Consider the following 115,343-nt stretch of genomic DNA (forward strand, 5'->3'; position numbering starts at 1 on the left):
GAGATATCCGGCATCCGCGTTGGGGTCAGAACATGAGTGATTGTCGTAATAGTAGGATTCCTTGAAAAAGATGGGGTCTACGCTAACGGAGATTACTGGCATCTTTATTTTTTCGCCGACAAAGTAGGATCTGGTTGTCGTGTTTATGGTAAGTGCTCCGTTTTTAAAACCGGCGCAACGCAAGATGGTGTTTTTTTCGATGAGGAGATTCTTACTGAAAATGGGGGAATTTTTGCTGGGAATAGATCCGTCCTGTGTGCAGCGGATGGTTTCCTTGTCGGATGGCGTCGGTGCCTGCAGGATAAAAGGATCTTTGTAGAATCCGGATTTTGTATTTAGATTTATGGTTTTGGCTATTTCCGAATACCAGTTTGAATCTACGTTTGCGTTTTCTGGGGTGGCTTTTGAGAAGTATCCCCAGATCCCGTCATTGTTTTTCCCGTAACTGATTCCGTTTGTCAACTGAGGGTAGGTGACTGAATCCAATACGTCAAATCTGGAATTTAGCAGATATATACTGCCGCCCTTTTTGCCTAGATTCCAGTTTGTATGAAAATTTGAATCTTTTTGATCGCAGAAGACGATTTTGTATGATTTGGCTGGAATTTCCTCGCTGGAAAATTTCCATTTGTCGGGTTCCGCTATGTTATCTGTCAAGTAGACGTTTTTGAGGCTGACGGTTGAATCTTTTGAGTTGTATAGTTCGATCCAACTAGGTAATTGACCTGCATCGTCTTTAAAATCTAAATTTTGAATTTGAATTTCTGATATGGAAATGTGAGCCCGATCCTGTAAACGCTGTTCCTCGGAGGAGTCTTCCTCGTCTGAGGCAAATATTGCACAGTTGGATATCGATGAAAGAATAAATGCCGTCAATAGCATTGTCGATATTGTGGAAAGTGTGTTTTTTAATTCAATCATCATCTGTATAATGTAATAAGGAAATTGGCTTTTTTCAAGTTTTTTTATTTATTCCATTTTTAGTCGACTTGTTCTATTTTTCTATCTTTGAAAGAGAATGTCATTAGTATGGTATATTCAACGCATTAAGACCTTTTCTCCCGAAGAGGTTTTTTATCGTGTAGGTCAGCGATTCCGCACGCATGTTCTTGATAAACGTCTGTTTAAACGAAACGTTGCAAAATGCAATTTAGAGGGGAAAGTTCCGCCCCGTTTGGTTGCTGATGAAAATGCTCACTTGATGTATCCTATCTTTGAATCGGCTGTTGATATTTATAAGCCGATAGACTGGCATCGTGATCTTTCGTCGGGAAGATCGTTCCCTGAAACGTTTGCCCATAAGATTAATATTCGTTCCGATGAATTTGGCAGCGCCAAGCATGTGTGGGAAGTTAACCGCATGCTGTTCCTGACGTGTATTGCAAAACTTTTTAAGGAATCGGGAAATCGTGATTTACTAGATCTATTTGTCTATCATGTTTCATCGTGGATGGATTCGAATCCCTATTTGCGGGGGGTAAACTGGTACAGCAATATCGAGGTAAACATCCGTCTAATTAACTGGGCGTATTGCTGGAAGTTGTTGGATGCTGAAAATCTTTGTAAGTCTGACGAAAACTTCGGACGATTTGTCCGTGAAGTATGGCTTCCCCTCGTGAACCAGCATATTGAATTTTCAAGGAAGCATCCGTCGCTGTATTCGTCTGCGAATAATCACCTTGTTGCAGAATATGCTGGCCTCTTTATTGCGTCATGTTGCTGGGATTTTCCAAAACGTGAAAAATATCGTGCTTATGCCAAGGCAGGACTTGAAAGAGAAATTCTCTTGCAGAATGTGTCCGATGGCGTAAATCGAGAAGAGGCTGCCGAGTACATCCAATTTATTGATGACTTCTTTTTGCTTGCCTCCGTGATGGGAGATGAGGCGGGGTGTCCGTTGTCGTCGTCGTATAAGGAACGCCTTCATCAGATGGCTCGTTACTTGAATGCCATGCTGGATGTGAACTACAATTATCCCATGTATGGAGATGGGGATGATGGATTCCTGTTGCGTCCTGATGCTGGTGGTCATTTCAATAACTTTAGATCGCTGCTGACATCTTTTGCAACCTATTTTGCTGATGCTTCCCTAAAACGTTCCGATTTGAGTTGGGATGATAAGAACCAATTGATTTTTGACAATCAGGGAAAGGCTGCTTTTGACGCTTTGAACGCCGACGGCGATAATCCTGACAAGAATGTGTTCCTGACAGAAAGCGGTCATTACATTTTTAGAAAGATGGCTGGAGGAAGGGAAACATTTCTCCATTTTGATGCTGCTCCTTTGGGCTTCTTGAGTATCGCTGCACATGGTCATGCCGATGCATTGAGCATTATCTTGCATGTGGACGGTTTTCCTGTTGTTGTGGATTCGGGTACGTTTACTTATCATACTCACAAGGTTTGGCGTAAATACTTTATGGGAACTGTTGCCCATAATACAGTCCGCGTTGATTTTATGGATCAGGCCACTCAGGCCGGACCTACCATGTGGTTGAATCATTTTAAGTGCAGAGCCTTGCAGGTTGAAAATGATTCTGTTGTTGCAACCCACAGTGGTTATGATAAGCTTGGCGTCTGTCATTCTCGAAAGGTCGAATTCTTGCGGGACCAGGAAGAATTTATAATCACGGACTCTTTAAAGTCTGACGGATCTCATGATGCGGAAATACCCTTCCATTTAAGTCCTTGTGCGCAGGTGGTTGAAACTTCCAAGGGCGTCTTTGTAATCTCTGTTGCCGGGGCTCGTCAGGTGCAAATCACTACGGATCCGTCGCTGGAATATCGTATTGTGTCTGGCGAAGAATCTCCTGTGATGGGGTGGTATTCTGAACACTTTGGGGAAAAGGTCCCTTGCAAGGTGCTGTACGCACAAAAGAAGTGTTCTGGAAATTCAAGTTTTGAAACGAAGATTAAGGTGCTTTCATGATTGAAAAAATTTGTCATATTGGGCCGGCTCTTTATGTTCAGGGTGGAATCAGTTCTGTTCTTGTGAGTTATAAGAAGCTTTTTAAATTGCCTGAGGGCAATTTTATTGCTAGCTACAATGGCTCCTTTGTGAAGTCTCTTCCGGTTCTTTTTTTGCTTTGCTTGCGTCTTCTTATTTGCCCGCCGAGCCAGTTTGATTTCTTTCAGATTCACACTTCTAGTTATGGAAGTTTCTTTCGCAAATATTTGATTAGCCGCTGCCTCCGTCTTCGCGGTCGAAAGTACGTTTGTCACATTCACGGAAGCCTGTTTGATAAATTCTGCAATGGAGCGCCTTCAATTGTAAAGCTAATGTTGAAGGATTATTTCGTTCATTCCGAAAAGATTTTCATTCTCTCTTCGGAAATGAAGGATATTGTTAGATCGGTGTCTCCTTCTTCCGAAAATTTCGTGGTAATCCCGAATCCTGGCGAAAGTATTGCCGGTGCTCCGGAGGATCTTTCTTTGCATGAAAATCCTGTGAAGGTGATTTTTTCAGGAAGATTCGGAAATCGTAAGGGCGTGTATGATTTGATTGAAGCCTTTGATAAGTCTTCTTTTTCTGTGCCTGTGGAGTTGTTCCTTTTTGGCGATGGTGAAGTGGACAAGGTTCGTGAATGTGTTGAAAAGTCCTCGAAATCAAGTCTGATCAGCGTGTCGCCCTGGATGAAACATGGGGATTATATCAGACAGTTGCCCAAGTATGATTTGCTTGTGCTTCCTTCCTATGCAGAACGCTTTAGTATGAGTTTGGTTGAAGCACTCGGCTTTGGTTTGCCTGTGATTTCGACCTTCGTTGGTGGAACTGCAGAAGTGGTTGAAGATGGAGTTTGCGGAATTCTTTGTGAACCCGGAGACATTCTTGCCCTGACGAAGGCTTTGGAGACTATCGTTAATGATAAGGCCTTGCGACTGAAGATGGGAAAGGCGGGTTGGGAACGTGCCAGCACTCATTTTACAGGTGATGTTGTGAAGGGCTGCTTGGAAAGAGGCTACCAGGATTTGTTGAGTTAAAATATGATTAGTGTTGCGGTTCTGCTGGCGTTCTTTGCTTTGTTTGCAATGATGATTCTTGGGAATAAGAATCAGAGTTATCCTTGGATTCTTGCAAGCGTTATCCTTTTTCCGCAATGCGTCAGCTTTACCCAAAGCCCTCAGATTTCTCCCCAACAGGCTTTCCTCTACGGTTTCTTTGGCTTGGCTGTTTTAAGGAATAGCTCTGCTCTGGTTGATGGTGTCATCAAACATCCCTTGCGTATCCCTCTGTTTTTGTTGATGATGTCTCTCGCAGGAACTGCTGTATTGAATGGGGACGGTTCGAAGGGCCTTTATAATGCATTCCGCTATTTCATGGAGAGCTATGCCTACCTTATTGTTGCCTATATGGGTGGCTTGTATTTTAAGGAAATAAAGATTGAGGAAAAGTGGTTCTATCCTGTAGCTGTCATATGTGTGCTGGGTGTAATCGAGTTTGTGCTGCGTACGAATTATATCTTCCCCCTGATTTGTAAGGCGTTCCCGAATTATGATGGCTTTTATGATTTGAACAGTGCCGTTTCTGCTTCAAGAAGCTATCGAAACAGAATATTCGTGACGACGATTCATCCCTCTGCGTTTGGCTGTATGATGAGCTGTGCCTTGATGATGTTTACCTGTTGCATGAAAAGAATTCCGTGGCCTCGCAACAAGGTGTGGTTTGTATGGGGTGCCCTGTTCCTGTTAGTGTGCCTTTCCGGATCAAGAACGGCTCTTGCTTGTTCTTTACTTGGTTTGCTGCTGTTCTTCTTAGGTAAGGTCAATGTTAAGATTAAGTTCCTTGCCGTTGTTGTGCTTGCGTTTGCAGTGGCAAATTTTGCACAAAAATTTGTTGAAGAATTTTCTGTCGAGGGACAAGGTAGTTCCATATCGATGAGACAGGAACAACTTCTGTTTTCTTATGTTCATTTCATGAACAGTCCCATTTATGGGAATGGGGTTCGTTATACAAGTAAGACGGTGATGGAGCGCGACGCCTATAATGACCGCGTTACCGATAAGGAAATTGGTGGCCTGGAATCGGTGATTTTCTTCCAACTCATTGACTACGGCCTTTGTGGAATCTCATCCTATTTTCTGCTGTTCCTGTTCGCGTTCTTCTATTTCTTTAGACGACGACGTTTTGACTATGGACAGGGAGGTATGCTGGTTACGGTAGTCTTTTTTGTGTCTGCCTGTATGTCTGGTGAGATTGGCGGCAATAATGTATTTGCCTACATGCTGATGGGGTATTGTATGGGCGCATGCCGTGTTGAAGAAGATGACGAAATGCGGGAAGAAAGTTTAAGCGGTGAATCTCAGAAGATTACTGAAGAGGAGGCTGTAAGTGAATAAGTTTTCTGTTGTCATTACGACAAAAAATCGTTGTCAACTTTTAGAAAAGGCAATTCAGAGCGCCCTGTCGCAGACCACGGGGGATTTGGAATGTATCGTTGTGGATGACGCCTCTACTGATGATACCCAGAAAATTTATGCCGTAGATCCTCGCATCGTTTACGTTCGCATTGATGCCAAGGATTCACGAGGTGGAAATTATGCCCGTAATCAGGGTATTGCTCGGGCCACAGGCAAGTTTATTGCATTTCTTGATGATGATGATGAGTGGCTTCCTAATAAGCTTGAAAAACAGTTAGCTCTCCACGATCAACATCCGGGCTCCGTCATTTTTTGTGGAAGAACTTTCAAAAAAGTTTCAAGTGAAGGTGAAACTCTTCATACCGTCATTCCTCCACAGAAATTTTCTGGGAACTTGTCTCGCCTAATCCGTACCACTTACGTGACTTCCACTTCATGCCTTTTCTTCCCTAGAAATTTGCTTGAAAAAGTTGGAAATTTTGATGAACGTTTGACTTTTTGGCAGGAGTATGAACTGTGCATCCGTTTGGCACAGGTGGCTGAATTTCATTTTGTGCCGGAAGCCCTTGTGGTTTGTCTAGATGAGGTGAATGTCAAGGCTCGCGTTTCTAATAACGTGCTGAACTGGTCAGAAAATACTTCATACATCCGGAATAAGCATCAGTCCCTCTACGATGAACTGAGCTTCAAGGAAAATTGGGCCTATCATGCAACTTTGGTAAAAGACGCATTCCGACGTCACCAGCGTGCAGGAATGAAGGCTAAGGCTTTCTATTACGGTGTTATCCGTTTCTTTGTTGAATATATTCCCACGAAAGTTCTTCATCTTTTTTGAGGTACGATATGAAAAAAGTTTGTTTCTATCCGTCATGTCAAAAAAGAACAAATCATTTCCTGTTTAATCTGGCGAAGTTGCTGGAGTCTTCGGGCAATTTTCAATGTGTGAGCTACAAAGAAATGAAGAAAGAAGGCTCTGGGAATTTGTTTGAATCGGATGTTTATCACATCAACTGGTTTGATCAGAGTAAGACTTTTTTCTCCTTTTTAAAGAGACTCTATTTTTTACTTGCTCTGAAACAGAAGAATAAACGTATTGTCTGGACGATTCACAATATCGTTTCTCATGTAAAGACTCCTTTTTACAACAAGATTCTCTTTAAGCTGCTGGCCCGTTTTTCAAGTGTTATTCATGTGATGTGCGAAGACACTCTGACTATTGCCCATCTTGAAAAATATGCAGGGAAGGTTAAGCTTGTTCCTCATGGAGATTATTACGGGTCTTACCCTGAAAGCGATCTTGATGTTCGCAAGAAGTTTGGGATTGATGAACGTTCTCCGATTATGCTGTTCTCGGGGGCTATCCAGCCTTACAAGAATATAGAGGTGCTGGTGAAGGCTTTTATGAAAGCATTCGGTGAAAACGAGAATGTGGAATTGCCTGTTCTTTTGATTTGCGGAAAGGTGGAACCTGCTTCCTATGAAGCCGATATACGTAATTTGATTGGAAACTGTAAACGCATTGTCTTTAATCCTGGTTTTATTCCGGATGATGAATTGTCTGCCTATGTAAAGTCGGCGTGCGTTATGACTGTGCCCTACAGCTATCGTTCTTCTCTGAATTCAGGAACGATTCCGCTGGCGTTCTCTCTTGGGAAAACTTTGATCTGCCCTGATATTGCATGTGTCAAGGATATTTTGAAACAGTCTGATTGTCTGTATGGCTATCACTACGAATCCGAAAGCGAACATGTGGAAATTCTTGCTGAAAAGATGGCCGAGGCGTATTCTGATTTTGTTAGCGGTAAGATTGGCGAAAAGGAATCGCTTGCTGTGCAGTACATGGCCAGAAATTCCTGGGAATCCCATAAGAAGGAATGGCTTGAACTTTACGGAGAAACTTCATGCTGACTTTTATCTTTGTAGATTACAAGTCTGGTGAGGCGACGCTCAATTGCATTGCTCACTATATAAAAAAGTGTAAGAAGTCTCCTGCGGAAATTTCTTTTGTTGTCGTTGATAATAGCGTTGACGATGGCAATTTCGTGAAACTGTCTAGCGCCTATTCCACTATTTCGATAACAGAATATGATGGATCTGTTCTGGAAGAAAAGAATGTGGATGGCTACCGTCTGCTTTTGTGGAAGAATACTAGCAATGCGGGATATGGAAAGGGAAATAATGCCGGCGCGAAAATTGCAGGCGAGTTCCTGGGAAGCGATTATCTGATTTTTACAAATAATGACTTGCTTGTCCTTGATGATACTCTTTCGGTTGACACCCTGATTACCGAGACCGAAAAGCCGAATGTGGCTATCGTCGGCCCGTCCATTGTCGGTAAGGATGGACGTCCGCAGAATCCTTATTTTGAAAAGAATTTCTTTTTACGTTGGGGGTTGGACAATCTTTGCTATCCCTTGGCTCGCTTTTTGCCTAAAAAGTTGACTTCGGGTGACTTGCAAGAAAATTTTGTTCAAAATCCAGTTTTCCGAGTCATGGGCGCTTTTTTCCTGATTCCCCGTAGAATCTTTGAAGAAGTTGGCTGTTTTGATCCCAATACATTTCTATTTGCCGAGGAATTAATTCTTTCAAGGAAACTTCATGACAGGGGGTATGTAACCCACTATGTGCCGGCGGTACACCTTCTTCATAATCACTCTGAAATCATAAATAAAAATTATGATTTTTCTAAGAGGCTGATGCTCCGATTTGAATCGGAATCTTATTATTATAAGAATTATGCTGGTGTGAGTTCCGTTCAAATTTTTGTTGTACGTATGATTTTGAAGTCCTACATCTTTAGAAAGAAAATCTGCAAAAAGATAAAGAGCCTTTTTAAGAAGGTGTGATATGAACGCAATTGTTTCCGTTGTTATCCCTGTTCATAATGGTGAAAAGTATCTAAAGGAGTGCTTGGATACTGTTGTCAATCAGACCTTGAAAGACTTAGAGATAATTTGCGTTAATGATGGTAGCACAGATGGATCTCTTGCCATTCTCGAAGATTACGCTTCCCGCGATTCTCGCATAAAGGTTGTTTCACAGGAGGCGTCTAATGCAGGTCATGCCCGTAACACAGGACTTGCGGTGACTACAGGTGAATACCTTTCATTTTTGGATGCAGATGACTGGTTTGAATTGAATATGCTGGAAACGATGGTGACTGCGGCAAAAAAAGATGATGCTGACATTGTGTTCTGCAAGGCTGCCACATTTGACCAGAAAACAGGTGTTCAATCCACAAAGTCGTTTTCCCTGAAGGAACGTCTTGTGCCCAAGGGAACGGTTTTTTCTGGCAAGGATATTGCCGAGGATTTGTTCCAGTTTTGCAGAACCGCTGCCTGGGATAAACTGTATAAGGCTTCTTTCATTAAAGCGGAAGGCTTGCGGTTTCAGGAACAGGCTCGCATGAACGACTGCTTCTTTTCGACCATGGCGAATGTTCGTGCCAAACGGATGGTCGTATGCGATAAGATGTTTATTCATTATCGCATCAATACAGGGACTTCCATTACGTCCATTTCTCCGGATATAGCCTATCCCTGCACCTTGAACACCTTTGGTCTTTTACAGAAGACCATGAGGGCTGATGAGCTGAAGGCTGTTGAAAAATCCTGGAAGAATTTTGTGGTGAAAAATGTGGTAAATGAAATTTCCACGTTCTCTGTAGATGTGGCCTTCAAGTATTACACCATGCTGAAGCAGAATGATTTCGGTTTAAGCGGAATGAAAGGCTGCCAGATATATGACAGTTTCCTTTATTGCATGTACGATAAGTATTTGGATAAGGAATGGGACGAAGTATCTTTCAAGACCGCCTTTGAAAGTTTTATGCAGGAATATCGAGCCAAGAAAAAGCAGGCGAACTGGAAAAAATCTTTCAGTGGTTTGATTTCCCTGTTGCGTTCCCACAGCTTCTCCAGTTTAGTTCGTCAGTTTAGAAATTCCCGATAGGGGATCGTATGAATGGTTGTGGACTGATTTTCGCTATTTTACTAGCGGTATCTACGGCCATGGCTAGTGACCTGGATTCCCTTTTAGATCGTTTGAGAGAGGACTATTCCTCGAATGTTCCTCCGGAAGAATCCCTGAAAATTGTTGAGGACCTACATTCTGACGGAACATGGTCTGGCCCCAAATATCATGAGAAGGGGCATACTCCCATTGAACATTTGAAAAAGACGAGAACGTTGGCGGAAAGCTATGCATATGCCTGTGCTGGACCGACTGCCAATAGTGAGTGCCTAAAAATAAAGGAGGCCGCAATAAGGTCTCTGCTTTTTTGGTTTAGTCGCGAAGAGGATTTTGTAAACGATAATTGGTGGATGAATGAAGTCGGTGTGCCGAGGGAGCTGGCTCCCATTGCACTGTTGCTGTGGGATGAATTGCCTGATTCATTGAGGACCAAAATTATTCGATGTTTCCCTGAATTGCCGAGTCGGAATGGTGTTAACAGAACATGGATTTCTGAACTGGTCGTTATCCGTGGAATTCTGGAGCGAAGAGATTCTCTGATTTATGATGGTCTGAAAAATATTGAGTCCACCATGCTTGTTACAAGTAGGGAAGGGCACCAGAAGGACCATTCCTTTTTTATGCATGGCAATCTGTTGTATAATGGCGGGTACGGGAAAATGGCTTTGTCTATTGGAGCGAAGTGGGCGTCCTTTTGTCGTGGGACGGTATATGCCTTTAATCAGGAAACACTTGATGCAATGAGCGCTCTTGCCTTGCATGGAAATCGCTGGATGATGTGGAAAGGGATGGTGGATCCCATGGTTCTAGGCCGTGAAATTTCTCGTAAGGACGATAACAAGAATGCAGGGGGATACGTTTATATTATCAGGAATTTGGAAAGTGTAGATTCCTCCCGTGCGGAAGATTATTCCTTGTGGAAAAAGGAAATAAAAGGAGAAAATTTTCTTTCGGGTTGCCATTACTTTGAGCGAGGAGAATTGATGGTTTGCCGTTCCGATGATTATTACATCTCTCTCAAGATGTCTTCAAGGAAAACGGTAGGTAGCGAAAGCATCAATCGTGAAAATCGGAAGGGGTTTTGGTTAGGGGCGGGAGTCCTGTCTGTATACCGTCACCCGGATGATTTTAAGGATATTTACCCTCTATGGGATTGGTCTATGCTTCCTGGGATTACTTGTTACGACAAGTCCGAACAGAAGGAAAAACGTGTGACTAATGAGTCTCGATTTGTTGGTGGCTTGAGTGAAGGAAACATTGGCGTCGCAACAATGATTGTTGATCGTTCGGGAATCTATGCCAAGAAAACCTGGGTGTTCATCAATGGCACTATCGTTGCCCTGGGGGCTGATATTTCTAGCAGGATTGATTCTCCGATCCGAACAACACTGGATCAGCGCTTGTTGTCGACGGATTTTTCGCTTGAGGCTGTTCCTGCCGTTGGCGACTCTCTTGAATCGTTAATGGTTCTGCATAATGGAATTGGTTATCGCAGTCTAGACGGTCAGACCTTCAAGGTAAAGGTTGAAAATCGTGAAGGAAACTGGAGTGAAATCGGTACAACGAAATTTGTTGAACATGGAAAAATTTTCTCGCTATGGATAGATCATGGAATTCTTCCTCAAAAGGCAAAATATGCCTATCTCATGGAGGTTGGGGCAAAAACAGGTCATTTGACTTCCGGACATAAAGAACGTATTCTAGTTCTTCAAAATGATCCTGTGGGTCAGATTATTTATGATGCCGCAAACCACATTGTGTGTGGAACAATGTTCCGAGCTGCTTCATTCAAGTTTAATCAGCAGGCGTTCTTCTTTGATGTTCCCTGCGTCTTTGTTTTCCGCGAAGACGGTGGATTTCTAAAAGACCTCTTGAAGAAAGACCTTGTTTTTGAAAAATGAATTAGTTACAGGAGACTCTTGTAAAAATCAAGAAGCTGTCTAGAAATGGTCTTGCTGGATAGATGCCGTTGTGCGTAAGTCTTGTTCTTCTGGCCGTACCCGGCGGCAGCCTGCGCCAAGCCTTCCTTTATGCTGGATATCAGAGATTCCTTGCTGCCTACTTCAAATACGGGGTTCCCGGATTCCTTCAGGAACGGACCTACATTTCCTGTATCGGGGCCTACGACGACTTTGCCGAGATAGAATCCCATAGAGGCGTTCCCTGAATTTAGAATGACAACGCGCTGCAATAGCATCAGGTCTGCCATCGCTCCGAATAAGGGAATCTCCTCTTCGGGAATGATTTTTGCACTTGTCTTGATGTTGTGCAGTAAATTCAGCAATAGACATTTTAGCTTTGTCTTTGCGTGGCGCAGGTAAATTCGGATGCCCTTTGTCTTTCGCTCGATGAAGAATGATGGGGCAAGAATCTTGATGGAATTCTTCTTTAGGAAGTCGGTTAGCCCGAGTAGTAAATCTCGTTCCTGCTGGTCTCTAAAGGCTCCAAGGCATAGAATGTAAGTGTACTTGGTGCTTAGTCCAAGTTTTTTTGCGGCCTCTTCTTTTGTGACGGGATCCTTGTATCTGTCATCATAGATATGATGGGGGAGAATTTCGTGTCTGCTGCGAGGATACAATTCCTTGAACAGGTTTTGACTGTAGTTCCCCATGTGCAAGATCATGTCGCATAATTCGTAGACCACTGTGTAGGCTTCTGTTTGCCAGGGAAACTTTGCAAAGTGTGGCTTGATGTTGTGACATGTTGCTACAATCTTGCCGCCCTTTTCCTTGATAGCTTGCAGACGTAACTTCAGATCCTCTGGGGTCCTATTTGTGTTCTTTAGAAGAATATCTGGCCAGTGGATGTGTATGATGTTGCAGGATAATATTTCTTCATTCCAGAAGGTTTGAATTCCCGAAACAACTTCCAGGGTGTCGTCTATTTCTTTTAGACGCTTTATAAGAATCGAGACATACGGATTGAAACAATCGTTTTCGTCAATGCCAAAATAAATCTTCATGGGCTAGCGGAAAAGGGGGTGGAAGTCGTGCTTGTACTGGAGCGAATTCTTTCGTTCGCCGATTACTTTGGCGGGTACGCCTGCGACGATTGCATTGGCGGGAACATCTTTGGTGACGACGGCATTTGATGCAACGACTGCTCCGTTCCCGATTGTTACTCCGGGAAGTATGGTTGCCCTTGAAGCGATCCATACATGGTGACCGATATGAACCTTGCCTGCCCTGGATTCGTGAGTTTCACTATTGGGGTCGTGGTCCATGGTCCAGATCATTACATTTGTTGCAATGTCTGTGTCGTTTTCAATTTCTAGCGTTCCACGGCCGTCCAAAAGTACATCTTGATTGATGATGACTCGATCCCCGACGGAAATGCCCTTAGGGTATAACAGCTTGACATGGCGCAGAAAGGAGACTCCTTCGCCCATCTTTCCCAGAATCTTTTTTAGGTAGCGTGTACGAATTCTGCGGCTCGGAAATGAAAGTATCCACGGTCGGATGACTTCTGTCTTGAATAGCTGGTATTTTTGTTTGAAAGTCATAATTTTTTTTTGTATTTATTACTAATATAGATAATTATAAGTTTTATTGTTTTGGCTTGTTCGGGGTAGAAACATAAATCTATTTGAGGTATTGTTTGCTTTTAAGAACGGTCTGCCTTTTTTTTCTAGCGTTTATGCTATTGTCCTGTACGGAAACGTCACAGGATGATGATTCCTTTGGTCAAGGCGCATCGGAATCTTCGTTGGCTTCCTGCGTAGAAAGTATAGCTCTTGAAGATGAATTTCCATTTGAAAATTCTGAGTATCCCTTTGTTGGGCTTCAGCGTATTGTCATAGAGACGGATTCTTGCGAGCGTGATATTGAGAAGGGCGTTTATACATGGGCTAGCATGCGTGTGTATGGGGAAGATTCTGCACAGGGAGAATCGTTAAAGATGCGCATCAAGGGACGTGGGAACTCCAGCTGGAATGATATGCCGAAACGGGGCTATAAAATCGTTTTTGAAGAAAAAAAATCAATGCTGGGGATGCCTCGAAATAAGGAGTGGGTTCTTGTCGCCAACTATGCAGATAAAAGTTTGATGAAAAATCATTTGGCTTATAGGTTGGCATCTGACATTGGAATGGAATTTTCTCCGCGAAGTGAATTTTTTGAATTTTATTTAAATAGCGAATATCTGGGCGTTTACCTGTTGACAGAGAGTATCGAAGTCCGAAAAAATAAGGTAAATCTCCCTGAAGATGTGGATTCCTATCTGGTGGAGTTTGACGCCAAATATAACGAAGGAGAACAAGTTGTATTTGCCAATGTGTTAGATACGAATAAGCCGTTCCGAATTCATTACCCTAAAAATGCTTCGGACAGTTCTTTGGAAAAATTGTTAAATCATGTTGAATCGTTTGAAAGATTCTTGCTGACGGTTGAAGAGGCGTCTATAGAGGAAATCTCTGAATGGATTGACATTGACGCTTTTTCAAAACATTTTTGGGTCCAGGAATTTGCGAAAAATCCAGATGCGAATTATTTTACCAGCGTCTATTTTACCTGGTCGGATGGTTGCCCGATAAAAATGGGGCCTGTCTGGGATTTTGATGTAGCTTTTGGGGGAATGCGAATTTATAACGAGGCTCTTGCGTTAAGCGAAAATTGGCGAACTAGAGATGCTTATTGGAATGCAAGATTATTTTCAAATAAGGCTTTTGCAGATACAGTTGACCGGTATTGGAAAAAGTTAAGCCCGATTTTTGAAGGGGCTGAGGGAATTATTGATTCTCTTGGGGAAGCCCTAGAATTACCTGCGCAAAACAACTTTAAGCGCTGGGATATCCTTCGTGAACATGGCAAGTGGATTTCCAATAGTGTTCGGAACTATGGAGAAGCCGTAAATAATTTAAGGAAGTGGGTCGTCGGAAGACGAAGATGGATTAATGAAAATACTCCCTAGAGTCTCCATTTCTTCTTTATGATTCTTCTGGCGATTCTGCTGTGTCTTGCGCAGAATAAGGCTATCTTCTGCTTTGCCGAAATGACGCCCTCGTTGATTTTAGAGCGAAATGTCGGATCGAATACAGCATAGCGAATAAGGGCCTTTCCAAAATCCTTTTTGAATTTCTGGATGATGGCTTCGTCTTTGATGTACTTGGAAAGGTACACGCGCATTTCTTCGCAGGATAGATTGAATCGGTATTGAGCCTTGTTCTTTTCGCCTCTGTGGCAAGCGGAGTTGGGCGTCAGACGATAGACTGATGTGACTGTGGGATCGTAGTGGATTTTACCAAGAGTCGATGCGAAGAAGAATAGCTGTGTATCTCCCATGAGGAAATATTTGCTTATTGCGAAGTCGTCGTTAATCTTGGACCAGAGAGAACTTCTGTAGACGGTGGTGACCGTTTGGACTCGGTACTGATTGGCGTCTAGGATATAGAGGCTTAAATCGCTTTGCTTATTTTTCTGAATATCCAAATTCTGTTGATTTGATTTATCTTCTAGAAATTTGTCGTTGGTCTGATCGTAATATTTGAAAGCCGTGTGAGAAAAGATGTAATCAGGATGACTTTCTAGAAAATCAACTTGTCTTTGCAATTTATTCGGGTCTATCCAATAATCATCGCCTTCGCACTCCGCGTAATATTTTCCTTGAGCTTTGGGATAGACGAAGGTGTTCCAGACGCTGACTTTTTTGGAATATTGATTTTCGGTCTGAAGAATAGGCTTGATTAAGTCAGGGTATTTTTCTGCGTATTCCCGTACGATTTTTGCGGTGCCGTCTGTGGAGGCGTCATCATGGATGATGATTTCGATAGGGAAATTAACCTTCTGTAAAAGAAAGCCCTCGATGGTTTGCGCAATGTATTTTTCTTGATTGTATGTTGCGCAGAGGATGGAAACCAATGGTTGTTGTGTCATATTTTCAATTTACTAAAAAATATCACTTGAAATTGTTGATGGCTTCAACGAATCGCGTCATGTCGTCGGTACTGTAGCGTTGGTCGCAAACCAGTGATAATATATTGGGGTAAATTTGGGCGATTTCGGGTCTTTCTGCTATGATTTTTGACGGAGTCCAGTGAATAGTACAAAAAATGTTGTTTTCTATTAGATGTTTTTGAAGGTCTGCGCGTCTGCCATTTTTTATGTAAATAGGGTAGTAGAAAGGTACAATTCCCTGTGGAATGTCATTGAATATTTTTTCAACAATATTGTTGTTTATGTTTTGGCTAAGAAATTTTGCGTTTTTGATTCGCTGGTTAATCACAAAGTCATAATTCGCCGTGTCGAAGATGACTTTTGATATTGGGGAAAGTGCGTACGCCTCTTTGTGTTCGAAATATTCAATGGTGTGCTTGAATAGGGGGTAGAATTGCGATTTTTCTACACTGGGGTCATTTTCTAAAAAACGATTTTTTAAAAGGGACGCCTCTATATATTCGTTGACTTGTTCTTCACAAAAGGGCTTAATGTTCTTGCTTTGAAGAGGTTGTGTGTCGGAAGACAAAACTCCACCATCGGGAGTTGATAGCCATTTGCGTATGCTGCACAGGTATATGTCCGCTTCAATTTCTTTTTTTTTGTTTAACCAGGATTGCGTATAATCGTCGATAATTGTCAGCTCGTTTTTCTGGCGAAGCTTCTTCAGTAATGGCTTTGCTTTTGATAACGTGTCAAATCCAAAATAAGAATGGACGTAGAGAATGCCGTTGTATGCTATTTTCTCTAGTTCGGTTACAAGAGAATCTTCGTTGATGGACAAATCTTCGTTGATTCTGTAGTATTCTATGTTGAATCCGTGATCAACGAAAGGCTTTATACATGTCTCGCATGTGTAAATCGGCAAGACTACATTTTTCTCTCCGCTGTAGATTTCGTCGAGATACACGTTTAGGGCGGATCTTGCAGAAAATGTATAAAGATTGTATTTGAACTTCGAACAACCGAATACTTCTTTTGTTGATGGCTGCTGATTTAGCACATCTTCTTTGAGTGGAATGTTTCCGCCAATTTCTCTTTGCAACTATGCATCCCCCAAATCTATTTTCTTGTCGGCGTAGTAGATTAGGCTGTTAAGGTGTGTTGCGTCGTTGTGCGTGATTTCTTGAAGTTCCTCGGAAACGAAATTCTTTTGGAAAAGCCAAGGTTTTTCATCGCAATTGTCAAAGAGCGGCTTTAAATGGGCTGTTTGTTTTGATATGAAATAGATGCCAGCGAACTTTTGTTCTGAATGGTAAAATTCAGGATCGTAAAAGACATTGCAGGCAGCAAGGATTATGCCTGTGAGGAATTTGTACCCGGTGCTCAGTTCCGTGAGCGGATATGTAATGCAATCTCCACCGGGCCTTGCATTGATTTCAATCAAGTAGATTTCGCCATCGATGATTTTAATTTCGGTATGGCACGGTCCATTTTCAATGCCGACGCATTCAAGCATGTCCTTGATGGCTGTTTCTACTTTCTTCCGCATTTCAGCGGTAAGGGCTGCCGGCTGATGATGCCCAAGTTCTACACAATGAGGGGCGCCGGAACTGTCCTTTTGCGTAACTTGGATGACGAAGTGCTTTTTGCGGAAGGACAGGGACTCGACTGAATATTCCTGCCCTTTGTCAAGGAATTGCTCTATGATGATGCCGTCTTTGTTTCGTGTCCCGATAGTTTCTTTGGCGTAGTTGATTGCTCCTTGGAATTCGTCTTCCGAGAATACGACTGTGATGCCGCGCTTGCCACCATAAGAAGCTGGCTTTACAATGACTGGGAAGGACTCGACCTTGATGACCTCGTCAAGGTTTGTGACTTCCTTATAGAATGGTTGCTTGATGAATTTGAAATTCTTTCCTTTGTTGCGGACCCAACTTTTATTGGTGATGTTCCCCATGACTTCGAGAGGACTTGTATTGAGGCCGAGGGCGTTCGCGACAATAGATGCTATTTTTACAGTGAGTTCTGTAGTGGCGAGAACCCCATCAACATTTTTTTCTTTGCAGATATCGATAATTCTGTTTGTGTCGAAGATGTCGATGTCATGAAATTCATCGACAGAATCCTTTGCTATGGCACCTTTGGCCCAGGCAAAACAAAGTGTTTTTACATTAAGTTCCTTGGCCCTTGTTGCTAGGATTTTGGCCATTACACCTGCACCGATAATTGCAATAGTTAACATTGTAAATCCTTGGGTTTTAGAATGTGACAGGCAAAAGTTCTTTGCAACTTTTTACGCCGTCTGTTTGGCAAATGAGTTTGCTGTCTGTGCCTTCGTTATTTAACCATTTCACGATTTGCTTTGGAACGTTTACGCCGGCATTGTGTGTGAACGGGTATTGCCCTCCAAAACGGCAATTCATTTCCAGTACATAAATGTCGCCATCTTCTGTAACAAAACAGTCGGCGTCTAATAGAGCAATGTGCTTTATATTTGAAGAAATGTTTTTTGCCACGTTTTCAAAGGGCTTGGTGGGTACAGTTTCTGCGACGTCTGTTTCACCGGATCGCATGGCTATTTTTTTCTTTGCAAATACGGTGACGTAGTTGCCGTCAAGGTCGTTTAGAATCTCGATGCCGTATTCCTGCCCTTTGATTGCTTGTTGGATGATAATGCATTTTTCCGTGTCGGCGGCAGATTCGTACTTCAAGTAAGTATTGAAAATTTCCCTATGAAGTTTTTTGTAAAGAACTTCCAACTCTTCATTGTTTTCTGCTTTGTATATGCCGATGGAACCCATACCCCAACGAGGCTTTAAAAAAAGTGGATAGTTCAAAGAGCCGTTCTGTAGAGCGTCTTTTGCGTCGCTTAGACGAATAAAAGCTGGAGATTGCTTGATTCCAATATTTGATAAAAATTTAAAGGTCTCCCATTTGTCGTTGCAGATAGATGTGGCTTCCACGCTGGAAACAACAAGTTTTATTCCTGCTTTTTCAAAGGAATGTCGATTTTTTGCGAGAACGGGAAGATCTATGTCAAATAAAGAAATGATAGCGCTGATTTGTTTTTCTTTGCAGTAATCAATTAGAAAATTAATGTATCGGTCGTCATAGATGTTTGGCGTCAATACGTAATCATCGGCTTGCAATAGCGTGTAAGTGAGAATGCTGTTGGATGCAAAAACCTTTCCTGTTCCCCTCAGTGCATCCTTGAAGTATTTTACTAGGTAAGTTCTGCGGCCGGCAGATGTGAGAAGAATGTTCATTGTATAAACCTATTTCTTGTTGACTACGACGTCAATAACTCTGTTCACACCTTCTTCGTCAAGGCCGGCGAACATGGGCAGACAGAGCACCTGGTTTGCCAGCTTGTGTGCTATGGGCAAGTTTGCTGGATTTGCTGAATCCAGGCCTTTGTATGCGCTGAATGTGCTGATCAACGGGTAGAAGTAACGACGTCCGAAGATGTTGTGTTCTTGCAGTTTGGCGTACAGGTCGTCTCTACTGATGCCGTATTCTTCGCTAATGAAGATGGGGAAGTAGGCATAGTTGTGTCGAACACCTTCAATATCCTGGAGGAATCGGATTCCCGGGATGTTCTTGAATGCTTCGCGATATCTGTTTGCTACGGCCTGACGTTTTTCGATGGCGCTGTCCACCTGCTTCAAGTTCAGCAAGCCGTATGCCGAACGGATTTCGTCCATCTTGCTGTTGATGCCCGGGGCGACCACGGTTGTTTCTCCGTTGAAACCGAAGTTCTTCAGGAAGTCAATGCGCCTTTTGGTGGCTTCGTCATGACAAATCAGTGCACCGCCTTCGATGGTGTTGTATACCTTGGTGGCGTGGAAACTGAGGGTGCTCATGTCGCCTGCCTTCAATACGGATTCACCATCTTTTTTGACGCCAAAGGCGTGGGCGGCATCATAGATAATCTTCAGACCATAGATGTCTGCGATTTCCTGGATGCGCTTCATGTTGCAGGGGGTTCCGTACACATGGACGGGCATAATGGCCGTGGTGTGCGGGGTAATGGCTGCTTCAATTTTTTCGGGGTCGATGTTGCCAGTTTCTTCATCAACATCTACAAATACCGGTTTCAGTCCGTTCCACCAGATTGAGTGGGTGGTTGCCACAAAACTATAGGGTGTGGTAATCACTTCTCCAGTAATTTTCATCGCCTGCAGAGCGGTAATCAGGGGCAGCGTGCCGTTGGTGAACAGGCTGATGTATTTTACGCCGAGGTAATCTGCCAGGGCTTTTTCCAGTTCTTCATGATAGTGACCATTGTTTGTTAACCATTTGCGGTCCCAGATGTCTTGAAGCATGGGAATGAACTCGTCCAGAGACGGGAGGAGCGGGGAGGTAACTGTAATCAGCTTGTTGTCCATTTTATTTCCTCTTGATCATGCTTAGTAGTTCGTCAATGGTCTTCTTATTAAAGAGATAACTGGTGATAAAATAGTAAATGCAACCTACTGCTATTCCTGTTGCAATCTGCAAAGCATACTGTTTCTCAGGTAGCAGGCTGTTTATCCCTATGACTAGTGCTGCCATAATGGATACATTCAGGAATGCGGGGAACAGGAACTTCATCTGAGTGAAAAAACCGGCTTTCAAAAACCTACCGGAATAGAATGTGTTTATGAAAAGACTTATCCATGTGGAGATGACCTGGCCGATGCACATTTCCAAAACACCCATTTGAAGGGTGATGATGAGAATGGTAAATCCAACCGTTTTCTTGATGATTTCCAACTTTAGGAAAAGGTCGGATCTGCCGAGAACCTGGAGCATATTTAGGTTGATTGCATGTACAGGGTACCACATCATGGCAAGGCAAAGAATTTGAAGCAGGATGATCATACCTTCCCAACGATCTGTCAGGAAAAGTAATGTACATGGTTTTGCCAGTGCGAACAGGCCCATCATTAACGGGAATACGATAAAGGTGGACATGTTTAAAAATTTCAAATAACCGTTGCGCATACGCTCAGGTTCGTTCTGCATTTTGCTGAGGACCGGGAATGATACTCGCTGCAGAATGCGGGTGATGTTGAGCGAAGGGAATTGGGCAAAATGTTCGGCCTTGGAGTATCCTCCCAGCTGGGCGGGGGTGTAGTACTTTCCGATTATAAGCGGATAAATGTTGTTGTAGACGGTGTCAATGATTCCGGAAATGAGCAACTTTGAACCATAGGAGAACAGATACTTAAAGGATTCCCTGGAGAAAAAACAGGTGGGACGCCAACGTACGACAAGCCAATATAGGGTAGACATGAGTACGGTGCTGAAGAGCGCCTGGATGACTAGTGCCCAGACTCCATAACCATTGTATGCAAAGAAGATGCCTACGGCGCCGGAAATGACTGCGCACACAAGCGAAATTTTAGCCTGTTTCTTGAAGTCAATTCTTATGACAAGTGTTGTTGTCTGGACCGCGTTAAAGGATTGTACGATAATCTTTAAAGCAAGAACTCGTAAAACGAGAGTGAGTTCTGGCATAGCGTAGAATTGCGCGATGAATGGTGCCAACAGGAATATGACTGCATAGCAAAACAGAGACATACCGATATTGAAGAAGAACATGGTGGCCATATCCTTTTCTGTACGGTCAATTTTTCGGATAATTGCATTTGAAAAGCCGCTGTCAATGAATGTCTGACTGATGGCCAGAAAGACGGTTAGCATGGCGATTACACCATAGTCGGATGGTGCTAGCATTCGGGCTAGAATAATGCCGAATAAAAACTGTACGCCCTGTGTAGAAAATCTTTCTACGGCACTCCAGATCATTCCATGGGCGGTCTTTTTCTTTAAATTTTCTGCCATTATCTTGCGACGTCCTCTAAACGTTTTCGTATTTGCAACTACTCATTGTGAAATTTAGAAAAACAGATGGCTTAAAAATTTTTATGTTGTGGGCCGATGACGTTTATGAAGAAAAGATTAGCTGGTTTGAGACTGGCGTGTTTTGTTGTGTATGCAGCTTTTTTTGCTGTGGCATCCTATGCGTACCTTCCCGGTGAATCCGGTTTTGTATCCCTGGAAAATGAACATGGAATCTGGGGGAACCCTGCGGGGGTGCCTGCTTTTGATTCCAAGGGCGGCTTGGTTTCCTACGATTTTGACAATGGAATTACCAATATTCGTGCCGGCGGTAATTTGGATCATTGGGCTGCTGGTTTTGATTATGTGCAGGGGCCCGATGGGCTTGATGAATCACGTTGGAGTCTAACTCACGGTTCTGACTGGTTGAACCGCTACCTGTTTTTGGGAACACGCATTACGGCCTTCCGCAGTTCTGAATTCCGTGGGACGGAGTGGAGTTATGCGCCTGGTGTCCTGATTCGCCCTTTCCGCAGTCTCTCTCTTGGCTATTCCTGTGATAATCTGCTTTTTATCGGTCCGGAATCCCAGAAGAGAATTCATAATCTTGGAGCGACCCTTCGTCTGGGGTATTTTTTCAGCCTTAGCTATGACGTTGAAAATTTCGAGAATCATCGTCTCTTGTTAGAACTGGAATCTTATGGTTTCCGCTGGGGACTTAAGCTACCCATTTATGGGGATGACGGGTATCGACTGAGTTTTTCGATGCCTATCGGGGGTTACAACAATTTCGCCTTGCATGTGTATGACGATTTGTTGCCCAAGGGCGGCGCCTGGGGATTTCATTCTGCCCGCAATCCTCGTTCAAGTTTGAGTGCCCAGATTATTCGTGTACCCCTGGATATGGAAGTGTCTGAACGGGAGGATGAATTTGCATTTTTCCGCAAGAGTTCCATTAGTATCTGGAAGGTCCGCAATCTTTTTGAACATATGTTCCGCGATCCTTCTAGTGGTCTTGTCATTCTTGACTTTTCGGGCTATAAGGGAAACATCGGAGTGTCCGATGAAATCAACCGTTGTGTGATGAAGCATCGTGCTCGCGGGGGCAAGGTGGTTGCCTATCTTGATGATATTCGTCCATCTGTCCTTTTGGCTGCTTCCAATGCAGATCGTATTGTGGTGGAGCCTTCGGCTCATCTGAATTGGCGTGGCCTGGGCGGAAACATCTTATTCTATAAAGGTCTGTTTGACAAGCTTGGTGTAAAAGTTGAATTCCTGCGTCATGGTAAATTCAAGTCTGCCGTAGAACCTTATATTGCCGATTCCATGTCTGTGGAGGCCCGTTCCAATATGGATTCCCTGTATAGGGATTTGTGGAAAACTCTTGAGTTGATTATTGCTAATCGTAAAATCGCCAAGACCATGTCGATCGATTCTGCAGTGGCCTATCTAGATACGCTTGCTACAAAGCCTATGGTTACGGCGAAGGCTGCACAGAAGGCTGGGCTTGTGGATACCATGCTGTATATTGACCAGGTTCCCGCCTATGCAATCAAGTCTTTCTTTGGTTTTGATGCGCCTTGGGCTAGTTACCGCACCTGGCGTCCTACAGACAAGAAGATTTTCAATGAAAGTTGGACTCCCCGCACAAAGTTTGCTGTTCTGAATATTGATGGGTCCATTGATAATCGCATGGAACGATCTGTTTCGGAATCTCTTCGCAAGTTGCCTGGATCTGGTGCAGAAGCGTTGATTGTCCGCATTTCGTCTCCTGGCGGAAGCGCTATTGCCTCTGATAAGATTTGGGCGGCACTTCGCCATGTAAGCGAAAGGGGAATTCCTGTGGTGGCTAGCATTGGTCATATGGGTGCTTCTGGCGGTTATTATATTGCCTGTGGTGCAGACCTTATTGTGGCAGAACCCATGGCCATCGTGGGTAGCATCGGTATTTATGGCGGCAAGGTTGACGCCTCGGGACTCATGAGTAAGTTGGGACTTCGTGCAGAACCGGTGAAAACTCACGATTATGCGGATGCCGAGACTTTTGTCCGTCCGTGGACCGATGTGGAAAAGTCGGCTCTCCAGGAATACATGGATGATTTCTATGACCGCTTTACTGGCGTGGTTTCGAGGGCGACTGGTATTCCCCAGGCTACGGTAGATTCCAGTTATGGTGGCGGACGTGTTATGTTGGGCTTGAAGGCTGTTGCTGCGGGGCTTGTTCATAAGCTGGGCGGTATCGATGATGCCATCGCTGCGGCAAAGGATCTTGCTGGAGTAAGTAAGTCTACGGATGTGGATTTGATGATTCTTGATTCTGACAAGGCTTATACTTTGCCGATGCCTAGTTCTAAGGCTTTTGTGAATTTCATTACTGAAATGAATCAGACTCAGTTGTGGGCCATTGAACCCAATTTGTGGGAGATGGAATAATGTTAGGTATTGTCATAACAGTTCTTCTGTGTCTTGGGGCGTCTGCGTTCTGTTCTGTGACGGAAGCGTCTTTTTATAGCATTCCTCCTGCTACCATAGAACTTCTGCAAAAACAGAAGAAATTTACGGCCCGCTATATGTCCCATGTAAAGGATAATATTGACCGTTATATTGCGTCGGTTCTTGTGGTGAATACGGTTGCCAATACTGTTGGTGCTTCCTTGGCGACGGCCTTGGCTGTAAGGAATTTGCCTCCTGCAGGTCAGGTGGCCTTACCTATTGTGCTGACCATCCTGATTCTTCTTTTTGGTGAAATTACGCCTAAGACTCTCGGCGTGAAACAGGCCAAGATTGTAGCCCCCCTAGTTGCAGTTCCGTTCTACTACATTACGAAGATTCTTTCCTGGACTGGACTAATCTGGCTCTGTCTGACTTTGACGAAACATTGGACTCGAGAATCCGAGGAAAAGAAGGATGTGAGCATCGAGGATATAAACAGCCTTGTTAGCCTTGGCCTGCGTGAAGACGTGATTGACCGTCAGCAGTCCCTGGTGATCAAGAATATTCTTGCGCTGAAATCGGTTCCCGTGCGTAAGGTGATGACACCGCGCCAGGTGGTGTTCTCGCTGGATGCCAATAAGACTTTGGGTGAATCCCTGGACGAACGCGGAAACTGGCCGTTCTCCCGAATTCCCCTTTACGAAAAGAATAAGGACAATTGGATTGGAACGATTTTGAGGCGCGATGCCTACAACAAGTTGGCTGACGGTCATCGAGATATTAAGTTGCGTCAGTTGATGCGTCCCCTTCAGCTGATTCCTGATTCCTTGACTCTGGATAAGTTGCTGCTCCGTTTTTTGAAACAGCGTGGACATATTGTCGGCGTTGTGGATGAATGGGGCGCCATTGCGGGGGTCGTTAGTCTCGAAGATGTTCTTGAAGAAATTCTTGGCCGAGAAATCGTAGATGAATATGATGAGTCGGTGGACCTTCAGGAGTCCGCCCGTAAGCGTTCCAAGGCTTTGGCCAGTATGCGTGAACAGCGTCGTGCTGTAACCCGTACTACGGCGGCGTTGGCCCGCGAAAGTGTGGTGACTCGCGAAAACGTCGCTGTTCCCCGCCCGCAAAATTCAACTTCAAACGAAAATTCCGCTGACACTCAACGGCAGTAAGATTATGACCGATTCCGTAACGAATTCCTCTGCAAAGACTGCACCTAAGAAAAATTACTTTCCCGCTTTGGATGGCCTTCGCCTGTTGGCTAGCGTGAACATTGTGCTGCTTCACTTGGCCAGTTCCAATGCCCTTGGCTACTTGGCTGACTATAAATGGCTGATGCCTATTCTTAGCGCTCCTGCGTTTGCTGCTGGTATTTTCTATGTGCTGGCAGGTTTCCTTTTTGCAAGTAAGTTTAGCGATCCCGACCGTCGCATTCCTGTTATCCCCTTTATGTTCGGTCGCATTTCAAAACTGTACCGCCTTCACTTCTTTATGACCTTGCTCATGTTCGTGGCCATGATCGTGAAGTTCAGCGGATACACCCATTTGCCGGGCTTGAGTGAAGTTTCAGATTGTGTGAGCAAGGGTCTTGCCAATATGACGCATCCCTGGCGCAGCTTGATTTTGCACTTGACTTTGACATGGTCCATTGTTCCCGATCTGGGCATGAAACTGAATGAACCTTCCTGGTCCCTTACCAGCTTCTTCGTCTGTTATGCCATTACGCCCTGGTTTAGCCGTTGGTTGTTCAAGCAGAATAATCGTACTCTCTGGATTCTTTTTGGCACGCTGTTTATTCCGGGAATTTTGTGGGCCATTTTCTTTGGCTTTAGCGGAAATCTTTGGTTTGATGGCTACGGCGCCAAATACCGTTTCTTCCACATTTTTGCTCCGGTCCGAATTTTCGAATACCTTTTCGGCATGGTCCTTTTCAGATTGTACAATGAAGGTTGCTTTGACTACCTGAAAAAGAATTTTGTCAGTGGCATAGCCCAGTTTGTGGTACTTGCCGCCATTTACGGAAGCCTATTTATCATGAGTCCCAAGGCCAATCCTGGTTGGAACTATTTTGCACACCATTCCGTTCCGGTGATGCTGTACGGATTGTTCCTGGTGTCGCTTTTGAGCGGCAAGGGCTTTATGGCCAGGCTTTTCACTGTCGGAATTGTACGCAAAGTGGGCAAGGCTTCTTTCTATCCTTACCTGATTCACCTGCCGATTATGACCATTGCCTGGGGCATGTGCAACTTGAATCAGCCGGCGAATACCGTCAAGTTTATGCTGTTCGTCTATACCGTCAGCACGTTATATAGCGAATTCAAGACCTGGCGCCGTAAGAAGGCTAAGGAAAAAGGAAAGTAGGCGTGGAATTTTTCGGGCGATTTCGTGTGTTGAGTCGCTTACCGTTCAAATCAAAAATGCCGCTGTGATTGCCATCGGTTTTGCGTTTTGTGCTAATGGTGGATTTCAGTTTAGATGTTCCTGCCGACTTTTTAATAGTCAGACTTAAATTGCAGAATTCAATGGTGTAGATCCCGTTTTCGTCGGGCTGAATTTCATTGTTGTTCTGTTCGATAACGATATTGTCATCGGCAGTAAAACCGGATTCCTTCAGGAATTCTTCGTTCAATTTTACCTTGAGAGGAATGCTCTTGGGCATATGCGGGTGGGGCATTTCCCAACGGATCTTGTACTCCTTATCGTTTGCGGTACCTTCTGCCTTATCCATTATAAAATGTGCTTTATGGTAGGCGCCTACCGTGCTAAATGGGGCTACCCACAAGTCATTCTTTAGGGCGCGTTGAAAGGCGTTCTTTATGGCTTCGGGGGTGATGCTCATACCGCCTTCATCTGATACGCCGTGGTTCAACAGAACTAGCCAGGAACCTCCCTTTACCTGAACGTCCCACGGATTTGCATTTGAAAAATCGCCAATGAATGCGGCTGTATCTAACGCTTCTAGAAGTTCTGTGTCCGCCGTTTCCGAAGAATTCCAGACTCGGGAGGCCATGCCTAACCATTCCGGTTCTACATCCCAGTCGTTTCGCCCATGCCAGCCGCAGTCGCGGTTAATAAAATGATGCTGGTTGATTTCGCCAGATACTTTTTCGTTGTTGGCGCAGAAGGGTGTGGCGTGGGAAGTGATGTTGATTTCGGCTCCGTTTTCGGCCATGACTTTTTCGATTTCCGTAGCGAAATCAGTAATTTCCGATTTTAGCTTGGCGTCATCTTGATCGGGGAGTTGCAAATGGTTGTCGGTATGGTTGCCGATTTCGTTGCCCATGTTGGCCAGTTTGGCGAAACCTGCACCGTTTTGCCTAAGGCTGTTTCCGCCCATGTTTGAAAGGAAAAAGGTCACCCTGACGTCTGGCATTTCTTCCAGGATTGGAGTCAGGTTCTTCACCTGATTTTCCATGGCGTCATCAAAGGTGAAACTGGCGGCGCCGACATGGCCGTTCCAGGGAACTGTAGTGAGAGGGGGCACGGCCATACTAAAACTCGTTAATCCTAAAGTGGCGATGAGTGTTCTCACCGCCGATTTCGCTAAACTCTTTTTTGCCATAAGTCAAATCCAAAACGTTTCTTCAAAATTAATTTAAAGTTTTGGATTGGAGGTGCTGTTGTTCTCTAGTGGATGACCTTTCTTACCTTGGCGGCGAATCCAGGAGTCTTTGAGATGATGATGTAGGGGCCCTTGGGCATAAAATCGGGGACTTTGAATTCGGTAATATTACCAAGGCGTCTTCCCTTTGCATCCAGGAGGGTGTACGTTGTGTTTTCGGAGAAGGGATCGTCTTGTGTTCTAAGGTCGGAACGAACCATGTAGGGCTTGGTGTCGGGAGTCTTGGAGGAGCCGTAGATGGTTGCCTTTAAAGAAGTGAATTCAAGAATGAAAATTCCGTCTTCATCGGGGTAGATTCTTTTACCATCCTGTTCGATGTAGATGCTCGCATTGTTGCCGAAATTTTCTCTGACGAAAGTTTCGTTTATGACGACCTTGAGAGGAATGCTTTTGGGCATATTCTTGTGGGGCATTTCCCATGTGACGGTAAGATTGTTTCCATCGGCAACGGCCTTGGCGGTATCCAGGGTAAAGTGGGCGCGGTAGTAGGCCCCGACTGTGCTAAAGGGGGCAACCCACATATTGTTTTTTACGGCACGTTGAATGAATTCCTTCATCAGATCCTGGGTGATATAACCTTCTCCAAGATCGGCGATTCCATGATTGAGAAGAACCAGCCAGGAAGGGGCCATGGCTGAAGCATCGATAGAGTTGAGGAAATCTTCTTCGGCGTTGGGGGTGGTGTACCAAACCTTGGAATCCATATTGCTCCAGTTGGGTTCCACATTCCAGTCGTGTTTACCCGGTCCGCCTGCACTGCGATTGATGAAATGGCGGTCATCAATGACGCTAGAAACAATGTCGTTGTTTTGACTGTAGGGGAGTGCGTGGGATGTGACGCTCACTTCAGCTCCATAAGAGCCCATGATTTGCTCCAGTTCCCCGGCAAAATCGATAATTTCTGATTTCAGGGAGGATTCTGCAATGGAGGTGAGGTCGAAATGGTTGTTGGTATGGTTGCCGATTTCATGCCCCTGTTTTGCAAGTTCAGCGTATGTGGGGCCAAAGTAGTCAAGCAGGTTCATACCCATATTAGTAAGGAAGAAAGTCACCTTGACTTCGGGCATATCCTCGAGAATCTGGGAAAGAGGCTCTGCCTGGTAGAATCCGTCATCGAAGGTAAAGCTGGCCGCGCCAGAATAGCCATTCCAGGGGACTGTTACGAAGGGGCTTTTGACGGAAGCTGCTGAAGCAAGCCCGCAGATTACGGAAATCCCTAAAAATGCTTTTTTGATGATCCTGTTCATAATTTTCTTCCATTCCTAGGGAACAAAATACGATCTCAGGATGTTTTTTTTTCAAAAAAATTTCATTTCCAATATTACAAGATGTAAGAAAATTGTCATATTGTATGGATTCTGTTGATACAGTGTATTAACAAATGTTATAATTGGCCCGCTATGAGAAGAGATAAATTGGCTATATCTATTAATGGTGGTGGTGCGCTGGGCATTGGTCCGGTTGCGCTGATGTGTGAAATTGAAAAGAAGCTTGGGGAAGGCTGGATTTCTAAGAATGCTGCCGCTTTTGGTGGTACCTCTACCGGCGCTATCGTAGCGGCTTGCCTCGATGAGGGAATGTCTGCAGAAAAGATCCGTAAGTTCTACCGCGATAACTTGAAGGATATTTTCAAGAAATATTCCTTGTGGGAACGCATTAAGGATCTTAAAAAGCCGACTTATAATCATGCACGCTTGAAAGAACTTCTAATGGACTGCATGAAGGGTAAGTGCAGCGATTGGGAAAAACCGATTTTCATTCCCACAACTCGACTCAATGGTAAAAAGTCTGTAGAAAAGGTTTGGGACAGAGGCGATGCCGATGTGGATAAGTGGTTCGCGGTTCTTTCGTCCACTTGTGCTCCTACCTACTTTGACGTTGAAAAACTTGGCGATACTTGGTATGCCGACGGTGGCATGTGGGCAAATTCTCCCATTGCGGTTTTGAATGCAGGCTTGAAGAGAGCTGGTTTCCGCGACGATTACCGTATCCTTACCTTTGATACTGACATGGATATGATGGTTCGCGTTGAAGACAACCAGACCTTGCTTGGCTGGGGTAGCTACGTGCTTAATGAATGGGTTGCCCGTTCTGGCAAGAGTAGCGATTACGAAGTGATGGCTGACATTGGCCGCGAAAATGTCCATGTGCTTTCGCCGTCTGCAAATGGTAAAAAATACAAGTTGGACGATGTTGCCGATGACAAGCTGGATGAACTTGAAAAAATCTGGCGTGGTTATTTCACGGAACATGAAGAACAAATCATATCCTTCTTGCAAAACACCTAGAGATGACGGCATTGTCATTAAACACGGCACTCCCTTGGGGGTGCTTTGTTTATATTTTTTGGCATGAAAAAAGCTTTCTTGATTTTTTTATTCTTGAGCGTCTTGACAGCTGCCCTAATATCTTTGGGGAGGAACTTATCTAGTTCTTCGTTTGAAAATGCAGATGAATTGCATCCCTCTGTATCGAATGAGCACTACGACGATGTTGCAACAGCCGCAGATACGGCGAGAATAAAAATTTTAGGTTATGACAGAGATGGAAATGGTGTAAGGGATGACCTGGATTCTCTAATTGATGCGAAAATTCCAGACAGTCCTGAAAAAAGGGCTGCTTATCGCTATCTGGCTCGGGCCATACAGAATCAGTGGATTGCTTTTTATGATAATCCGCAAATGACGTATGAGGAAATGCATCCCTATGCAGTTTTTACCTCTTTGGGAATTGAACTTATTGGAGAGCTTAATGCTGAAGTAAATCTTGATTTTAGTCTTTTTGAAGCCAGTTTACTAAATACATTGGAACGGGTTATGTTTAGCGATGAAATTGACAGAATCTTTGTCGGAAAATATTTGCCCGTAGCGGTAAAATCAGATCGGCAATATTCCGATTTGGTATCCTTAGGAATGGGTGCGTTTAATGAAATTTTAGAACAAGAGAGGATGAAATAATGCGAGAAATTTTTTTGAGAAAGAGCAGAATTTTATTCGCATTTTGTTCGCTCATGTTGGTCTCGTGTGTTGATCCTTATAAGTGCGCTAATGAAATTAATACAAATTAAATTACGGTGATTAGCGTAATTTCAACAAAGCCGGTCAAGTCTGTTAAAGCATATATAGGCGACAAAGTTCTTTGCGAAGGCGTTAACGAATTACTCTATAGAAAAAATAAGGAAGAACTCCTTTATCATTATACCTATGATGAAGGGAAAATTGATTCTGAACGTGAGGATTGGTTTGTTGTATATGGATGTTATGTCATACATGATACAACCGTAAAGAATGGGAAGGTTTATTTTGATGTTGAGGAAAATGACAGTATAAATGTCCTTGATGTTGACGACTTGATAATGGGGAAAACACACATTTATGCAATTTCGTTGCAAGACACTGCGTGGCTTTTCGGTTACAAAAGTAGTTTATTGGTAAATGACGCTCAAAATTACGATTTTTCTGTTTAGTCTCGATTGGGCTGCCGTGATGGCTATTGCTTTGTCTCTTTGCCGATGATAGAAGAGGACCTGTGCTTTGATGATTGAAATTTATCGGGGTTTTTAAGGGGTGTCCCCTTAGGGGTGGGGGTAGCGTAAAATTTTGCGCCGCTTGCTTTTGGGGGTGAATTGCGCAAAAGTTGAAGCGAGGGGGCGGCTGCCCCCTTTTTTTATTTTCTAACTTTTCGCCGTAAATTTTTACGAGGTTATTATAATGGCTTTGTTTCGTGAAGTAGTTAAGGAAGAAACCTTCCCGCAGATCGAAGAGCGCGTGCTCGGATTGTGGGATAAGGATGATAGCTTTAAGAAGTCTCTGGACAGCCGTCCGGAAACTGCACCCTATACTTTCTACGATGGCCCTCCGTTTGCAACTGGCCTTCCGCACTATGGTCACTTGCTGGCTGGTACCATCAAGGATATCGTTCCCCGTTACTGGACCATGAAGGGCAAGAAGGTTCCTCGCGGTTTCGGTTGGGACTGCCACGGTCTTCCGATTGAATCTCTGGTTCAGAACGAACTGGGTCTGGCCGGCGTTGCCGAAATCCAGAACCTGGGCGTAGATAAGTTTAACGAAACCTGCCGTAGCAAGGTTCTGAAGTACACCGGTGAATGGCGCAAGACGGTTCGTCGCATGGGCCGCTGGGTGGACTTCGACAAGGGCTACAAGACCATGGACAAGAACTTCATGGAATCTGTGTGGTGGGTGTTCAAGCAGTGCTTCGACAAGGGCCTCATCTATCAGGGCTACCGCATCCAGCCGTACAGCCCGGCTCTTGCAACTCCGCTTTCCAACTTCGAAACCAACCAGGGCTATAAGGACCGTCAGGACCCGTCCTTGACTCTTATCTTCCCGCTGGTTTCCGACGACGCTAAGTTTGCTGGCTCCAACATCCTGGTTTGGACCACCACTCCCTGGACTCTTCCTTCCAACTTCGCTATTGCAGTGAAAGCTGACGCCGAATATGTTTGCGTTGAACAGGACGGCAAGAAGTTCTGGGTCATGGGTACCCGCGCTGGCGCCTATTTCAAGAATCCCAACATCGTGGACAAGTGCATGGGTTCCGACCTGGCCGGCCTCAAGTACGAAGCCTTGTTCCACATTAGCGACGCCTACGCTACTGCCGAAGAACTGGCAAAGCGTTATACCATCTACGTTGCCGATTTCGTTAGCGACGAAGACGGTGCCGGTGCTGTGCATATCGCTCCTTCCTTCGGTGAAGAAGACTTCCAGCTGGGCGCATCTCTTGGCCTGGGTCTTTTTGACCCGCTGGATACCGAAGGCAAGTTCACCGACAAGGTCCCCATGTGGAAGGGACTGGGTGCAAAGGAAGCCGACAAGAGCATTATCGCTTACCTCAAGGAACAGGGCCGCGTGTTCAAGCACGAAACCTTCGTTCATAGCTACCCCCACTGCTGGCGTACCGGCGTGCCTCTGCTGTACCGCGCCCTCAAGACTTGGTTCTTGAAGATCGATGGCGAAGTTACCAATGCAGAAGGTGTCACCAAGACTTTGAAGGAATGGATGGTCGAAAACAACCAGACCGTGAACTGGGTTCCCGACCACATCAAGAGCGGCCGCTTCGGTAAGTGGATTGCCAACGCCCGCGACTGGAACCTTTCCCGTAACCGTTTCTGGGGTACCCCGATTCCTGTATGGATTGCTGACGACGGCGAAATGATCGCTGTGGGCTCCATCAAGGAATTGGCAGACCTTACTGGCGAAACTCTGGACGACTTGCACAAGCACTTCGTGGACAAGATTGTCATCAAGAAGGACGGCAAGGAATTCAAGCGTACTCCGGAAGTGTTTGACTGCTGGTTCGAATCTGGCTCCATGCCTTATGCTAGCCGCCACTATCCGTTTGAAAACAAGGAACTGGTTGAAAAGAGCTTCCCGGCTGACTTCATTGCCGAAGGCCTTGACCAGACTCGTGGTTGGTTCTACACCCTGACTGTTCTTTCTAACGCTCTGTTCCAGAAGCCTGCCTTCAAGAACGTGATCGTGAACGGTATCATCTTGGCCGAAGACGGTTCCAAGATGTCCAAGTCCAAGAAGAACTATCCGGACCCCAACGAACTTATCGAACGTACCGGCGCTGACGCTATCCGCCTGTTCCTCATTAACTCTGCTGCACTGAAGGCCGAAGACCTGCGCTTCTCTGAAGAAGGCGTGAAGGGTATCGTGAAGCAGGTGATGCTCCCGCTGTGGAACGCCGTTAGCTTCTTCGTAAGTAACCACAATGCCGACGCCGCCAAGGGCCAGCTGAACTGGAATCCGGGTGAAGTGGTGAAGTCCGAAAACGAACTGGACCGCTGGATGCTTGCAACCCTGCAGGATCTGGCCGCCAAGGTCGAAGTGGAAATGAAGGCTTACCGTTTGTACAACGTGGTGCCTGCAATCATCGCCGCTGTGGATGACCTGACCAACTGGTATGTTCGTCGTAGCCGCCGCCGTTTCTGGAAGTCTGAAAACGATGGCGACAAGAATGCAGCTTACGCTACCATGTACAAGGTGCTGGTGGACTTCAGCAAGATTCTTGCTCCGTTCCTGCCGCTCCTGGCCGAAGAAATCTACCAGATTCTCGTTCGCGAAGTGGATGCCAACGCTCCTGTTAGCGTACACCTCTGTGAATTCCCCAGCGCAGACGAATCCTTGAAGGACGAAGCTCTGGTGCAGCGTATCGCAATGGTCCGCGGCATGGTGGAAATGGGCCGTGCAATTCGCGCTACGAACAACGTAAAGAATCGTATGCCGATTGCTTCCATGACTGTGGTGCCCCATGGTGCCGTAGAAAAGGAAGTGGCCGAAACCATGAAGGACCTCATCCTCGAAGAACTGAACGTTCGCGAAATGAAGTTCCTTGAAGATGAAACTGTTCTTGTTAAGTTGTCTGCAAAGCCCAACTTCCTGGGTATCAAGGCCAAGGGTCCTGAATACGCCAAGAACATGAAGGTCATCTCTGCAAAGCTCAACAGCCTGAGCGCTGACGAAATCAAGGCCTTGCAGGGTGGTGAAACCATCAAGTTCGAATTTGGCGAAGTGGGTGCCGACTGCCTCATGATCCAGCGCATTGTGCCGGAAGGCCTTGCCGTGGATGCTGACAGCCACTTTACCGTTGCTCTGGACCTGAACGTTACCGACGACCTGCGCCGCGCTTGCGTCGCCCGCGAATTGGTGAACCGCATCCAGAACCGCCGTAAGGAACAGAACTACACCATCACTGACAAGATCGAAGTGACCTTGTTCTCTGAAAGTGAAATGTTCAAGCAGGCTGTTGTGGAAAACGAAGCTTACATCATGGGCGAGACACAGGCTGTTAAGCTGACCTGGGCTGCCGCCGCTGATGGCCTCGAAGCCAACGACGCTGACGGAGAAGCTTTTGCTTTCACTACGGTAAAAGCCTAACAAGGCGAACGTCGCGGACATGCTTGCATGTCCATGACTGAGCCGCATAGGCTAGGCGCGAAGCGCCCAGGCTTAATCGTCATTCTGGAGGGGCAACGCCCCGATAGAATCCATTTTACAAGGTCCCCGAAGTTAACCGCTTCGGGGATTTCTTCTGCTATTGACAAATATCATAAAATAAGATATAATTTTATGATATGAGTTTTAAAAAGAAAAAAGAAATTGACTTGCTGAAAGATGTGGCTGCTGCTTACAATGGGGTTGTGCTTTCCTCAAAGTCCGGGTCAGTGGGAATTTCACGGGCCCAGTTATCGTCTTTGTGCAAGTTGGGCGAACTTGTCCGGGTGGCGCAAGGGCAGTATGTTTTGCCAGATGCAATTCCAGATGAAATCTTCATGATTTCGTCTCGTTCAGATAATTTGATTATTTCTCACGAAACGGCCCTTTTCTTGCACGGCTTCTCGGAACGGACTCCTTTTGAACATTCAATAACAGTTCCCTTTGGACATGCACCGTCATTGTCTCTGAAAAATGCCTGCAAGGTATTCACTTGCAAGCCAGAACTATTTGATTTGGGAGTGACGGAGGTGAAAACTCCTTTTGGTAATACCGTTCGCTGCTATGACCTGGAAAAAACAATTTGTGATTTGATCAAGAACAGATCCCGCGTAAGCAACGAACTGTTGCTTACTGCAATTAAAAGATATGCTGCATGGGATGGCAAGGACTTAAATAAGCTTGCAGAATACGCGAAGAAACTTAGGGTTTCCAAAATTCTGAAAACTTACCTGGAGGTGCTGCTTTGAAAAATGCGATGAGCCTAAAAGCTGTTGTTCGGAATCGTGCGAAGGAACTGCAAGTCCCTCCGCAGGTTCTTTTGCAGAATTTAATGTTTGAACGATTTTTACTTCGTCTAGTCAAGTCGCCCTATAAGAATAAGTTCATTATTAAGGGTGGAATGCTAATCTCTTCAACACTTGGGCTGAGCCGCAGATCGACAATGGATTTGGACATGACTTTACAGGGACTGGATTTAAAGCCCGATGTATTGAAGACTGCATTGCAGAGCGTTTGTGAAATTGATTTAGATGATGGATTTTCGTTGAGCGTGAATCGCCTAGAACCTATTCGTGATGATGATTGCTATGGTGGTTTTAGGGTTTTTGTCGATGCAAAGTATGATTTTATTCATGTCCCGATGACGATTGATATTTCAACAGGTGATGTCATTACGCCGGGTGCAGAACGGGTGACTTTGTGTGGAACTTTGGATAGTTCATTAAAGATTCGCTTGTTTGGATATAATGTGGAAACTATTCTTGCTGAAAAAGTTGAAACTATTTTGAGTAGATCAGTGTATAATACTCGTCCACGAGATTTTTATGATGTTTACTCTCTGACTAGAGTCTGTAAATATGACCAAAAAATTTTTAAGGACGCTTTAGCTGCAACATCAAGACATCGAAAGTCGGAAGAGAAAATTGCGGATAAAGAAAAAATTCTCTGCCAGATTGAAAATAGTGAAGATTTACAATCACAGTGGACGAAATATACACAGCAATTTTCTTTCGCAAGTAAATTGCCTTTTTCTGAAATGACTAATTTGCTCAGAAATCTTTTACTTTAATAGAATATATACAGCGCAAAGCTCAACAAAATTGCGATTTGTACGGAAATGATGAAAACAGCAACTTCTCGTTTAAAAGAAGGCTTTTTGAAGAATGTTGCCACTAGGGGCCATAGGGATGCTGTTAAAAGAATGAATAGGCAATATTCAAAGGCTTGACCAAATGAGTACATTTCGTATTCAAAAGAATGAATGTCATGCGGTGAGCCCAAATCCGAAATAAAAAAATAAACTGTCCACGGGACAAGCCAAATTGAGGCAATCCATACAGCCTTCTTAAGGAACGCTTTAAAGTTAAACAGTTTAAGTTTCAACTCAATGAGAAAATTGATTGCATTGACTAGGCTCCATGACAATATAAATGGAGCTAAAAAAGGCATCAGTATACCACTACCAGGCACACTTCTATCAGTAAGAAACTCAAAGAGGCATACTAAGGGGATATAAGCCAATGGGCCTAACGACCCAAAGGCTTGCACGAGAATTGCGGCAACGGAAATTCTGGATTTTTCTTTACCAGAATTTTCGTTTGACGTTGTTGAAATGTTGACGATAGGTGTCGTCATCCATTGTCTCCCTGTATACTTCGTATTGGCCCCAGGGCGTTTTTCGAACTCTGAACAATCCGTTCGTTTTTGCTTCCCATAGTGCACGAAGCATTTGTTCTTCGCTAGTTAAATATTTGTAATTCGTACCGTTGGCTCGCCCTATTTCATTGTTGAGCAAGTCTGCGGTAGAATCTGCATCATCTAAATTACTAAAAAAGCGTTGGTTAGGGTTGGGCTTGTAATTAGCCTCATGACAATATCCGACCTTTTGGGCGATGTCTGCAGAATGCTTTGTTGTTATGTCGGCTTGCCACATCACATGCCGTAGTGCACCAGCCCAGGAACCTCTGTCGTCTTGGACGGGAACGTATTCGTTTATGACAGAAGCAAAAGTCTCGGCTTTGCGTGTGCTGCTAGAATCTGATTGCAAAAAACTAGGGAATCTTGAATTTCGTGGGATTCCGAGACTTTTCGCAATTTTGAAACTTTCACTCCAGTAATCGGGAAAAGTCTCCCTTGTCATACACAAGGCTTGCCCTATTAATGATTGTGCTTTTTTCTTTGTATCTTCTGACAGGAATGCCATACGAATCCCCTTGAAAATCCTGCTAATACTGTAACCATAACGGATTATTTTATGGCGTACAGGAACAACTGCGACTGGCGTAGTCGTGTCAAATTTGTTTTGAAAGGGCCCTGCCTCGCTCAGGGATTGCCTTGGTGTAAACCACCAACTCGAGGGTCGGCCTCCACGTAGCCGTCAGGTTTTTCTTAATCAGAGTCCTAGGAACTCAGGTATCGCCTGCTCGATACTCTTTTACGTGAACCATACAGGATCGAATCCTGCTGGGATCTGGGAAATGAAGCTCCCCAGTTGAGCTATCTTAATAATAAATAAAAAGAAGGATAAATGCAAGAGGAAAATCCCCGATGCCGGTGTGGGGCGTCGGGGGGGAGGTTGCTTAGATTATTTAAAGACATGCGGAATACGGAAGCGATTTTATGTAGTCTTCCATGAATTGCCAGTCCGGTTCATAGATGGCTTTGCCAGATTCATCTTTTTTCCCGGTGTTGATGGCGGGGAGTTTGATTAAGGATGCAGGCATTCTCTTTGGCCTCCATTTTCTTCCGTAATCCCACCGAAATTGTTCTTTTTCTATGATAGTACAAAGAAACATTGCGGTGTACACATTTAGATTTACGTCCCATCGGCCGTTGAGATACAACGGATTAACATCATGCGTGCAAGTGAATTTTTTGTTTTGGTAAAAAGCATAACCAACAGAACCATTATTCGACACGGTGATGCATCCCTCTTTGAATATTTTTTCATCAAGGGAGGCGTTTGGTTCAGATCCTGTTTTTGAAGATTCTTCTATCGTTTCTAAATCATGAAATGAGGTAATGCCGTTGTTTGAATCTGTTGCCCCTATAAAAGGAATGTTTCCCAATGGGTTTTCATCGGGCTTTTTGTTGTAAAATCCTTTGCAGATTTCAAAAACCTCGTCATATCTAAACCAATGCCATTTAGACATGTTCAATTCTATTGCTTTTCGAGCAATCGGTTTGCTTTCAAATGGCGTGCCAATGCATTTTGTTTTTACATTTTGAGGAACCTCTTCTCTTGCAGGGACCAACAAGGAATCAAACGTGTAATTAGCTTCTCGACCAAAAGTTGAAAACCGAAATCTGTTTGCCTCGATACATTGGCAATAAAAGAGTTTTTCGGCCAACCCCATTTCTACGATCGGCACTAAAACCTTCACATTTTGCCCAGTGTAGAAATCCTCTTGCTGAACAAATGAAGAAAGGACGCTTCCGCCCATGGCTACTGTAATAGAGCCAGCTTTAAAAGGTTCCTTCTTATCAACTTTTTGAATTCTTGCGGAAACACCACAATTAGAATTGCTTCGATTGACAAAATTAAAACCTTGATTTTTACCACAAATTTCGCACTTGTTCAAATCAAGCTGCGAACCATAACAAATATTGAAAATTTCGTCTAGCCGTTTCATTCTATTTGACACCATTCAAAAATTTGAACGCAGCATATTCTTTTATCTTTTTTTCAAAATCTGCCGCACACAACGTTGAATAATCCGTTTCCATATAAGCTTCTGCGCACCATTCATCTTCATGGGAAACGTGGTGCATTACGGAGTAGCCAGGTTCTTCAATCTTGTTTTGGTATAAATACAACCATTTCTTTCGGATTTCTTCCCATTTTCCATGGGCATCAATTCGACCTAATTTTTTCCTTTTTACAAAACCATCGTCTCGGAAATAACCAAAGAAAGTTCTTTTGTCCTCAGGATGGGGAACATTTGCCGTCCAAACCATTACACATGGCGGAGCAGATGCTGCGGGATTGAATATTTCCGTAGGCATGCTGAATACAGCTTCCAATGTATGCTTTTTAAATAGACGTTCACGAACTTCTTTGCAAGTAGTTCCCAAAGCGCAATTGATAGGAACAACAGCAACCGCAATTCCACGAGTGACGAGAATGGATAGTAACTGTTCAACAAATTCAAGTTCATTATAATCATCCTGAGAATACGGAGGATTAATTAAACCTACGTCAATATTTTTCTTTTTTAGTTCTTCGGTTATCTTTTTGTCAAAGCAACTTCCATAATGAATGTTGCTCTTTCCGTCACGACGGACAATCATATTAGCGATGCAAAGCGTATAGATGTGCGGATCCGCTTCAATACCATAAAGACCATCTTCCCTGATTTTTTGAATTTCGTGGTAATTCGCATTCTTGAACATTTTGCTCATCGCAGTTACTAAGAATCCACCAGATCCAGCGCATGTGTCCAAAACTCGACTTTTCTTATTTAGGCCACTTACATCGCACATCAGTTCGGTTAAGTGTTGCGGAGTTAAAACAATTCCAAGAGCCTTTCCATCATCGCCATTGGAAAACTTGATGAATTCATGATAAAATTCACCAAGAGCATCAATGGATGAATCTGCAATATTCATCATTGGCTTGATTTTCATGTCCAGTTCTTGAATGTACCAACGTAACGAATAGTCTTCATTCATTTTTGTTGTCTGGAAATGATGTAAACTGGACACATTTTTAAAAGTATTCAAGATATTGTCTATACGGTCTTGTTTTACACCAGCATCACCTAACACATCGGATATGGCGGAACTGATATTCCATTCCAGCCCTTTTAAGGTAGTAGCGTTCATATAAGCTTCTTCAAAATCTTCGTTCTGAAGGGCAATAAGAATACCCGCTATAAAAATTGGTTTATCGTTCGCAGTCACTTTTGCAACTCGTAAACTATTACTCATATCTATAGCGGTCTGACGAATTTCTTCTAAGGAATATTGCCTTGAAATACGTTCGCCTTTCAAATACTGTAGATAAATGGCGGGTTCTAAAAGGATATTTAACCTAGAGAGCTCCTTATACTCATCATGTCCTTTTTGCCAATAAAAGGTGCTTATTTTTGAGTCATCTTTTTTACTACCGCTAACACCAATGGCAATGACATTATACCGCTCTTTTAAAAATTTTGCATAGTACAAAGCTCCATCAACCGCAAAATCTTTTGGCTTATTCAGTTTGTCCGATTGATGCTGTTTTACGCTCCTTTTGCACTCAACCACAATGATTGTATTTGCGTTTTTATGAAATGTTATGATGAATTCCGGTTTTGCTTTCCCAGTTCCTCCTAGAGAGTAGTCTTCAATAGCACATTCTTTCGGCTTGCCACCAGCTTTTTCAAGAAGTTTTTCTATTGCAGAAATATCAGGAACGTCGCCTTGCGGATAGACTTTTCCAAATTCATTCTCCCCAAGGTCGCATCTCATTTCCTTGAGTACAAAGTTTTCACTAAACTTCTCGTTTGCCATGCCGTATCCTTCCAAATAAAAGTGATTTCATTTCCACTCAAATTCGAAAGGATTCCGGCTTCGCAAATAAAAAAGGCGTGGAACCGAATGCTCCTATTGACGCAGAGGGTCACCACAACCCATCAATCCATAGGCGCAAACGGCCCACGCCCCAAACGGGACGTGAGCACTCGCCTTATTCGTGGATTGACTTTTGAAGTGGTGAATTTCTGCGTCAGCGAATAAGAGTCGAAAACTCAATAAAACCTGCGTTCAGCCTCGCTCTCGCAAAACCGAACTATGTCAATATCAAATATAAAAAAGCTAACGAAAAAACGAGATTATTTTTGAGTTGTGTCTTATTTTGCTTAAAATTTTACGAAAGATTTTGTATATTTGGAAACGGAGGTTTTGTATGGCGTGTATTCTGCCTGTTTCTGATTTGCGCAACTATAACGAAGTTCTTCAGAATGTTTCTGAAGGATCTCCTGTTTTCTTGACGAAGAATGGCCGAGGCTGTTTTGTGGTCATCGATATCAAGGAGTATGAACGCTTGACTGCAGAACATAAATTACAGAAGTCCTTGGAGGAAGGCGAACAATCTGCAAAGGAATCTGGCTGGCTGGCTGCAGCTGACGTACGTGCAAAGTACGAGGTCTAAATGGCCTCTGTATTTATCTCCCCGAAAGCCGTTGAAGATTTAGACGGTATCAAAGATTATATTGAAATCGAATTGAAAAGCCCGCAGGCTGCTAAAAATGTCATTAAGAAAATTATTGACGGCTATGAAAAGCTAGCGGAGTTTCCGGAACTTGGTGCTGAAATTGAAACTACAAATGCCTTTTTAAAATGTTATAGGCATCTTGTTGTTGATAACTATGTGATTTTCTATCGTGTGGAATCGGGTGATATTTTTGTTGTCCGAATACTTCACCGACTGATGGATTATTTGAAAATCTTGTGATTATGGAACTTGGTGCTTAATTCCCAGAGCTTCATTCAGGCTGCCGGTGCGGTAGCCTTTTTCGTCGAGACGAACTTCTGCGAAGCCGAGGTTTTTGAGAGTCTGGATGATAAGTTCTTGATTTGTTTTGAACAGGTCGAATTGCTCGGGAAGAAGTTCAATGGAGGCGGTAAGGGCCGTTGTGGGGGAGGACTGCGCGGAGCCTGTTTGGGTGGTGAGTTCGCGGCAGCGTACTCTATATTGTACAAAGCCTAAATCCTGCAGAAATTTTTCGGCGGTTTCGACTAACTGCAATTTTTGTCTTGTTATGCGCTCCCCGTAGGGAATGCGGCTGGCGAGGCATGCGAAGGAGGGCTTGCTTGCGGTGGGGAGATTGAGTTCCCGGGAGAGTTCACGGATTTCTGATTTGGTGAGGCCGGCTTCTCGCAGGGGGCTCTTGACGGAAAGTTCTGCGATGGCTTTCATGCCGGGGCGGTAATCCCCTTCGTCGTCCTTATTGCTGCCTTCGCAGACGACGAACTCATCTCGCACGGTGGCTTGAATGGATGAGAAGATTTGCCTTTTGCAGATGTAGCAGCGGTTAGGAGGATTTTCTGCGAATCCTGGCACGGACATTTCGTCGTGAAGGATGAATTGGTGACGAATGTTTTCGCGTTTGCAGAAAGCTTCCGCTTCGTTCATTTCTGCAGCGGGAACCAGATGGGACTTTACCGTAATGGCGATGGCATTATCGCCTAAGGTATCGTGAGCTACTTTTAGAAGGAACGTAGAATCGACGCCGCTAGAATAGGCGATGGCCACCTTGCCATAGCTGCGGAGAATTTCTTTGAGACGTTCTTTCTTTTCTTGTAGATTCATGGGTGCGCAACCTTAGAATTTTGCGTTCGCCTTGGCGGCGTCGGCGACTTCGCGGTAGGTGACGCCTGCTTGGTCTGCAACTTTCTTGACGCTGTCAAATTCCGGCTTGTACTTCACGATGTCGCCCAGCTCGCATTTCTTGACGGTGACGGTTCCGTAAGGTGTTGCAATGTCAGCGAAACTGCGGTCCATGCACGTGCGGCTTACAGGATAACGCCTGAGTCCCACCGTCGTTGTGTGGCGGAAGATTGCTGTTTCAATTTGTGGCAACTTTTCCTCGTCGGCAAGGACTCGCAGGATCACTGCGGGGCGGTTCTTCTTCATGTAGCAGGGAACGTAATGAACGTCTCTTGCGCCGGCTTCAAAAATCTTTTCCATGGCGAGCCCCAATTCCTCGGGACTTTGATCATCGATGTTGCATTCAATCATGAAAATATTTTCGCCATCTGCGTCGCGAACTTCAACATCTTCAATAATCTGTGCCCGCAGGAAATTGGCTCTTCCGAAATCTCGCTTTCCAAGGCCGATGCCTGTCTTTAAAATCTTGTACTGTTCCGGAAGCTTTTCGCTGGTGCGTAGTGCGGCCACAACGCCGATGCCTGTGGGGGTGACCATCTCGCCCTTGGTGTCGGTAACGTGGAGGGCAATGCCTGCGGCTTCTGCAATGCTTGCCACAGCGGGAACGGGAATGGGGAGCATTCCGTGTTGAGTTTGCACAAATCCGAAGCCTTCGTTAAGCCCTGTCACCACGCACTTTTCAATGCCAAAATTTTCTCGCAGGTCGTCAACAAGAACGGCCACCGCCATAATGTCGACGATGGAATCGATGGCACCAACTTCGTGGAAGTGAACGTCCTCTACTGCGACACCGTGGGCTTTGGCTTCGGCCTCGGCGATAATGCGGAAAATTTTCTTGGAGATGTCCAGGGCGTTGCTAGAAAATGCGGGTGCGGCAGGATTGTGTTCTGCGCAATGTCCAGCAGCATGTTCTAGAATGTGGTAAACTTCTGCCAGGTGGCGGTGCTCATGGTGATGACCATGTTCGTGATGATACCCTTCGCAATGATCATGATGGTGCTCGTGATTATGCTCGTGGTGATATTCCACGTAACCTTCTTCGTGAGCATCTATGTGGTCGGCGCTTTCTTCACCGTGATGGGTGTGGACATGAACATCAAAGTTCATCCCTGCGATGCTGTAGGAATTGCCCCTTTCAATATGACAATGCATTCCTTCCAGGTGCATGGCGTGAATGGCGGACTCCAGTCTTTCGCGGGATGCGCCTAAGTCCAGCAAGGCGGCAACGGTCATGTCTCCGCTGATACCACAAGATCCATCAAGATAAAGATATTTCATAATTCTTCAAGTCCGCGGCGCTCTCAGTCGCATTGAAATTTTTGATTCGTCTGTGTTTTACTTTTTGATGCGTAACATTCTCACTGCACTGACGGCGGCGCCATAACCGTTGTCGATGTTCACTACGGAAACCCCTTCTGCGCATGTGTTCAGCATGGTCAAAAGCGGGCTCAGTCCGTTGAAGGATGCTCCGTAGCCAACAGAGGTTGGAACTGCAATCACGGGGGCTTTTGTAAGTCCTGCGATAACGCCTGCCAATGCGCCTTCCATGCCTGCGACAGCAATAATGACATCGGCCTTGCGGATTTCATCCATCTTTGAAAGAAGTCGGTGAATGCCTGCGATGCCTACGTCAAAGTGGCGCTCAACCTTGGCTCCGAAAAATTCTGCAGTCTGGGCGGCTTCTTCGGCGATGGGCAAGTCGGCGGTGCCTGCGCAACATACTGCGATGGAGCCTTTAAGTGAACGGCCTGCTCTCGCGACTTTCGCATTCGCAGATCCTTTTGCGTACCTCTTAACTTTCATGGTCAAGATTCTGGAAGTCTCGTCGTAACGAATTGCCGGTGCGTCCGTGGTCCCGCTTTTAACAGGCGCGCCATTCCAACTTTCTTGTACAAAATCAGCTTGTTCCTTGGTGCATTTTGTTCCCAATACAGAACATCCATTCTTGGCAAATGTTTCAAGAATCTTTAACAGCTGTTCCTTGGTCTTGCCGGGGCAGAAAATGGCCTCGCTGGTACCGGTTCGGTTCTCGCGGCTTACATCCAGCTTTGCAAAACTGATATCGTCAAACTTTTCATCTTTCATACCCTAAATATACAATCTAGAGTTTACTCTAACACAAGTGTCGGAAGGTTCTTTTTTGCATAAAATGATTTTTTTCGGTCCTACTACCTAGTAGAATAAAGTCTAATAAAATGTTTGTCGTAAATGTAATTGGGTGCTATGAGGCTACCCCTAACTATGATAAATTGGGCTATGGAAATAACTATATTTTTCATGTTGCGATTTGACATTCTTCCGTGGCTCATAGTTGATTGATCATGAAAAAAATACTACTAATCATTGCTTGCTTGTTTTTGTGGAATTGCGGAAATTGTGGTCACGCCAAGAGTTATTATATATTTGTGGAGAAAAGTTCGAAAATAGTCAAGTTCGACAGCACCTTTGTGAAGGACGCCAGGATTACCGGAGGAAGAGTGGATTTGAATCCGGAGGGAATATCGGAAAAGTACTTTGAAATGATCTATGTTTATTTGGATAGTAACAAGTATGGAAATTCATTACCTAAAAAAGTAATTGGATCGTTTTTTAAGGGTCGAGAAGAAGTCTTAATTGATTCAATGAATATTGTCGTCAAGGAGAAGACGATACATGGCGTGGGAATATTTGTACAGCAAAAAATTATCGGAGATGAAACTCGATTGAAATTGGTAATCTACAAAGATAATGAAGATTCTGAGCCTTTGATTTTGGAGTTCGATATTGAGCAAAACAGTTGGAAGGAAAGACGTTCTAGCTGCCTTGCTGAATATCTTCTATTATAATGCTTATTTTAACTTTTGGTGTATCGTAGATGATGGGTCTAACCTAATTTTTTTTGAGGGTTTAGACTTTTTTTAGAAAAAGTTCTTGCATTAGAGTTGACTCTAGGTATTATATTTCAAGTGATAAATATTTTAATACAGGAGTACTTATGTGCTGTTTTATCGCCCCCATGGCTGAAGCCATCGTTACCACCGTCACCACCATCGTTTTGGAACAGACCGACAAGTCTGCCAAGCAGGGTGCTGATCTTCAGGTTGCTACCAAGAAGCAGGCTGTCTGCAAGAATCTGAAGGTTCTTTCCAAGATGCTTTGGGGCGGTTCTGTTCTGTTGGCTTTTGAACATGTCTGGCACGGCGAACTGCAGGCCTTCTATCCGTTTTTGACAGCGGCTTCTAGCCCCGAAGCCATGAGCCAGATGTGGCATGAAGTCGCTACCGTGGGTACATCCATGGCGGGCCTTGTTACAGTGACCTGGGCCGCTCTTATGGCAGTCCGCAGCAAGTTCCACAAGGCTGTTCCTGCAGAAGTAAAGGCAGGTAAGTAATGACACTTCTCATCACTGTTTTTGCGGCGATTATCTGCACCGCTCTTTGGTACCGCGATGTTGAGAACAAGATGCGTCTTTCTCCCTTGTGCTACATGTACTGGGGCGCATCCCTCATGTGGTTCGTAGATGCCATTTTTGAATATGCAGAACTTCGCGCTGAATTTTTCACCCCGGCTGCAGGCGACATGCTGAATGACGCTTTCCTGGGTTTCTCCGCTGTGGCATTTGGCCTTGTGATTTGGCTTGCCATGCTCCTCATTAAAGACCCCAAGGGTCGTTTCCATAAGGTGGCTTAAATGGACCGTCGTGATTTTATAAAGACTGTAGGTTCCGCTGCACTCATTAGCGCCATGGCTACACCCGTTTTTGGTAAGCCCAAGAATCAGGAAGTAAAGGAAGCGGGCAAGGATGTTTCCAACGTCTACTTCACCAAGGATCTTTCTGCTGAAGGTCTAATCAAACTTTATAACAAGGTGAACCAGAACATTTCCGGTAAGGTGGCCATCAAGGTTCACACCGGCGAAAAGAATGGCCCCAACATTTTGCCCCGCGAATGGGTGAAGGCTGTGCAGGCCCTGATTCCCAATTCCAACATTGTGGAAACCAACACCTACTATCATCCCAGCGACCGCGACACTACCGAAAAGCATCGCGAAACCTTGAAGGTGAACGGCTGGACTTTCTGCCCCGTGGACATCATGGACGAAGAAGGTACGGTAATGCTCCCTGTTCCTGGCGGCAAGCACTTTAAGGAAATGAGCATGGGCGGCCACATTGTGAATTACGATTCTATGGTGGTGCTGACTCATTTCAAGGGCCATACCATGGGCGGTTTCGGCGGTTCCCTCAAGAACATCGCCATCGGCTGTGCCGACGCCAATGTGGGCAAGAAGATGATTCACGAAAAGATGGAAGATCCGGATTACAACGCAAAGCCGGAACTTTACCCCAAGTGGAGTAACAGCGGCAAGCGCTTCATGGAAGCCATGGCTGAATCCGGCAAGGCAACCGTCAATCACTTTAAGGGCAAGATGTGCTTTATCAATGTGCTGCGCCGTATGTCCGTGGACTGCGACTGTGCTGGCGTTGGCGCTGCTGAACCCACTTGCCGCGACATCGGTATCCTTGCTTCCACCGATATTCTCGCTGTGGACCAGGCCAGCGTAGACATGGTTTACAAGCTGCCCATTGGCGAACTGAAGGATATCAAGGAACGCATTGAAAGCCGCGAAGGACTTCATCAGCTCCCAGCAATGGAAGCGTTGAAAATGGGTAATCGCAAGTATCGCATTATCGAAGTGTAATGTAAGAGGTCGTTATGGATCGTCGTGATTTTCTGAAGGCTTCTGCGGGTGCCGTTGCTGTAGCTGGTCTTGCAAGTGCTGCAAACGCCGCTAACGCTGCTCCTGCAAAAAACTCCAAGGAGGACAAGGTGTCTACCGTCTATTTTACCAAGGATCTCAGTGCCGCTGGCGTTCTGAAACTTTACGAAAAGGTGAAACAGAACATCTCTGGCAAGGTGGCCATCAAGCTCCATACCGGCGAACCCAACGGCCCGAACATTATTCCCCGCGAATGGGACGAAGCCTTGCAGAAGGCAATTCCCAACAGCACCATCGTAGAGACCAACACCCTGTATCAGGGCGGCCGCTATACTACCGCAGATCACCGCAAGGCTCTCGAAGTCAATGGCTTTACCAAGTTCACGGTCGTCGATATTATGGACGAAGACGGCGAAACTCCCATTCCTGTGAAGGATGGTTATTGGCTTAAGGAACTTCACGTGGGCAAGCATATGCTGAACTACGATTCCATGGTGGTGTTTACCCATTTCAAGGGCCATGCCATGGGCGGCTTCGGCGGCTCCATGAAGAACATTGCCATCGGTTGTGCAGGCGGTCAGATTGGTAAGCGTGAAGTCCACTTGAATACATCCGATGTAAATTCTTCTGCCGATTGGATTATGGGCGCCAAGTTCATGGAACTGATGGGCGACTCCGCCAAGGCCACCTGCGATCATTTCAAGGGCAAGATGTGCTTTATCAATGTGCTGCGCCGTATGTCCGTGGACTGCGACTGTGCAGGCACCAGTGCTGCAGAACCTACCTGCCGCGATATCGGTATCCTTGCTTCTACCGACATTTTGGCTGTGGACCAGGCTAGCATCGACATGGTCTACAAGCTTCCGCCTAAGGAACTTGCCGACCTGAAGGAACGCATCGAGTCCCGCGAAGGCCTGCATCAGCTTGACGCCATGGAACACCATAAGATGGGTTCCCGTAAGTACAAGCTGGTGGAAGTTTTGTAACTTTCCATTGAACGTAATTTTTTATAAAGTGCCGAGGTTCCCATGTCTCTTGGAATTCCAGAAATCATCCTGATTGTTGTCGTAGTTTTGCTGCTGTTCGGTGGCAAGCGCATTCCTGAACTGGCCCGCTCTCTTGGCCGTGCCCAGCACGAATACAAGAAGGCAAAGGACGCCCTGAAGGAAGAAGCTGAAGACCTGCAGAAGACTGTGGAAAAAGTCGGCGAAGCAGAAGCGAAAAAGGAACAGGGCTAAAAGGACGGTTTTGCCGCGGTCAAGTCATCCTCGCGAAAGCGGGGATCTAGCTTCGAATGATCAGTAAAGATTCTCAGGAACAGACGTTGGTCTCTCACTTGGAGGCCTTGCGTACGGCGCTGATTCACTGTTTTGTAGCGCTAGGCATCGGGATTATCCCGATGTTTTTGTTGTCGTCCTATGTTCTTGACTGGTTCAGCGCAGAACTTGTGGCCCAGAGCGGCGCCACACTCCATTACTTTTCCCCAATGGAAGTATTCCTGCTGCAGCTAAAAATCGCGGCACTTATGGATTGCATCATCTGTTCTCCGTACATTGCCTGGAACTTGTGGAAGTTCGTGCTGCCGGGCCTTTACGAAAATGAGCGGAAGTTTGTCCGTTCTATTGTGTGGATGACCAGCGGGCTTTTTATTTCGGGCGTGGTGTTCTGCCTGGGAATTTGCTTCCCGCTGGTGGTGCGCTTCGGCATGAGTTTCGAAAGCGAAACCCTGCAGCCGATTTTTGGCGTAGAAAACATCGTTACCTTGGCGCTGTGGCTTTCCCTTGCATTTGGATGTATGTTCCAGTTCCCGCTGGTGACGTACGCCTTGATTCGTTCCGGCGTTGTCTATTACGAAACTGTTTGCCACGCCCGCCCTTATGTGGTTGTAGCAATCCTTTTACTGGCGGCACTGCTGACTCCTCCGGATATTATCAGCCAGCTGATTCTGGGCGCTCCCACTTACTTGCTTTTCGAAGCAGGCCTGCTTGCCGCACGAAAGTATAAAGGCGAACAGTTCAAGGAGTGTGGCGAAGAAAATTCTCCTATCCGTGTGGAACCGAAAACTCAGGAATCGCGCAGCACCCAAGATTCCGCGACGCAGAAATCTGCAAATAAAGATTCCCAAGACGATGTGGATTTTACAAAACCGACTTCTCCGTATCAAGTTGGAACTGAGCGGAACGCCAACGACTGGAAACCATTTTAAAATTGAGGTAACAAGATGAAAGTTTTATTGATTAACGGAAGCCCCCGCAAGAACGGCAACACTTTTACCGCCCTGAACGAGGCTGCAGAACAGCTGAAGAAGAACGGCATCGACAGCGAAATCGTATGGATCGGCAACAAGGCTGTTCGCGGTTGCATCGCCTGTAACGTCTGCAAGACCAAGGGTAATTGCCGCTGCGCCTTTGACGAAGACATCTGTAACGAAGTCATCGCCAAGATGGAAACCAGCGACGCATTGATCGTTGGCTCTCCGGTTTATTGGGGTCAGCCCAACGGTTCCGTACTTTCCCTGATCCAGCGCATGGCTTACGCTGCCGGCGCTCATTTCCAGGGCAAGCCCGCCGCCGCTGTTTGCTGCTGCCGCCGCGGTGGTGCAACTGCTGCGTTCCAGACTTTGCAAATGCCTTTCCAGATGCTGAACATGCCTATCGTTACTTCCCAGTATTGGAACATCGCCTACGGCCGTGCCGAAGCGGAATCCGCCCAGGATACAGAAGGCATGCAGACCATGCGCACTCTGGCAAACAACATGGCTTATATGCTGAAGAAGTTTGCCACCGGCACCGCCGAAAAACCAGCCAAAGAAGATTGGCAGCCCATGAACTTCGTGCGATAAGATTCAACTTTTCGCCCTAGCACATAGATTCATTTTTTGAAAAGTCGCCCGCTGAAAATGTGAGGCGATTTTTTTGCGTCTTACCCCTTGACCTTGAGTTAACTCTAGGTGTTGTATTGGAGGGTATGAAAAAGCTTTTACTGAAAATCCTGCCAATCTTTATTCTTGCAAATATGACTTTCGCTCAGAAGCCCTTCGATACCCATTCCCACATGATTCCGAAATCCTATCGTGATTATCTGGTAAAACATGACGCCCTTCTTGATGAAGATTTTCCCATTCCCCAGTGGAGTCTTGAAAAGCATATCAAGTTTATGGATGCCGCCGGCATACAGACTTCCGTTTTAACATTGCCTGCGCCGCAACCTTGGTTTGGTGACAGCGTTGAAAGCGCTCAGCTGATCCGCAAAATACATGAGGAAATGGCTGAAGTGAAGGCTATACATAAAGGCCGATTCCTTTTCTGTGCCACCTTGCCATTGCCTGATGTCGATGCAGCTATTCGCGAAGCCATTTATGCTCTTGACATCTTGCACGCCGATGGCGTTTAGCTAGCCTCTAATAGCCGCGGGCTTTATTTGGGAGATCCCGCGCTTGACCCACTTATGAAGGTGCTGAATGAACGTGGGGCGGTTATCATTTCCCACCCTCACAAGCCTTCTGCCGTAAATAAGGAATTGACTTCTGTTGTGCCGCTGGCTTCCTACGAATATCTGGCGGAAACCTCTCGGGCGGTGTTGAATATGGTGGGCCACAACATTACGGTTCGGTTCCCGAAGTTGAAAATCGTGGTGCCCCACTGCGGTTCTTTCTTGCCGCTGGCCGTGCCTCGCATGCAAAGCCTGATGCCCGTCATGAATAACGTCGGGTATTTGAAAGGCGTCGACATCGCAAAGAATTTGGAAGCTTTCTACTACGACTTGGCTGGGGCCGCAACTCCAGAAACTATTCGTGAACTTTTGACGATTACCACCCCCGACCATCTGCTTTATGGAACGGATTATCCCTACGTCGCTGAACCTGTTCTGATAAAGAACTTATCTATTCTAAAGAAAAACCTGCAAGAAATTGTTTCTCAAAATGTAGAACAGGTCCTGTACAAAAATGCGCAGAACCTGTTTGAGAAGTAATTGATTTTTATTTGATATTCTGGCTCGGTTTCTTCTCTTTAAATCCGAACAACATCTTCGGATGTTTTTCGTTATACATAAAAGTCATAAAAGCGAAGGAATATTCCGATTTGACACAAAGTGACAGCTAAAATGGGTTATATTTAGGTTGTGCACAGTGTTTTTGACATAATTCCGGTTGATTTCTTCACAATTCTTGGTCGTCGCAACCCCAACAGGGCTGTATATTCAGAACTTTTACTGAAAATATATGGTCTTTTTGAAGATGAAATTTCGTATAGAATCGTGCGTGATATCGTCCGTGATACGATTGCCGCATTCTTACTAGAAAACCATATTGAGATCCAGGAAGATGATTCTTCAGTGTCTCCTGTAGAATCTGATTGGAATGGCAACGCTAATTTTATTATTCGGCGTTTTGTGGATGCTGGTTGGCTAGAAGAAGAAACTGACGATTCCTCCTTGGAAAAGACCATTGTGATGACGGATAACGGTCTTGCCTTGGCTCAATTTATTGAAAATCTAAAGAATCCTGTTCGCTCTGAATTTTCAGTTTCCATCTACACAATTTATAATACTTTGGAGCATTGGGCTCAAGGCGAACAAAATCCTTATAAATTGATTTTGACCCCCGTGTATGAAGAAGCTCGCAAACTATCTTCGGCTCTGAAGAAACTCGCTACGTCCATAAAAAAAATTATTGAAGGAATGCTCCGTGAAGGAACCCTGGTCAGTTTGACTGAAAATATTATCAAATATTGCGATGGGGACTTTATTAAGGAATATTCTCGTCTTGTTCAGCAACAAAATATCCATCTCTATCGTGAGAAAATATCCAGACGGTTAGAAGAATTTAAAGGTCTTGGTTATTTTGGATCTCTTACCCAAAGTGTCATGGATGAAGACGGTTGCACAAGAGCCTTTGCTGAAGAAAAAGTTTTAAGGATGCTTGATAGCACCAGACGTTTTCTCCATGACGATTATAACAAGATTATGAAACGCATTAAGGATCAGATTAATGCGTATATCAAGATTGCCGTTGCTCGTGAACGAATTCTTCGAAATAAAGGCCGGGATAACCGTGGAAATGTTGAAGAAACGGTTCGATATTTGGTCCAGAATCTAGAAGACGACAAACTGAACAAGATAGATGATGAAATTCAGTATCTCTTCCATATTCATGATTATGAATTTATAGACAGATCATCGCTGCACTATCCGCATAAAAACCAAAGTGCTCAATCGAATATTGAGACTGACCTTGTCGAAATGAGTGTAGAAGAGCGTGAACGTCAAAAAATTCAATTGCAGAAGGAATCGCATAATCCGTATTCCAAGGAATTAATGGCGAAATTCCTAGAAAACCAATCAATTAATGGAAAGATTGACAGTTCTAATCTTCGATTGAATGAGAAAAAAGATGTTCTTGCGTCTATGGCAGCTGTGACTTACGCTCGCGATAATGGTTATTTGGTAGAAACCGACGAAGATTTTATTGAATCAGAAGAATTTAAGGTTCGACATTGGAGGGCAAAGAAAAATGTCAACAATTAATGAAATGTGGGATGACCTTACTTCCTCGGAACAATTATTGTTCAAAAAATGTTGCCGCCGTCTTTTGAAAGAAACCTTCATTGTCCGCGATATGGATGAAGATAACCGCAAGATGTTCTTCTTTGTTAAATCGAATGAAGGACTATTCTCGGATTATCTTAACTTGATTGGCTTTGATATTATTGTGAAGGATAATGGGGTTGTGATGCTCCAAAATGACAGCTCCGATGTTGTTGTTTCAAAGCAAAAATTCAATAAATTCCAGAGCATCATTCTTTGCTGTTTGTGGACCTTGTATATGGACAAGATTCAATCAGGATCACTTTCCAAGCAAATTACGACGACTTTCCCAGAACTGAATGCGGAATTGGAGAAGTTTGAGTTTAAGGGGGCTTTTGATATTAAGAGCAATCTTAAAACAGCGTTGCAACTTTTTGCAAGATATAATTTGATTTTTGTCAATTGGAATGCTGCGGATAATGAACGTGTGATTGTTCTTTATCCGTCGATTCAATTCGCTTTAGATGAATCTGAATTCGCCACATTTGTCGCTGGTGTTCGCGAAAAAATGTTGAATGCCGGTCCTCAAAACGAAGATGTTGTAGAAGATAACTTTGATGCAGAAGGGGAGGAGGAATAATCATGGAATTCCGTAAAACCGCAAAGAAACTTCTTCTATTAAACTGGTCTTGTTTTCAGAATGTTTGCATTGAATTAGGTAGTTCAACCCTATTTACGGGTGTTAATGGCACAGGAAAGACTACAATTCTTGATGCCATGTCTTATTTGTTGTTTGCAAATACTCAGTTTAATCGTGCTGCCGATGACAAAGAACGAACGGTAAATGCTTATATCCATGGCGACCGTAAGACAAATGGTTCTGATCGATATCTTAGAAAAGATGCCGTTGTCAGTTATATTGTCATGGAATTCAATTCTCCTACAGAAGGCGATTTTGTCGTTGGAGTGAATATTGAATCCCGGTCTGCACAGGATTCTGCGGAATCAAAATGGTTTATCTTCCAGAATGCTAAAATCGAGGATTTTAACTTTAGATCTGTTGAAAATGGAAGATTAAGCATTGCTAGCGGAAAGAATCTTACTAGAAAGGGGATTCCTGTAAAGGCTTCGGAGATGCTTGGCCGAGAAAAGGCCAAACCTGCAATTGCAAGAGCTTTAGGCCTTCGAATAAGTGATGGAGACTTTAAGAAGTACGTCGAAAAAATCTTAAAGATGATGGCTTTCAAGCCGGAAAAGAATGTTGAAAAGTTTGTGAAGGACTCCGTTCTTGTTCAGAATGATGTCAATTCTTTGCAGTCTTTAAGAGAACAGAAAAACCATTATACTGAAGCACTTCAAATGCTGGAGAATAACAAAAAACGTAAGGAACTTCTAGAAAAAATTGAAGTTGCAACTACGGCTTACGAAAAACAGTTGAAATACATGAATATTCGTAAGATGATGTATAGCTATCAGTATCTTCAGAAAGATAAACAGGATTTGGAAAAGCGCGAGCTTCTGTCGAAGACGTTTGTACTTGAACAGGGACAATTGGAGTCACAGAAGAAAACTGTTGAAACTGAATTAGAAACCGCTCGCGAAAATCTTACTAAAGTTAAGGATTCCAATAGAACGCTTAGTGATTCACTGGATGATAAAAATGAAGAGTTGAAGAAGTGCAAAGAAAAGATTAAGGAATGTGAAACCTCTATTGCGGCTCTAAAAAATCTTCAGGTTGCCATTACACAATTGCTTCCTCAAATTGAAAATGACATTTCGGTTTCTAAAGAATCTCAAGAAATACTTAAGAATCTAGCGGAAGATGGAATTGATGCTTCTGAAAAGCAGACTCAATTTATTGAATTAGGAAATCAAATTCAAACTGTTAGTGAAGAGTATACTGCAAATAAGGTTCGTTTAGAAGATAGAAGAGATGAGTGTAAGAAAACTCTTGCTGAGATTGAACGGAATATCAAGGATTTGCAGGCTAAGAAAGTTATTTTCCCAAAAGATGCTGAAAATGCAAAATGCTCTATCCAGGAAGAATTTAACAGCCGCTCCATAAAGTCTGAAGTTCGCTTTTTTGCCGAATTAGTGGAGGAAATCAAGGATGAAAGCTGGCGCTTGGCTATTGAAACGTTCCTTGGCCGTAAACGTTATTTCTTGATTGTTGATGACGAATATTGCGATGTCGCTCTGAGAATCCTTAAAGAAAAAAAACTCACAAATGCAAATGTGGTTTTGTCTGATAAAATTCCGGATAGTGACATTGAAAAAGATTCTGCTGCAGAAATTCTTGAAATCAAGAATAAAGCGGCTCGAAAGTACGCCAATTATTTGCTGAATGGAATTCATCTTTGCCATACCATCGAAGAACTTCATGATTACCCAAAGGGTGGATTAATGAAAGACGGCATGCTAGCAAAGAGTTATGCAGCATCTATGATGAAAATTAATGATGTTGATCCTTGTTTAGGCGAAAAAGCTGTTGAAATACTTTTGAAAAAAAGAGAGAGTGAAAGGGAACAGCACTTTGCAAAGTTGCGTAATCTTACTGAGCAAATCAACGAATTAAGCGATTTGCTACGCTTGTGTGGTAACATTGAGTGGGATCCCGATGAATATGATTTCGAGGCTGTAGAAAAAATAAGGCTATTGAATGGTAGACTTGGACAGATTGTAAATGAAATCGAAATTCTTAAGAATAGCCCAGAAATGCTACGCGCTATGCAAGAAATTGAAATGGCAGAGAAGAAAGTCGATGAATTCGATCGTGAAAGGTCGCGTTTAGAAAGAGATTTGGGAAAGAACGAGTCTTCCCAAAATAACAATGCTCTGGCAATTCGAAATTTGATTCAAAGCATAGACATGAAGACGGCTGACTATCAAAAGCTTGTACAAGAAAATCTCGAACTAGAACAGGAAATGCTTAACCAGTATGATCAGATGAGGAAACAGCAAAACAATTTTTTAGTCATTGCTGAGAAGACGGTGAAAAATGCAGTATCTGATTTGAATGATAAAGAAAAAACTCTTGAAAACATTCAACTTGAATACAATAAACTTGCTGGAAAGGATTTGAACGAACGTGGTGTTGCTTACATCTGGTTCTATCGTGAAGAATATCGCGATATTGCCAATGCAAAACTTGATGAGGCAAAAAACAAGCTTGAAGACGCCTCCACAAAGCTCCGCAATGCATTTCTCCATGATTTTATTGCAGAATTAAAGGAAAATATCGAAAAAGCTAGAGAGGAAATTGATATTATCAATAAGGAACTGAAGAAGATTCCTTTTGGTATTGATTTTTATCAATTCAAAATGGAAGAAAGACCAGACCGAAAAATTTTCTTTGATATTTGTAATAATCTTGAAAGCTATATCAATCAGGATTTTTTCAATCCGATGAAGGTTTCCCAGGATAAGTTTAACGCAGATGTGCAGAAATTCCTAGATGATATTCTTCAACAAGGTTCTGATGAAATGGAATACTCTGACTATAGAAACTATTTTGTATATGACATGAGCATCCGACGTAAAAATGGGGAAGAGATGGACCTTTCTCAGAAGCAAGGCTCTGCAAGTGGTGGCGAAAAGCAAACTCCGTACTTCATTATTCTTGCCGCCAGCTTGATGCAGTTCTATCCCAAGGAAAAAAATTGTGCTCGTGTAGCGTTCATTGATGAAGCATTCTCCGCCCTGTCAAAGGAACGTATTGAGCAGATGGTGAAATTCCTGGAGGAAAATCATTTCCAAGTATTCTATGCTGCACCTCCAGAAAAAATAGACAGTATCGGTAGCCATATTGATAATACGGTGGCTTTGTATTCTGATGGTAAATACACCTATGCAGAAGAAGGTATCAGGAAGTCTGCGGTATGAATTTAAACAAGCGACAAAAACTTATTCTTGATAAGCTTTTAAAAAAGTATGAGAACAGTAAAAGCTATAAAGGTGAGAATTCTGTTCGTCAGTCTTTTGCTGTAGAACCATCTAAGATCTTTGAGAAATATGAAGATGATTTTGCTGATCTTGATGAAGTTAGGAACTTTGAGCAAGAGGTTGCGGGGCTTCAGCAGTCTGGTTTGATAGATATCTTTTATAAAGATAATCATATTGCCAAGATCATTGCTATTGACGAAGAAAATGTCTGGAATCAACTCAGAAATATTCTTGGTGTAAAGGAGAAAAAGATTCTTTTACAGGAATCCTTAGATTTTTACACATCATGCCTTGACAAACATGCTGTTATAAAAAACTTTTGCGATGTTCAAATTGAACGAATCAATCAAGGTAAGAAAGAATTATACCCACTTGAATCAGTAAAGATTATTGTAGCGTTCCTTGATTATATCTTAAATAACCAGCAAGAAATTCTTGAACGAGAGCTTTCCATAGAAGTTGCTCATGATTCGAAAGTGTGGGAAAAGTCTTATAGATCACAAGTATGCAAGATATTACGAGAGAGCGGATGTTTTGATGAACTAGCCTCTCAGGAATCGGAAATCAAAGAATTTGAAAAGAAAATCCTGGAAGAATTAAACGTCTATCCAAATCCTTCATATGTGCATTTTAAAGGTAATGCGAAGATTATCTTTGATAATGGGGATATTATAAGCGTTTTACGAGATAGACCGCTTGCGTTGCCGTCTACGATTCTGAACTCAATAACAAAGATTGAAATTTTTGAAAAAAAGTTGATGACGGTTGAAAATTTAACGTCGTTCAATCGTGTCCAACATGATAATTCTTTCTTCGTGTATTTGAGTGGCTACCATAATACTGCAAAACGAAAATTTATTCAGCTAATTAAAAATCAAAATGAAACATTGGAATTCTACCACTTTGGTGATATAGATCCCGATGGACTTTTGATATTAGAAAATCTTAAGTACAAAACAGGTATTGACTTTCAACCATTCTGTATGGGCGTTGAACAGCTCAAGAAATACGAAAGGTATTGTAAGACGCTTGTAGAGAACGATACAGTTAAAGCGGACGGCCTGATTAAATCCGGAAAGTATGTTGAAACAGTTCAGTATATGTTGGATAACAATGTAAAGTTGGAACAAGAAATCATCAGTTGGAATGAAAAGTAACAATGGAAAATCGCTAAAGAATACTACTTTATTTGTGTTGGCGATTGTTCTAGCTGAAACTAGCAAAGCCTTGACCGTCTTGCTTGAAACAAATAAAATAGGTATATTTCTGCGATATGAAAGAAACTGAGAATGTGAAAGCCTATTATTATTTTGATGAGGCAGGGGATCCAAATATTCTGGGTCATCATGGGGTGAACCTTGTTGAAAGTGGAGTTGCAAGCAAGGTTTTTATGGTAGGTTACCTAGAAACAAAGAATCCTAAGGGACTAACCAAGTCTTTAAACGCTTTGCATAAAGAAATTTGTGAAGATGAACTTTTACGGGAAATTCCTTCTATGGAAAAAACAAAAGTCGCTTTTCATGCGGCAAAGGATTGCCCTGAAGTTCGCGATAGGGTTTTCCGTTTGCTTAAAAATCTGGATTTCACCTATTATTGTGTAGTCCTCCAAAAAAGGGAGGAATTCTTCAGAAAGCGTTTTGAATTCAAGAATACAGAAATTTACAAGTACGCGGTTAAAAATCTGCTTGAAAATCGTTTGCACCTATATTCTGAAATTGACTGTTATTTTTCTTCATTGGGAAATGTTGTTCGCAAGGACACTATGCAAAGTGCCATTGATTCTGCAATTGACGCTTTCAGCAGCAAATGGCATTACGAGAACAAAAATTCAATAAGGATTTTTATTCAGCAAGCGTCAGAAATACCTTTGCTGCAGGCATCCGACTATGTTCTTTGGACCATTCAGCGTGTTTATGAAAAAAAAGAATATCGATTCTATAATTACTTGAAAGATAAAATCAAGATTGTCCACGACATTCTTGATTTCAAGTATTATTCTTCTAAGAATCCCATGGTAAAATAAAAAATGGACCCTTGTATAAGGCTAGGTTTCTTTCGAAACGCATGGCATGAAGCCCGCTTTCACCTTATTAGGACCCAATAACTGTAATCTAACAAAATTTTAGTTAAAAGTCAACCCCGAAGAATTCATGATTCGGCTGAACAAGAATGAATTCGACGAACTGGTCGCAAAATGCGATCGGTTTCGCCGCTGAGCTAGCCAGATTCTCCACGATGTTCTTGATTTCAAGTACTACACTTCCTTAATCACCTTCGCAGGAACGCCGCCTACCACCGTGTTGGGGGCGACGTTTTTGTTTACTACGGCTCCTGCCGCGACAATGGCTCCGTTACCGATAGTAACGCCCGGAAGAATGGTGGCGTTGGAACCGATCCACACGTTTTTACCGATGTGGATGGGCTTGGGGTACATATCTCCGCGGTGTTCCGGTTCGGGGGCGTGGTTCAATGTGGCGAGAACGACGTTATGGCCAATGAGGGCGCCGTCGTCGATGGTGATGCCACCTTGATCCTGAAATTTGCAGCCTGCGTTAATGAACACTCGTTTGCCGATTTTGATGTTTCTACCGCAGTCCGTATTGAAGGGCGGAAACAGCCCGAAAGATTCATCGACGGTCTCGCCAATCAGCTCCGAAAACAGCTTGCGGATTTCAGCGGGCTCGTGATAGCCTGTGTTGATTTCCGCAGTGATTTTCAAGGCTCGCTGGGACATTTCGTGCATAAGCAAATGGGTTTCGCTTCCGGCGATGATTCGCTCGCCAGAGGCCATGGCCTTCTTGAATTCTTCCAGAGTCATTAGACCTTAGATCCCTTCTTGTAGGCTTCGGCGAGAGCGGCCTTGTTGCTTGCGGCTTCCTTGGGCTCGGAGGCGCTGGCGAAAACGGTTCCCTTCAGTTTGACGTTGTCGAAACAGGCTATCCAGCCCTTGATTCCATTTATGGCGTTCTTTGGGGTGGTCTTTTCATTTTCGGCTGCGGTAGCCAGCAAGTAGATTTCGCGGAACTTGTATTCGCTAATGTAAAGGGAATTAGCACGGTCCAGCATGGTCTTCAGCTGGCCGCACATTTCGTAGTAATAGATGGGCGTTGCAAAGGCGATGACTTCAGCGTTCTTCATCTTTTCGGTGATTTCGTTGGCGTCGTCCTTGATGACGCACTTGCCCTTCTTTTGGCAGGTGAGGCAACCGCGGCAAAATGCGATATTCTTGCCCTGTAGGGAAATGTACTCCACTTCATTGCCGGCGTCTTTTGCGCCCTTGGCAAATTCCTTGGCTAGAATGTCGGAGTTGCTTCCCTTGCGGAGGCTAGAAGAAATAACAAGAACTTTTTTCATTTGCGTGTCTCCATGAAAATGCTGCGTGAATTAAAAACTTTGGATTGTGATTTTCTTGGCGCCAGCTTTTAGGGCGTCCTTTAAGCTGTCTGGATTTTCAAAAGTTCCGACGTCGCTGTAGTTGTAGCCTGGATTGCTGAAGGTCTCATAGAAAAAGACGAGGCAGTCGGAACCATAAACCTTGATGTCGCCCTTCTTGATGGTGTCGGGAACGAAGCTTGTTGTCTTGAAACCGGAATCCAAATAGACGTAGTATTCGTTGCCGTGAAGTTCCGTCATGGAAAGTGTCAGGGGAAGTTTTTCCTTGAAACTTTGCGCGGTGGCGTTGTCTGCCAGGGTGGCAATGAATTCTTGAGAGCCAATGGTGATTTTGATTTTATTCATTTCAATTTTTGCCGTCGAAGAACTGCTGGCTTGAACGGATTGAGCGTTGGACGAACTGGTTTTAGCAGCGATTTCATTTGAACCTTGTTCCGCGTTTGACCCGGAATCGGCGCAGGCATATAAAGGCAGAAGCAATAGGCCTGCAAAAATAAAATTCAACAAATTTTTCATGTTACAAATATAGCGTTGTTTTGTTGAAATAGCAAATACTTTGATTTTATATACTGTTATGCCTAAAAAGCATAGCAAAGCATAAAAATTAAGTATTTGCTTATTGTGATTTTCAGTTCTAAATTGTATCTTGCAAAAACTTCTTCATAGGATTTAAAATGAATTTCAAGAAATCTTCCTTGGGTAAAATCGTTACCGCTGCTGCAGTAATCTCTGTGGCAACCGCTTTCACCGCCTGCTGCGACAAGAACGACGCAACTCAGACAGCAAAGGCAGCAAACACAACTATCAACTACTCCGCAAACGAGACCGTTATGGCACAGAACGAAAAATTGGAACTGACTCAAGAATGGGACAAGGTTTTCCCCAAGAGCGAAAAGGTGGATCATAAGAAGGTGACCTTCACCAATAACTTCGGCATCACCTTGGCTGCCGATATGTACATCCCGAAGGATGCAAGCCTTGCTGCAAACGGCAAGTTCCCGGCCATTGCTGTTTCTGGCCCCTTCGGCGCCGTGAAGGAACAGTCCAGCGGTCTCTACGCACAGACCATGGCAGAAAAGGGCTACTTGACCATCGCATTTGACCCCAGCTTTACTGGCGAAAGCAGCGGCATGCCCCGCCGCGTGGCATCTCCGGACATTAACACCGAAGACTTCATGGCTGCTGTAGATTTTCTCGGTGCTCAGGAAAATGTGGACGCTGAACGCATTGGCATTATCGGTATTTGCGGTTGGGGTGGCATCGCCCTGAACGCCGCTGCCGCGGACACCCGCATCAAGGCAACTGTGGCAAGCACCATGTACGACATGACCCGCGTGGGCGGCAACGGCTACTTTGATTCCGGCGACAATGAAGAAGCCCGTTACGAAGGCCGCAAGGCTCTCGCAGCCCAGCGCGTAAAGGATCGTGCTGCTGGCTCCTACCTGCGTGCCGGTGGCGTTGTGGACCCGCTTCCGGATGATGCGCCCTACTTCGTGAAGGATTACTACGCTTACTACAAGACTCCTCGCGGTTACCACAAGCGTTCTGGTAATTCCAACGATGGTTGGAATGCTACAGGCACCCAGGCTTATGCCAACGCCCGCTTCCTCCGTTACACCAACGAAATCCGTTCCGCCGTTCTCGTGATGCACGGCGACAAGGCTCATTCCTTCTACTTCGGCAAGGATGCTTACAAGTACATGGTTGAAGGCAATCCCGCTGCAGGCATCAAGGCAAACCCGAATCCTTCCAACAAGGAACTTCTGGTGATTCCTGGCGCATCTCACGTGGATCTTTACGACAACATGGAAAAGATTCCTTTCGCAAAACTTGACGAATTCTTCAAGACTAACTTGAAGTAATTAGCGGGTTGCTGCGACTGAAATACGCAATAAAGACTGCGCCTATGATGGCGTGGTCTTTTTTACAGTGCCTGGATTTCTTCGGGAGTAAGGCCCGTTCGCTTGGCGATGGCCTCTAACGGAAAACCGTCATCACGGAAACCCTTGGCGAGTTCGCGCTTTTCTTCGTCGCGCCCCTGGGAAAGCCCCTCTTCCTTTCCTTGCAGGTAGGAGCCCTGCTTTTCGTAAAGCATGTCAGTCATGTTATCTACCTCCAGGAGTAAAAGTTCATCGGTGTACCCCACAAAAGATACATCTTTTGCGAAGTCTTCGTCAAGGAGATTTCCCGCTTTTTCCTCGTCGATGGTCTTGTCTTCCAACACATCGCGAAAGAGCCGCAGCATTTCTGCGCGGGGCGACACATCACGGGCTTCCCGGCGATTTCCTTCTTGCAGACGGTCGTCCATGCGGAAAAACTTCGACATTTCCACAAGAAACACGTCAATCTTCTTGAATGGATATTTACGGTTCCGCATTACCTGGCACTGATGAAAATAAGTGTCAGGCTCCAGCGGGAACTGGTCATCGACCAGCAGAGAAAGCACATAGATATGCGGCAGCTCGTAACTCTTGTTTTTCTTCACCTGGTTATTCACGATGCGAGAAGTGTAATAAACCAGACGGTCCATGAACAGCGTGTTGAAATTCTGCTGCACCTCGATGACCACGGGTTCATTCGCCTGATTGTATCCGTAAATGTCAAAAATGTTGGTCTTGTTGTCCATCACGCCGGGCTGTTCCTGGACGCCCAGGGTGAACTTCGTAATCGCCTTGTTCCCGGTCAGCCCGAGCATGGCGTTCAAAAACTTGATCGTTCGCTCCGGCTTGCCTTCGCTCGCCATCAGCATCTTAAAAATGCCATCGCTGAACGGATAGACATTCCTATAGATTGCACGATACTTGGGGAGATTCTCAGGATGTTCCTTGAGATCACGGGCCATGGCCCAGAATTGGCTTCTATTCATACTTTCCTCCGGTCGCTACAGGCTTGAAAAAGCGACGGCTTGATTAGTGCTCTTTTGTTCACTACTAAATTTATACAAAAGTTTGGGCGGTGTCAAGGCGGGGCGCGAAAAAATTTCACTTTGCAAACTATAGGCGACAGGGGGCGATATTTTGGGCGTTGCCCTGGCGGGCCGGCCCTCTTGCGCTATCGACTCGCGATGCGAGTCGTTCGTTCAGCCTCGCGCGACCTGCGACTGCACAAGGCAAGCGCCGCGCGAGTCCGACCCCATGCGGGCTGCGGGGCCTAACGCGAAAGCAGGGCGAAACGGCTCTTGACGCAAATGCGAGACTGCGCCTCTTTTACAGCGCCTTGATTTCTTCGGGAGTAAGGCCTGTTCGCTTAGAAATGATTTCCAGAGGAACACCATCATCACGGAATCCCTTGACGAGTTCGCGCTTTTCTTCCTTGCGAGCTTCGTCGTGTTCCTCTTCAAGCATTGCTTCAAAAGTCATGTAGTCCAAGATGGTAAAATTTCAAAGAAACTTCTTAAAATGACATATAATGGCATTTGATTTATTTTATATTTTCGTTGATAAGAGATTTTTGTTGGAGAAATCAAATGGATTTGTTGAATTCTGCGCAGCAGCTTACAAATGAATACATTGATAAAATGCCTAAGGCCATGAGAAAGAAATATGGACAGTTCTTTACAAGTGCCGAAACCGCGCAATTTATGGCAAATCTTTTTGAAATTCCTTCTGACAAAGAGGAGTTATCTTTTTTAGATGCCGGGGCTGGCTCAGGAATGCTATCCATAGCACTCATCGAGCGAATTGAAAAACTAGACTGTTTAAAAAAACTTCATTTAGTCTGTTACGAAAATGACGAAAATATTCTTGATTTATTAAAGCAAAATCTTGATAATGCAAAGAATAGAGTTTCTTTCGCGTTCGACTACGAACTGCGATCAATCAATTATATAACCAGCCAGGAAAAAAATTACCGATCACTGTTAGGTTCTAACGGAAATCCCGAACAATATGACTTAGTCATCGGCAATCCGCCCTACATGAAAATACCCAAGGACGCACCAGAAGCATTAGCAATGCCGGATGTTTGTTATGGAGCGCCTAATCTCTATTTCCTATTCGCTTCTATGGGGTTATACAACCTAAAAAAGAACGGACAGTTGGTGTATATTGTTCCTCGATCGTGGACATCGGGCGCTTACTTTAAAGCATTCCGTCAAAAATTTCTTGGCGAAGCTTCTTTAGAACATATCCATCTGTTTGTTTCAAGAGATAAAGTCTTTGACAAAGAAACAGTTCTTCAAGAAACAATGATTTTCAAGGTGCGGAAAACTTCTATTCGTCCTAAAGATGTTTTCATTACAACAACAAAAGATAACTCCGATTTTAAAGACAAAACATCATTTGCGGTACCATACAATGTTGTTGTCTCTGGTGGCGACTCCTATGTATTTTTACCAACTTGCCAACAAGAAGTTGAAGTTATTGAAAAATTAAACAAATGGACTGACACGCTTCCCTCGATTGGATTGAAAATGAAAACAGGATTGACTGTTGACTTTAGAAACAGGGATGTTTTAAGAAACGAAAAAAGCCAACAGACAGTTCCTTTATTTTATTCTCAGCATATAAAAAACGGCAAAGTTATTTTTCCTATTGGAAAAGAAAATGAATATATTGAAACTGATCAAAAAGGATTGCTACAAGCCAATACAAACTATTTGTTTGTGAAGCGTTTTACCGCAAAAGAAGAACCACGCAGGCTTCAATGTGGAGTGTATCTAGCACGAAAAAATCCTGACTACGAGTCTATCAGCACTCAAAATAAAATAAACTTCATCAATGGTTTGGAAAAACTTTCCGAATGCATTGTTTACGGATTGTATGTGCTGTTCAACTCTACTCTTTACGACGGATTTTACCGTATTTTGAATGGTTCTACTCAGGTAAATTCTACGGAAGTAAACGCAATGCCGGTTCCCCCAATCAGCATAATAGAAGCAATGGGAAAAAAATTGATTAGGTTGCACAATATGTCTGTACAATCCTGCGATGCAATTTTAGAGGAATATGTATGACGAAAGTAGAAGAAGCAAGAGAAATTCTCACACAATTGCAGGTACCTAAACAACAACAGTCGGATTTATGTTGTTATGTATTGCTTGCTATGGCATACATTCAGGAATCAGCAAATTGGGAATACGCATCTAACGATTGGATTCGAATACACGATATCATTTCTTTCACAGAAAAGAACTATGGCGTGGCTTACGCCGAAAATAGCCGCGAAACTTTTAGAAAACAAGCGATACACCATTTTAGAAACGCAGCCTTTATCGAAGATAACGGATTGGCTACGAATAGCCCGAATTATCGCTATCGTTTGACTGAAGAAATGTTATTGTTAATAACGCATTTCGGAAAAAAGGATTGGGAAAAGAAAAAAACTTCTTTTTTGAAAGAGCATCAGTCTTTGATTGAACAATACGCATCTAAAAAGACGATGCAGAAAATGTCTGTAAAAATCAATAATTCGGATTTCACTTTTTCGCCTGGAAAACATAACCAGCTGCAAAAGGCTATTATTGAAGAATTTGCTCCCCGTTTTGCTCCGAATTCAGAATGCTTATATGTTGGTGATACAGAACAGAAGGATTTAGTCAAAAATGAAGGAAAACTAAAGGCGTTAGGCTTTGAAATTACATTGCATGACAAAATGCCTGATGTTGTTCTTTACTCTGAGGAGAAAGACTGGATTTACTTTGTCGAAGCAGTAACATCTGTAGGCCCAATGGATCCAAAAAGAATTAAAGAACTTGAAGAAATGACTAAAAATGTGTCTGCTGGTAAAATTTATACAACAGCATTCCTTGATTTTAAAACCTTCAAAAAGTTCTCCGAAATGCTGGCATGGGAAACAGAAGTATGGCTGGCCGAGTCTCCGGATCACATGATTCATTTGAATGGAGATAAGTTCATGGGGCCAAGGAAATAATTCTTCACCTTTGATTTTCAAGCGGCAAGCGCCGCGCGAGTCCGATTGACCCAGAGCCGAATGCAGCGGCTATGCTTGCATAGCCATTGCTGAGGCGAAATGTCAAGGAGCGAAGCTCCCACCCATACGGGCGGCGGGGCCTAACGCAAAAGCGATGTGGAACCGACAGGGATGTTTTTCTTGAAGGCTTTCATGTCGGCTTCTGTCGGTGTGTCTATGCAAATCTTGCGCTGTTGATGGATGCCGACTTTGCAGTCATCACGAGCAAATTTTCCTTGCTGATTTTTTTTAGACATATCGACCTCAATGGTTGTATAACGCAAAGCAGTCTCTGTCTAGGCTCCGATTGAATTATTCATCCATAACACACCTAACTGAAAAACCATGCGTTTTAAAAGTGTTTGAAATAGGGATGCCGGTTGCTAGAGTGTATTGATACGATGCCTTAGATTTCTCTGCATAATTTTCTGGATTTTCTTCAGGGTAATGCCAATAAGTGGCGTCATTTATGTCCCTAAAGGAACCATTCCAATTGACGCCAGCCCCAACAAGGCTATACCCTGTGGTATTGTAGCCACCAAAGCCATATGCAGAACGGGTTCCTTCAACACCATGGGTATTTCCATCGGCATGAACAACAATATAAAAGTCATTGTATGTAAGCAATCGCCATCCATCGGGGCATATTCCCTTGTGATGATATGTTATAGTATCATATTGATCCCGACAATCTTTTTGGTTACAATCGCTAGGCAATTGCATCATTTCTGCCCACTGGTAAAGTCCACCATAGCGGTCACAATTTGTCGTATCATTATTATAGCAATACCGCTCTATCTTATCATTATCTTCCTGATTTTTCCTTCCACGGACCATTTCGCCAATATTCAAGTTTTCTGCCATAACTTTAATCGTAGCTTTTCGACCGGCAGTATCTTTTCCGCTTATCTGTATATAGTAATACTCTCGATTATTTCGTCCATCGACAAACTTCACATAATCACCTTTACGCCAATGTGTTCCATCAAAAGGCTCTGTCCTATCAAACGGCACATATTCGCTGCTGCTCGAAGCAACTGACGACGAAGATTGTTTCACGGAAGAACTACTTTGCTTATTGCTTGATGACGATTTCACCGAGGAACTGGACTTAGCCGAGCTGCTGCTGGATTTCACCGAGGAACTACTAGATTCCCGATCGTGGTCGGAAATGACAGAAGAAGATGACACATCGGCTGTGTTGCTGCCCTTGACGCTACTGCTAGAACCTTCGCTGTCGCTCGGGATGACACTTGATGAGGAGCCTGGAGTGACAGAAGAGGAAGAGTCGCCGTTGATGCTGGAGGAGGATTCTTCGTCCTCAACAGCGGAACTTAGTGCGCTGTTTTCACCGGATGCGCTGGTAGAGTTGGAGTCATCGCCGCAGGCGTTAAAGGCGAACAGCGCAAAAGCGACCGCGCTGGTGATTGTGATTTTCTTGAAGATGTTCATATTAAAACTCTGTTAAATGTTTCTATGCAAATCTTGCGCTGTTGAAGGATGCCGATTTTGTAGTCATCACGAGCAAATTTTCCTTGCTGATTTTTTAGACGCGGCTTGGGCTTTTTTTAATGCTAAGATTTACATCCATCATCAAACGAGGTTCGAGAGCCTCAATTTTGAAGTTACTTGCATTCAGTTTTTTCTTCTGCTGTTTTTTAGACATATCTACTCTTTGTTGATGAATTAATTATTTAGACAAAAAAAGTTTTATTTAGACATTACACATCGAACCGTAAATCCATGTGATTTATTATAAGAACCTTTTCTAACGGTTGTCATAGATAGACCTGTAAAAGATCCACTCGCGTTTTGTGAATCCGAGAAAGATTCTTCTGGATAGAACCAATAAATTCCTTTATCTAAATTTTTGTATTTATACTCCCAGTTATACCCACTACATACAAGGCTAAAACCTGTTTCATTATATCCTCCACAACCAAACGTCGACCGCAAGCCCTCTATTCCATGTGTGTTTCCATTGCTATTCAAAATGACATAGAAATCATTATAAGTCAAAATGCGCCAATTCTCTGGGCAAATTCCCCGATGATTCGATGGGTCATATCTATCCGAACAATCCATATTGTTACACGCGCTAGGTAGTTGCATCATTTCCGCCCACTGGTAAAGGCCTCCATAGCGGTCACAATTGGTGGTATCATCATTGTAGCAATAGCGTTCAATCACTTTATCATCAGTCTGGTCTTGCGTTCCTAACACGTCAACGCCAATATTCAAATTTTCCGCCATAACGGTCACAGAGGCTGCATTTCCACTAGTATCTTTACCCGTAATCGTTATATAATAGTAACTGCGCCCATTGCGGTCGTCCGTAAACTGGTGATATGCATCTTCACCAACAAAACGCGCCCCTGCAAGAGTAAGAGAATGGTCAAATGGGATATACTCACCACTACTGCTAGACTTAGCCACAGACGAAGAAGACCGTTTTACGGAAGAACTGCTGCTAGATTTGACACTTGATGAGGAGTTCACAGAGGAACTGGACTTAGCCGAACTGCTGCTGGATTTCACTGAGGAACTGTTAGATTCCCGATCGGGGTCGGGAATGACAGAAGAGGATGACACATCGGCTGTGTCGCTACCCTTGACGCTACTGCTAGATCCTTCGCTGTCGCTCAGGATGACACTGGAAGAAGAACCCGGAATGACTGAAGAAGTGTCGCCGTTGATGCTGGAGGATGATGCATCGTCCTCAACAGCGGAACTTAGAGCGCTGTTTTCACCTGATGCGCTGGTAGAGCTGGAGTCGTCGCCGCAGGCGTTAAAGGTGAACAGCGCAAAAGCGACCGCACCTACCAAACCAATTTTCTTAATCGTATTCATAAAAACTCCGAGAATATATTCCCCATAAATTTAGTTTTTCTAAAACATCGTTCCCCTGAAAATAAATTTTATTAATCAGAATTTGCCTAGTTTCCCATACGCCTCACCCTGAGGCATATAGAACATCTTGCATCCTGCATTCGCGTTAGGGATGGAAGCCGGCCACGGTTCGGACTCGCGCGACCCTTGATTTGTGCAGTTGCCTGGAGCGCGAGGCTGAACGGACACGGCAGGGGCGCTTCGGCGAAGCTCGGCGACCTTGCCGTGATAACGCGACAGCCCGACCCCGGCCCGTTTTGAACATGCCTGGAACTGGATTGCCGCGCTTCGCTCGCAATGACACAAGGCCGGGGGAACGCCCCCAAAAAATCAGTTGAAACGGACAAGCCCTTTGACAATGCCTCCTTAAAATCCTATATTATGGATGAGGTGAAATTTTATGGCAAGACCGATCAAAGAAACTCCGACTCTCTATGGTGAGGATGCTCGCGTTTTCGAACAGAAAATTGCGAATCCGAAGCCCGTGACGAAGGAAGACGTTCTGGCTGCACGGAACGCCTACGATAAGTTCATGTCCATCGCAAAGTTTCCGTTTTAATAATGGATATTTCCTCATTTGACCTTTTTCCCCTGGATGAGAAAACGGAAATCCTTCCGTTTTGCAGCAAAGATGATGAATTGAACAACTTTCTGTTCGATGATGCAAAGAATTATCTTGCTGATTTAATGGCAGTCACTTATCTTCTGGTGGATCGTCAAACTCAAAAGACAGTCGCTTATTTCACTCTACTGAACGACAAAGTCTCCTATGATCCAGAAGAACGCTCCTTGTGGAACAGAATCAACAGAAGAATTTCAAACAATAAGCGACGCAAGACATATCCATCTGTAAAAATTGGCCGTCTTGCTGTTTCCATGGACTACGAACATCAAGGTATCGGCCGAGCCATTTTGAATTTTGTCAAACATGCGTTTACCAATGGGAACCGCACGGGATGCCGGTTCATTACTGTCGATGCGTATGCCGCCGCAACTGGCTTTTACATCAAGAACAGTTTCGACTTCTTTACCCAAAAAGACCGCAAGGATGCAACGCGTCTGATGTTCTTTGATTTGAAGCCATTCAAAGATGCGCAGAAAAAAAATTAGTTTTCCTGCATTTTTGCGTTAGGGATGGAAGCCGGCCGCGGTTCGGACTCGCGCGGCGCTTGATTTGCGCTGTCTCATGGAGCGCGAGGCTGAACGGACGGGGAGCGGAGCGAGCCGATAACGCGACAGCCCGACCCCGGCGGCGGTTCTGTTGTGCGTGTCCCGGGAGCCGGGGGAACGCCCAGAAGTAAATTTTTAGTTCTGAAAACTGGTGATCTTGTTATTTATTCCAGTTCCTGCTTGAGCATTTCTAGGAAGAGCGCTGCCGGCTTACTGAAGGCGGCGTTCTTTTTATAGACGGCCACCAGACCCACTTCTCGTGCGGGACGCAGGGGGATGAACTTCAGCTCGCTATCTTCAGAAGTGCTGATGATTTTGTCTAGGCACAGGGCGCAACCCACGCCTTCCTTTACCATGAGGGATGCGTTAAAGAGCAAGTTGTATGTTGCGATGACATTCAGGGGAATGCGGCCCAGCCAGCCGGAAAATTCGTTGCTCCTGAAGGATTGCCTAGAAACAATCAGCGGAATTTTTGTTAGGTCTGCGGGCCTTATAAATTTGCGATCCGCTAGTTCCGAATCTCTGCGAACGAGGAGCCCCCAGGTGTCCTTACTTTGCAGGGCGAGATAATCGTACTTCTGCTTGTTTACAGGCTCGATGAGAATGCCGAAATCCAGTAAGCCCTGGTCCAGTTTTTCGGTCACGTCTGCGGCGTTTCCGCTGAACAGGTTCAGGCGGACTTGAGGATGTTTTTCGTTGAACTTCTTGAAGACTTTGGCGATGACCCGCATGCCGTCGGTTTCACCACCGCCCACGAAAATGTCGCCGGTCAGTTCCTGCTGGCTTGCGTCCTTGAATTCGTTTGCGGTGCGTTCTGCAAGGGCCACGATTTCTTCGGCTCTCTTGCGGAAGAGAATGCCGTCTTCGGTAAGGATGGTCTTCTTGTTGGAACGCTCAAACAGCTTTACGCCCAGCTCTTCTTCCAGCTCCTGCATTTGGCGGGAAAGTGTTGGCTGGGTGACGAACAGTACGTCGCTTGCCGCCTTGGAAATGCTTTCTTCCTGGGCGACAGCTAAGAAGTATTTGAGAGTTCGAAGTTCCATGGAGTGAAATATAATTTTACTATCCAAATACACAACCCATCAGCAGCACAGAACATACCACAAAAACAAGTACTGTTGCGATACCAAGAATTTTCCATTTGAGGGAAAATTCTTTTTGGTATATGCCCAATCCAACATAGGGAACAAAACTCAACAACGCAGGCATGATGTAGCGGAAATCGTTGCTGCAGGCATAGGGATATTTGTAACGCAGGTAACCCAATGCTGCAAAGAACAGGATTCCCTGAATAAAAAGAATCCAATGGTAAACATCCAGTTTTGTTTTCCACCAGCCGCGAATCGCGAATACGATCAAGCCCAGGAATGACACGCTAATGAAGGATGCCAATGTCTTACCCAATGCGGTTTCTACAAGTTTGAATTCGCCGAACAGGGAAGATTTGAAGGCATAATTGAGAAAGTATTCTCTGCCCAGACCGTTGGCCCATGCGCTGGTATAAGGTTCCGTTAGGAAAGACTTCAGATCGAAATAAAGATAGTTTCCGGCTTCGTTCCCGACTTTCAAACCCGAGTGCAGACTGTTTGCGTTGGAAACTAAGCCTCCTTCGCCCATTATTTTTTCGAAGGCCAATCCAACAAAGATTAGAAGTAATAAAATCCAGCTTGTGATTTCTGGTTTGGTTGGTTTAATTTTTTCTGGCGAACGATTTTTGAGATAGCCTGCAACAGCCATCAGTATTACAAGTGCCAAAGAGATAAAGCCTGTGGATTTTGTCCAGATTGCAAGAGCCGCACAAACCACGGCAAAAACAAGGGACGAACCTTTCCTATACCTAATGTAATTGAAGCCCGAAAGCAGACAAAGAACATGCAGTGCAATGAACATCTGGTCATTCCCGATTCTTGGAGCGACTAAAAGCAAGGTTGGCCACACCGTCCAAAAGGCTGCGGCAACAATCAGGCTTTTGCCATCCACAAGACTCTTTAAAAACGCAAGACCGCAAATCAATACGAGAATTGAAAGCGTCAAACTAAATAGCTGAACGCCAGCACTTGATGCAAATCCTAGCAGGCCACTCACGATAAGCGACGGTGCTGCCACCGTGTAATAAACAGGAGGATGGTAACAGGTCCAGCATTCATCCGCTGCAGGAATCGCAAGGTTATCCGCAATATACTGAATGTACGCCAAATGACCTTCCACATCATTTGCAAATTGTGTGTAGGGCAGGGCGCTGAACATGGCAAATCGCAGGAACACTCCGAACACGATACAGAACAGTAAAAATGAATGCCACTTGCGGCGTTTGCATAAGGATGCAAACGTCAATCCCGCAAGGATTGCAATCACGATTTCCAGGGCGTCTGTAAAGCCTGTCCCCTTAGGGAAAACATTGATACCTCCGGGTCCGCCGCCATTTTTCAGGATAAGTTCATAAGTCGTTCTAGGGCCAACGCGGTGGGGCGCGGTAACAGAATCTGCCAGCACAAATCCCTTGCTGTAATTACATCTGCCAGAATAATCCGACAGGAAAATGTCTGCGCCGTTAATTGTTAGCGATTCGGCGCAATCATCGGGGATGATGTTCAGGTCATAGTGAAGGTTTAGCGGATTTGAGATGACGAAGCTAACGCGAAAATTTTCGCCCTGATTCATTTTTCTGGAAATCGGCAACGATGTCTTTTCGTCATTTTCTCCTTGGTGAAGAATCACATTCTCTACACGAATTTGCCCGTATTGCAAAAAAGCGAAACACGCAATAACGCCGACGATGCAACGAAATTCAAAATTTCCAAGAATTTTCTTAAGCATGTTTTTCATTCTTTTTGCCTTCGTGATATTCTTCTTCGGTATTGACATTCCAAAGATCCGATTTGTCAACGGAGCCTTCGCGAATACACTTTACAGTTTCCATGGCGGTAAGCATACTGTGATCCATGTTGTTGTATTTGTGCATGCCGTTACGGCCCATCAGGAACAGGTTTTCAATGTTGTCCAGATATTCGCGAATCTTATGGAATTCGCCGTAAGTTCCGAAGTAGGCCGGATAAGCCTTCTTGACGCGGAATACAACGGAATCGCGAACAGACTCCGGCTTTGCCACATGAATCCTGTCCAGTTCTGCAATGGCAAATTGGATGAAATCGGCATCGGACATAGTCCACATTTCGTCGCCTTCGTTAACGAAGTATTCCAGGCCAATCCAGACCTTGGATGGATCGCTAACCAGATATGGACTCCAGTTGTTGAACACCTGAATGCGACCCAGCTTTACATCGCTTTCCTGAACGTAAATCCAGTTGTCCTTTATGTTTCCTATTTCAAGTTTATCCAGCAGCAGACCGACGGTCATAAAATCACGATAGACGAGTCCTTCCGCAACCCGCTTTACTTCGGCGGGAACGGAAGTCTTGGGCTGATCCATGGCGGTCACCAGTTCCTTCACGGGCATGGAGCTTAGGAAATAGTCGCATGGAATTGTCTCGACTCCTTGACTGTTGTCAACGGCGACACTTACCACGCGGTTCTCAATCCGATTTACTCCCACAACCTTTGCGTTCATCACAATTTCGCCGCCCATGTCAAGGATTTTCTGGGCGACGGTTTCCCAAAGCTGGCCTGGCCCAAGTTTTGGATATAGGAACTGGCCGATTAAACTTGTTTCGGTATTTTTCTGACGGAATTTATCTGCGCTATCCCTATCAATGGCGTGTCTATTACTTTTGAAAATTTGCTTTACCGCATGAACCACAGTCTTTGTAATGGAAAGTCCTTTAATTCGCTGGCCGCCCCATTCCGGGCTGATTTTATTGCAGGGAACACCCCAGAGCTTTTTGGTGTAGTCCCTAAAAAAGGTTCTATAAAGTTCAACGCCGAAACGGTTGATCATAAAATCTTCTAGACTCTTTTCGGAACGGGCAGGAAGCAACTGCACCTTAAGATAGCTCAGACCAATTTTCATCATTCGCCAAAATCCAAGACCGCGAATGGTATTTCCGTTCAAGGTTACGGGGTAGTCGAAAAGTTTCCGCAGGAACAATATGCGACTCAGCCGACTACGGCAAAGCATGACCAAATCGTCTTTTTCTGGATGGGGTCCGTCCTTGGATTCCAGGGGAAGAATGTTCAGCCACCAGTCCATAACGGCATCGCTCTTGCTGAAGAATCGATGGCCTCCAATATCCATCCTGTTGCCTTTGTAGCAAACTGTCCGGGAGATTCCGCCAATTGCATTTTCTGCTTCGAAGATTACAGGCTTTACATTTGTGGTGCGAAGTAATTCCAATGCGGCCGTCAAGCCTGCTGGCCCGGCACCTGCGATGACAGCAATTTTGGGGGATTCATTTTCAGTGGTCATGTCAATCCTTTTTTTCTCGGAACAAGGTCAGCTTTCGCGCTCCGAAGTTCCACATCAAAACAACTGCCGCGGCAATCATCTTGGAAATCATTTCCTGCCCATGGAGCGAGTCAACCAGGAAAACCATCAACAGTTCGTTAAGCGCAACACCTGCAAAACCAATCACGGCGAATACGGCAAACTCTGCAGACTTGCGCATTTCAAGCCTGCGTTTGCAATCCGAGAAAACCCACCTGACGCTAAGGGCATAGTTGAGTACCAGACCAGCAACCAATCCGATGAAATTCGCAAGCAGATAATGCCACCCTAGAACATACAGGCAAAAAGCGAATAGCCCAAAATCCACTAGAAAGGCAAATCCACCCACTAGTAAGTAACGTGCTAGTTGCGCTAACACTCCTTTTATTTCAACCATAATGTTATCGTTTAGTTTTTACAGCAGAGAAGACTTGAACCATTCTCCGTAGGCAAAAGCGTCAGGATTTGCAATTTTCTTTAAGCTTTGGTACAAAATAATCTACAGAAGTCTCAGGAACATTTGCCGCACAATGCATCTCAAGAACTGCATCTTCCTCGCAACCGAGACCAATGTACGCAACGCTATGTTCTATAAAGCCTTCGGCCTGTTTGCAAAAGTTAAGGAACGCTTCACGATCTTCTGCACATTTTCCCTTATTGCCGCCATAAACTCCACTAATCGAATAAACGGGTTGAGTTTGTCCCTCGACAAAGCTCCTTAAACTTACTGTTAAATAGCTATCGCCATTTTCAAAGGTCTTGACCTGTTGCAGGGAGGACTCTTCTCGATAGACGTTTACGACACAACCTTTTTGATTTTGGTCCATTTTTTCATATACCGTTTCTTTGGACGTTTTAAAAACACGATATGTAGAATTTGTACCCCTGTTCATTTCGACAATAGCAGATGTGTCTATTTTAAATCCTTCAGGAATCAGTCTTTCATTAAACCATTCCCCATAGGAAGCTGCTTTTGCGGAAGGAGAATAACTGCCTTCCTCACATTTCCAGATTTCGCTCTTGAATATCTGATTTTTTCTTGTGGGTTTCATTGAAGTGATTTCGCCATCGCAATCTTCAAACAAGAAATAAACGGGAAAATAGTTCATGCTCTTCATGCACGATCCACCCGGGCTAATGCTAGTAAATTCTATCTCGTTGTCTGCAACGCTACTTAATACATGGCCCGTAGGTTGTGCGCCATCATTTACGAAAGTCGCGTAATACTTGCATTTTTCCCTGCTTTCGTAAGCAACATCCCTCATTAATTTCGACGTCATTGGAAAGCACTTTGCCATATCTGTTTGGGCTATTTCCTTCAAGATAGGTTTGTCTGTTAAATCAAAGGAACTGTTCATGAAATCTATACATTCCATAGATGCAGAACCGTTATAGGCAATCACATGGTTGTCAAAAGTAAGTTCATCAACACTGGAAACATATTGCAAGACATAGCGCTCAAGGGTCTGGTGATAGTTTACCGCAACTGAAGTATCGGTAGGCGTAATTATCGGAGAATCAATACTACTAGACGATGAAGAAGTCGGCTCCTGATACGACGACAAAGATTCAAATCGTCCCGTTGAAGATTGAGCTTTTTTAGATAATTCTGCGCATCGATTAACGGTTGCATTTTCAAAACGAGTGAACAGGATATTTATTGAATCTGCATGTACATTGGAAAGTCGACAAGCGCCATCGAAAGATCCATTCTTGCAGCCATTACTTAAAGTAAAGAATTCATTGCCGGCTTGGCTTTCACATTCACTCTTGAAGACATTGTAGGCGGAATCGCACTTTACTCCCATGTGACCGCCATTAAGCGTGGATACGACAAACCCTTCCTGAATTAGGAATGTCATTGCTAGACTTGTGCTATCTGCGGTACATTCAGCTCGCGCACCAGAGCCATCTTCTGCTAATGCTAGTTTTCCACCATCAATTCTAGCATAGGCTGATTCTTGCAGACTTGTTCCATAGCTATACCATTCGTTAAGCCGTTCCTCAGAAACGGCATTCTGGTCCTCAATAGAACCGCCAGCAACCTTGTCTGATTCGGAACATGCAAACAAGAATAAAATCAGCAAACAGAATAAGGCAACTTTATCGAATTTCATCTTTTTTTACATCCTTTATTTGCGGAACCAGATTCACCTTTTAAAATTTTTTCGGTTAGAGGGAACAACTGCAGATTCACTCGATAGACTCGATTGCCTCCCTTCTTTGCTGTCGCTATGGAAATAATCCTTTTTCGACAGGCGTCAAGTTCCTCTACGATCTTGGCGTAATCTTCTTCATCGATTCCGATGGTGGCTCCAGAAAAATTTCTTTCGCTTACGGGATATTTTTCAATGGCGTCTTTCGCAAAGTTTGCCATTTCCTTGTGCATGGCGCGAACCTGCGTGGGCATGGCCGCTACAGAGGCCTGAAGCGAACGATCCTCTTGCTCATAGACATCGCTTGCTGTTTTCCTAAGAAATCTTGCGCGGGTCAGAAATGCCAGTGCGTTGCGGACTTCTTCTGCGGAGAAAACGCCTCTGCAAGCCTTGGATAAATCCGAAGGTTTTGCCCCGGGCATCATGGGCACCAACTCACGAAGCACCGGATATTTCCAGGACTCATAAAACGAAATGGACTCGCCTTCCAGTACACGGACTTGGTGAGAACTTACAATGTTGATCATTTCCGCATAGGCGTCTTCTTTTTCTGCATCTTTCTTGGCTTGGCCAAATCTGACCAGTTGCTGAAAGTAATCGTATTCTGCCCCGACAAGCCCCATCGCCTTTGCAACGCGTTTTGTTCCTGGGTTGGAAAGCCCACTTTTACCATCGCAAACGACTTTCAGATAATTTGGTGATGAAAAACCGCTGACTTTTGCAAATTCACGCCAGGAAAAAGCGGAAGTCCTTTTTTTCCACTGGTAATAATCGCTCATGAAAGAACGGTAGTCGTCGTATTCAAATACAGATTTTATCACATCTAAAATATAAACCTCCACGGAATGGTCGTGGAGAAGATTACTACATGAAAATTTTGTTTTTTTGCTGGTTTGTATTATAAAGTGTATAGTATAGCGACTTGCGGCTGAATTTTTGCTGCTATGCTAAAATAAATCCAGCGTGCTGTCCAGGTAAATTTCTTCGCGGACGTTCAGCTGGTATTCTGGCTTGATCATGTAGTAAAGCAAAAATTCCAGGATGAGGGCGCTGCCGAGGCTGCGACCTTCAATTTTAAATTGTGAAAAACCTGCGGGGGCATAAATATTTTGAATGTCGTCAATCCCGATAAAACCAGGATTTTTCATGGCGTCGGAAAAGCGGTAGCCCTTCTTTGCACCCGGCGATTTGCAGATATGATCCTTGCAATCTTCGCCCAAGTTTTTGCGGCTCACGTTCTCGTAACAAATTTTGCGATCCTGGCAACCGAACCAACAGCATTCATTGCAGAGAAATTCCACTTTCTGTTTTTGGGCTGGTGACAGCGTGGCGAACTTATCCAATTCCTTGTTTAGTCTAAAATCTGGAACAACATAACGAAATTCATCGCGGCTCAATTCTTGTTGGAACTGCGCGAAATCCGTAATGACCTTCGTTGTGGAAGAGACGAAATAGAATCCCGGATATTTTGACTTTAAATAATTCAATAGCAAGTCGGAATGAACGATGATGCCATTTTGCGCGCAGTCCCTGCCGGAGTTATATCCGGTGCGTTCACTATCCGCGTCACCTTCAAACATCCTGCAAAGTTCATTGCACCTTGCATCCGTAAGGTGTTCTTCCCTTAGCAACGAATTGCTAAAAGTCAATCTCGCAGAAATTCCATATTCCTTTAAAAGCTCCGCCACCTGTTCCGCAGGCTCTTCACCAAAGCCAACGCGGCCTCCGCCCCAGATGCAGTCGGCGGGAGCCCCATAAATGGAACCGATTTCACACCAGTCGTAAAACCACTCCCGATGCTCACGAAACAGCGGCAAAAACGCCTTGTACAAATCGTAGAATTCGAATAGCCCGGGAAGATGGTAAAAAACTTTCATTTGAAATCCTTGATGCACAAAATAGAATTTCTACGGGCTTCGCACAGCCGCGACAGATTCAAAACATTTATATTTACCATGGTATGAAAAAGCGCGTTTTAAAAGATCATTTTATTATTGCCTACGCTGTGGTGATTGCGGTCTGTTGCGTGATCTGTCTTGTTACGACTTTGAAAATTCATTCCTTGCCAGAACTTGGGTATGTAATCAATAATGACTTTTTGAAGTTGCTTGTTCAGTACAAAAATTATGAGATCATCCAGGACGCATCCGCTGTACTTGCCGTCACTTTTGGAATAGCCATTTGCATTTACATCGCCCTCAAATACAAGTTTCCAAGGTTTGAAGAAAATCACAAAAAATGGAATCTGGGTTGTGCGCTCATTGTGTTTCCTGTTATAGGCCTTTCGGCCTCTATTGCTCCTAATCTGGATTTCCCCACAAGGTTAAAGGTGGAGCCTGAACTCCATAAGGAATTCGTTGTCGATAAGTATAAGTCCCATGGATCAAAAAGCGGAACTTCTTACCACTTGTTGTTTAGCAGCGGTTCCACGTTTATGGTGGGTTCAAAAAAATATAACGCCGCTTTTGTCAGGCAGGAATATTATACGGTTTATCAGGGTGATATCTTGATTCAGATTTTTTCGCCTGATATGTATCGTTTAGCCGAATGAAGCAAGGAAATATGACGAACGATTTTAAGGATAAAGTTGTGGTTGTGACGGGCGGTGCCCACGGCATCGGAAAGACCATCGTTAGCGAATTTGAAAAGGAAGGAGCCAAGGTGGCCCTCATCGACATTCGCGAAAATGATTCCTTTGTAGGAGACCTTTCCAAGAAGGATGTGCTGGAAAAGTTTGCGGCCTTTGTCATTGAAAAGTATGGTCACGTCGATATTCTGGTGAACAACGCCCTGCCTTTGATGAAAGGCATCGATGAATGTTCCTATGAGGAATTCAGCTACGCCTTGGCTGTGGGTGTGACCGCACCATTTTATCTGGCGAAACTTTTTGCTCCCCACTTTGCGCCGGGCGCTTCCATCATCAACATTTCTTCATCCCGCGATCGCATGAGCCAGCCGCAAACAGAAAGCTATACGGCGGCCAAGGGCGGAATTGCTGCATTGACCCACGCGCTGGCTGTGAGCCTCGGTGGGCGAGGCGTCCGGGTGAATTCTATTTCGCCGGGTTGGATTGATACGGACTTTACTGTTTACGAAGGTCCCGACGCTACGCAACAGCCTGCAGGTCGTGTGGGCAACCCGCTGGACATTTCAAACATGGTGCTTTTCCTGGCCTCCGATAAGGCTGGGTTTATTACAGGTGAGAATATCTGTATCGACGGGGGGATGACCCGCCAAATGGTATATCATAACGACTGCGGTTGGAGATTAGAACAGTAGTTTGTAAAATACTTTTGTTATCTTTTCAAGAGTAAAACTATATTGATATTGGATGAAACAGCTTCAGTTTGCATACGTTAACCCGGAACACCTGGGTGATGTACTTCAGAATATAGCCCGTTTCCGCGGAAACAGGCAGCTGAAGTTGTTGTTTCATATATACTCGGAACAGCCTGGTTTTAGACAGTTGAAGATTGTCTGCAGCGCCATTGTCAAGTTTTTCCCTGATGCCCTTTGTGTGGGTTGTTCGGGTAATGGCAATATTGTGGATGGCGCGTTCTCGGGCGAGTCTGTGACTGTAACTTGCTCTGTGTTTGAAGATCCCGCTACTCGGATCGAGGTTCTTCAGTATGTGCTGAAGGAGGAGTCTGCCGAACCTATTGCGGAAGATCTGGCCCGAGAAGTTGGAAAGCGCCCTTGGGTGTCGGCTGTAGAAATGCTTGCGGCTACTCCCGGATTTTCCTTTACCGGTTTTTGCAATGGCTTGAGTACCATGCGGCCCGAAGTCCAGGTTTTTGGCGGGCTGGCAGGTCAAACTTGTGAAGAAACTCCGGCTTATGTATTTTCCAACGTCTGTGACTTCTCTAACGAGTCCGTCGTCTGCGTTCTGTATGGCGGTGAAAATTTCCATGTGGAGACGGTCAAGGTTTCTGGATGGAAACCCCTGGGTAGACCGTTTACGGTGACTAAGGCTCAGGGGAACGTTCTTCATGAGCTGGATGGCAAGCCTGCCTTTGAAGCTTTCTCCAAATATCTGAATATCCAGAACGACTATTACTTCTTCCAGAACACTCTGGAATTTCCCCTGTTCTATAACGAGGATGGTGAGAACCTGTTGCGTTGCCCTATGGCCTGTTCTGAAAATGGGGCCCTGCTTTTGGCATCGGACATGGGTGTCGGGATCATTACGAAGCTTGCCTATGGCGATCCTCAATCCATTATGGATAGCGTGCGCCTGGGTACGACGAAACTGTCAAAGTTCTGCCCGGATGCCATCTACATGTATTCAGGCATGGGCCGCCGAATGTTCTGGGGTGAAACAGATGTGAACAACGAAACTGTTCCCTTCGATACCATTGCTCCGGCTTCTGGTTTTTATGCGACGGCACAGTTCCTGCGCACAAGAAATTTTGTAAAGCTGCATAACCTGTCCATTGTGGTGGTAGGTATGCGCGAAGGCGAAGCGAATACGTCCAAGATGAAGACTGCCGTGGTGAATGACGATTCACGGGCGGGCAGGGTTTCTGTGATTACCCGCTTGGCGAACTTTACCAACGTGTCTTCTGCCGAACTGGTGGAAATGTACAACATGATGACCAAGAACTCCATTACGGATGCCTTGACCGGTTTGTACAATCGTGGTGAAATCCAGCGCCGCATTGCAGAACGCCATGCAGAAAATCCCGATGCTCCTATGTCGCTGGTGATGATCGATATCGACAACTTCAAGTCGGTGAACGATACCTATGGCCACAAGATTGGTGACATTGTGATTCAGGGCCTTTCTAAGCAGATCCAGATTGCTACCTACGAAAAGGCTCCCGATGCAGATGCCGGCCGTTGGGGCGGTGAGGAATTTATGATCATGCTTCCTGATATGGGTATTAAGGAAGCGGTTGAGTTTGCGGAAACGGTTCGTACCGGATTCGCCCAGGTGATGTTCCCCGAAGTGGGACGCAAGACCATCAGTCTTGGTGCTACAGAAATGAGATGGGGTGATTCCATTGACGCCATTTGTGTGCGTGTGGACGAAGCCCTTTACAAGGCCAAGAATTCAGGTAAGAATAGGGTGGTTACCCTTTAAAGAGTTTACTTCGTTGGCGTTGTAAAATTAACAATGGTTTGTTTGAATTGCCCATACCAAGGGCAATTTTCTTTTGTATAAAATGAAAACCCCCAGCTATGAACGCCGGGCGGTTTAATTTTTTATCCTTCGACTTTGCGCTTATGCGCTTCGCTCAGGATGACGCGGAGAACCTTATTCCTTGACGCTCCAGGTGGTGCCTTCCTTGCTGTCCTTGATCACGATATTCATGGCGGCAAGTTCGTCGCGGATGCGGTCGCTTTCGGCCCAGTTCTTGTTTGCACGGGCTTCCTTGCGGAGGGCGAGAAGTTCTTCTACCTTGGCGACGTCAACGCCGGAGTTTTCGTCCTGCTTCTTCTTATAGTCCTGACGGGGTTCGTCCAGCTTCAGGCCGAATACCTTGTCCATATCCAGGACAAGAGCTGCCTTTTCGCCGTCGTCGATGTCGGACTTCAGCATGGTATTCATGATACCCAGGGCGCGGGGCATGTTCAGGTCGTCACCGATAGCGTTCTTGAATTCTTCCTGGAATGCCTTGGCGGCTTCGCTCTTGATTTCGGTTGCCTTACCGATGAGGGCGTCGGTCTTCTTGTGGAGACTCTTGAGGCCTTCCTTGGCGCCTTCCAGAGCTTCCCAGGTGAAGTTCAGGTAGTTGCGGTAGTGGCTGCCCACTGCGAAGAAGCGGTAATCCAGCGGATTGAAACCGCGGTCTACCAACAGGTCAACGGTAAGGAATTCGCCGCTAGACTTACTCATCTTGCCGAAAGTGGTAGCGGTGGTGCCGTCTTCCAGCTTTTCTTCGCTGGCGGTACGCAGGAATTCTCCGTGCATCCAGAAGCGGGAGAACTGAACGCCGTTGGCGCATTCGCTCTGTGCAATTTCGTTAGTGTGATGGACGCGGATGTGGTCGGTACCGCCGCAGTGAATGTCCAAAGTCGGGCCGTTGTACTTCATGGCCATGGCGGAACATTCGATATGCCAGCCCGGGAAGCCTACGCCCCAGGGGGAATCCCATTCCATGGCGCGCTTCTTGTCGGTGGGGCTGAACTTCCACAGAGCGAAGTCGGTAGCGGCACGCTTTTCGCCCATGTCGATACGGCTGCCCTTGCGGAGGTTTTCAACGTCCAGGCGGGCGAAGTTGGCATAGCGGGGGAACTTCAGGCTGTCGAAGTAGATGCCGTCGGAAGTGCGGTAGGTAAAGCCCTTTTCTTCCAGAGTCTTCACCAGGTCAATCTGTTCCTGGATGTGCTGGGTGGCGGGAGTCCAGCGGGTGGGTTCCTGGATGTTCAGACGATGCCAGTCGTTCATGAAGGCGTCGGTGTAGAACTTTGCGATATCCCATACGGACTTGCCTTCGCGGGCTGCGCCCTTTTCCATCTTGTCGTCTCCGGAGTCGCCATCGCTAGTGAGGTGGCCTACGTCGGTGATGTTCACGATGTGGTTGACCTTGTAGCCGTAGTAGTTCAAGGTACGGACCAGGAAGTCTTCGAAAATGTAGGTGCGGAGGTTGCCGATGTGGGCGAAGTGGTACACCGTGGGGCCACAACAGTACATACGCACGGCGGGAACGCCTTCAGGAAGTGTGAAAATCTCTTTCTTGCGTGATGCGGTGTTGTAGAATTGAAGTGCCATTTTAGCCTCCGGTTAAGTTTGGGTGCCGCGGGATGCGGAACCATGGTGCGCCAAAGATAGAAAATTTTCTATTTTTCGTGATACAGAAGTCATTGTCTAACCTTCTTTAAAAAACAACAATGCGTACACTATTTGAAAAAATCAAGTACGAGGTGAAAGACCTCGTTGTTCTCCTGAGAAATATCCCTTCCCTGGCTGTTACATTTTTTGTATTGTCTGTGGTTTGCATGAACCTGCTCGCCAACAAGGAGCTGTTCTCTACGGAGTACCTGGCCCTTGATTGCGGTTTTACCCTGAGCTGGTTCTCCTTCCTCTGCATGGACATGATCTGCAAGCGCTTTGGCCCCAAGGCCGCCATGAAGGTTTCCATGGTGGCGCTGTTTATCAACCTGGTCACTTGCGCCTTGTTCAGTCTGCTTTCACGCACCCCCGGAATGTGGGGCGAATTCTACAGCTACGTGGATTCCAATCCCGAAATGGCGAACGTAGCCAACGCGGCGCTGAATGCCACATTTGGCGGTTCCTGGTATGTGGTGCTGGGTTCTGCTCTTGCCATGTTCACTTCGTCGGGCGTCAACTCCATTGTGAACTACCTGATTGCCAAAAGTACGAAAACCACGGGCTTTAAAAATTTTGCACTCCGTTCCTACATCTCCACCATGGTGGCCCAGTTTGTAGACAACTTCATTTTCGCCATGGTGGTGAGCCATGTGTTCTTCGGTTGGACCATGACCCAGGTGATCGTCTGTTCCATTACCGGTTCCGTGATGGAGCTGCTTTGCGAAATTCTGATTAGCCCCATTGGCTACAAGATGGTCTGCAGCTGGGAAAAGCATGACGTGGGCCGTGAATACCTGAACATGAAGGCTGCAAAATGAACGTCCTGATTAGCGGTACAAGTTGCGGTATTGGCCGCGCCATTGCGGAACTTTTTCTGCAAAATGGTTGCGCTGTTTTTGGATTGGATATTGGGCCCGCAAGTATCCAGAGCAAACTATATAGACATTACATCGCCGATGTCTCGGACAAGGATTCGCTTCCCGCAACTGATGAACCGATGGATATCGTAATCAGTAACGCTGGCGTCCAGAATTCCGGTAGGGACATCGAAGTGAATCTGAAAGGTTCCATCAACTTTGTAGAAAAGTATGCCTTTCATGCAGGCATCAAGTCGGTACTTCTGGTGGCATCCGCCTCCGCTCACTCCGGTGCCGAATTTCCGGAATACTCCGCTTCTAAGGGCGGACTTCTTTCTTACATGAAAAACGTGGCTTTGCGGGTTGCCAAGTATGGCGCCACCTGCAATAGCATTTCGCCGGGTGGCGTTACCACGGAATTGAATCGCCCTGTCATGGACGATTCAAAACTATGGCAGCGCATTATGGATGTGACGCCCTTGAAACGCTGGGCATCTCCCGAAGATATTGCCCAGTGGGTTTACTTCCTTACGGTGGTGAACAAGAACTGCACTGGTCAGGATATTCTCATCGATAACGGCGAGAAGGATCTGAACGCCACCTTCGTGTGGCCGGAATAGATTAGACGGAATATTTTCCGTTTTTTGATGTCGCCTGTCAGGCGACCTAAAGAGCGTTTCCGAAAGGTACATTGTAGGCATAAGGAGGTCTACAATGGACAACATGGAAAGACGTTACCACGAAAATGGGAAAGTATGGTTTGAATGCCCTCTGAAAAACGGCTATCGCGATGGAGCCTGCAAGGAATATTATCCCTCTGGCGCACTGCGTAGTACCGCCACCTATCGGGAAGGTTTGCTAGATGGGCCAAGAATCATGACCTTTGAAAATGGCTTGCGGATTTGTCGCCATGTTTTTCGGGATGGTCGTGTGATTGATGGCTTTGTTCCTGTGTTTGGAAGGGACGGCTCTCTTGCGTTTTCTGAATACTGGGAAAAAGGCCGTTGTCGCTGTTATGATCGCAGTAACCGTCTTTATCGAGAATTTGGAATGTTGAACAGAATGGAAATTTGCCTGAAGGTGTAGAGTGCTCCTATCACGAAAATGGTCAGCTTAGTATGCGTTTGTTTTTCGTGAAGGGGATGGTGAAAGATGGACCGGTAAATTATTTTGATGGAGAAGAATGTGAATCAAGGGATGACTTTCTGAATAGAACGTTTGACCTTTTGTCTCATAAGCTGGAATGGATTCTCTGTCTAGCGGTACGTGAATTTATGTTGCGATTGCGCTTGCCTAATGACGGGCCGACTGAGGAACGTGTTCTGGCAAATTTAAAAAAATTAATAGGATAGCTCTTTTAAAAAAGACATTTTTTAATTTGTATAAAAACAGATCTGCCTTTGTTTCTTATATTTTAGGAATAAAGTTGAGGCCTTATATGAAAAAGTTCTTAAGTGTATTTGGTGTCGTAGCGGTGGCAGCTTGCATGACCGCTTGCAATGAACAGAAAATCGCGCAGAATCAAACTGCTGCGGAACCTGACGCAAAGGCGCAGAAAACCGCTGTGATTTATTATTCCCAGACGGGAACCACCAAGAAGGTTGCCGAGGAATTTGTAAAGCAGCTGGGTGCCGATGCCATTGAACTGCAACTTGTAACGCCCTATCCCTCCACTTACGACAGCACCATTGCCGCTGTCCGTGCAGAACGCGAATCTAAGAAGTGGCCTGCCCTCGCTAACGCCAAGCAGGATCTTTCCAAGTACGATACGCTCTATGTGGGCGCTCCCATTATGTTTGGTTTCTTTGCCCCGCCTATGTATACCTTCCTGGATTCTAACGACTTGAGCGGAAAGGTGGTGGTGCCCTTCTGTACTTACGGAAGCGGCGGTCGCCTGGCCAGTGCCAAGGAATTAAAGCAGTTGGAACCCAACGCCAACGTGGTGCTTTCCTACGGCATTTCTAATCGTCGCGCCAACAATCCCGAAGTGAATGTGGCCGAGGAAATTGAAAAGCATATTGCCGCAGTCCGCGCTGGTACCGATGAGAAAAATTTCGTAGGCGCATATGGTGAATCTCGCCAGCCCACGGAAGAAGACTTGGCTGTGTTTGCCGAAGCCACCAAGGATTACGGCTATTTGAAGCTTACACCCATGAGCGTGTCCACCCAGATTATGGCGGGAACCAACTACATGTTTACCTGCAACATGAAGGCCTTCGGCGAAGAACTTACCGCCATGGTAAAAATCTTCAAGCCCCTGCCCGGCCGTGGAAACGCACAATTGATTAGTGTGGATAAGTAGAAATCTGTTTCTAGGGGGTAGGCCTCTGTGTTGGAGGCTGTATGGTGTATTATCTAATTTCTATTCTAAAAAAGTGAATAAGAAAATACCTCCCGAAAAAAAATCGGGAGGTTTGCAATTTTTGATTTCTTGCGTTGCGCGAGACCTTAAATCTTCAAGCAGTTCTTTTTCCTGTGGTGATATTCCGCCGTGGCGGTGAAGATGACGTCACTGCTGGAGTTCAGTGCGGTTTCCATGGAGTCCTGTACCACGCCCAGGATAAAGCCCACAGCTACGGCCTGCATGGAAATGTCGCCGCTGATGCCCAGGATAGAGCAGGTCATGGGAATGAGGAATAGGGAGCCGCCAGCGATACCGGAAGTTCCGCAAGCGCCAATGGCACTCATAACGCAGAGAATGCAGGCGGTGGGAAGGTCCACATGGATGCCCAGAGTGTTTGCTACGGCCAGAGTCATGACGGCGATAGTCACGGCGGCACCGCACATGTTGATGGTGCAGCCCAGAGGAATGGAAACAGAGTAGAAGTCCTTTTCAAGACCCAGGCGTTCGCAAAGTGCCATGTTCACCGGAACGTTGGCTGCAGAACTACGGGTGAAGAAAGCGGTAATGCCGCTATCGCGAAGGCAGCGGAATACCAGGGGGTAGGGATTTTTACGGAGTGTGATGAAAATGATGATGGGATTCAGGACAAGGGCGACTACCAGCATGCAGCCCACCAGTAAGGCCAAGAGCTTTCCGTAGTCGGCGAAGATGCTCATTCCGTTTTCGGCAACGGAGGAGAATACCAAACCTAGAATGCCGAAAGGTGCCATCTGGATAATCCAGCGGATGACTTGGGATATGGCGGCGGAAGCGTCGGTGATGACGGTGACGGTATGGTCTACAGGAAGTTTCTTAAGAGCCAAGCCGAATACGATAGACCAGAAGAGGATTCCGATGTAATTTGCACCGGCCAGGGCTGCGATGGGATTCTGGACGCAGTTCTTTACCAGGTTCGTCAGAACTTCGCCAATGCCGCTAGGGGCGGCACCTTCTGCAGCAGAGACGGACAATTTCATGGTGACCGGGAATAGTTCGCTTCCCGCGACAGCCAAGGCGGCTGCGCCAATGGAACTGATGACGTAAAGAAGAATCACCTTGCGGAATCTGCTGCCGATTCCTTCTCCGGCTCCTGCAATGGAACTTGCCACCAGGGCGAACACCAGGATGGGGGCGGCACCTTTCAGGGCGCCTACAAATAGGGTGCCGAGAATGCCGATGGCGCTGAGCTGCGGAGCGAATAATCCGAGGACAGCGCCAAGAATTAGTCCGATGATAATACGAATGATGAGGCTAAGCTCAATCCATTTCCTTGCAATACGTTTCATAAGAGTTCCTTTTTTATCAAGTGGAAATATAGTTATGAATCACACCGAATGAGGTTCGAGGTATGAGATATGAGATATCTCCTTTATTCTTTAAGCTTTAAGCTTTACACTATTCACTATTCACTCTCCTCAATCCTCTAGGTAGCGAAGCTACCGACCTCGGGCCTCATAGGGAGGCGAATGCCGACCGACCTGTTCGCTAATTATTAACTTTGTCGCATGCTTTTTGAAGAGATTATCAACGAACATTATGATCCCCGTGAGTATCCCGCCTTGGCTTTCCTTGCGGACCAGTGGGTTTGTGAACGCCCCTTTGAAGGCCTCAAGGTTCTTGTGGCAACTCCCATTTACAGGAATACTCTCCTGGAATACCGAACCCTGATTGCTGGCGGGGCTCAGGTCTATGTGGGACATGCGGTATCAGGCGATACCCAGATGCCTTGTGATGAATCGGTTATCGAACTTCTGACCGAATCTGGGGTCCCTGTTGTTACGGATGATGATATTAAATGCGGTAAGGTGGCTGATGATTTTGACCTGATTCTTGATTGTGCGGGTCAGTTCGCTTCTTGCCATCCGAAGCTGGGCTTTGTGGAATTGACTCGCAGCGGTGTGCATTTCTTTGAAAAGTCTGAATTCCCCGTGTATGTGGCTGATAGTGGGATCGTGAAGCGCATTGAAACTATTCTGGGAACAGGCGATGGTTGCTTTAGAGGTTTGGAGCAACTTGGCTATAATGATTTCGAAAATAAGAAGCTGATTGTTTTTGGAAGCGGCAAGGTTGGTTGCGGCATCGCCCTGCAGGGAGTTCGTCGCGGAATGCAGGTGACAACTGTTACCGACACAAACCGCAGAAGTTCTTCGTCTGATTTTTGCCATGTGCTGGAACGCAACGATGTAACTATCGTGGATTGCTTTAACGATGGTGCTGTAAAGGCTGCTGTTGAAGAAGCTGACTTCCTGGTGACCGCTACTGGCGTAAAGGGCGCTCTGTCTATCTCGGCGACGACAGTCATCATGAACCGCCCGGAATTGGTGGTGGCAAACATGGGCGTCGAAGATGAGTTCGGTGAATTCGTTCCCGAAAGCCGTGTGCTGAACCACAAGGCTCCCTTGAACTTCATGTTAGATGAACCTACCCATCTCAAGTACATCGATACGAGTCTTGCTTTGCATGCCGCACTTGGAGAACGTCTTGTTCAGGAATACAGGACCTCGGGTAAGGCTCCCTTTGTGGGACCTGCGGATCCGCCGGACGATATTGAACAGCGTCTATTGATGACCACGATCCAGAATGGTGTCATCGGTTCTGAAGTCTGCGACATGATGAGATAGGCTGTTTATAAAAACATTTTTTCAAAAGGTTTGCAGTCCTTTTTTTGACTTTCATATATATTTGGTTCTATGATGAATAAATTTGCTTTCGTTTCTGTTGTTTCCCTGTCTATGGCCTTGACTGTTGGTGCCTTTGCCGAAGATATTATTGCCAAGACTTCCAATGGCTCTACCGTTATCCTGCACGACAATGGCCGTTGGGAATATTATCAGAACAATGCACAGATTCGTGATGTGCGCCCGACCGCCATTCCGGAGGATGTGAAGTATCAGATTTCTGTGGATTACGAAAGTGTAGACAAGTTAAAGAAAGATGTCCGCATGGCTATGGAAGCGGACTTTGCCACTGAAGAAGAAATCAAGGATAGTCTGCGTAAGGTTCCCAAGGGTGGTATCGTCTATTTCCAGGTTCCCAAGGAACAGATCAAGAAGGGTATGGTCCGCGACTTGACATTCTACATTTACGACAAGGGCAAGAATCCCATCTTTACACAGTCTGCCAGCGATGATGCCGCCACTCCCAGCGAAAGCAGCAAGATTATGAACTTGATGGTGGCTCCTCTTTATGCTCACCCCAAGGCAAACGTGTTGAAGGCCAAGGCTGTTTGCGGTCGCGAAACCATTGAATTCGAAATTCCTGTAAAGTAGACTCATGAAGTTTGCTGTTGTGGATTTGGAGACCACCGGCGGTACGCCGGAAAATGGTCGCATTACAGAAATCGGGATTGTTCTGCTGGATGATTTCGAGGTGGTGAAGACGTACCAGGTCTTGCTGGATCCGGGAATGCCCATACAGCCTTTTGTGCAGAACTTAACCGGAATTACCGACGAGATGGTTCAGGGGCAGCCGCAGTTTGCTTCTGTTGCCGAGGAAGTTGCCGAACTTTTGCAGGGCCGCATTTTCGTGGCGCACAATGTTCAGTTCGACTGCCGTTTTTTGCGGGCTGAATTGCGTCGTTGTTGCATCAAGATTGATCCGCCCAGGCTTTGCACTGTAAAGTTGACCCGTCGATATTTTCCGGGGCAGGGGAGTTACAGCCTGCACAACCTGATCATGAGTTTGAATCTTCCGGACTTTAATCACCACCGGGCGCTGGCAGATGCCATGGCTGCTGCGGAATTGCTGAAACTGTGCCTGCAGAAAGCTGGTCCTGAAAAAATCCGGAAGGAAGTGAAGAACATTACCAAGGCTGAAGCAGAAGTGATGTTCTAATTTTTTGATAACCGCGTCGCGCTTACTTTAGAATGCCGGCGCGGTATTTCATTTTAAGAATACGGGCGCAGGACTCTTCGATTCTCTGTTTGTACTTGGCGTTCTGATTGGACATGGCCGTAAGGATTTTTACCATTTCCACTGCTTTCTGGGGATAGGTAATCATGAACATGTCGTTGCCTGCAGTGAGGGCTGTCTGCACAAGTTTCTTGAAATCCTTAGAGGGGTAGTTTTTGCTGGTGACTCGTTCGGTCCCACTGATCCAGGCGCGGAGTGAAACGCCCCACAGGTCGTCGGTGAGGATGACTGTTTCTGGTGACATGCGACGGGCCAGCGAAATAATCTTGGGCTCGAAAACGGCAGGGCGGTTTGACACGCGGACAAAGCGGACGCTGCTCATCATGGTGATGGGAATGTCTGCGGCGAGGGCGTTGAAAAATGCGACGTTTTTCTTGATTGACTTTTTGGGAGTGGTGCTGATGGCGATCTGGTGGTCGCTATTTGTCCAGGAATCATAACCGGGAAAATGCTTGGAAACGCAGACGATGCCGCTCTGGGCCATGCCCTTTACGAAGGCGCGGACCTTGTAGGCATTGGTGGTGTCTTCGCCCCAGCTGCGGTCCGATTCTTCCATGAAGGAACGCTTGCCTCGGCTGTCTTTTGCCGGGTCCAGGACGGGAGCCAGATTCATGTTGATTCCCGCTTCCTTTAGCACGTTTCCGATTTGCTGAGCCAGTTGCTGGATAGAGTCCGCCTCCATTTTTCTCATGGCCTTAGCGCTGGGAGTTCTTGCCCACTGGGGCGAGATGCTGGAGATGCGGTTTACTCGTCCGCCTTCCTGGTCTACGGCGACGACGGGAGGAATTGCGAGGCTGTCGTTGATGGTGCTGATGACATCCTTGAATTTTTCCAGATTCTTAAGGTGACTGCGCATTACAAGGATACCGCCGAATTCATTTTCGATCATGAAGCTGGCGGGGGTCATATAGACCATGACCATCTGGGCGGCCTTTTGCTTGATGCTCATGGAATTCCATAGGGGCATCAAGGCGTCGGGAAGGTCGTAGGGGTTTGGGACCGCTGCGGTGTCCTGGATGGACTCTGTTGCGGTGGCTGCGGTTGCAGTGGGCTCTGCGGCAGATTCAGGGGCTGATTCTGCGGAGACGGCGCCTGCGGAGGTGGTGCCTGCTGTGGATTCTGCGTCGGTTCCGGTACTTGCGACGGACTCGTTGACGGTAACGGAATCTGCGGCGGCCTTGGCGGCCATGGCAGAAAGGTCCTGCAGGACTATATCCTGGGACGTGTCCGGGGAAACCTGCATGACGGCACTGTCTAGGGCAGACGGCACCGGCTGTGCGAAAACGGCACAGAATGCGCTTGATACAATAAAGACTGCTGTTCTAAATTTCAAAATCCATACACCTCTCGACTTGCTCGTTACCCTTTAAGGTAAGGAACTTGCCGATCCATTACGGAACATAATCTTCATCGGAGCTCTTGCTTGCGGAGGCCTTCTTGGCGCCCCAACGGCGAGGCTTGAATTCTCTGGGCGGGAAGTCAAACTTTAACTTGCCTTTCTTGTCGATGTAGAGGAAAGCGTCAAAGGTGCGGTGTGTCTTGTTGCTGCGGAAACCCTTGATCAGTTCGGTCTTCACTTCGGTTCCGGAGAGCATCTTCTGGATCTGTTCCAGGGGAATTTCCTTGCCGAGAAGAATCTTGGGCAGCTGCAGACCGCTAGGTTCCTTCTTTACATAGCTATCGCTGACGTAACCGGTCATGGTTTCGTACACAGCGGAGTTGTCCAGCGGAGAGTTGCCTACCTGCTGGCCCAATTCAATTTCGGATCCTTCCTTGTTATCATCGAAGACGAACTCGATTTTGTTCTGGTCGTTGATGATAACTACGGCAGAAAATTCTACGCCCTTCTTGCTGCGGAATCCGGTAAGGGGACCAATCTTGTGGTTGGTCAGGAGTTCCACGATTTCTTCGTTGGAAAGTCTCTTGCCGCCGATCATCTTGCGGATGACGATTCCATCTTCGGTGGTGTATCGGCTGACGGTCTCGAAAACCTTCTTGCCGTTCACCGGGCTGAAACTTGCTTCGCCTGTAGTGCTTTCTTCCTTGAAGCCCTTGATGTTCTTCACCATGGTGCGGGTCATTTCTACAATGCCGTTCATGAAGTTCTCGCGGGTTTCCTTGCCCTTCTCGATCTGCTCCATCTTATATTCCCACTCACCAGTTAGCTCTGGACTTGTGAGGGCCTCAATATCCATAGCCTTTAATACCTTGATCAGGTCGAAGGCCTTGGCCGTAGCGATCATGTCCTTGCCGTCGCGGACCACGTACTTGTCGGTGACTAGCTTTTCGATAATGGCTGCGCGGGTGGCAGGAGTGCCCAGGCCGCGTTCCTTCATGGCGTCGCGGAGTTCTTCGTCTTCCACCAGTTTACCGGCACTTTCCATCATGGAGAGGAGGGTACTTTCGGTGTAGTGGGCAGGAGGCTTGGTAAAGTCTTCCTTGGCTTCGATTTCAACGGTCTTGGCCTTGTCGCCCTTCAGCTGCGGGATGTTGGCTTCGTCGTCTGCATCCTTGCCGTACACGGCCTTGAAACCGGGTTCCACCAGGATCTTGCCTTCGGTAATGAAGGTCTCGTTTTCGACGGTGGTCACGCGGGTGGTGTTCAGGTACTTTGCAGGCGGGTAGAAGACAGCGATAAAACGCTGACAGATCATGTTGAACACTTTCTGTTCCGCTTCGCTCAGGTCTGTGGGCATGATGCCTGTGGGGATAATGGCAAAGTGGTCCGAGATCTTCTTGTTGTCGAAAACCTTGGGTGTCTTTACGACCCAGTTGTTGTTGAGGGCGGTCTGTGCGAAAGTGGACAGGGAGCCTGTAATCTTGCCGAGGGTAGCCTTGACGGGACCTACGTAGTCTTCGGGCAAGTGCTTGCTGTCGGTACGGGGGTAGGTGGTTGCCTTGTGGCGTTCATAGAGGGCCTGGGCGATTGAAAGGGTTGTCTTGGCGCTAAAGCCGAAACGGTTGTTGGCTTCGCGCTGGAGGGTAGTCAGGTCGTACAGGGGGCCGCACTTCTGGAAACTGGGTGCGGTGGTCTCTTCGATGGTACCAGTCTTGCCCTTGCACTTGGAAAGGATTTCCTGGACCTTGGCTTCGTCAAAAATCTGTTTCTGCTTGCTGTCGCCGTTGGGGGTAAACCACTTGCCCTGATAGTTGTTGCCGCTGTTGTCGAAGTTGGCCTCGATGGTCCAGAACTTCTTGGGGACGAACTGGTGGCGTTCTTCTTCGCGGTTCACGATGATGGCGAGGGTGGGGGTCTGCACACGGCCGCAGGGGGTAATCTGGAAACCGCCCATGGAACTGTTGTAGGCGGTAAGTCCGCGGCTGCCGTTCATACCGATGAGCCAGTCGGCTTCGCTACGGCAGATGGCGGCGGCCTTCAGGTTTTCCATGTCGGCGCCGTCGCGCATGTTGTCAAAGGCTTCCTGGATGGCGGCGGGGGTCATACTCTGCATCCACAGGCGCTTGATGGTCTTGCCTGTGAACTTGCCCTTCAGCACGTAGTCCAGGATGTAGAAGAATATCAATTCACCTTCGCGGCCAGCATCGCAAGCGTTTACGAGGGTGGTTACGTCCTTGCGCTTGATCAGCTTGCTCAGGATGGAAAGCTGGCTCTTGGTGGTGGGGTTGGCAGAAAGGGGGAACTTCTCCGGCAACATGGGGAGGGTGCTCATTTCCCACTTCTTGTATCGTTCGTCGATTTCCTTGGGGTCGGCGATTTCAACCAAATGGCCGATGGCGTGACTGACGATGGTGGTGTCACTTTCGTAGACGCCGTTTCCCTTGGTGAAGTTTTTCTGGCCTAGGACCTTGACCAAGTCCAGGGCGACGCTGGGCTTTTCTGCAATAATGAGAGTCTTCCCTTCGACGGGGACTGCAGATTTCTTTGCTTTTGTGGCGGGCTTAGCTGCCTTTGCAGTTTTTGTAGCCTTTGCCGCAGTAGTATCAGTTGCCTTTGCTGTTGCCATAGATTACTTCCATTTGAAGCGTCCGAAGAGGCCGAAGAGTACGGCCAGAACGGTGAAGGGGGCGTGGATGAACTCCACCGGGATACACCATTTGATCAAGTGTTCCTGCCTAAAGATTCTTAGCCCCCGGAGTATTAAAATCAGGTCACCGGCGCACTTGACGACGAATGTTATCGCTGTGGCCAGGAAAATTGTAAAGCTGAACGGTGAAAGGGCCGCCCCGATGCATTCCATCAGCAGGAACAGGAACACCATGCTCAGTACGAAAACGATTTTCGGTGTGTAATATATGGTCTTGGAGGCCCAGCGTTTGCGCTGTTCCCAAAGTTCCTTCAGGGTTTCCTTGCCGTTAGTCGTAACGAAGGTGGCTTCGTTGATACAGTAGCGCATGGCCCAGGGGCGGTCGGCTGCCAGTTTCTGCATCAGCAGGTCGTCGTCGCCGCTCTGGATCTTGATGACGTTTTCGAAGCCCTTGACGCTCTTGAAAAAACTCTTGCGGTAGGCCAGGTTGTTACCGGTACTGGTCAGGGGCAGGTGCATGGCCAAGCCAGCGGTTCCTGCCACTCTATATATAAGAGTCTCTACGGCCTGCATACAGATTAGAACGCTAGACTTACCCTTGACCGTGGGAATGTAGGAGTGACCTGCTACCAGTTCAATGCCGGGTTCGAATTCGGCGACGATGCCTGTGACCCAGGTGGGCTTTACGATGCAGTCGGCGTCGGTCAGGCAGAGGATTTCGCCGTTGCAGGCCTCGATCATCAGGCTCAGGGCGTGCTTCTTGGGGCTGACTCCCTCGGGAATGTCCTTGATGGTCAGGACATGGAACCTGTCGGGGTATTTGTCGACGTACTCGGCCAGGATTTTGGGAGTTCTGTCTGTGCTGCGGTCATCGGCGACCCAGACTTCCCAAAAACCGCGGTAATCCTGCTTCATGACCGATTCAAGAGTTTCGCGGATCCCTTCTTCTTCGTTTCGGGCCGCAATGAGGATGCTTACCTTTGGAGCGGGTTCCACATCGGAGTCGCCCTTACGCACAGAACCCAGCGCGCGGAAAAAGCGCACTTCGAGCCATGCGTAAAAAAGGCAGAACACTGCCAGGAGTGAAACCACTGTGTATGTAAGCACTGTAAAAAGCATTTCCGCGCAAAATGTAGTTCAAGAAAAAAGTTTTTTGATTCTTACAACGTCAAATGGTAGGCGAAAAAGCGTTTTTTGAGGGAATTTGGTTCGTTTAACCCCGAAATTAGAATCCTGTAGCCAGCCTTTCGGTAAGACGGGTAAAGCGGCGGGCGTTACGGATGGTACGTATGGCCTGGTGCAGGGAACCGGGTGCCGAGAGAATCCACACATGGCCCTTGGCACGGGTAATGGCCGTGTAGATCAGGTTCCGCTGGAGCATAACGTAATGGCTGGAATCCAGTACCACGATGACTGCCGGGTATTCGCTGCCCTGGCTCTTGTGGATGGTGCAGGCGTAGGCTAGGGTCAGTTCTTCCAACTCGTCGTCTTCGTAGTCTACGGTCTTGTCGTCGTAGAAAACGGTAATCTTCTTGTTGACCGCGTCCACGCGCCAGATTGTACCGACGTCGCCGTTAAAGACGTTCTTTTCGTAGTTGTTCTTCACCTGCATGACGCGATCGCCCTGGCTCCATTCGACGCCCATCATCTTGTGGCGGGGAACATTGGGGTTCAGCAAACCTTGCAGGAAGGGGTTCAACTCGAAAATACCAAGGGGACCCTTGCGCATAGGCACCAGGACCTGCATCTGCTCGGTGAGATTGATGTCCAGTTTGCTCTTGATGCCGGTGGAGATTAACTGCTCCAGATGGGCCTTGCATTCTTCGGGAGTCTCGAAGGGGACAAAGTGAAAGTTGGGGCCGTCAAGGGGAGTGGGGGTGATTCCCTGGTTAATCTTGCTTGCCTTTTCGGCGATGTCGTTGTCGCTGGCCTGACGGAAAATGTGCTGCAGACGGATATGGGGGAAGCCGGGGCTGCTGAGTAAATCGTTCAATACGTTGCCAGGTCCGACACTTGGCAACTGGTCGGCGTCGCCAACAATGACGATGCGGGCCTTCATGGGGATTGCGTCTAACAGAGAGGCGGCAAGCCAGGTATCCACCATACTGAATTCGTCAATGACCAGCAGGTTACAATCCAGCTGGTTCAAACCGTTTTTCGAGAATTTTTTGGAAACCGGATCCATTTCCAGAAGGCGGTGGATGGTGCTTGCCTTTTCGCCACAGCATTCGCCCATGCGCTTGGCGGCACGGCCCGTGGGGGCGGCAAGCAGGATGTTGTCGCCCAGCTTTCTGGCCAGATGGAGGATGCCCTTTAGAATGGTGGTCTTACCGGTGCCGGGTCCGCCCGTGATGATGAACATCCTGTGGCTCAGAGCCTGGATAATGGCGTCGCGCTGAATGGGGTCAAAAGAAAATTTCTGTGCCCTTTCCCAGTCCCGTAATTCCCTGTTGGCGAATTCTTCGCCGATGGCTTCGTAGGCGGTATTGCATAAACGGAATTTGATGTTGTCTGCAATTCGCTGCTCGGCGTTAAATAGGAGGGGGTGGAAACAGTCGTCGTTTATACGTCTGATTCTTTCGTTGCCGCAGAGGATGTCGAACTGGTCAATAAGACGGTTTACGGAATCCTCATCGTAAATGTCAATTCGCAGATTTTTGATGGCGCGGCTCAGCAACTGTTCCCTAGGGAGGAATACGTGGCCGTCTCCCATGGAGGCTTCCTGCAGGGTGTACAGCAAGGCTTCCTGCATACGGGTGGGACTGTCCTTGGGGAGCCCCAGCTTCATGGCGATTTCGTCGGCCTTTAAAAAGCCGATGCCGAAAACTTCCTCGCAGAGCATGTAGGGATTGTCGCGGATCTTGGGGACAGTCCCCTGGCCGAATCGGGTCCAGAGTTTTTTGGCGATGCTTCCTACGATGCCGTGGCTGTACAGGAACATCATGGTTTCGCGGCTGTGGCGAGCCTCTTGCCAGCGGGCCAGGAAAAGTTCCACCTTGGCCTTGGGCAGACCTTTAATTTTTACGCTGCGAAAACGGTCTGGATCGTTGTCTAAAACGTCGAAAGTTTCTTCGCCAAAAACATCATAGATGTTCTGCGCGGTCTTGGGACCGATACCCTGGCAAAGTCCGCTACCCAGGTAGGCCACCACGTCGCTGTCGTCGGCCATGGCGATGAGTTCAAAGGATGTACACTTGAACTGTGTGCCGAACTTGGGGTGACGTCCCCATTCTCCTTCGAACTTTATATTCTCGCCTACGTTCAGTTCCGGGAGGGTTCCCGTGACCACTACCACCTTCTTGGATTCCGCCTCATTAAGGCGCAAAACGGTAAAGCCATTCTGCGGACTGTGGAATGTGATGGATTTAATGGTCCCCTGGATTTGCATAGTTTAAAAGTTTAAAGTTTAAAGTTTAAAGGTTAAAGTTTCTCTTTCCGCTTAAACTTTTCCGCTTTAAGCTCGCTGCTCATAGCTCACGGCTCTTTACTTAGGTTTGCTTACTTTTGTTTTCTGCGCAACTGCGGATTGAAGTTATTCTTCTTGTCCAGTTCGTGGTCCCACTTGTCGGGGTCGAATTCGTTCCTCCTGGAAAGTTCCTTGCCGCGACGGACCAGCCAAACGCCCAGGGCGATGGCTACGAATACGGCCATGACTCTTGCGGTGTTATAGTCCAGACCGAAACCTACGGGAGCTCCCTTCAAGTTGGTGGGGCTGACCCAGAGGATATAATCTGCGGTAATGAAAGTCATGAACATGCAGGGCAGAAGTGCAATCCAGAAATTCTTTTTCTTGCAGCGAAGGTAGACCACGGTAACGCAGAGGCTGCAGACGGCCATGAGCTGGTTACTCCAACTGAAGTAGTTCCACAGGATGTTGAAACCTTCCTTGTCCAGATTGCTCCAGAAGATAATGGCAAGGCAGATGGCGAACATGGGAACGGTCAAGAACAGACGGTTTTTGGCGGAAGTCTGATCAATGTGCAAAAGTTCTGCAATGGTCAGACGGAGGCTGCGGAGGCTTGTGTCGCCACTGGTAATGGCAAGTATAATCACGCCAACCACGACCAGCACAGAAATGGGGGCGAAGGGCAGCACGGTAGAAACCAGGGTGCTCAAGACCTTGACGCCGCTGGCGCCAGTAATCAGTTCCGGATGGAGGTGATAGATGAACATACCGCCGGCAGCCCAGATCATACCGATGAGACCTTCCAGAATCATCATACCGTAGAATGTCTGACGGCCGGTCTTTTCGGTAAATTCGGTACGTGCCACCAGAGGGCTCTGGGTACTATGGAATCCGCTGATGATGCCGCAGGCGATGGTTACGAACAGCATGGGCAAGATGGGCTGGTGAGCCGGATGTTGCGTAAAGTTGCTGCCGAAGTCGTTGAAGTTGATTTCGTCAAGTACGTTCAGGTTGGGGGCGATGCCCACGAGAATGGCGAGAGAGGCTAAAATCAGCAAACCGCCGAACACCGGGTAGATACGTCCGATAATCTTGTCGATGGGGAAGAATGTGCTGAGGAAGTAGTAAACGAAAATGCAGGCCACCGCAATCCAGAACAGGGTGGGGGATACGGCGTTACCGACGAGGATGGGGGTGTTGATCAGCTGGGCGGGGGTGTTGGTGAATACGGCGCCCACCAAAATCAGGGCTACGGAAATCAAGGTCATTACCACCTTGGAAGGACCCTTGCCCATGAACTTGCGGGAAAGGGCCGGCACGTTGTAACCGTTGTTGCGCATGCTGACCATACCGCTAAAGTAATCGTGTACGGCTCCGCCCAGCACGTTTCCCAGAGGCAGCAAGATGAAGACGATGGCGCCGAACTTGATGCCCAGAATCACGCCAATCACAGGACCGATACCGGCAATGTTCAAAAGCTGGATCAGCATATTCTTCCAGTGGGGGAGAACCAGACGGTCCACACCATCGGGATTTTCGGTGGCGGGAGTCTTGCGGTCGTCGGGGCCGAACACGTGTTCTACGAACTTGCCGTAAGTGAAGTAGCCGCCAATAAGGATAGCAACGCCAATTAGGAAAGTAATCATCTTGTGCCTTTTTGTTTTATTTGATTAATCGTCGTAAGACGGGGAGTCGAAATCGTCGTTGGAATTATCTGCGACAGGTTCTTCGTTGGAGATCTGTTCTGCAGAGTCATTCATTTCATTGTAGGAATCCTGAGCTTCTTCCTGGACTGATTCAACCTTGGATTCTTCCTTTTCGTTCACGGCGCCGCGAACGTAACCCTTTTCCTTTGCGATTTCGTCGGGGGTCTTGTCGTGACCCAACTGCTGACGGAAGTAAAGTACGTTGGTGGTGTAGCTGGACTTGCCGGCGTAATCGAATCCGAGAACCGGGTGGAAGGAACTACCGAACTGGAAGGCCACGGCCAGGCCGAACTTGAAACCGTTATTGCCGTCTACAGAAATGTTGGGGTTAATAACGTTGGTTTCGATTTCAGCGCCGGTGAAGGGATCTGTTCCGGCAACCTGGTACATGTGGCCAGAAGACTTCATGGTGGCGCTCTGGTAACCCAAGGTCATCATCACTTCGATAAAGTTGATGGGCTTATTGCCAATGACAACGTCAAACGTGGTGGCGGAAACATCCAGATCGAGAGAGCCCTTGTATTCGTCGGGGCGGTAGCCGATGCCGCTGGTGCTGTAGCCGAAGACAAAGCTTACGTCAAGGCCCTGGGCTGCGGGAGGCAACATATACTGGAACAGGTGACCGAAACTATACTGCAGACCGAAACCGAAAAGATTGAACTTGGTCAGGTTGCTGATGCTGGGCAGGAACATACCGCGCAGGACAACGCGTGCGTGGTAGAAACTGCCTGCAACTTGCAGATAGGGGTAAGTGAAAACTCCCAGACCGTTCAAGGTCTCGTTACCGTAAACTAGGCCGGTGTTTTCCTGGGGATTGCCGTGTTCGCCGAAAATGGTGGGGACATCGAAGGCCATGGGAGTTCCGTAGATGTCAAAGGTTTCGGAGAATTTTCTGTCATCATCTCCGATAGGGACGATGGAGAAGGGCATGCCCACTTCAAATGTCAGACTCTGGGGAACGTTTGCGCTTACATACCAGTTGCTGTTCAGCACATTGCCCAGATTGTCGATAATGGGCTTTACATAGCCGGGGCGGTTGTTGTAATACTCGTTGAGTACGCCCTTGTCTTCGAAGGCGGCCATGGATTCGTAGGTGGATGCCCAGCCCTTGGCGTCCATGGCAAATGTGTTGGCGGTTGCTGCGAGGCAGCTGAAAGCGAAAGCGATTCTAGAGATTGTTTTCATGGTCGCCAAAGATAGAAATTGACGACCTTTTTTGCGCGGCCTCTAAATGTAAAAGTCCGAGGTTGATGTATTGTCTAGAAGGTATACTGCAGACTGACAGAGGCCAGCACGAAGGTCTGCCACAGGTACGGATCCAGATCGCAATTGTCGGTTCTTCCGCTGTATGCGTTCTTGAACCAGTTTTCGTAAACCTTGATTGCCGGAACCATGGAAAGCTGGTCTGTAAAGTAGTAATGGAGGTTGGCGATAAAGCCTACTGCAGAACCCATCAGTTCAGAACTCTGGATGCCTCCATCCTGGAAGTAGACAGAATTTTTAGTGTTGATGCTTGTGTAGGAGTAACCGCCGCCGAGGCCGATCTGGAAATAGTCGGGCCAGAATAAGTTGTATGTAAATTCAAAGCCGAGACGCCAAATGCGGGAATCTGCCGTGTAGGATTCATCGGAAAAACCGGCTAAGGTCTGGTTGGATGTCCAATACTGGAAATTCAGGGCTAGGGTGAACTGGGCGATGTTGGCACCGATGGTAAGGTCGGGTGTTGCCAGAAAATCCAGGGCGGGCTGGTGAATGAGACCTTTTTTGCCTGCGGTATCTGTGATTGCAGTCGACCTTTCGTTAAAGTCGCCCTTAGATGCAATAATGCCGAAACCTACTTCTGCAAAGTAGGACTTGGGCCAGTATCCCTCGTCGGCAGCTGCCTGAGAAAACAGCATACCGACCACGGCAATCAGAACAAAAAGAAACTTCTTCATCAATTTCCTCAAAAAGCGATGGGCTGTGAGAGGTGAGCAATGAGTTAAAGTTTGGCACCTCGCATAACTCTACCCCAGTAAACAGTCTACAGTCTACTGTCTACTGTCTACTTCCAACTTCCAACTATTTCGCTGCGTAGTAGAACATGGCGTCGATGCACTTCTTTGCGGCGACGCGGGTGGCTTCGTCCAGTTCCACATGCTGGGCTGCTTCCGGATGGCGCAGAGTTTCCAGGATGTTTTCCAGGGAGTTGCTCTTCATGTACTTGCACATGCTGCAGCTGCCAATAAAGCGCTTGTTGGGGAATTCGTACTGCATACGGGCATTGAGACCGCATTCGGTAAGGAGCAGGAACGGGGTGCCTTCGGGCTGGTCCTTGATGTAGGTGACCATCTGGCCGGTGCTGCCCACGTAATCGCTGAGGAGGGCGACGCCCGGATGGCATTCGGGGTGGCTTACCACCTTCAGGCCCGGATTCTGGCTGCGGAAGAAGTTGATCAGTTCGGAATCGTAGGTTTCGTGCACGTAGCAGCAACCGCTATGGAGAACGATTTCCTTCTTGATGTTGCGCTTCTTCATTTCTTCGATCAGGTTCTGGCCCATGAGTCCATCGGGTACGAACACAATCTTGTCGTTTTCGAGACTGCTCACGATCTTCATCACGTTGGAGCTGGTAACGCAAACGTCGCAGTTTGCCTTTACGTCGGCGGTGGTGTTGATGTAGCAGACGAAGGTGTGGTCCGGATACTTTTCGCGGAGGGCGCGGACTTCGGCTCCGGTAATGGAGTCGGCCAGGCTACAGCCGGTAAGGGGTCCGGGAATCAAGACGTCCTTGGTGGGGTTCAGAATCTTTGCGGTTTCACCCATGAAACGGACTGCGGAGAAGACGATGGTCTTTGCTTCCACCTTGGTGGCGTCCTGGCTCAGCTTGAAACTGTCGCCGTCGTAGTCGGCAACACCCAGGATGATTTCCGGGGCAACGTAACTGTGGGCGAGAATGACGGCGTCACGTTCCTTCTTCAGTTCGTTGATTTCGTTGATGATGGGAAGCATCTGTTCCACTTTTTCCATGGAATAGGTGCAAAGGACAGCGCCAGGCTGGATACTCTTAAGACGGTTGTAAAGTTCTTCTGCGGTCATGGCCTAAATATAAAAAAATTAGACGGACCCCATCAGCGTCCCCACCCCAGAACCGCGAGACATTGGATACCAGATATAGGATATGAGATATCAGATACGAGATACGAATTATCATAATCGCGCCGATGGCGCCTTGCGTCGCCCTGTGGGCGCTCAGGGTCTCATGCATTCATGGGATTCTGAAACGAGTTCAGAATGACAGTCCGCTCAGCATACTTCTTTTGTGTCTCATAATTCCTCTTCACTCTAGTCTTTCTCCTCCCTTGGCATGGGTTTTGCGTATAGGGGACGTCTAATTGGAAAAGAAATGAAAAGATTTCAAATAGTGTAAAGAATAGGGTGTAAATTATGTTTTTTGACCGTACTGAATTTACGAAAACTGTAAAAGACGAAGAGCATGCCGCATACTTGATGAAAAACGGCGTGAAATTCGATTATGGTTCCTTAGTTGACGAACGTGACGGTGAAATCTACAGTACGGTAAAAATCGGAAACCAAATCTGGATGGCGGAAAACCTTCGTTATGTGAGTAAGGGCGGTGCCGCCGACGACGATGTGGGAAGTTACGCCTACGGCGAGGTGGAAAAAAATGTGGGCAAGTTCGGTAGACTTTATACCTGGGCCGCCGCCATGAATTTAAGCCCCCGCTATAACGAAGACGAATTGGGCGCTGAAGGGGAATCGCTGATTACGTCGGGCAGGTTCCGCGGAATCGCACCCGAAGGTTGGCACATCCCTTCTGAAGAGGAATGGCATGAACTGTGCGAATTTTGCAGAAGCTTGCAGGACGGTCTGCCGGGAACCATGCTAAAGTCTTCCGAGTACTGGGAAGAATGCTACGGCTCCGTGGTGGGCAAGGATAGCGTTGGTTTTGCTTCCATACCTTCTGGCGGCCGCTATAGCATGGGTTACTTTTATGACTTGAACAAGTCTGCCTATTACTGGACTTCCACCAGCATGGGAAATGAATATGCTAGATATCGCAGCATTTCATTTCGTGGCGGAAAGATCGGTGCCGATTATACCTACAAGACCGACGCCTTTGCTATCCGCTGCGTGAAAGACTGCTAGGCGCCGGCGCGATGTTTTAGACTTCCCCGATGCGGACCATGTTCAGGAGGGGCATGCCTGCCTCACGGCATTCCTTTAGATCAATCTTGAAGTCAATACTCCAGTCATTGAAATCTTCTTCGTCCTGAAGCATCTGCTGGACGTGCATGATTTCGCCTTCGTAGGTAATGATGGTGTGATGTACGGAACGTCCTTCCACATCCAGGCGGAACTTGTGGTGTTCTGCAATGTAGGCTGCCATGATTTCCATCAGACGGTTTTCGGTCCAGGGTTTGCCTTCGCCATCCACTAGCATTTGGCCTTCTGCAAGGTCGTCTGCCAACATATCCAATACGTCGCCAAAAGCCTGCTTCTGCAATGCACTCATGAGCTGGAAAATGCGCTGGCGGACCATGTTGATAAAGCGCTTCTTGTCGTAGGTAATGTCTGCGGCCACCTTGTCGGCACCGAAGGCGGTTTCCATTTCGGTGGCGCCTGCATCGTCCATACGTTTCTGGTAGTCTTCGGGGTGGGCCATCTTTTCCCATTCTTCCAACAGGCTGCTGTCCGTTCTGCGGATCATATCGCCCAGGAATTCTTCCATGTCGTGGAGTTCCTCGTTCTTGTAGCTGTCGGGAACGGTCTGGGCCAACACCTTGTAAACCCCGTTCAGGTGTCGGAGCAAGATGGCTTCCATGCGCTGCAAACCATACTGCTTGATGTAACCGCTGAAGGTGCTGAAGTTTTCGAACATCTCGCGGACAATAGACTTGGGTTCCACATTTACGTCTACCCAGGGGTGGGTTTCGGCAAAGTTATTGTAGGTGTCGTAAATGAAATCCCGCAACGGCTTGGGGTATTCCACCTTTTCCAATTCTTCCATGCGCTGGTTGAATTCCATGCCCTGGGCCTTCAGTTCTTCCATGCGGGCGTTCTTGGCCTTGTTCATCTGGATGCGGAGAATGGCTTCGGGATTTTCAACGATGCTTTCGCATAACGTAATGACGTCCAGTGCGTATTCGGGGCTTTCACGATCCAGCTTGGGCAAGGTATCCAGCAAGTACAGGGAAAGGGGCTGGTTCATGGAAAAGTCATCTTGCAGATCCATGTTCACGCGAAGTTTGCTGTAGCCCGGTGCCACTTGCGGGGCAAATTCGATAATGTGGCCTTCTACCAGACCACGGAAAAGCTGGAAGGCGCGCTTGCTCAACTGCTTTTTGCTGGCGGCCGTTTCGTGACAGTCCTTGATCAGGTTGCGCATGGCCTTGCAACCGTCGGTGGGACGGCTGAGAATGTTCAAGAGCATGCCATGGCTGACGTGGAAACTGGAGGTCAGCGGTTCCGGCTGGGCCTGGATCAGACGCTCGTAAGTACCCTTGTCGAAGGGAACGTAGCCGTGTTCGGGCGGTTTCTTCTTCTGGAATTTCTTGCCGGTCTGTTTTGTCTTGGCTTCCAGTTTCAGATTTTCGATGACGTGTTCCGGGGCCTGGGCCACAACGTAACCGATGTCGTCAAAACCCTTGCGGCCTGCGCGGCCTGCAATCTGGTGGAAGTCTCTAGCGGTTAGAATAGCGGTCTTGTCGCCGCTATATTTGCAAAGCTGGGTGAACAGCACGGAACGAATGGGAACGTTCACGCCTACGCCAAGAGTGTCTGTTCCGCAGATGACCTTCAGCAGACCTTTCTGGGCCAGTTTTTCACACAGGATGCGGTACTTGGGAAGTAGACCCGCATGGTGGATGCCAATGCCCTGCTTCAGCCAACGTTTTACTTCGGGGCCGTAAGGACTGCTGAAACGCATTTCCTTGATGGCCTCGTTAATGGCCACCTTTTCTTCCTTGGTGCAAAGGTCCAGACTCATGAAGTTCTGGGCGTTGGTAGCGGCTGCGGCCTGGGTAAAGTGAACCACGTAAACAGGGCCCTTCCCCTCGTTGATCAGTCGCTGAACTGTGTTGGAAATTTCGGTTTCGGAGTAGGTAAAATCCAGGGGTACGGGGCGCTGGGTGGAGCGAACGGTGACGGATTCCTTGCCCGTATGCCTGGTCATTTCCTTTTCGAAAAATTCCGTGGCGCCTACGGTGGCGCTCATGAGCAAAAAGCGGGTGTTGGGCATGGTCAGGAGGGGGACCTGCCAGGCGACACCGCGTTCCTTGTCGGAATAGTAATGGAATTCGTCCATGACCACGTCAGAAATGGTGGACTGTTCCCCTTCGCAGAGGGCCATGTTGGCAAGGATTTCTGCGGTACAGCAAATGATGGGGGCGTCGCGGTTGACGGTAGCGTCTCCTGTAGAAAGTCCTACATTTTCGGGACCGAACTCCTTGCACAAGGCCATCCACTTTTCGTTGACCAGGGCCTTGATGGGGCAGGTGTAAACGCTACGGCGACCGTGGGCCAGACTGTCAAAATGGAGCGCCAGGGCTACCATGGATTTTCCTGAACCCGTAGGCGTATTTAGAATAACGTTTTTCCCGTCTAAAAGTTCAAGGATTGCCTCTTCCTGGGCGGGGTACAGCGTAGTACCCTTGGCATCAGCCCAGGCCAGAAAGTTTTCCAGCAGGGCTTCAGATGATACATCGGAATCGGCTTTAGTCAAGTAGTCTTTTAAAGAAACGGGGGCTTTTTCAGTCATAAAAGTAAAGATAGTTTTTTTGAGGGAACGTCTGATTTTTTAAATTTGAGTTCATTGGTGTGAATTTAAACTCGTTCTAGATAAGGGTCTTTATGGCATCGAAAAAGAAAGAAGAAACCGACTTGACTGAATTGCTTAAGGATGTTGCCAAAAATTGGTATATCATGCTGCCTTGCTTAGTGGTTGCTGGCATTGTAGGTGTCTTTGTCTCCTTGTGGATTAGGCCTGTTTACCAGGTAGATGCTCTTCTTCAGATTGAATCGAAAAACAGCAAGAACTCTATGGGTATGATGGGTGGACTTGGAGCCCTTTTCTCCAACGCTTCTCCTGCCGAAACAGAAATTGAGTTGATTCGTAGCCGTCAGGTGATGGGTGCCGCTGTCGAAAAGATGCGCCTGCAGTACGAGGCTGAACCCTTGAATTTCCTGGACCGTCTTCTCCATAGGGAAGGCAGACTTGACCTTGCGCAGATTGAAGTCCCCTGGGATAGCGTCCCCAAGACTGACAAGATTAAGGAATGGGAAGTGGAAATCAAGGACAGTACTGGTCGTTTTGACCTGTATGACCACCTTGATAAAGTTGTTCTGTCGGGTGAACCTGGCCATACCTACAAGTTTCCCTATGCCGGTGATTCTGCCGCATTTGGCATTATCAGCTGCGATGTTCGCCCGGGTCAGCGTTTTGTCGTCCGTAAGCGTAAGCGTCTCGATGCCATCAGTTCGTTCCGTAGCGCCTTTGACGTAAAGGAAAAGGGTAAAAAGACTGGAATCCTGGAATTTACCTATCAGGATATCTATCCGGATCGTGGCATGGCCGTATTGAATGAGGTAGCCTCTTCTTATTTACGTCAGAATGTGGAAGAACGTAATGCTGAAGCCCAGAAGACGTTGGAATTCCTGGAAAAGCAGCTGCCTGATGTGAAGGCCCAGATGGATTCCTCTCTCATGAACTTGAACGCCTATCGTAACCGCGTGGGTTCTGTAGACGTGAATGCAGAAACTCAGTTGGTGCTTCAGCGCCGCATGAAGTTGCAACAGGACATTCTTGCCTTGCAACAGCGTAAGCAGGAAGCGATTCGACTTTTCCATTCTGAACATCCTACTGTAAAGACTCTGGAAGATCAGGAAGATGCCTTGAAGCGTGAACTGGCAGGAACCGCCAGCCAGGTAAAGAAACTTCCCACCACTCAGCAGGAAGTGCTAAAACTGACTAACGAAGTGGAACAGAGCAAGATTCTCTACACCACCATGCTGAACAATATCCAGCAGCTGCGTCTTGTTTCTGCCGGTGAAGTGGGCTCCGTGCGTATTGTGGACTTTGCTGAAAAGGCTCTCAGACCCACTAAGCCCAAGCCCAAGCTGATTGTTGCTGTCGCCCTGTTCCTTGGCTTCCTGTTTGGTACTTTGATTATTTCTCTGAAGACCAAGTTCAGCAGCGGTGTAAAGAGCGCTAGCTTTATCGAAAAGGAAACTGGTTTTACGGTTTATGCAAAGGTGCCCAAGGGCAATCCCCAGGGAACCAAGGGCACAAGACCGCTGGCCGTGGTGGAACCCGACGACGTGGCCGTGGAATCCCTCCGTGCTCTCCGTTCTTCCCTGGAATTCTCTATGATGGACGATAATGGTTCTGTCATTGGTGTTAGCGGCCTGATTCCCGGCGTAGGCAAGAGCTTTATTTCTGTGAACTTGGCAGCCTTGTTTGCAGGTCTGGGCAAGAAGGTCTTGCTCATTGATGCGGATCTCCGTAAGGGTCGCCTCCATAAGGAATTCGGAATCAAGCGCGGCAACGGTCTTTCCCAGGTGCTACTCCGTGAAGTCCAGGTGGAAGAAGTTATTCACCCCACCGAAGTGGAAAACATGTTTGTGATCCCCTGCGGCAATGTCCCTGCCAACCCAGCTGAACTTCTTGGCTCCAGGCATTATTCCGATTTGATTGAAAGATTTAAGTCTGAGTATGATCTGGTGATTGTGGATACTCCGCCGATCATGCTGGTGACGGATGCTGCCCTGGCTTGCCGCCTGGCTGCCCAGATCGTTATGGTCATCGAATACAATAGGCATTCTATTGAAGCCATTCAGGAAGGTATGGGCCAGATCCTCAAGGGCAACAGTACTGCACATGCTTCTATTGTCATCAACAAGTATGAACATAGCCGCACCGAAGGTTACGGCTACAAGTACGGGAAATACTAATGAAAGGTATTGTGCTCGCCGGTGGTTCCGGTACTAGACTTTATCCCCTGACCATGGTGACTTCGAAACAGCTGTTGCCTGTTTACGACAAGCCCATGATCTATTACCCGCTGTCTACCTTGATGTTGGCGGGAATCCGTGATATTTTGATTATTTCCACTCCGACGGACCTTCCCAATTTTGAACGTCTGTTGGGTGATGGTTCCTCGATGGGTCTCAACCTTAGCTATAAGGTTCAGCCCAGCCCTGATGGCCTAGCCCAGGCTTTTATTCTGGGTGAGGAATTTATTGGAAATGATTGCTGCGCCATGGTTCTCGGCGACAATATTTTCTACGGCAACGGCTTTAGTCCCCTTCTGAAGGCTGCCGTCAAGAACGCCGAACAGAACGGTCGCGCCAGTGTGTTCGGTTACTATGTGGATGATCCCGAACGTTTCGGTGTTGTGGAATTTGACGAAGCCGGAAAGGTGATTTCTGTAGAAGAAAAGCCCAAGGAACCCAAGAGCAATTATGCCATTACCGGCTTGTATTTCTATGACAACCGCGTGGTCGAATATGCCAAGTCCCAGAAACCCAGCGCTCGCGGAGAACTGGAAATTACGGACCTGAACAAGACCTACCTGGATCAGGGTGACTTGGATGTGAAGTTGCTGGGTCGCGGTTTTGCCTGGCTGGATACCGGTACCATGGACAGCCTGATCGAGGCTGGAGACTTTGTTCGTATGGTGGAAAATCGCCAGGGCATCCAGATCAGCGCCATAGAAGAAATTGCCTACATCAATGGCTGGATCAGCAAGGACAAGTTGCTGGAATCTGCTGCCAAATATGGTAAGAGCCCCTATGGCCAGCACCTGCGTAAAGTCGCCGAAGGAAAGATTAGATATTAGGTAATCATATGGGAAAGTTCAATTTTATAAAGACCAGTATTGAAGGCGTAACTATCGTTGAACCCACCGTCTATGGTGATCATCGCGGTTACTTCATGGAGACCTATAACAAGGCCGAATTTGATGAAGCCGGTCTTGATATGGTTTTTGTTCAGGATAATGAATCCCGCTCCAAGAAGGGTGTCCTTCGCGGCCTTCATTTCCAGAAAAAGAATCCCCAGGGCAAGCTTGTCCGCGTGTTGGAAGGTGAAGTTTATGACGTGGCTGTGGACCTGCGCAAGGGCAGCCCCACTTTCGGCAAGTACGAAGGTGTGGTGCTTTCTGCCGAAAACAAGCGCCAGTTCTACATTCCCGAAGGCTTTGCTCACGGTTTTGTGGTTTTGAGTGAAACTGCAACCTTTGTGTACAAATGTACACGCCTTTATGATCCCAAGGATGAAGGCGGTCTGTTCTGGAATGACCCGGCCATCGGAATCGAGTGGCCTGTGGGAAATGGTTTTGAACCGCTTCTCAGCGAAAAGGACACCAAGAACCCTCTGTTGAAGGATCTTGGCTTCGCTTTTGAATTGTAATCGGCCTAATTTTTTTTATTATTAACCTGATGAAAAATATTCTTGTTGTATGTACCGGCAATATTTGCCGTAGCCCCACGGGCGAATACCTTCTCAAGAAGGAACTCGGCCCCGATTATAATGTGATGAGTGCTGGTCTGGGTGCCCTGGTGGATCACCCTGCTCACGAAATCAGTCAGAAGATTGCCCTGGAACATGGTGTAGATATGAGTGCCCATCGTGCACGTCAGATCAACCTGGATATTGTAAAGTGGGCCGACTTGATTCTAACTATGGAAAACGGTCAGAAGATGGATATTCTTGCCCGCTATCCCTTTATGGAAGGCAAGGTTTTCCGTTATGGCGAAAACATGAGGGTCGACGTACCTGACCCCTATCGCCGTCCGGAAAATGCATTTGTTCTTGCATGGAATTACATCTCCAAGCTGACTCCCTACTGGGTCGAAAAAATTAAACAGAGTGAGGGCCAGGCCTAGGCCTGGTGTGAGGAATTTATGAAGAAGATTTGTTTGGGACTTTGCGGTGTTGCTGCTGCCCTCTTGTCTGGATGCGCCGCTGGTCCCCAGATGCAGATGGCTCTGCCTGGCGATTCTGCCGAGTATAATGGTTATACCGTTCGTGTTCACTACATTGATCAGGGCGATCTGGGCAAGGCAAACGTTGCCGCCGCCTCTGCTGAAGAAGAATCTGCCGCAGGCAATCTCAAGGATTTGATGGTGGATTCCCTGCCTCAGCTGGAATACCATATTGGACCTCTGGATATGGTCCAGATCGTGGTTTGGGAACATCCGGAACTGACTTCTCCTATGGGTCAGTACCAGCCTGCCGGTCAGAAGGTCACTACCGATGGCAAGCTGTTCTACCCCTATGCCGGTGAATTGAATGTCGCTGGCTTGACTGCACAGGAACTTCGTTTAGAAATTACAAAGCGCCTCTCCGATAAGATTTTGAACGATCCCCAGGTGGACGTGCGTGTGACGGGTTACAATGGTCGCAAGGCTTTTGTTTCTGGCGCCGTGAACAAGCCCGGTGCTGTAGGCTTTGATGAAAAGCCCATGACTTTGCCCGACGCTATTTCCCTTGTGGGTGGATTTGATGAATATGCCGATCCTTCCGCCATGCAGTTCCGCCGCGATGGCAAGGTTTATAGTATCAACTATCTTGATGCTTTCCAGAACAATCTAGCTCTTGAAAAGATTCTGCTCCGCCCCGGTGACCAGATCTTTGTTCCCGCTCTGAAGGAAACTCAGAAGAACAACAAGGTTTACGTTCTTGGCGAAGTTGGCCGTGTAGGAACCGTAGATGTGAACAATGGCAAGCTGAGCCTTGTAGAAGCTTTGGCTTCTTCCGGTGGTCTGAATGCCTTGAATGCGGATTCCCGTTCCGTGTATGTGATTCGCAATTCCAATGAGACGACAATCGATGTCTATCTGCTGAATGCCAAGAATGCCATGGCCCTTGCTATGGCAGAACGCTTCAACCTGTCTTCTCATGACGTGGTCTATGTGGACGCTTCTGGCCTTGCAACCTGGAACCGTATCATTTCTTTGATTGCTCCGACCGGTGCTCTGCTTAACAATGCTGCAAGTACTGGACGTAATATCCAGTTGATGTCCAGCGGTCAGTGGGGACGGTAATAATTCTCTAAGTTTAATTTATAGGGTGTAACTCAATGATCAACCTTATCCTTTGTGGTGGTAACGGCACTCGCCTCTGGCCCGTAAGCCGTTCCCTGATGCCGAAACAGTTTGCTCCGCTCTTTGACGGACAGTCCCTCTTCCGCAAGACCGTGGTGACCAACTCCGCAGTCTGCGAAGCCCAGTTCATCGTTTCCAACGCCGACCAGTTCTTCCTGGCTAAGGACCAGCTGGAAGCCGAAGGCAAGAAGGGCGGCAAGTTCCTGCTGGAACCGGTGGGCCGTAATACCGCCCCTGCCATCGCCCTGGCCTGCTTGACCCTGGATCCCGAAGAAATCGTCCTGGTTTCTCCGTCCGACCATGTGATCCGCAAGAAGGATGAATACAAGGCTGTTTTGCTCCGCGCCCAGGAACTTGCCAAGGAAGGCAACCTGGTCACTTTCGGTATCACTCCCACCAGCCCCGAAACTGGCTACGGCTACATCGAAGCCGATGGCGAAAACGTAAAGCGTTTTGTAGAAAAGCCGGACCGTGCCACTGCCGAAAAGTATTTGCTGGCAGGTAACTTCTACTGGAATTCCGGTATCTTCTGCTTCAAGGCAAAGACCTTCCTCGACGAACTCCAGAAGCATTCTCCGGATATTTTGGCCGCTTCCAAGAAGGCTCTGGCCAATACCGCCATTGAAGAAAAGGAACCCATCCGCGTTTCTATGGATGACATGATGGCCATTCCTTCCAATTCCATCGACTACGCTGTCATGGAAAAGTCCGACAAGGTGAAGGTGGTTCCCAGCGATATCGGCTGGAGCGATCTCGGTTCCTTTGACAGCCTCTATGGCGAATATCCCCACGACGAAAATGGTAACAACGTAAACCCCCGCCACATTGCAGTGGGTTCCAAGAACTCCCTGGTCATGGGTTCCCAGCGTGCCATCGCAACCATCGACCTTGACAAGATGCTCATCGTTGATACACCCGACGCACTTCTCGTTGCTCCTCTCAGCAGCAGCCAGAAGGTAAAGCAGGTGGTGGAAGAACTGAAAGTCCGCGGCTCTGACCTGATCAGCGTGCCTCAGACTGTGAACCGCCCCTGGGGAACATACTCCGTGCTGGAATCCTCCGAACGCTACAAGATGAAGCGTATCGTGGTGAAGCCGGGCAAGCGCCTCTCCCTGCAGAAGCACCTGCATCGTTCTGAACACTGGGTCGTAGTCAGCGGTACCGCAACCGTCACCGTGGGCGACAAGGTGTTCTACGTCCGTCCCAACGAATCAACCTACATTCCTGTTGGCGAAGTACACCGCCTGCAGAACGAAGGCAAGCTTCCGCTGGTCATCGTCGAAATCCAGGTGGGCGAATACACCGGCGAAGACGATATCATCCGCGTCGAAGATGACTTCCATCGTGTAAAGTAACATAGCTGTTTGTTTAGCAATAATGGGCCGCGAAAGATTTTCTTTCGTGGCCCTTTTTTTTATGGATAAGTTTTTATATTTGCTCCACCTTAAATTAAATATGGAGGAAACATGAAAAAACTAATCGTTCTTGCTTTCGTTGCTTTTGCCGCCGTGCAGAGCTTTGCTGTGGGTCTCGGTCTCCGAGATGCTTTTATCGTTGGTTCCCTGATGGGTGATGCCGATGGTAACATCGGTACCGGTGATGCTTTCACTTTCGAAATGCTCTTCCCGGTTAACGAAAATTTCGGCATTCATACCGGTGCAGGTATTGAATACGCCATATATGACTTTGATGTGGATGATTATGATAACTACCATAGATACATCATGTATGTTGACATGAGTATCCCCGTACTGGCCCGTCTGAATTTTACTCCGGGTTTCTTCATGGATCTGGGTGTTAACCTGGGCCTTAACCTGACTACCTTGAGCTGGGTTGAATATGGAAGTAGGTCTACCGATGCAGAATCCATAGATGAGGCCAGTGGATTTAACGTAGACTTCGCTGCAGGCTTGGGCTATGTGTTCAAGTTCGGTCTGGGCATTGATGGCCGTATTACCTACGGTTTGACCAATGTTTTTGATTTGGATAATGTGGATTCAAACCGTTTCGGTATCCAAATCGGTCTTAGCTACTGGTTTAAGCAGCGCTAATTGTTGGACGTCTTAAACGAGATCGCAAACTATTAAAGAAAGGCGGACCTTGCAAGGTCCGCCTTTCTTGTTCGTAATTTTGTACGTAAAAAAGACCTCGCCAAAGGCGAGGCCCTGTAAAGCTTTTGGCTCGGACTAGAACTGGTCCAGGAAACGCTGGTCGTTGCCGGTGAGCAAGCCGATTTCCGGGATAGCGTGGCGGAGCATGGCGATACGGTCTAGACCGAAGCCGAATGCAAAGCCGGTGTACTTTTCACCGTCGATACCGCAGTTCTTGAACACGTTGGGGTCCACAGAGCCGCAGCCACCGATTTCCATCCAACCGGTGCCCTTGCAACGACGGCAGCCTTCCCCACCGCAGAACACGCAGCTCACGTCCATTTCAGCGGAAGGTTCCGTGAAGGGGAAGAAGCTGGGGCGGAAACGGGTCTTGACGCCTTCACCGAAGAGCTTGTTCATGAACACCTGGAGGACGCCCTTCAGGTCTGCAAAGGAAATGTTTTCGTCTACCACCAGACCTTCGCACTGCTGGAACATGGGGGCGTGGGTAGCATCGTTATCGACGCGGAACACGTGGCCCGGAGCAATCATGCGGAAAGGCGGCTTGTGGGTTTCCATGTAATGAATCTGGGTGCCGCTGGTGTGGGTACGGAGCATCACCTTGTCGTCCACGTAGAAGGTGTCCTGCATGTCGCGGGACGGGTGGTCGGGAGGAGTGTTCAATGCTTCGAAGTTGTACCAGTCGGTTTCGATGTCGCGGCCGAAGTCCACTTCAAAGCCCATCTGGCTGAAGAAGTCGATGATCTCTTCGCGGACGTCGTACAGCGGGTGGGTCGAGCCAGACGGAATGCCTGCGCCGGGGAGGGATACGTCGACGCTGCCGCTGGAAAGTTTCTTCTGGAGGGCGGCTTCGTTGGCGGTAGCAATGGCCTTTTCGATTTCTTCGGAGACGGCCACCTTAAGTTCGTTGACGAGCTTGCCGAAAGCCGGCTTTTCTTCTGCGGAAAGGGAACCCATCTGCTTCATCAGGTCGGTTACCATGCCCTTCTTGCCAAGGTACTTCACGCGGAGGTTGTTAACGGCTTCTTGATTAGTGAGGTCAGTTTGAGCAAGTTCTGCGTCAAATGCCTGTTTTACGTTATTAATAGCTTCACTCATAGTGGGGCATAAGATAGAAATTTTTTGAGGTTCTTCTTGCAAGAGGCGATTAACAATGAACGATTAACAGTTATGAATTATGAGATATGAATTAGTAAGTTTGGCGCCTCTGGCGCGATTATAATATCTCAAGGGAGCCGCAGGCTCCGCCCTCATACCTCGCGCCTCAAACCCGTCCTCTTACCGTTCGCTGCCTAGGATATGCATAATCACGGGGCGGTTCTTGCCGTTCTCGGTCTTGTGGATGGTCAGCTTGCCGGTGGAGTCGTAGCTGAACTGGTCGCCAATGCGTTCGCCGTTCACGTAGGTGAGACTGTCCTTGAGGATGCCGCTGGGGTACCAGTTGCGCCAGATGCCGTTGCGCTGCGATCCCTTGCTAAAGTGGTATTTCCAGAAGCCTTCACTGGCCATTTTGCCGCCCATGCTGTCGGGGTAGAAACTGCGTGTCGCAAGGAGGATCTGACCTGCAGATTTTGCCGTGCTGTCAAAATCCCAGTACTCTTCGTAAAGCAACTTGTGGTCAGGCTTTATGTAGCGAATCGAGGCCTTGTATTGACCAACGTTTTGACTGAAGTCGTCTTTCTGGCTTAAGGTACTGCTGTCCAGAACTCCATACCCATATTGGACGAAGGAAGTTTCCGCGCAGAACAAATTGGTTGTTCCTTCGCAGAATCCGTAAGCATAACCTTCGGAACCATCATGGTTGATGTTCTTGAAAATGGTTTCTCTCAACAGTTTGTCCTGTTCATCGAACCATGATGTTTTGGACATTACCATTCCGCAATCGCTTTCTTGATATTCGATTTTCTTTATGACGGATCCGTTTGCCCTATAGAAAGTTTGAGGGAACATTGTGCCTTCACATCCGTCGATGACGCCTTCTTCCCGAATTTTTGCAGTGTTGCAACTTTCCCCCGTAGAGTCCGGAGCATCAAAGGTTTCGTAGTAGAGTTTGTAGGATCCCTCGCGTTCTCCCGAATTGCATTCGTAACTTTCCAGGATTTTGCAACTCTTGGCAAACTT

General features: G+C 46.5%; 107 protein-coding genes (2 of these 107 cut by a window edge). 60 read left to right on the forward strand and 47 right to left on the reverse strand.

The genetic code is table 11. From position 1 onward, the window contains the following. A protein-coding gene (locus BUB94_RS00205; RefSeq protein WP_073233272.1) for a CotH kinase family protein crosses the window boundary here: on the reverse strand, positions 1-924 show its 5' end (the start). 1,290 nt of this gene lie to the left of the window's left edge; only the first 924 of its 2,214 coding nucleotides appear in the window; it begins with the start codon at positions 922-924; the stop codon falls past the left edge of the window. A gap of 250 nt (positions 925-1,174) precedes the next feature. On the opposite strand from BUB94_RS00205, the gene BUB94_RS00210 reads away from it, so the two are divergent. From BUB94_RS00210 to BUB94_RS00245, 8 genes are all read left to right on the forward strand, one after another. Next, positions 1,175-2,929 carry a heparinase II/III family protein gene (locus BUB94_RS00210; RefSeq protein ID WP_073233274.1) on the forward strand — a complete coding sequence of 585 codons (1,755 nt, stop codon included), beginning with the start codon at positions 1,175-1,177 and terminating at the stop codon, positions 2,927-2,929. Next, entirely contained in the window at positions 2,926-3,981 is a 1,056-nt protein-coding gene (locus tag BUB94_RS00215) for a glycosyltransferase (protein WP_073157532.1), read from the forward strand. The genes BUB94_RS00210 and BUB94_RS00215 overlap by 4 nt, the downstream gene beginning before the upstream one ends. A gap of 3 nt (positions 3,982-3,984) precedes the next feature. Next, positions 3,985-5,337, forward strand: a complete 1,353-nt coding sequence (locus BUB94_RS00220) for an O-antigen ligase family protein (protein WP_073233276.1) — start codon at positions 3,985-3,987, stop codon at positions 5,335-5,337. Next, a complete protein-coding gene (locus BUB94_RS00225; protein WP_073157527.1) occupies positions 5,330-6,193 on the forward strand; it encodes a glycosyltransferase family 2 protein in 864 nt (287 codons plus the stop codon). The genes BUB94_RS00220 and BUB94_RS00225 overlap by 8 nt, the downstream gene beginning before the upstream one ends. Positions 6,194-6,300: 107 nt before the next feature. Next, the gene (locus BUB94_RS00230; protein ID WP_170932341.1) at positions 6,301-7,266 is read left to right on the forward strand and encodes a glycosyltransferase; all 966 of its coding nucleotides are present in this window, start codon (positions 6,301-6,303) and stop codon (positions 7,264-7,266) included. After that, a complete protein-coding gene (locus BUB94_RS00235) occupies positions 7,260-8,204 on the forward strand; it encodes a glycosyltransferase family protein (protein WP_073233280.1) in 945 nt (314 codons plus the stop codon). The genes BUB94_RS00230 and BUB94_RS00235 overlap by 7 nt, the downstream gene beginning before the upstream one ends. A 1-nt stretch (position 8,205) precedes the next feature. Continuing rightward, positions 8,206-9,309, forward strand: a complete 1,104-nt coding sequence (locus BUB94_RS00240) for a glycosyltransferase family 2 protein (protein WP_073157519.1) — start codon at positions 8,206-8,208, stop codon at positions 9,307-9,309. 8 nt (positions 9,310-9,317) lie between these two features. After that, entirely contained in the window at positions 9,318-11,231 is a 1,914-nt protein-coding gene (locus BUB94_RS00245; protein WP_073233282.1) for a polysaccharide lyase family 8 super-sandwich domain-containing protein, read from the forward strand. A 5-nt stretch (positions 11,232-11,236) separates the two neighbouring features. On the opposite strand, the gene BUB94_RS00250 is transcribed toward BUB94_RS00245, so the two are convergent. Next, entirely contained in the window at positions 11,237-12,292 is a 1,056-nt protein-coding gene (locus tag BUB94_RS00250; RefSeq protein WP_073233284.1) for a glycosyltransferase family protein, read from the reverse strand. A gap of 3 nt (positions 12,293-12,295) precedes the next feature. After that, complete coding sequence (locus tag BUB94_RS17355) at positions 12,296-12,718, reverse strand: acyltransferase (RefSeq protein ID WP_073157920.1); 423 nt, start codon at positions 12,716-12,718, stop codon at positions 12,296-12,298. A gap of 209 nt (positions 12,719-12,927) precedes the next feature. Here BUB94_RS17355 and BUB94_RS00260 point away from each other — a divergent pair, with 209 nt between their 5' ends. Next, a complete protein-coding gene (locus BUB94_RS00260; RefSeq protein ID WP_139260076.1) occupies positions 12,928-14,238 on the forward strand; it encodes a CotH kinase family protein in 1,311 nt (436 codons plus the stop codon). Here the strand turns inward: BUB94_RS00260 and BUB94_RS00265 are convergent. The 6 genes from BUB94_RS00265 to BUB94_RS00290 are packed head-to-tail and all read right to left on the reverse strand — an operon-like array spanning position 14,235 to position 21,032. Next, positions 14,235-15,200, reverse strand: coding sequence for a glycosyltransferase (locus tag BUB94_RS00265; RefSeq protein WP_073233288.1), 966 nt, complete (start codon positions 15,198-15,200; stop codon positions 14,235-14,237). The two genes, BUB94_RS00260 and BUB94_RS00265, sit on opposite strands and share 4 nt — an antisense overlap. 22 nt (positions 15,201-15,222) lie before the next feature. After that, on the reverse strand, positions 15,223-16,305 hold the full coding sequence (locus BUB94_RS00270; protein WP_073157506.1) for an aspartate aminotransferase family protein: 1,083 nt from the start codon (positions 16,303-16,305) through the stop codon (positions 15,223-15,225). Continuing rightward, positions 16,306-17,445 carry an ATP-grasp domain-containing protein gene (locus tag BUB94_RS00275; RefSeq protein WP_073233290.1) on the reverse strand — a complete coding sequence of 380 codons (1,140 nt, stop codon included), beginning with the start codon at positions 17,443-17,445 and terminating at the stop codon, positions 16,306-16,308. It lies immediately after the preceding gene. Between the two features lie 16 nt (positions 17,446-17,461). Continuing rightward, the gene (locus BUB94_RS00280; protein WP_073233292.1) at positions 17,462-18,469 is read right to left on the reverse strand and encodes an ATP-grasp domain-containing protein; all 1,008 of its coding nucleotides are present in this window, start codon (positions 18,467-18,469) and stop codon (positions 17,462-17,464) included. Between the two features lie 9 nt (positions 18,470-18,478). Continuing rightward, positions 18,479-19,591: a DegT/DnrJ/EryC1/StrS family aminotransferase gene (locus tag BUB94_RS00285; RefSeq protein WP_073233294.1), complete on the reverse strand. Its 1,113-nt coding sequence runs from the start codon at positions 19,589-19,591 to the stop codon at positions 18,479-18,481. A 1-nt stretch (position 19,592) separates the two neighbouring features. Beyond that, entirely contained in the window at positions 19,593-21,032 is a 1,440-nt protein-coding gene (locus tag BUB94_RS00290) for a lipopolysaccharide biosynthesis protein (protein ID WP_073233296.1), read from the reverse strand. Positions 21,033-21,137: 105 nt separating this feature from the next. Between BUB94_RS00290 and BUB94_RS00295 the strand changes: the two genes are divergently transcribed. From BUB94_RS00295 to BUB94_RS00305, 3 genes are read left to right on the forward strand one after another with little or no spacing between them, the layout of a single operon-like run. After that, positions 21,138-23,462: a S49 family peptidase gene (locus tag BUB94_RS00295; protein ID WP_073233700.1), complete on the forward strand. Its 2,325-nt coding sequence runs from the start codon at positions 21,138-21,140 to the stop codon at positions 23,460-23,462. Beyond that, a complete protein-coding gene (locus BUB94_RS00300) occupies positions 23,462-24,634 on the forward strand; it encodes a hemolysin family protein (protein ID WP_083537926.1) in 1,173 nt (390 codons plus the stop codon). Before BUB94_RS00295 ends, BUB94_RS00300 begins: the two co-directional genes overlap by 1 nt. A gap of 4 nt (positions 24,635-24,638) precedes the next feature. Beyond that, entirely contained in the window at positions 24,639-25,823 is a 1,185-nt protein-coding gene (locus tag BUB94_RS00305; protein ID WP_073157492.1) for an acyltransferase family protein, read from the forward strand. Here the strand turns inward: BUB94_RS00305 and BUB94_RS00310 are convergent. Further along, entirely contained in the window at positions 25,804-26,952 is a 1,149-nt protein-coding gene (locus BUB94_RS00310; protein ID WP_073233298.1) for a polysaccharide deacetylase family protein, read from the reverse strand. The two genes, BUB94_RS00305 and BUB94_RS00310, sit on opposite strands and share 20 nt — an antisense overlap. A 137-nt stretch (positions 26,953-27,089) precedes the next feature. Further along, positions 27,090-28,331, reverse strand: a complete 1,242-nt coding sequence (locus BUB94_RS00315) for a polysaccharide deacetylase family protein (protein ID WP_073233300.1) — start codon at positions 28,329-28,331, stop codon at positions 27,090-27,092. Positions 28,332-28,499: 168 nt separating this feature from the next. Between BUB94_RS00315 and BUB94_RS00320 the strand changes: the two genes are divergently transcribed. The 6 genes from BUB94_RS00320 to BUB94_RS00345 all read left to right on the forward strand — a co-directional run bounded on the left by BUB94_RS00320 (position 28,500) and on the right by BUB94_RS00345 (position 35,613). Then, entirely contained in the window at positions 28,500-29,372 is an 873-nt protein-coding gene (locus BUB94_RS00320) for a patatin-like phospholipase family protein (protein ID WP_073233302.1), read from the forward strand. Between the two features lie 63 nt (positions 29,373-29,435). Continuing rightward, positions 29,436-30,041, forward strand: a complete 606-nt coding sequence (locus BUB94_RS00325) for a hypothetical protein (protein ID WP_139258228.1) — start codon at positions 29,436-29,438, stop codon at positions 30,039-30,041. 116 nt (positions 30,042-30,157) lie between these two features. Continuing rightward, on the forward strand, positions 30,158-30,550 hold the full coding sequence (locus BUB94_RS00330; protein ID WP_073233306.1) for a hypothetical protein: 393 nt from the start codon (positions 30,158-30,160) through the stop codon (positions 30,548-30,550). Between the two features lie 244 nt (positions 30,551-30,794). After that, the gene (gene ileS / locus BUB94_RS00335) at positions 30,795-33,986 is read left to right on the forward strand and encodes an isoleucine--tRNA ligase (RefSeq protein WP_254793618.1); all 3,192 of its coding nucleotides are present in this window, start codon (positions 30,795-30,797) and stop codon (positions 33,984-33,986) included. Between the two features lie 197 nt (positions 33,987-34,183). After that, positions 34,184-34,792, forward strand: coding sequence for a type IV toxin-antitoxin system AbiEi family antitoxin domain-containing protein (locus BUB94_RS00340; protein ID WP_083537931.1), 609 nt, complete (start codon positions 34,184-34,186; stop codon positions 34,790-34,792). Further along, the gene (locus BUB94_RS00345; RefSeq protein ID WP_139260078.1) at positions 34,789-35,613 is read left to right on the forward strand and encodes a nucleotidyl transferase AbiEii/AbiGii toxin family protein; all 825 of its coding nucleotides are present in this window, start codon (positions 34,789-34,791) and stop codon (positions 35,611-35,613) included. Before BUB94_RS00340 ends, BUB94_RS00345 begins: the two co-directional genes overlap by 4 nt. On the opposite strand, the gene BUB94_RS00350 is transcribed toward BUB94_RS00345, so the two are convergent. The 4 genes from BUB94_RS00350 to BUB94_RS00365 all read right to left on the reverse strand — a co-directional run bounded on the left by BUB94_RS00350 (position 35,610) and on the right by BUB94_RS00365 (position 40,037). Further along, the gene (locus BUB94_RS00350; protein WP_139260079.1) at positions 35,610-36,179 is read right to left on the reverse strand and encodes a hypothetical protein; all 570 of its coding nucleotides are present in this window, start codon (positions 36,177-36,179) and stop codon (positions 35,610-35,612) included. The two genes, BUB94_RS00345 and BUB94_RS00350, sit on opposite strands and share 4 nt — an antisense overlap. Beyond that, entirely contained in the window at positions 36,127-36,747 is a 621-nt protein-coding gene (locus tag BUB94_RS00355) for a DUF6973 domain-containing protein (protein ID WP_139260080.1), read from the reverse strand. The genes BUB94_RS00350 and BUB94_RS00355 overlap by 53 nt, the downstream gene beginning before the upstream one ends. Before the next feature lie 385 nt (positions 36,748-37,132). Then, positions 37,133-38,176, reverse strand: a complete 1,044-nt coding sequence (locus tag BUB94_RS00360) for a restriction endonuclease subunit S (RefSeq protein ID WP_073233706.1) — start codon at positions 38,174-38,176, stop codon at positions 37,133-37,135. 1 nt (position 38,177) lies between these two features. Then, positions 38,178-40,037 carry an HsdM family class I SAM-dependent methyltransferase gene (locus BUB94_RS00365; RefSeq protein ID WP_073233314.1) on the reverse strand — a complete coding sequence of 620 codons (1,860 nt, stop codon included), beginning with the start codon at positions 40,035-40,037 and terminating at the stop codon, positions 38,178-38,180. A gap of 394 nt (positions 40,038-40,431) precedes the next feature. On the opposite strand from BUB94_RS00365, the gene BUB94_RS00370 reads away from it, so the two are divergent. Both BUB94_RS00370 and BUB94_RS00375 read left to right on the forward strand, forming a co-directional pair. Continuing rightward, positions 40,432-40,677 (forward strand): type II toxin-antitoxin system prevent-host-death family antitoxin, encoded by a 246-nt coding sequence (locus tag BUB94_RS00370; protein WP_073233316.1) that lies wholly within the window; start codon positions 40,432-40,434, stop codon positions 40,675-40,677. Continuing rightward, complete coding sequence (locus BUB94_RS00375) at positions 40,678-40,980, forward strand: type II toxin-antitoxin system RelE/ParE family toxin (RefSeq protein ID WP_073233318.1); 303 nt, start codon at positions 40,678-40,680, stop codon at positions 40,978-40,980. Here the strand turns inward: BUB94_RS00375 and larE are convergent, their stop codons facing one another. The 3 genes from larE to larB are packed head-to-tail and all read right to left on the reverse strand — an operon-like array spanning position 40,981 to position 44,001. Then, positions 40,981-41,838, reverse strand: coding sequence for an ATP-dependent sacrificial sulfur transferase LarE (gene larE, locus BUB94_RS00380; protein ID WP_073233320.1), 858 nt, complete (start codon positions 41,836-41,838; stop codon positions 40,981-40,983). It lies immediately after the preceding gene. 12 nt (positions 41,839-41,850) lie between these two features. Beyond that, the gene (gene larC / locus BUB94_RS00385) at positions 41,851-43,194 is read right to left on the reverse strand and encodes a nickel pincer cofactor biosynthesis protein LarC (RefSeq protein ID WP_083537937.1); all 1,344 of its coding nucleotides are present in this window, start codon (positions 43,192-43,194) and stop codon (positions 41,851-41,853) included. 57 nt (positions 43,195-43,251) lie between these two features. Continuing rightward, complete coding sequence (gene larB / locus BUB94_RS00390; protein ID WP_073233324.1) at positions 43,252-44,001, reverse strand: nickel pincer cofactor biosynthesis protein LarB; 750 nt, start codon at positions 43,999-44,001, stop codon at positions 43,252-43,254. Between the two features lie 236 nt (positions 44,002-44,237). On the opposite strand from larB, the gene BUB94_RS00395 reads away from it, so the two are divergent. The 15 genes from BUB94_RS00395 (at position 44,238) to BUB94_RS00460 (ending at position 58,102) form a co-directional block, all read left to right on the forward strand. Then, positions 44,238-44,741 carry a hypothetical protein gene (locus BUB94_RS00395; protein WP_175549660.1) on the forward strand — a complete coding sequence of 168 codons (504 nt, stop codon included), beginning with the start codon at positions 44,238-44,240 and terminating at the stop codon, positions 44,739-44,741. 149 nt (positions 44,742-44,890) lie between these two features. Continuing rightward, on the forward strand, positions 44,891-45,286 hold the full coding sequence (locus BUB94_RS00400) for a hypothetical protein (protein WP_073233328.1): 396 nt from the start codon (positions 44,891-44,893) through the stop codon (positions 45,284-45,286). Next, positions 45,286-45,585 (forward strand): hypothetical protein, encoded by a 300-nt coding sequence (locus BUB94_RS00405; RefSeq protein ID WP_073233329.1) that lies wholly within the window; start codon positions 45,286-45,288, stop codon positions 45,583-45,585. The genes BUB94_RS00400 and BUB94_RS00405 overlap by 1 nt, the downstream gene beginning before the upstream one ends. Then, on the forward strand, positions 45,586-46,593 hold the full coding sequence (locus BUB94_RS00410) for a DUF362 domain-containing protein (protein WP_073233331.1): 1,008 nt from the start codon (positions 45,586-45,588) through the stop codon (positions 46,591-46,593). It begins immediately after the preceding gene. Between the two features lie 14 nt (positions 46,594-46,607). Beyond that, positions 46,608-47,597 carry a DUF362 domain-containing protein gene (locus BUB94_RS00415; RefSeq protein ID WP_073233333.1) on the forward strand — a complete coding sequence of 330 codons (990 nt, stop codon included), beginning with the start codon at positions 46,608-46,610 and terminating at the stop codon, positions 47,595-47,597. Positions 47,598-47,639: 42 nt separating this feature from the next. Continuing rightward, a complete protein-coding gene (locus BUB94_RS00420; protein ID WP_073157447.1) occupies positions 47,640-47,849 on the forward strand; it encodes a Sec-independent protein translocase subunit TatA/TatB in 210 nt (69 codons plus the stop codon). Positions 47,850-47,905: 56 nt separating this feature from the next. Beyond that, on the forward strand, positions 47,906-48,817 hold the full coding sequence (gene tatC / locus BUB94_RS00425; RefSeq protein ID WP_073233335.1) for a twin-arginine translocase subunit TatC: 912 nt from the start codon (positions 47,906-47,908) through the stop codon (positions 48,815-48,817). A 15-nt stretch (positions 48,818-48,832) separates the two neighbouring features. Then, the gene (locus BUB94_RS00430; protein ID WP_073233338.1) at positions 48,833-49,453 is read left to right on the forward strand and encodes a flavodoxin family protein; all 621 of its coding nucleotides are present in this window, start codon (positions 48,833-48,835) and stop codon (positions 49,451-49,453) included. A 125-nt stretch (positions 49,454-49,578) separates the two neighbouring features. After that, on the forward strand, positions 49,579-50,004 hold the full coding sequence (locus tag BUB94_RS17405; RefSeq protein WP_199505709.1) for an amidohydrolase family protein: 426 nt from the start codon (positions 49,579-49,581) through the stop codon (positions 50,002-50,004). Between the two features lie 27 nt (positions 50,005-50,031). After that, complete coding sequence (locus BUB94_RS17410; protein WP_371585212.1) at positions 50,032-50,583, forward strand: amidohydrolase family protein; 552 nt, start codon at positions 50,032-50,034, stop codon at positions 50,581-50,583. Positions 50,584-50,733: 150 nt separating this feature from the next. After that, entirely contained in the window at positions 50,734-52,137 is a 1,404-nt protein-coding gene (locus tag BUB94_RS00440) for a Wadjet anti-phage system protein JetA family protein (RefSeq protein WP_073233340.1), read from the forward strand. Then, positions 52,124-52,777, forward strand: a complete 654-nt coding sequence (locus tag BUB94_RS00445) for a DUF4194 domain-containing protein (RefSeq protein WP_073161575.1) — start codon at positions 52,124-52,126, stop codon at positions 52,775-52,777. The genes BUB94_RS00440 and BUB94_RS00445 overlap by 14 nt, the downstream gene beginning before the upstream one ends. 2 nt (positions 52,778-52,779) lie before the next feature. Next, positions 52,780-56,019, forward strand: a complete 3,240-nt coding sequence (locus BUB94_RS00450) for an SbcC/MukB-like Walker B domain-containing protein (protein WP_073233342.1) — start codon at positions 52,780-52,782, stop codon at positions 56,017-56,019. After that, on the forward strand, positions 56,016-57,236 hold the full coding sequence (locus tag BUB94_RS00455; protein WP_073233344.1) for a Wadjet anti-phage system protein JetD domain-containing protein: 1,221 nt from the start codon (positions 56,016-56,018) through the stop codon (positions 57,234-57,236). The genes BUB94_RS00450 and BUB94_RS00455 overlap by 4 nt, the downstream gene beginning before the upstream one ends. 116 nt (positions 57,237-57,352) lie before the next feature. Continuing rightward, positions 57,353-58,102, forward strand: a complete 750-nt coding sequence (locus BUB94_RS00460) for a DUF3800 domain-containing protein (protein WP_073161578.1) — start codon at positions 57,353-57,355, stop codon at positions 58,100-58,102. Between the two features lie 231 nt (positions 58,103-58,333). On the opposite strand, the gene BUB94_RS17360 is transcribed toward BUB94_RS00460, so the two are convergent. Genes BUB94_RS17360 through BUB94_RS00475 form a run of 3 tightly spaced genes read right to left on the reverse strand, consistent with a single transcriptional unit; the run spans position 58,334 to position 59,988 of the window. Beyond that, on the reverse strand, positions 58,334-58,897 hold the full coding sequence (locus BUB94_RS17360; RefSeq protein WP_073233346.1) for a sugar O-acetyltransferase: 564 nt from the start codon (positions 58,895-58,897) through the stop codon (positions 58,334-58,336). Then, positions 58,897-59,433 (reverse strand): flavodoxin family protein, encoded by a 537-nt coding sequence (locus BUB94_RS00470; RefSeq protein ID WP_073233348.1) that lies wholly within the window; start codon positions 59,431-59,433, stop codon positions 58,897-58,899. The genes BUB94_RS17360 and BUB94_RS00470 overlap by 1 nt, the downstream gene beginning before the upstream one ends. A 30-nt stretch (positions 59,434-59,463) precedes the next feature. Then, positions 59,464-59,988, reverse strand: coding sequence for a cyclophilin-like fold protein (locus tag BUB94_RS00475; protein ID WP_073233350.1), 525 nt, complete (start codon positions 59,986-59,988; stop codon positions 59,464-59,466). Between the two features lie 314 nt (positions 59,989-60,302). Between BUB94_RS00475 and BUB94_RS00480 the strand changes: the two genes are divergently transcribed. Continuing rightward, a complete protein-coding gene (locus tag BUB94_RS00480; RefSeq protein ID WP_073233708.1) occupies positions 60,303-61,334 on the forward strand; it encodes an alpha/beta hydrolase in 1,032 nt (343 codons plus the stop codon). A 62-nt stretch (positions 61,335-61,396) separates the two neighbouring features. On the opposite strand, the gene BUB94_RS00485 is transcribed toward BUB94_RS00480, so the two are convergent. Together BUB94_RS00485 and BUB94_RS16605 are read right to left on the reverse strand one after the other, a co-directional pair. Next, positions 61,397-62,338 carry an Rpn family recombination-promoting nuclease/putative transposase gene (locus tag BUB94_RS00485; RefSeq protein WP_073233351.1) on the reverse strand — a complete coding sequence of 314 codons (942 nt, stop codon included), beginning with the start codon at positions 62,336-62,338 and terminating at the stop codon, positions 61,397-61,399. A gap of 340 nt (positions 62,339-62,678) precedes the next feature. Further along, positions 62,679-62,831, reverse strand: a complete 153-nt coding sequence (locus tag BUB94_RS16605; protein WP_175549661.1) for a hypothetical protein — start codon at positions 62,829-62,831, stop codon at positions 62,679-62,681. Between the two features lie 107 nt (positions 62,832-62,938). Here BUB94_RS16605 and BUB94_RS00490 point away from each other — a divergent pair, with 107 nt between their 5' ends. Both BUB94_RS00490 and BUB94_RS00495 read left to right on the forward strand, forming a co-directional pair. Then, the gene (locus BUB94_RS00490) at positions 62,939-64,426 is read left to right on the forward strand and encodes an Eco57I restriction-modification methylase domain-containing protein (protein ID WP_073233353.1); all 1,488 of its coding nucleotides are present in this window, start codon (positions 62,939-62,941) and stop codon (positions 64,424-64,426) included. After that, positions 64,423-65,343 (forward strand): BsuBI/PstI family type II restriction endonuclease, encoded by a 921-nt coding sequence (locus BUB94_RS00495; protein WP_073233355.1) that lies wholly within the window; start codon positions 64,423-64,425, stop codon positions 65,341-65,343. Before BUB94_RS00490 ends, BUB94_RS00495 begins: the two co-directional genes overlap by 4 nt. 140 nt (positions 65,344-65,483) lie before the next feature. On the opposite strand, the gene BUB94_RS16610 is transcribed toward BUB94_RS00495, so the two are convergent. Beyond that, positions 65,484-65,639, reverse strand: coding sequence for a hypothetical protein (locus tag BUB94_RS16610; protein ID WP_175549662.1), 156 nt, complete (start codon positions 65,637-65,639; stop codon positions 65,484-65,486). Between the two features lie 55 nt (positions 65,640-65,694). Next, positions 65,695-66,339: an FISUMP domain-containing protein gene (locus tag BUB94_RS16615; RefSeq protein ID WP_175549663.1), complete on the reverse strand. Its 645-nt coding sequence runs from the start codon at positions 66,337-66,339 to the stop codon at positions 65,695-65,697. A 121-nt stretch (positions 66,340-66,460) separates the two neighbouring features. Between BUB94_RS16615 and BUB94_RS16620 the strand changes: the two genes are divergently transcribed. Continuing rightward, on the forward strand, positions 66,461-66,850 hold the full coding sequence (locus BUB94_RS16620; RefSeq protein ID WP_073233359.1) for a hypothetical protein: 390 nt from the start codon (positions 66,461-66,463) through the stop codon (positions 66,848-66,850). Between the two features lie 78 nt (positions 66,851-66,928). On the opposite strand, the gene BUB94_RS16300 is transcribed toward BUB94_RS16620, so the two are convergent. Both BUB94_RS16300 and BUB94_RS16110 read right to left on the reverse strand, forming a co-directional pair. Next, positions 66,929-67,048 (reverse strand): LEPR-XLL domain-containing protein, encoded by a 120-nt coding sequence (locus BUB94_RS16300; RefSeq protein ID WP_139260082.1) that lies wholly within the window; start codon positions 67,046-67,048, stop codon positions 66,929-66,931. 44 nt (positions 67,049-67,092) lie between these two features. Then, positions 67,093-68,232 (reverse strand): FISUMP domain-containing protein, encoded by a 1,140-nt coding sequence (locus BUB94_RS16110; protein ID WP_083537941.1) that lies wholly within the window; start codon positions 68,230-68,232, stop codon positions 67,093-67,095. Between the two features lie 439 nt (positions 68,233-68,671). Between BUB94_RS16110 and BUB94_RS16625 the strand changes: the two genes are divergently transcribed. Further along, a complete protein-coding gene (locus BUB94_RS16625) occupies positions 68,672-68,830 on the forward strand; it encodes a hypothetical protein (RefSeq protein ID WP_175549664.1) in 159 nt (52 codons plus the stop codon). 2 nt (positions 68,831-68,832) lie between these two features. Then, complete coding sequence (locus BUB94_RS00520; protein WP_073233371.1) at positions 68,833-69,381, forward strand: GNAT family N-acetyltransferase; 549 nt, start codon at positions 68,833-68,835, stop codon at positions 69,379-69,381. 224 nt (positions 69,382-69,605) lie between these two features. Here the strand turns inward: BUB94_RS00520 and BUB94_RS00525 are convergent, their stop codons facing one another. The 7 genes from BUB94_RS00525 to BUB94_RS00555 all read right to left on the reverse strand — a co-directional run bounded on the left by BUB94_RS00525 (position 69,606) and on the right by BUB94_RS00555 (position 77,855). Then, positions 69,606-70,484, reverse strand: a complete 879-nt coding sequence (locus BUB94_RS00525; protein WP_073233373.1) for a LysR family transcriptional regulator — start codon at positions 70,482-70,484, stop codon at positions 69,606-69,608. Positions 70,485-70,503: 19 nt separating this feature from the next. Beyond that, positions 70,504-72,267: a hypothetical protein gene (locus tag BUB94_RS00530; protein WP_254793620.1), complete on the reverse strand. Its 1,764-nt coding sequence runs from the start codon at positions 72,265-72,267 to the stop codon at positions 70,504-70,506. Further along, positions 72,251-73,804 (reverse strand): NAD(P)/FAD-dependent oxidoreductase, encoded by a 1,554-nt coding sequence (locus tag BUB94_RS00535; RefSeq protein WP_073233375.1) that lies wholly within the window; start codon positions 73,802-73,804, stop codon positions 72,251-72,253. Before BUB94_RS00535 ends, BUB94_RS00530 begins: the two co-directional genes overlap by 17 nt. Before the next feature lies 1 nt (position 73,805). Next, on the reverse strand, positions 73,806-74,219 hold the full coding sequence (locus tag BUB94_RS00540) for a GtrA family protein (RefSeq protein WP_073233382.1): 414 nt from the start codon (positions 74,217-74,219) through the stop codon (positions 73,806-73,808). Positions 74,220-74,280: 61 nt separating this feature from the next. Beyond that, positions 74,281-75,939, reverse strand: a complete 1,659-nt coding sequence (locus BUB94_RS00545; protein WP_073233384.1) for a hypothetical protein — start codon at positions 75,937-75,939, stop codon at positions 74,281-74,283. Next, positions 75,936-76,799, reverse strand: coding sequence for a TIGR02147 family protein (locus tag BUB94_RS00550; protein WP_249269381.1), 864 nt, complete (start codon positions 76,797-76,799; stop codon positions 75,936-75,938). The genes BUB94_RS00545 and BUB94_RS00550 overlap by 4 nt, the downstream gene beginning before the upstream one ends. Positions 76,800-76,925: 126 nt before the next feature. Continuing rightward, positions 76,926-77,855 carry a hypothetical protein gene (locus BUB94_RS00555; protein WP_073233386.1) on the reverse strand — a complete coding sequence of 310 codons (930 nt, stop codon included), beginning with the start codon at positions 77,853-77,855 and terminating at the stop codon, positions 76,926-76,928. A gap of 83 nt (positions 77,856-77,938) precedes the next feature. Here BUB94_RS00555 and BUB94_RS00560 point away from each other — a divergent pair, with 83 nt between their 5' ends. Genes BUB94_RS00560 through BUB94_RS00570 form a run of 3 tightly spaced genes read left to right on the forward strand, consistent with a single transcriptional unit; the run spans position 77,939 to position 81,061 of the window. Beyond that, positions 77,939-78,529, forward strand: coding sequence for a hypothetical protein (locus BUB94_RS00560; protein ID WP_073233388.1), 591 nt, complete (start codon positions 77,939-77,941; stop codon positions 78,527-78,529). Positions 78,530-78,540: 11 nt separating this feature from the next. Continuing rightward, a complete protein-coding gene (locus BUB94_RS00565) occupies positions 78,541-79,257 on the forward strand; it encodes an SDR family NAD(P)-dependent oxidoreductase (protein WP_073233714.1) in 717 nt (238 codons plus the stop codon). Between the two features lie 52 nt (positions 79,258-79,309). Beyond that, positions 79,310-81,061, forward strand: a complete 1,752-nt coding sequence (locus BUB94_RS00570; RefSeq protein WP_073233390.1) for a sensor domain-containing diguanylate cyclase — start codon at positions 79,310-79,312, stop codon at positions 81,059-81,061. A 174-nt stretch (positions 81,062-81,235) separates the two neighbouring features. On the opposite strand, the gene cysS is transcribed toward BUB94_RS00570, so the two are convergent. Beyond that, the gene (gene cysS / locus BUB94_RS00575) at positions 81,236-82,693 is read right to left on the reverse strand and encodes a cysteine--tRNA ligase (RefSeq protein WP_073233392.1); all 1,458 of its coding nucleotides are present in this window, start codon (positions 82,691-82,693) and stop codon (positions 81,236-81,238) included. 119 nt (positions 82,694-82,812) lie between these two features. Between cysS and BUB94_RS00580 the strand changes: the two genes are divergently transcribed. The 5 genes from BUB94_RS00580 to BUB94_RS00600 all read left to right on the forward strand — a co-directional run bounded on the left by BUB94_RS00580 (position 82,813) and on the right by BUB94_RS00600 (position 85,912). Then, the gene (locus BUB94_RS00580) at positions 82,813-83,571 is read left to right on the forward strand and encodes a VUT family protein (protein WP_073155351.1); all 759 of its coding nucleotides are present in this window, start codon (positions 82,813-82,815) and stop codon (positions 83,569-83,571) included. Continuing rightward, the gene (locus BUB94_RS00585) at positions 83,568-84,230 is read left to right on the forward strand and encodes an SDR family NAD(P)-dependent oxidoreductase (RefSeq protein WP_073233394.1); all 663 of its coding nucleotides are present in this window, start codon (positions 83,568-83,570) and stop codon (positions 84,228-84,230) included. The genes BUB94_RS00580 and BUB94_RS00585 overlap by 4 nt, the downstream gene beginning before the upstream one ends. 94 nt (positions 84,231-84,324) lie before the next feature. Next, complete coding sequence (locus BUB94_RS00590; RefSeq protein WP_073155355.1) at positions 84,325-84,696, forward strand: toxin-antitoxin system YwqK family antitoxin; 372 nt, start codon at positions 84,325-84,327, stop codon at positions 84,694-84,696. After that, positions 84,681-84,962, forward strand: a complete 282-nt coding sequence (locus BUB94_RS16630; RefSeq protein ID WP_101478655.1) for a toxin-antitoxin system YwqK family antitoxin — start codon at positions 84,681-84,683, stop codon at positions 84,960-84,962. The genes BUB94_RS00590 and BUB94_RS16630 overlap by 16 nt, the downstream gene beginning before the upstream one ends. An 86-nt stretch (positions 84,963-85,048) precedes the next feature. After that, on the forward strand, positions 85,049-85,912 hold the full coding sequence (locus tag BUB94_RS00600; RefSeq protein ID WP_073233398.1) for a flavodoxin: 864 nt from the start codon (positions 85,049-85,051) through the stop codon (positions 85,910-85,912). Positions 85,913-86,058: 146 nt separating this feature from the next. On the opposite strand, the gene sstT is transcribed toward BUB94_RS00600, so the two are convergent. Continuing rightward, a complete protein-coding gene (gene sstT / locus BUB94_RS00605; protein ID WP_073233400.1) occupies positions 86,059-87,279 on the reverse strand; it encodes a serine/threonine transporter SstT in 1,221 nt (406 codons plus the stop codon). Positions 87,280-87,498: 219 nt separating this feature from the next. On the opposite strand from sstT, the gene BUB94_RS00610 reads away from it, so the two are divergent. From BUB94_RS00610 to BUB94_RS00620, 3 genes are all read left to right on the forward strand, one after another. After that, entirely contained in the window at positions 87,499-88,614 is a 1,116-nt protein-coding gene (locus BUB94_RS00610) for an NAD(P)-dependent oxidoreductase (RefSeq protein WP_073233402.1), read from the forward strand. 69 nt (positions 88,615-88,683) lie between these two features. Then, a complete protein-coding gene (locus BUB94_RS00615) occupies positions 88,684-89,262 on the forward strand; it encodes a hypothetical protein (protein ID WP_073233404.1) in 579 nt (192 codons plus the stop codon). A gap of 4 nt (positions 89,263-89,266) precedes the next feature. Beyond that, positions 89,267-89,827, forward strand: a complete 561-nt coding sequence (locus tag BUB94_RS00620; RefSeq protein ID WP_073233406.1) for a 3'-5' exonuclease — start codon at positions 89,267-89,269, stop codon at positions 89,825-89,827. A gap of 22 nt (positions 89,828-89,849) precedes the next feature. On the opposite strand, the gene BUB94_RS00625 is transcribed toward BUB94_RS00620, so the two are convergent. The 8 genes from BUB94_RS00625 to nadA form a co-directional block, all read right to left on the reverse strand. Next, complete coding sequence (locus tag BUB94_RS00625) at positions 89,850-91,238, reverse strand: glycoside hydrolase family 3 N-terminal domain-containing protein (protein ID WP_175549665.1); 1,389 nt, start codon at positions 91,236-91,238, stop codon at positions 89,850-89,852. Between the two features lie 58 nt (positions 91,239-91,296). Beyond that, positions 91,297-93,870, reverse strand: coding sequence for a DNA topoisomerase III (locus BUB94_RS00630; protein WP_073155380.1), 2,574 nt, complete (start codon positions 93,868-93,870; stop codon positions 91,297-91,299). Between the two features lie 3 nt (positions 93,871-93,873). Then, complete coding sequence (locus BUB94_RS00635) at positions 93,874-95,010, reverse strand: glycosyltransferase (RefSeq protein WP_073155383.1); 1,137 nt, start codon at positions 95,008-95,010, stop codon at positions 93,874-93,876. A 106-nt stretch (positions 95,011-95,116) separates the two neighbouring features. Continuing rightward, positions 95,117-97,279, reverse strand: a complete 2,163-nt coding sequence (locus BUB94_RS00640; protein ID WP_073233410.1) for an SF1B family DNA helicase RecD2 — start codon at positions 97,277-97,279, stop codon at positions 95,117-95,119. A gap of 110 nt (positions 97,280-97,389) precedes the next feature. Beyond that, positions 97,390-98,943 (reverse strand): carbon starvation CstA family protein, encoded by a 1,554-nt coding sequence (locus tag BUB94_RS00645; protein ID WP_073233412.1) that lies wholly within the window; start codon positions 98,941-98,943, stop codon positions 97,390-97,392. 24 nt (positions 98,944-98,967) lie between these two features. Further along, positions 98,968-100,188, reverse strand: coding sequence for a DUF6588 family protein (locus tag BUB94_RS00650; protein WP_073233414.1), 1,221 nt, complete (start codon positions 100,186-100,188; stop codon positions 98,968-98,970). A gap of 74 nt (positions 100,189-100,262) precedes the next feature. Further along, positions 100,263-100,940 carry a hypothetical protein gene (locus tag BUB94_RS00655; RefSeq protein ID WP_073233416.1) on the reverse strand — a complete coding sequence of 226 codons (678 nt, stop codon included), beginning with the start codon at positions 100,938-100,940 and terminating at the stop codon, positions 100,263-100,265. A 124-nt stretch (positions 100,941-101,064) separates the two neighbouring features. Further along, positions 101,065-102,081, reverse strand: a complete 1,017-nt coding sequence (gene nadA / locus BUB94_RS00660; protein WP_073233418.1) for a quinolinate synthase NadA — start codon at positions 102,079-102,081, stop codon at positions 101,065-101,067. A gap of 348 nt (positions 102,082-102,429) precedes the next feature. On the opposite strand from nadA, the gene BUB94_RS00665 reads away from it, so the two are divergent. Continuing rightward, positions 102,430-103,152, forward strand: coding sequence for an FISUMP domain-containing protein (locus BUB94_RS00665; protein ID WP_073233420.1), 723 nt, complete (start codon positions 102,430-102,432; stop codon positions 103,150-103,152). A gap of 16 nt (positions 103,153-103,168) precedes the next feature. Here BUB94_RS00665 and BUB94_RS00670 read toward each other — a convergent pair whose 3' ends face one another. Further along, positions 103,169-105,763, reverse strand: coding sequence for a DEAD/DEAH box helicase (locus tag BUB94_RS00670; RefSeq protein WP_073233422.1), 2,595 nt, complete (start codon positions 105,761-105,763; stop codon positions 103,169-103,171). A 92-nt stretch (positions 105,764-105,855) separates the two neighbouring features. Here BUB94_RS00670 and BUB94_RS00675 point away from each other — a divergent pair, with 92 nt between their 5' ends. The 7 genes from BUB94_RS00675 to BUB94_RS00705 all read left to right on the forward strand — a co-directional run bounded on the left by BUB94_RS00675 (position 105,856) and on the right by BUB94_RS00705 (position 113,162). Continuing rightward, positions 105,856-107,955 (forward strand): polysaccharide biosynthesis tyrosine autokinase, encoded by a 2,100-nt coding sequence (locus tag BUB94_RS00675; RefSeq protein ID WP_073233424.1) that lies wholly within the window; start codon positions 105,856-105,858, stop codon positions 107,953-107,955. Then, a complete protein-coding gene (rfbA, locus tag BUB94_RS00680) occupies positions 107,955-108,842 on the forward strand; it encodes a glucose-1-phosphate thymidylyltransferase RfbA (RefSeq protein WP_073155406.1) in 888 nt (295 codons plus the stop codon). The genes BUB94_RS00675 and rfbA overlap by 1 nt, the downstream gene beginning before the upstream one ends. A gap of 8 nt (positions 108,843-108,850) precedes the next feature. Beyond that, a complete protein-coding gene (rfbC, locus tag BUB94_RS00685) occupies positions 108,851-109,414 on the forward strand; it encodes a dTDP-4-dehydrorhamnose 3,5-epimerase (protein WP_073155408.1) in 564 nt (187 codons plus the stop codon). A 29-nt stretch (positions 109,415-109,443) separates the two neighbouring features. Further along, positions 109,444-109,890 (forward strand): low molecular weight protein-tyrosine-phosphatase, encoded by a 447-nt coding sequence (locus tag BUB94_RS00690; RefSeq protein ID WP_073155412.1) that lies wholly within the window; start codon positions 109,444-109,446, stop codon positions 109,888-109,890. 18 nt (positions 109,891-109,908) lie between these two features. Beyond that, a complete protein-coding gene (locus tag BUB94_RS00695) occupies positions 109,909-111,051 on the forward strand; it encodes a polysaccharide biosynthesis/export family protein (protein WP_073233425.1) in 1,143 nt (380 codons plus the stop codon). 35 nt (positions 111,052-111,086) lie between these two features. Beyond that, the gene (locus BUB94_RS00700) at positions 111,087-112,466 is read left to right on the forward strand and encodes a mannose-1-phosphate guanylyltransferase/mannose-6-phosphate isomerase (RefSeq protein WP_073155417.1); all 1,380 of its coding nucleotides are present in this window, start codon (positions 111,087-111,089) and stop codon (positions 112,464-112,466) included. A 111-nt stretch (positions 112,467-112,577) separates the two neighbouring features. Then, positions 112,578-113,162: an outer membrane beta-barrel protein gene (locus BUB94_RS00705; protein ID WP_073233427.1), complete on the forward strand. Its 585-nt coding sequence runs from the start codon at positions 112,578-112,580 to the stop codon at positions 113,160-113,162. A 135-nt stretch (positions 113,163-113,297) separates the two neighbouring features. Here the strand turns inward: BUB94_RS00705 and pheS are convergent, their stop codons facing one another. Together pheS and BUB94_RS00715 are read right to left on the reverse strand one after the other, a co-directional pair. Then, entirely contained in the window at positions 113,298-114,320 is a 1,023-nt protein-coding gene (gene pheS, locus BUB94_RS00710; RefSeq protein WP_073233429.1) for a phenylalanine--tRNA ligase subunit alpha, read from the reverse strand. A gap of 180 nt (positions 114,321-114,500) precedes the next feature. Then, positions 114,501-115,343, reverse strand: the 3' portion of a protein-coding gene (locus BUB94_RS00715) for a toxin-antitoxin system YwqK family antitoxin (protein ID WP_139260083.1). The gene runs 561 nt beyond the window's last position; the window shows 843 of its 1,404 coding nt (coding positions 562-1,404); its start codon lies off the right edge, out of view; the stop codon is at positions 114,501-114,503.

Source organism: Fibrobacter sp. UWH9, assembly GCF_900129715.1.
Lineage (GTDB): Bacteria > Fibrobacterota > Fibrobacteria > Fibrobacterales > Fibrobacteraceae > Fibrobacter.

What these genes read in the sequence shown, in the direction of transcription:
- BUB94_RS00490 (WP_073233353.1), top strand. Translation starts at nt 62,939, where the DNA reads ATGGATTTGTTGAATTCTGCGCAGCAGCTTACAAATGAATACATTGAT.
- BUB94_RS00315 (WP_073233300.1), bottom strand. Translation starts at nt 28,331, where the DNA reads ATGAACAGGATCATCAAAAAAGCATTTTTAGGGATTTCCGTAATCTGC.
- BUB94_RS00245 (WP_073233282.1), top strand. Translation starts at nt 9,318, where the DNA reads ATGAATGGTTGTGGACTGATTTTCGCTATTTTACTAGCGGTATCTACG.
- BUB94_RS16300 (WP_139260082.1), bottom strand. Translation starts at nt 67,048, where the DNA reads ATGTCTAAAAAACAGCAGAAGAAAAAACTGAATGCAAGTAACTTCAAA.
- rfbC (WP_073155408.1), top strand. Translation starts at nt 108,851, where the DNA reads ATGGGAAAGTTCAATTTTATAAAGACCAGTATTGAAGGCGTAACTATC.
- BUB94_RS00220 (WP_073233276.1), top strand. Translation starts at nt 3,985, where the DNA reads ATGATTAGTGTTGCGGTTCTGCTGGCGTTCTTTGCTTTGTTTGCAATG.
- BUB94_RS00265 (WP_073233288.1), bottom strand. Translation starts at nt 15,200, where the DNA reads ATGACACAACAACCATTGGTTTCCATCCTCTGCGCAACATACAATCAA.
- BUB94_RS16605 (WP_175549661.1), bottom strand. Translation starts at nt 62,831, where the DNA reads ATGACTTTTGAAGCAATGCTTGAAGAGGAACACGACGAAGCTCGCAAG.
- BUB94_RS00670 (WP_073233422.1), bottom strand. Translation starts at nt 105,763, where the DNA reads ATGACTGAAAAAGCCCCCGTTTCTTTAAAAGACTACTTGACTAAAGCC.
- BUB94_RS00495 (WP_073233355.1), top strand. Translation starts at nt 64,423, where the DNA reads ATGACGAAAGTAGAAGAAGCAAGAGAAATTCTCACACAATTGCAGGTA.
- BUB94_RS00565 (WP_073233714.1), top strand. Translation starts at nt 78,541, where the DNA reads ATGACGAACGATTTTAAGGATAAAGTTGTGGTTGTGACGGGCGGTGCC.
- BUB94_RS00375 (WP_073233318.1), top strand. Translation starts at nt 40,678, where the DNA reads ATGGCCTCTGTATTTATCTCCCCGAAAGCCGTTGAAGATTTAGACGGT.
- BUB94_RS00695 (WP_073233425.1), top strand. Translation starts at nt 109,909, where the DNA reads ATGAAGAAGATTTGTTTGGGACTTTGCGGTGTTGCTGCTGCCCTCTTG.
- pheS (WP_073233429.1), bottom strand. Translation starts at nt 114,320, where the DNA reads ATGAGTGAAGCTATTAATAACGTAAAACAGGCATTTGACGCAGAACTT.
- BUB94_RS00630 (WP_073155380.1), bottom strand. Translation starts at nt 93,870, where the DNA reads ATGGCAACAGCAAAGGCAACTGATACTACTGCGGCAAAGGCTACAAAA.
- BUB94_RS00590 (WP_073155355.1), top strand. Translation starts at nt 84,325, where the DNA reads ATGGACAACATGGAAAGACGTTACCACGAAAATGGGAAAGTATGGTTT.
- BUB94_RS17355 (WP_073157920.1), bottom strand. Translation starts at nt 12,718, where the DNA reads ATGGGCGAAGGAGTCTCCTTTCTGCGCCATGTCAAGCTGTTATACCCT.
- BUB94_RS00530 (WP_254793620.1), bottom strand. Translation starts at nt 72,267, where the DNA reads ATGAAAAACATGCTTAAGAAAATTCTTGGAAATTTTGAATTTCGTTGC.
- BUB94_RS00635 (WP_073155383.1), bottom strand. Translation starts at nt 95,010, where the DNA reads ATGCTTTTTACAGTGCTTACATACACAGTGGTTTCACTCCTGGCAGTG.
- BUB94_RS00520 (WP_073233371.1), top strand. Translation starts at nt 68,833, where the DNA reads ATGGATATTTCCTCATTTGACCTTTTTCCCCTGGATGAGAAAACGGAA.
- BUB94_RS00485 (WP_073233351.1), bottom strand. Translation starts at nt 62,338, where the DNA reads ATGAATAGAAGCCAATTCTGGGCCATGGCCCGTGATCTCAAGGAACAT.
- BUB94_RS00360 (WP_073233706.1), bottom strand. Translation starts at nt 38,176, where the DNA reads ATGAAACGGCTAGACGAAATTTTCAATATTTGTTATGGTTCGCAGCTT.
- BUB94_RS16610 (WP_175549662.1), bottom strand. Translation starts at nt 65,639, where the DNA reads ATGTCTAAAAAAAATCAGCAAGGAAAATTTGCTCGTGATGACTGCAAA.
- BUB94_RS00290 (WP_073233296.1), bottom strand. Translation starts at nt 21,032, where the DNA reads ATGGCAGAAAATTTAAAGAAAAAGACCGCCCATGGAATGATCTGGAGT.
- BUB94_RS00460 (WP_073161578.1), top strand. Translation starts at nt 57,353, where the DNA reads ATGAAAGAAACTGAGAATGTGAAAGCCTATTATTATTTTGATGAGGCA.
- BUB94_RS00535 (WP_073233375.1), bottom strand. Translation starts at nt 73,804, where the DNA reads ATGACCACTGAAAATGAATCCCCCAAAATTGCTGTCATCGCAGGTGCC.
- BUB94_RS00350 (WP_139260079.1), bottom strand. Translation starts at nt 36,179, where the DNA reads ATGACGACACCTATCGTCAACATTTCAACAACGTCAAACGAAAATTCT.
- BUB94_RS00650 (WP_073233414.1), bottom strand. Translation starts at nt 100,188, where the DNA reads ATGAAAACAATCTCTAGAATCGCTTTCGCTTTCAGCTGCCTCGCAGCA.
- BUB94_RS00395 (WP_175549660.1), top strand. Translation starts at nt 44,238, where the DNA reads ATGAAAAAAATACTACTAATCATTGCTTGCTTGTTTTTGTGGAATTGC.
- BUB94_RS00620 (WP_073233406.1), top strand. Translation starts at nt 89,267, where the DNA reads ATGAAGTTTGCTGTTGTGGATTTGGAGACCACCGGCGGTACGCCGGAA.
- BUB94_RS00275 (WP_073233290.1), bottom strand. Translation starts at nt 17,445, where the DNA reads ATGTTAACTATTGCAATTATCGGTGCAGGTGTAATGGCCAAAATCCTA.
- BUB94_RS00280 (WP_073233292.1), bottom strand. Translation starts at nt 18,469, where the DNA reads ATGAACATTCTTCTCACATCTGCCGGCCGCAGAACTTACCTAGTAAAA.
- rfbA (WP_073155406.1), top strand. Translation starts at nt 107,955, where the DNA reads ATGAAAGGTATTGTGCTCGCCGGTGGTTCCGGTACTAGACTTTATCCC.
- BUB94_RS00665 (WP_073233420.1), top strand. Translation starts at nt 102,430, where the DNA reads ATGTTTTTTGACCGTACTGAATTTACGAAAACTGTAAAAGACGAAGAG.
- BUB94_RS00445 (WP_073161575.1), top strand. Translation starts at nt 52,124, where the DNA reads ATGTCAACAATTAATGAAATGTGGGATGACCTTACTTCCTCGGAACAA.
- nadA (WP_073233418.1), bottom strand. Translation starts at nt 102,081, where the DNA reads ATGACCGCAGAAGAACTTTACAACCGTCTTAAGAGTATCCAGCCTGGC.
- BUB94_RS00235 (WP_073233280.1), top strand. Translation starts at nt 7,260, where the DNA reads ATGCTGACTTTTATCTTTGTAGATTACAAGTCTGGTGAGGCGACGCTC.
- BUB94_RS00475 (WP_073233350.1), bottom strand. Translation starts at nt 59,988, where the DNA reads ATGAAAAATTTGTTGAATTTTATTTTTGCAGGCCTATTGCTTCTGCCT.
- BUB94_RS00250 (WP_073233284.1), bottom strand. Translation starts at nt 12,292, where the DNA reads ATGAAGATTTATTTTGGCATTGACGAAAACGATTGTTTCAATCCGTAT.
- BUB94_RS00400 (WP_073233328.1), top strand. Translation starts at nt 44,891, where the DNA reads ATGTGCTGTTTTATCGCCCCCATGGCTGAAGCCATCGTTACCACCGTC.
- BUB94_RS00300 (WP_083537926.1), top strand. Translation starts at nt 23,462, where the DNA reads ATGTTAGGTATTGTCATAACAGTTCTTCTGTGTCTTGGGGCGTCTGCG.
- BUB94_RS00540 (WP_073233382.1), bottom strand. Translation starts at nt 74,219, where the DNA reads ATGGTTGAAATAAAAGGAGTGTTAGCGCAACTAGCACGTTACTTACTA.
- BUB94_RS00545 (WP_073233384.1), bottom strand. Translation starts at nt 75,939, where the DNA reads ATGAAATTCGATAAAGTTGCCTTATTCTGTTTGCTGATTTTATTCTTG.
- BUB94_RS00645 (WP_073233412.1), bottom strand. Translation starts at nt 98,943, where the DNA reads ATGATTACTTTCCTAATTGGCGTTGCTATCCTTATTGGCGGCTACTTC.
- BUB94_RS00600 (WP_073233398.1), top strand. Translation starts at nt 85,049, where the DNA reads ATGAAAAAGTTCTTAAGTGTATTTGGTGTCGTAGCGGTGGCAGCTTGC.
- BUB94_RS00555 (WP_073233386.1), bottom strand. Translation starts at nt 77,855, where the DNA reads ATGAAAGTTTTTTACCATCTTCCCGGGCTATTCGAATTCTACGATTTG.
- larE (WP_073233320.1), bottom strand. Translation starts at nt 41,838, where the DNA reads ATGAATCTACAAGAAAAGAAAGAACGTCTCAAAGAAATTCTCCGCAGC.
- BUB94_RS00570 (WP_073233390.1), top strand. Translation starts at nt 79,310, where the DNA reads ATGAAACAGCTTCAGTTTGCATACGTTAACCCGGAACACCTGGGTGAT.
- BUB94_RS00340 (WP_083537931.1), top strand. Translation starts at nt 34,184, where the DNA reads ATGAGTTTTAAAAAGAAAAAAGAAATTGACTTGCTGAAAGATGTGGCT.
- BUB94_RS00365 (WP_073233314.1), bottom strand. Translation starts at nt 40,037, where the DNA reads ATGGCAAACGAGAAGTTTAGTGAAAACTTTGTACTCAAGGAAATGAGA.
- larC (WP_083537937.1), bottom strand. Translation starts at nt 43,194, where the DNA reads ATGAAATATCTTTATCTTGATGGATCTTGTGGTATCAGCGGAGACATG.
- larB (WP_073233324.1), bottom strand. Translation starts at nt 44,001, where the DNA reads ATGAAAGATGAAAAGTTTGACGATATCAGTTTTGCAAAGCTGGATGTA.
- BUB94_RS00560 (WP_073233388.1), top strand. Translation starts at nt 77,939, where the DNA reads ATGAAAAAGCGCGTTTTAAAAGATCATTTTATTATTGCCTACGCTGTG.
- BUB94_RS00420 (WP_073157447.1), top strand. Translation starts at nt 47,640, where the DNA reads ATGTCTCTTGGAATTCCAGAAATCATCCTGATTGTTGTCGTAGTTTTG.
- BUB94_RS00450 (WP_073233342.1), top strand. Translation starts at nt 52,780, where the DNA reads ATGGAATTCCGTAAAACCGCAAAGAAACTTCTTCTATTAAACTGGTCT.
- cysS (WP_073233392.1), bottom strand. Translation starts at nt 82,693, where the DNA reads ATGGCACTTCAATTCTACAACACCGCATCACGCAAGAAAGAGATTTTC.
- BUB94_RS00690 (WP_073155412.1), top strand. Translation starts at nt 109,444, where the DNA reads ATGAAAAATATTCTTGTTGTATGTACCGGCAATATTTGCCGTAGCCCC.
- BUB94_RS00705 (WP_073233427.1), top strand. Translation starts at nt 112,578, where the DNA reads ATGAAAAAACTAATCGTTCTTGCTTTCGTTGCTTTTGCCGCCGTGCAG.
- BUB94_RS00610 (WP_073233402.1), top strand. Translation starts at nt 87,499, where the DNA reads ATGCTTTTTGAAGAGATTATCAACGAACATTATGATCCCCGTGAGTAT.
- BUB94_RS17360 (WP_073233346.1), bottom strand. Translation starts at nt 58,897, where the DNA reads ATGACTCTGGAAGAATTCAAGAAGGCCATGGCCTCTGGCGAGCGAATC.
- BUB94_RS00370 (WP_073233316.1), top strand. Translation starts at nt 40,432, where the DNA reads ATGGCGTGTATTCTGCCTGTTTCTGATTTGCGCAACTATAACGAAGTT.
- BUB94_RS00455 (WP_073233344.1), top strand. Translation starts at nt 56,016, where the DNA reads ATGAATTTAAACAAGCGACAAAAACTTATTCTTGATAAGCTTTTAAAA.
- BUB94_RS00285 (WP_073233294.1), bottom strand. Translation starts at nt 19,591, where the DNA reads ATGGACAACAAGCTGATTACAGTTACCTCCCCGCTCCTCCCGTCTCTG.
- BUB94_RS00310 (WP_073233298.1), bottom strand. Translation starts at nt 26,952, where the DNA reads ATGGCCGTGCCCCCTCTCACTACAGTTCCCTGGAACGGCCATGTCGGC.
- BUB94_RS00305 (WP_073157492.1), top strand. Translation starts at nt 24,639, where the DNA reads ATGACCGATTCCGTAACGAATTCCTCTGCAAAGACTGCACCTAAGAAA.
- BUB94_RS00470 (WP_073233348.1), bottom strand. Translation starts at nt 59,433, where the DNA reads ATGAAAAAAGTTCTTGTTATTTCTTCTAGCCTCCGCAAGGGAAGCAAC.
- BUB94_RS00405 (WP_073233329.1), top strand. Translation starts at nt 45,286, where the DNA reads ATGACACTTCTCATCACTGTTTTTGCGGCGATTATCTGCACCGCTCTT.
- BUB94_RS00700 (WP_073155417.1), top strand. Translation starts at nt 111,087, where the DNA reads ATGATCAACCTTATCCTTTGTGGTGGTAACGGCACTCGCCTCTGGCCC.
- BUB94_RS00215 (WP_073157532.1), top strand. Translation starts at nt 2,926, where the DNA reads ATGATTGAAAAAATTTGTCATATTGGGCCGGCTCTTTATGTTCAGGGT.
- BUB94_RS00240 (WP_073157519.1), top strand. Translation starts at nt 8,206, where the DNA reads ATGAACGCAATTGTTTCCGTTGTTATCCCTGTTCATAATGGTGAAAAG.
- BUB94_RS17405 (WP_199505709.1), top strand. Translation starts at nt 49,579, where the DNA reads ATGAAAAAGCTTTTACTGAAAATCCTGCCAATCTTTATTCTTGCAAAT.
- BUB94_RS00640 (WP_073233410.1), bottom strand. Translation starts at nt 97,279, where the DNA reads ATGCAAATCCAGGGGACCATTAAATCCATCACATTCCACAGTCCGCAG.
- BUB94_RS00415 (WP_073233333.1), top strand. Translation starts at nt 46,608, where the DNA reads ATGGATCGTCGTGATTTTCTGAAGGCTTCTGCGGGTGCCGTTGCTGTA.
- ileS (WP_254793618.1), top strand. Translation starts at nt 30,795, where the DNA reads ATGGCTTTGTTTCGTGAAGTAGTTAAGGAAGAAACCTTCCCGCAGATC.
- sstT (WP_073233400.1), bottom strand. Translation starts at nt 87,279, where the DNA reads ATGAAACGTATTGCAAGGAAATGGATTGAGCTTAGCCTCATCATTCGT.
- BUB94_RS00615 (WP_073233404.1), top strand. Translation starts at nt 88,684, where the DNA reads ATGATGAATAAATTTGCTTTCGTTTCTGTTGTTTCCCTGTCTATGGCC.
- BUB94_RS00430 (WP_073233338.1), top strand. Translation starts at nt 48,833, where the DNA reads ATGAAAGTTTTATTGATTAACGGAAGCCCCCGCAAGAACGGCAACACT.
- BUB94_RS16110 (WP_083537941.1), bottom strand. Translation starts at nt 68,232, where the DNA reads ATGAATACGATTAAGAAAATTGGTTTGGTAGGTGCGGTCGCTTTTGCG.
- BUB94_RS00675 (WP_073233424.1), top strand. Translation starts at nt 105,856, where the DNA reads ATGGCATCGAAAAAGAAAGAAGAAACCGACTTGACTGAATTGCTTAAG.
- BUB94_RS00585 (WP_073233394.1), top strand. Translation starts at nt 83,568, where the DNA reads ATGAACGTCCTGATTAGCGGTACAAGTTGCGGTATTGGCCGCGCCATT.
- BUB94_RS16625 (WP_175549664.1), top strand. Translation starts at nt 68,672, where the DNA reads ATGGCAAGACCGATCAAAGAAACTCCGACTCTCTATGGTGAGGATGCT.
- BUB94_RS00580 (WP_073155351.1), top strand. Translation starts at nt 82,813, where the DNA reads ATGCGTACACTATTTGAAAAAATCAAGTACGAGGTGAAAGACCTCGTT.
- BUB94_RS00525 (WP_073233373.1), bottom strand. Translation starts at nt 70,484, where the DNA reads ATGGAACTTCGAACTCTCAAATACTTCTTAGCTGTCGCCCAGGAAGAA.
- BUB94_RS00325 (WP_139258228.1), top strand. Translation starts at nt 29,436, where the DNA reads ATGAAAAAAGCTTTCTTGATTTTTTTATTCTTGAGCGTCTTGACAGCT.
- BUB94_RS00410 (WP_073233331.1), top strand. Translation starts at nt 45,586, where the DNA reads ATGGACCGTCGTGATTTTATAAAGACTGTAGGTTCCGCTGCACTCATT.
- tatC (WP_073233335.1), top strand. Translation starts at nt 47,906, where the DNA reads ATGATCAGTAAAGATTCTCAGGAACAGACGTTGGTCTCTCACTTGGAG.
- BUB94_RS00355 (WP_139260080.1), bottom strand. Translation starts at nt 36,747, where the DNA reads ATGGCATTCCTGTCAGAAGATACAAAGAAAAAAGCACAATCATTAATA.
- BUB94_RS00480 (WP_073233708.1), top strand. Translation starts at nt 60,303, where the DNA reads ATGGCACAGAACGAAAAATTGGAACTGACTCAAGAATGGGACAAGGTT.
- BUB94_RS00655 (WP_073233416.1), bottom strand. Translation starts at nt 100,940, where the DNA reads ATGAAGAAGTTTCTTTTTGTTCTGATTGCCGTGGTCGGTATGCTGTTT.
- BUB94_RS00295 (WP_073233700.1), top strand. Translation starts at nt 21,138, where the DNA reads ATGAAGAAAAGATTAGCTGGTTTGAGACTGGCGTGTTTTGTTGTGTAT.